Below are 115,343 nucleotides of genomic sequence, written 5' to 3'. Positions count from 1 at the left end.
GTGCTATTATCAACGCGCCTGATGGCAAATTAAACCCTTATCAGCACGAATACCGGAAGTATAATATGGCTCAGCATCCCTACACCGGCGTGCAGATTACGGATAAAGGAATCGAAAAACTCTGCGAATTCCTGGAAGTTATGCGCAACCAGATTGGCTATGAAATTCCAATGGGCACCGACCACTGGGGGCATTTTGGGGTAAATGAGGCCGTGAAGATCGCCCGCGCCGTTGAAAAATATAACCTCGCTTATATTGAAGACATTATCCCCTGGCATTTTACTGATCAATGGAGGGAAATTACCGAATCCACGACTACGCCTACTCAGACCGGCGAAGATATCTTCATGTTGTATGGAGGCTTTAAGGAACTCATTGATAAACATGCAGTAGATATCGTTCACCCGGACCCCAACACTGCCGGGGGTATCCTCGAAACCAAACGTATCGGCGACTACGCGTCTCAAAACGGTATTGGCTTTATGCTCCACCATGCCGCAGGACCCGTGTCATTTTTAGGCTCTGTACATGCAGCAGCAGCTACAGAAAATTTCCTGTGGCTCGAACACCATGCTGTTGACAGCCCCAGGTGGGAAGATCTTGTAACAGGTATCGAAAAACCATTTGTAAAAGATGGCTATGTTACAGTACCTGAAAAACCCGGAATCGGGGTGGAACTCAATGAAGATGTTGTCAAGGAGTTTATCATCAAAGGTGAAAAAATGTTTGCCCCTACGCCTGAATGGAACGAAATACGGGCCTGGGACAGATTGTGGAGCTAGTTGTATTTCGCATTAATCAAGAGTTCTAATTATAAAAATAGTCCCGTTCGGGACTATTTTTTTTTGAGTCATCATTATTACAATGGCCTGTAAATGATTTACGGATTCATCTCTATATATTTTTTATCCAGCGCTTCTGAGTCTTTGTATTTTACTCTCAGCTCCGCAAGTTTCGTCTTTAGCTCCGCCACCACTTCCTGATATGCGGGGTCGTCGAAAACGTTGTTCATCTCCTGTGGATCCTTTTTTCGGTCATACAACTCCCATTCATCTACGTCATAATAAAAATGGGCGAGTTTGTACTCCTTCGTCACAATTCCATAATGGCGCTTCACCATATGCACCGCAGGGTATTCGTAGTAATGATAATACACGGCCTCCCGGTTCCATTTCCCTGTTTCACCTTTTAAGAGTGGAATCAGACTTTCTCCCTGCATGTCTGCCGGCGCGGTTATATTAGCGGCTTCCAGCAGTGTCTGTGCAAAATCAAGGTTCTGTACCATCTCGTTGCAAGTGCTCCCTGCTTGTACCTGCCCTGGCCAGCGGACCATCAGCGGGGTTTTAAATGACTCATCGTAAATAAACCGTTTGTCAAACCAACCGTGTTCGCCCAGATAAAATCCCTGATCTGAGGTGTAAACCACGATGGTGTTTTTTGCCAGACCACTTTCTTCCAGATAGTCCAGCAGGCGTCCTACATTGTCATCCACAGATGAAATCGTAGCCAGATAATCCTGCATATACCGCTGATATTTCCATTTCATCTTTTCCTCGTCGGACATAGAGGGCCAGTTGGTTTTGAAAAAATGATTGATGGAATCCAATACGGGTTTGTATGCTGCTTTTTGTGTTTCATTGGCCCGGTTGTATTCGTTGTAAAGGCCGTTTCTTACGTCTTCGATGGCTGGGGTTACGCCTCCCATTTCTGCAATTGTCTCCGGCCATATTTTGCTGTCATGACTATACATCATGTGTTTAAATACATTCATTTCGGCGGTGTGGGCAGCCGTACCGCGATGGGTATAATCATCAAACAGGGTTGCCGGCTCCGGAAACTGCTTTTTTGTGAATGCTTTAAACTTTTCGGGTGTGGGCCACCAGGGTCGGTGAGGGGCTTTGTGCAGATACATCATCATAAATGGCTGGTCTGCCTTGCGTTCTTTTTTGAGCCAGTTGAGCGCGAGGTCTGTGATGATTTCGGTGACATAGCCTGTGATGGTGGTATCGCCCCTGTCGGTAATAAAATCGGGATTGATATAGTTGCCCTGATCGGGCAATATGGCAAAATTGTCAACGCCTTTGGGGTTATTTCCAAAGTGCAACTTGCCAAACATTGCGGTTCGATAACCCGCAGACTGAAACAAAACCGGGAAGGTTATTTGGGTCGTATCAAAGGGCATACGGTTGTCAATTTTCCCGTTGATATGGCTATGTTTTCCTGTCAATATCGTCGCTCTGGAAGGTGCACAGATTGAATTTGTGACGCATGCGTTGGTAAACAACATGCCTCCTTCTGCGATTCGGTCAATATTGGGCGTCTCCAGGAGTTTGTTGCTATACGCGCTGATCGCCTGATAAGCGTGGTCATCAGACATAATAAAGATGATATTGGGCCTTTGGGTTTCTGTCTTTTTGCCGGGAGATGTACAACTCACCGATATGAGCAGGAGCAGGGAAATCCCTGTAATCACCAATCGTTTCATGATTCAGTAGTTTTGGAAGTTCTATTTACAAATTTTCCCACCATTTCTCCTGCATGGAAGAATTTGCTGTAAACATCTGGCCTATCCGGGGAAAAATTGCCGTTTGTTTTTTTGTATTTGCTGCTTCAAAAAATCGCTCCACAGGCTCGGTCCAGTCATGTTGAGACAGTGAAAAACCCGCCCAATGTACCGGCATGATGTTTTTTGCTTTTGTGTCAGCGGCGGCCTCTACGCTTTCTTCCGGATACATATGGATCAGGTGCCAGTTTTCATTGTATTGACCACATTCCATAAAGGCAAAATCAAAGGGTCCGAGGCGATCGCCAATTTCTGTAAAATGGGTTCCATAACCACCATCTCCGCTAAACCATATATTTTCTGTGGATGTTTTAAAAACCCATCCGCCCCACAACGACTTTGCTCTGTCTGTCAATCCTCTGCCTGAAAAATGCCGGGTGGGGGTAAAGGTAATTCCAATGTCTTCAAAAGTTACCTGATCCCACCAGTCAAATTCGGTGATGTTTTCCGCAGGGATCCCCCACTTGACCAAATGTCTCTTTACGCCCAAAGCCACAAAATATTTTTTTGTCTTGTGTTTGAGCTTTTCTATACTGTCCAGATCCAGATGATCGTAATGGTCATGGGTGAGCAGGACCAAATCTACTTCCGGAAAAACATCGATCAGGTCTAAAGTATTTTCGGAAAATCTTCGCGTCGTAATCGGGGCAATCGGCGAAGCATTGGGCCCAAGCATAGGGTCGATGAGGAGAGTTTGGTTGTTGATTCTCATCAAGACAACCGAATGCCCGTACCAGATAAACTTCGTGTACTCAGAGGGGGTGAGGAATTCTGCTGTGTTAAATGGCTCGACAGGGAGGGGGTTGGCAGGTTCACGGTTGGCTTTGCTGCTGAGGAGTTGCCGGTACAGGAGGCCTGGTATTTTATTTAGCGGAATATTCATTTCGGTCAGTTCCAGGTTTTGAAACTTCCCATCCCGCCAGTTGGGAGATTGCTGATACCTTTCCAGAAGGGTTTTGGTTACGGTGCCGCCAAATTGTTTACTACTCATGAATGTTACCTATTTTACAGATCTGCATTATAGCGCCCATTTTACCCCTGCCATAAACCATCTGGAGGGCATATTAGCGCCTAGAATGTTTTGATACTGTTCATTAAAAATATTCTGAAGCTGTAAGTTAATACCAAATTGTTCGGTAACCTGAAATCCCAGCCGTGTATTCCACACATCATAACTTTTTGTTAGTTCGCTACTTATTGCGGTAGCTATCCTGCCATTGCGCTCTTTGTACAATCCGCTGACAGCCAGTTCTATTCGATTCCATCTGACCATCAACTGCGTAGTTACCAAGTGCCGGGCATGGCTGGAAATGTAAACCGACACGATGCCATCTTCATTTGTGGTTTTCAGGAAAGTATAGCCCATATTCCATTGGATCATTCCTTTGCTGCCCAGCGGTTGTCTCAGATGGGATTCTACTTCAAATCCGCTTGTATTGACATTGGAGATATTTTTTGCAAAAAAGTAGCTGGCATTTTCCTGGAGACTTCCGATCTGGCTTACCGATCCGATTTCCGACTGATTGGTCGAAACATAGTCAATTAAATTGGTGGACTGGCGTGTGAAAATCGTTCCCCGTAACTGCCAGTTTTTTGAAAGAGAATAGTCCAGCCCAATTTCTTCTGACCATGCCCGCTCCGCCAGCAGGTCTGGATTTCCGAGGCTTCTGCCCGGCGTCAGGTTTTGAAGGTTGTTGGAAACATATCTTTCTGTATAATCTGCTGCCCGGATACTGCGCCCTGCCGAGCCTCTGATCGTAAGTGAAGGCAAAATATAAGAGACATTGAGTTGCGGCGAAAACTCAAAACCATAATTGGCGTCATAATCTCCCCTGAGACTCATCGAAAGGTTAAGTCCGCTTCGCTGGTAAACGCCCATGGCATAAGCGCCAAAATGTGCATCTTCGTGATTGCCTCGGTCATTGCTTTCGATCGTACGCTGGTCAAATTGCGTCCCGGCTTTTACGGTGATCTGGTTATTGACAACCTGTAAATGATTTAAGGTGAAATTCAGCAGCTGACTGACATGATTGTTGGTAGAAGGAAAATCCGGGCTGAAAACAAATTCATCGGTATTATTTTTATAAGCGGCGTTAAAATCAGTCGAACTATTCTGCCCTGTTTTTACGATCTGCAGATGATTCCACCAATTGCCCACCGTCTCCATCGCCTTATCAGCAGTGCTGGAGGTATAAAAATAGCGTGCGCCAAAATCTCTGTAATCAAAAGCGGAGCGTACCCTTATGCTCAATTGGTTGTTGAATGTATATCTGAAGGAAACGCCGACTGTTTTTAGGTCAAAATAGTTATTGTATGCTCCTAAAGTTGTTGTGCTGTCAATGTATTTTGCGGGGAAAAATTCGCCCTCAGATTGATTCATGGAAAATCCGCCGCCAAATGTTGCCGCGCCTTTTTTTACCGAAAACCCCTGATTTCCGCTCACCAGTTTGTGATCGCCGTAGTTGAAGGTTCCGCTGATATGCGTTCCTTCTTTTGTATGGGAAAATGTTTTGGTGATAATATTGATTACCCCACCAACGGCATCTGCGCCATACATTGCGGCAGCAGGCCCTCTTAATATTTCAATTCGCTCGATTTCTGCGGGGGTTACGGGGATATAACCGTTGAAATGCGCCGTCAATGGATCGTTGAGTTTCATCCCATCTACCAGAAGCAATACCTGGGAAAAGGTAGCACCTCTCAATGTTATATCAGCCTGAACGCCAAATCCTCCCCTTGACTGAACCTCCAGCCCAGGGACAGTTTGCAGAATTTCGTCAAGCGAAGTAGCCGGCAGAGAGTTTATCTGTTTTGCTGTGATGATGGTGATATTTCTGCCTGTTTCACTGGTTTTTAGGGGCACCTGTGCAGTGGTTACGACCACAGTATCCAGAGAATATTTCCCTTGAGAGAATACAGAACTCAGAAAGGTCAGTATAAAAGAGAGGGTTAGGGTAATTCGCATGTACAGATTCAAAGGGTTAAACAGCTGCAAATTTATGATAACTTCTACAATTCCCTCTTCGGTTTTTCAGGCTTAAAAAACTGCAGGTAAACCCACGCCACTGCCGTGAGTGCTGCGGAAGCGTAGTAAGCTATACCGAAATTCGCGGGGTTGTTGCCATAGATCCATGCGGAAAATATCGCCCCAAACCCAATCCCCACTTCCAGTGCAATATATACTGTAGCCATATATCGGCCCCGCTGATCTGCCGGACTGAGGTCAATGACCCATGCAAAAACCGCAGGGGCTGCGATTCCCGACGAAAAACCTAACGCACCTGCCGCCAGCATCAGGCTTACGACAGAGTTTGCATTTCCCATAAGGATCAGCGCCGCTACCATTAATATCACTGACACTTTAATCACAATTACCCGCCCATAGCGGTCCGACAATCGCCCCGCAATGAGCCTTGAGACTAGCGTAAAAAGGGTAAAACTGGTAAATAAAAGTCCTTTATTGCTCAACCCTACATAGTCTGCCTGGTCAGGGGAAATGGTCAGCAAAATCCCGAATGTGGAGTAAATCAGCAGGGTGACCAACGCGACGGGCAGCGCTTTCTTTTCGATGATTTCGTGCGGAGCCAGCTTTAACAGGGAGGGGCTGAATTTCTGCGGATTGGGCAGGGTGTCCTTTAGGTTAAAAAGGATACCGATAGAAATCAGTGCGATAAAGGAAGAAACATAAAACATCCATTCCATCGAGTATTCCAGCACCAGATAACTCCCTATAGGCGGGAAAAGAGATGCGCCCAGATTCATGCTGACGCCCATGATACCCATTGCCTCGCCCCGGCGGTGTACCGGAACAATATCTGCCGCAAAAGCGCTCGATGCCGTCGGCTTAAAACCCGTGGAAAAGCCGTGAAAGAACCGCAACAATAAAAATCCGGCTACGGTAGTAAGCAGTGGATACAGCAGACTGCAGACCACACAAACCAAAGTACCAAAAATCATTAGCGGAACCCGCCCTACCGTATCTGCGAGTTTGCCGCTGAAGGGGCGGGACAATCCCGCTGAAAGCGTGAATATGGAGATAATCAGGCCTTTGTAGTCTTCACCCCCCAGGCTGCTGAGGTAATTGGGCAATTCGGGAACAATCATATTAAAACTCCCCGAAAAGAGCAGGTTGCTCACGCAGAGCAACAGAAAGGGTGGAGTATAGAGCCGGTCTGATGTTGAAATCATGTGCGAAAATAGCTTTCCGGCAGTTAGCAGCCTATGGGTGGCAATTATTTTTTTATGAACAAGGGCAGTAGTGTTTCTGGGTTCTTCCAGTGTACAGGATGTAAATGGCAAGGCCTCAGGTAGAGGCAATACACATGTATAAAATCAGGTAAACCCTATTCCTTCATAAAAAGCGCCTGCCCCGTCTCTCCCTGACTGGATGATACCCGGAGCAGGTATAACCCATTTTCCAGTCCGGAAATATCCACGGCCTCATCCAGAATGCCGGAAGTTCCTTCGGGCATTTTGTGCCATACTTCCTGTCCTACAATTGAGAAGATTTTTATTGAAAATGCTGCGCCGGATTGAACTTCCGCCCTGATATTCAGCGCGTCGAAAGCAGGGTTCGGGAAAACCGAGAGGCTGGGCATTTTCAGATCAGCGGTTTTTATTCCGGTCGAAGGGGCCGGTTTCACATATTTATATTGAACGCGAACCACCTGCAAAGCGCCCTTGTCGGTGGTGCAAATGGCAATTTCTTCTTTGGACGAGTCACTCATAAAATGATAGGTGTAAGTGGTGTCCACACCCAGATCTAAATTAAGATACTGCCGGGCTAAGTCGGTAACATCCAGCCATCCCAACGGCGGGATCTTACCATCCAGCCGCCTTTCCTCATAAGTTACCACTTTTTTTCTCAGTACGTTATACGTAGTGTCTGGCATCTTCAACGTACCAAAAGCATCCACAGAGGATATACTGGATATGCTTCCCCGGATGCGGAAAGAGTCGGGATTCGTCCCGGTTATAATGAATGTCGGGAGAAGCTGTTTACCAAACGGATGGAAATAAGACACAGCGTCAGCATTTATATCAAAAAAATTCATCGGCGCTCTTCTGTCAATCCAGTCGGGGTTAAATTGGGTGGCTATTCCCAGCCCCAGCACATAAGGACTTCCGGGTGCGTATCCCATCACCGCCACATTCTGGGAGGAAGAACTCAGATACACCTCCATTTCGGAGGTATCGACTTTGTGGCGCAGCGTAGCTCCGGGAAAGGAGGCAGTATCGGCCCCCGTAGCCCCGTCGAGATAGACTTCCTCCCAGGTATAACCCGGCTGAAGATTGCTCATATCCCACTCCAGTCCGAAGCCCGGAGCTGTCATGACAATGCCCGAAGGCATCGTATCCACGGCATAATGAAGCGTATCTCCAACTACGGGAAATACATAGTTGGTAATGGTGATCTGCGCCTCCACCGAAGTCCGCAGCATCAGCAAACCCAAAAGCAGAAGCCAGGTTTTTTGCATATGATATTCTTTTGCAGTCCAAAAACTGCAGGAAATATACAATGGATTTTCTGGATTTAGGTGGGGTGGGGTTAAAACCGCTCATGTAGCGCGGGGTTAAAACCGGCCGCGCTATTCATATTATTTGTCGCAGACATAGCTCCGGAGGAGCGCAATGACGGTAGCCCAAAGGCTATCCACCCCAAAAATTTCCATCCACTTCGCGCGTTTTGGTGGAACTTCTAACCTTGTGTCCTGATTTTTGGGGTGAGAACAAACCAAATGTTCAGGCTAGCGGGGGTGGTGAATTGTTAGTATGTCATTCATTATGTCCTCATTTGGAAATCCCAAGAGAGTCGTGCGGCCAGTTTCATCTATAGTAACCTCAACATAATTGGAATTGTTTTGAACGAATGACTTGTATCTGTCGGAGATAAAACGAATTTCTTGATTGGTTGAACCAATCCATTGGTGATTCAAAGTCCGCTTCGATTCAACGTAGCGACCAGTTATTAGAATGTCGCAAGAGTCTAAGATTGACGAAAAACCCTTATCATAAATCTCATTAATTTCATAGCCTGTGAAAAGCATAGTGCTTAAGTTCATTTTCCCACACTCTACAAGCAATTGAAGCACTTCCTCAAGTTGGTCAAGTGGTTCACCACCAAGTAGTGTAATGCCTTCAATTAAATCGGATTCTTGTTTTATTTTATTGATTAGTTCAGTGACAGAAACTAAATTTTGGGGCTTAAAGCTCCACATGTTTTTGTTCCAGCATCCTTTACAATGAATAGAACAGCCTTGAACCCAAATTACAAACCTACAGCCAGGACCATAAATGAAACTTTGTTCTTCTATGTGAGCTATATTCATCATTAGTATGTGTTGCGGACAAGAACCAGTTTGATTTTACCTTTTACTTTTTCTTCCTGAATAGAATACCCTTTCTCCTTTGCCTTCGCAATTATGTTTTCTCTTTGACTTTCAACAAATGCTTGTCTTTCTTTTTCCAGTCTAATGCGCTCTTCCTCTTGTCTTTGTTTTTCTAACTCCTCCATTTTTTTGTTGTAAAAAAACTGATATTTAGTTTCTACAGCCTCAAGGAAACTACTAACGGTTTTAGATTCTTTATTATTTAAATTATTCCAATTCATCCGATTCGCATCTGAATCATGTTGATAGATAAATCTATTATTTATAAATAGAAATTTCTGATTGCCTTGGTAATCTTTTCGTTCAGTTACTATTTCATTACGCTGCAAGTTTATTTTGTATTTGCAGCCGATGGCATCTAAGGATTGCAAAAGCAATTCTAGATTTAAAAATGGGGTTACGGTTTTGACTACTGCACTCATTGTTTTTTGTTTTGAATTTTGTTTTGAGATTTCAATTCATTTGTTTGATAGAATTCATCAGTTTTACTGATGGATTGCAGTTCTTCCAAATTACCAAGTAATTCTTGCAATTCATTAAGGCACATTTCGCCTTTTATGCCTTCGGTAGATGCATTGATTTTTCCGTTTTCGTCAATGGTAATTACGATTCGTTGTTCTGCCATGATTGTTAGATTTTAAACGTACACAGATCGGCCTTCAGTCTAGCTGCTTCTATTTTGCCTCGATCATAATCCTCCCAAAACTCAATAGCAAGATATGAAAGACTATTTAACTGAAACAGTTTTCCTACATTGGGCAATTGTGGCAAATCTGGAACAGTAAATGTTTTGCTGCTAGTTGAACTTGGCTTTGGAGATTGATTTCCAACAAATTCATTCAATGAGGATTTCGTGTCTGTTTGTAGATATGGTTTAGATTTCTCATTTTCTTTTCGTTTCACGTCATCCTCAATTCGTTTGATTTCCTTTTCAATTTTTTCTATATCTAATTTTATTTTGTTAATAAAAAGTTGATTTTGAATTTCATTTAGATCAGATAGTTTAGATTCGGCTTCTTTTGCTTCTGTAGGATTATGTTTCTTGTTTTTATTCCCCGATTTTTGTTGCCACTCATTTCTCACCTTTCCAAGCAAATTTTCTTCTATGCTATGCTTTTCAAGAAAAGCCTTTAGTTGCACGCTGGCAGTTTTCTGCTTCTGATCGAGTTCTTCTATCTTTTCCGTTAGTATATTATTTCTTTCAAGTTCTTGTAGTTTCAAATTGCTAATTTCTTCATCTAATTTAGCTTTTCTGTCTTCCTGTTCTATTTCACCAATCTCGCTTTCAACTTTACTGTAAATTTTATCGAGATCATTAATATTTTCTTTTAATTCCCTATCGGTTATGTTGGCAAAGTCAACTTGACGCAATTCTTCTATATCAGCTTTCAACTTATTAAACATAGTTTTCTTTCCAAGAAAAAACCTTGATAATGTTCGCGAAATGGTTTTTTCCTTTTTCTCAGCCAATACAATTTTCTCCAAAATGGAATCAAGATGTTTTGTGATTCTTTCGGTTTCTTTTTTCCACTTCTCATATAAAGGACTTTTATTGCTTTTTTCAGGAAGATAAAAAGGAATATTAACCCAAGCGTACTCAACTTCACAAGCTGTTTCGTGATCAACTAGAGTTGGCGTATAATTCTCAAAGTCATTTTTGGATAATAATTCATGAAGAATGACATTTCCCAAATCAACCTTGAGCGTGGATGATATAAGAATAGGTGTTTGCTTTTCCTTTTTTAAGGGAACAATAAGTTTTTCAGATAATTTTCTTCGGGTTGTATTTTCAACAAAATCAAATAAAGTTGAATAGACAAAATCTTTATCGCCATATGTTTTCGTATCGTGAAAAACATCAATGGGTTTTGATGTAACAGAAGTGTGCTTACGATTCTCTATAATTTCTTTAGTTGCTGTTTCCCAAAAATGATAACAGAAATGACGAAATAATTCTGTTCCATCCTTTTCTTCTAATTCCTGAAACAATTGTTGGGGTGCCGTCAAAGCTTGCTCAGTAAATTCTCCGCTAAAAAACCAGCCCTTTGGGTTCTTTGAATTTGGGTTAGACAATATAAATGAACCGGTATTATTCAAGTCGTATCGAATAAGACAAACTTCATTAAGTAAATCCAATTCTTCTGTGTATTGATTTACAAGTATATAAATTTTCACTTCCCTACCCCTGGCTGTATCAAATATTTGCTTTATAATATGTTTGTCTGTTAATTTTTCTGATTGAATGCATACGATGCCTTCGTAAACAGATTCCAAAGCATTAAGTACGTTTTGTTTATAGTCTTGATCTACAGAATATGTCTTGTCCTCTTTGGATTGCCAAAAATTTTGTAACTGTTCATTGCTATAATCAACAACTTTTGATTTTGATATGGGTCGAATCTTATTTGCCATTTTTTACTTCATTTTCTATAAAGTTCAACAAATCTTTATCAAGCATTTCTTTACTTACTGGGGTGAATACAACGCTTTGTCGTATGGTTCCTTGCGTATTTTTATCAATGATGCTATCTGAAAAGGTGATGTAATCAATGGAATTACTGACATTCCAAATTTGAATTTCGTCATTACTGCCAAGCACAATATATCTATCGTGTGGTAATCGTGATTTGAAAATTGACTTGCAATCCCTCAATTTAATTTCAGGATAATTTTTCTGAATGAAATCGCTGCTGTTTTCCTTTGGTGATAAATCCGTTATGACTATTTTGGACTTACTTTCTACTGCTTTAAATAATGCTGAAACCGATTTTTGTTGACTTAGATTCACAACATAACGGTCATAGTAAACTGCGACAGAAATACCTTCTAAACTCTCAAAGCCTAATTTATTCACTATATCATTGAATGATACTTTCGTTTCCTTTATCAACTCAATAGGTTTTGCAGCAAGTTTTGCCTTTATATTTGGATTCAAATCTAATGGGGCGTTTAGATGCCAAAAAGCAACCGAATCCTTCTTAATTATATTGCTGAACGATTCGGGCTTGGGAATATCCAATGAGTTTGAATAGGACTTAAAAGCATCTTTATGATTGACTTCGATTAATGTGCTTTCAAAATCAGATGGACTCAGATAATCTTTTCGTAGGGATTTATTTACTAACCAATTTCTCCATTTTCTTGCATCGTCAAGATCGTAAGGCATCAAAGGGATTTTTTGAAATTGGACTTTGAAATCATTCCATTGAATTTGAATGTTGTCCTCAAAGGTTGTTTTGCTTTGTTCATCTATCTCATCAAAACGAATTTTAAGCCGCTCATTCTTTTTATCCCATTCCGATAATAACTCTTCAATAAGTATTTTTAGGTCTTCTTTGCAGGTAATGCTTATTGGTTTCAACTTGATTGCATTTGCTCCTTTTCCTAATTGTCCATCAAAAACATAATTCGATTTTTCAAGATTCTCCCAAGACCAACGAAGGGAAATATGGTCGGTGTCATTTCTGTTCTGTCCGAAATAATCCTTGATGGGCAGGAGTTTCAAATTTGAAAATGAATTGGTTTCAGAAGGCAGATAGAAATGACCATAATCATCAAAACGTAATTGCAGCTTTTGGTCTGAACCTTCTCTTTTTGGCTGAACTCTTTTGATGTAGAAAATCTTATTACCAAAGTATGAATCTCTATTTGTAAACCATATCTGATACTTGCCTTCCTCAATTGTAGGCAGCATTCCAGTTTCCTTTACCGAATGCCCTAATGCAGTGAGTTGATGCTTTTCATCAAATAATTTAATGTTCTTTAGATAGTCCTTTACTCTGTTTTCAATTAGGGGTTTATCAAATTGTTTCCCTTTCAGGTATTCCTGAATATCTTTTCGGTGTATTTCCTTCTCAAATCGGAGATACACTATAGCTGAACGTAATTCTATTTGCTTATCTAACGTAGCTTTCATTTTACTGCTTGTATATATGTTTCGCCAATTCTCTTAAGTCTTCTGATTTAGATCTTTTTAAGAAATATTCGTAATCCCCAATTATCACCAACTGAAATTTTGCTCTCGTGATGGCTACATTCAGGCGATTCGGATTATCCATAAATCCATCACGAGTTGTTTGAACCATTGAAACAAAAACTAAATCTGCTTCGTGTCCTTGAAACTTATCAACTGTGTGTAGCTTGATGTTGATTTTGTTCTTACTCTTACTAATATTGAAATTTGAAAAACTCTTTTCGTTTCCAGTAATCTGTTGCAATTTTTCCCTGATATGTGTCTCTTGCCCTCTGTAGAATGACAAACAAGCAACTGTCCATTCCTTGCCTTCAGGCTGTGGATTTTTTTCAGCATACTCTAAAAAGGATTTTAAATGTTGAATTAAAACTTCAACCTCTTTAAGATTATAGTTTTTATTGGTTTTACCCTGAACATCAATCCAAACACTTCTGGAGTCGTATTTTGAATAATTCCAGTCTCTTAATACCTTAATATGCTTTGGGTATTCTAAATCCAGCAGGGCATTTTCTGATTGATAAAAACGTTCTCTTGGAAATTTTGAAATTTCTGGGTGCATTCGATGTTGATATACTAGCGTAGTTTTTCTATTTTGTAAGTCTCCACTTTTAAAACCTTCCGACATTGTGCTTTCAATCTTCAATTTCCTTCCCGAAATGCCTTTTACCAACGATTCAAGAATAGAAGGGAAAGCCATTGACGCTATTTGATTGATTTGTGCCTCAACCCTTTCCTTGTCAATGGATTTCGGCATCAATTCTTCAATTACTTTCCCATAATTTCCTTTTATCCTGCTTTTTCGAACCATTCTCAACTGATGTTCTCTATCTACACGCCAGGCAACTTCCTCTGCCCAGTTTTTTTCGTAGAAATAACCGTTGAGTTGTTTAACAATCTCAATGCTTTCGGTTATTTCTCTTCCTTTTTCTTTGTATTGAAATTGATGCTGTTTCTGGTATGCATTATGAATAAATGCGTGGGCAGATTCTGACCATTTATTGCTTCTTAGTACTGCGTGGCTTTCGGGAAATGAATCCAATGATTTTTCCAATTGATTCTCTTCAACAATAATTAAATCAGCAGCACTTAATTCTAAAGTATTTAGCTCATTGGGTTTGCGAAATACAAGCTGAGAGGTTTTATAGTTTCCATTAGAAATAATGAAAATGGCTTTATTGTTGAAATCGGAAATTCGTCCTTTTTCTAATTCCTGAAGTATGAACTGAATTGTATTAGATGAAGCAGGTAAAACAAATTTATTATTCTTGCTATTAAGGCAATCTTTCAATTTATGAAGAAAAAAAACTGCTTGTTGTAATTCGTAAGGCAACGGTTTTCCTTCAATAGCTATTTGTTCTATGTTGCAGACAATTTCTTGCCTTTCTGTGAATGGTGAAAGTTGCATTACATCGCCAACTAACACCCATTTTTTTGCATACAAGGCTGGAACAAGAAATTCTTGAAATGTTGTTTTACTGCTTTCATCAATGATGAGGTAATCAAATTCAGGATTGATTGGTGTGTCTCGCCAATTTTTATTTCGTTCCTTAAATTTTGGATGTTGCAAAATACCTATGGTTGTTCCACACACAAGGTTTGATGCTTCTAAGAGTAGAGTTTCGTCAATACCATTATCCTCAATCAAATTATTGATTTGAAACTCTCTAATGTCTTCATTAATCCTTTTCTCATCACCTATACGAACCGGTAAAATATGAAACGTATCAAGCAAGGTTGTTCCATTACGATGTTCTTTCAATCGTTCTAAAACATTGTCAATAGCAACGTGTGTTGAGCCACATAGCAACACACGTTTCCCTTGTTTCGCCAATTGGCAAATCAATTCTAAAATAACAGTAGTTTTCCCAGAACCTGGAGGACCTTCTAAAATGGCAAAATCTGGTGTATTGGTCGCCTGGTTGATGAACTTTCGTTGTTCATTGCAACCGCTTCGGGTTTCATCGGTAATAACAAACCACTCATTAATTCTTTCCCTATCAGGTTCTTGCCATGTTGCTCTATCCCGATCTTCAAAGAGTTTAATGAGTTTAGATTGTTCGCCCACTGGCATTTGCAAAAGGGCAGATATTGATTCCTTTTGTTTACGTAAAGAATAGGAATTTACTCTAACTGTTAAAGTAGAGTTTTCAGGAGGGAAGCAAAACTCCCAAAAGAAACCACCTTTTTTAGATTCTGCTTTTCGTTTTAAAACGATTTTGTTTTCTGTTTCTATTCCTGCTGCAACTAGATAATCGTTTTTTTTATCATCAGTTATCGTAATATCGTCATCAAAGAAGTAGCGAAGAGGAGAAAACCCAGGAATGTCTTCGGCTCCATTTTCATCTAGCTCCAACAATTGAATCCAAAAAGCATCTTTACTGTTTTTTCTTGTACTTTCTATCGAAAACTTAATCTGATTTGAAATAACCCTTTTCCCATAATCATTGCTATCAGAAAGAGTAATGATTAATAACTCATTCCGAGTGGCTGATAGTTTATTGCCATTTTCAAAAAAGAGATTGTCAAAATCAATAAATGAACTCAATTTATTGTCTTGAATTCGAGTTGCCTTACTAACTATTTTTTCAGAGTAAACAATGTAACGGTGGGGCTCATCTCTAATTATTGTTCCGTCAGGTCTTTTGGAATGAATGATGGAGAAATTCAATGGCTTTTTGTTCCAGAACAACATTTCATCCGTTTCAGGAAGCACATCGAAAACAACTTCGATATCATTTATTGAAATTATTTTATGTGTATTAGCACTTCCCATTATCATATCACCTACCTGTGCTGTATCTATTGCACCGTCTTCAAATTTTGTGATGGTTTCTTTTGGCATTTCAAATAACCCTCCTATGATTCTTAATTCAGCAACATTATCGGTTTCTACTTTTCTCCAACTGGCTTTTATGTTTTCTTTCTTCTTTAAGGAGGTTATTGCATTTTCCAAATAGTCTTCAAAAGGTTCAAATGCTGCCTTTGCCGTTTTCTTAATGGCATAAGAAGCACGAAGATTTCCATCAAAATCTCTCTCTCTGTCTTTAGGTAAATTGAAATAATATGATAACATATACTAATTGATAAAAGGATTGCTATAAGATTCTTGTTTGAGTTTGGGTAATTCCTTGTCTTTCTCCGCATCCAATTTGTCAGGTTCTTCTACGGAAGCCGAAACAGCTCTGCTCTTTGCCCAAAGCCTCATTTTGTCAATGGTTTCGTGCATTGTTCTTGATAGAGGAAAAGTTTTTGCAATTGCAGCAGAAATATGCTCATCCGTAATTTCCTTTTCTTCATCATAGGCTTGAAACAACGCTTCTTTGATGACTTCTTCTAACTCTGCACCAGAAAAGCCTTTGCTCTCTTCAGCTAATTTTTTTGTATCAAAATTTTTTGGCTTACGGTTTTTCTTTTTCAAATGGATTTTAATAATTTCTTCTCGTTCTTTTTGAGAAGGTAAGTCCACAAAAAAAATTTCATCTACACGCCCTTTTCTGAGTAATTCAGGTGGAAGTTGTGAAATATCGTTGGCTGTTGCAACCACAAAAACCGGTTTAGACTTTTCTTGCATCCAAGTCAGAAATGTTCCCAAAACACGGGCTGTTGTTCCTCCATCTGAGCCACCAGAAGAAGAAATTCCTGACATACCTTTCTCAATCTCATCAATCCAAAGAATAGACGGGGCAATAGCTTCAGCTATGTTTAATGCTTCTCGAATGTTCTTTTCTGATTCGCCTACAATGCCACCAAAAATTTTTCCCATATCAAGTCGCAATAGTGGGAAGTGCCACTCATTCCCAATCGCCTTAGCGGTTAGGCTTTTTCCTGTGCCTGGAATACCTAATAAGAGAATCCCTCTAGGGTAGGTGAGTCCAAACTCTTTTGCTCCTTTGTCAAACCCTCTTCCTCTTTTAATCAACCATTCTTTTAAGTTGGTCAGACCACCTACATCCGTCATCGTTTCTTTAGGATGATAGTATTCAAGGTAGCCGCTTTTCTTAATTACATTTTCTTTTTCTCTTATCACCAAAGGAACTTCATTGCTTGATAAACTTTCATTTTCAATATATGCTAATGAAAATGCCTTTTCAGCTTCCATTATGGTCAAGCCCAGGGCAGCCTCAATCAAATCGGTGTCAGGTTCAGTCGAAGCTGAAATTTGATGTTCTTTGCAAACTTTGTTATAAATGGCTTTGATGTCATTAAAATCTGGATAAGGCAAGTCAATAATATGAACTTCTTTTTCCAATTCTCTTGGCAGTTGGTGAAATGGTTGTGATAAAACCAAAGTTTTGCTTTTGTCATTTCTCAAAGCAATGTTTCTCAACGTTTTTATGATTCTTGGTTTATCATCTGTCAGGTCAGGATGAAAATCTTCTAATAGAAGAATGATATTTTCCTTCTCATTAAAAAATTTTAGAGCCATATCAGGAGTTTGAACTTCCTCATCTTCATCTGTGAAACTGCGTTTTTTTATGTCCCATTTTTTTATCCCTTCAACTCGATTCCAGATATACAAGTTCTTTTCAGTTTCTTTAGATACACTCACTAACATTGCGTGTATCCTTAGAGATTCAAAGCTGATAATCTGAACGATTTTAGTATTGGCTTTTACGAGGTTTAAAAGGTCTTTTTCCATTCTGTTAAAAATTTAAGACTAAAATATTATTTAGGATGGCATACACCCCAACAACCCCAACGCCTCCTATCCCCCCATTCCCATTCCCAAACTCCAATATCCGCTTTCTCCCTTATGTTTGCAAAAAATTGTCAAGGGGAAAACCGGGCTGTAGGGTGGAAGACGGAAGACAATATAACGGATTCCAGATGGATCTGACAACCTGCTCAATAGCATGATTCACGCTGTACTATTTCATCAAATTCAAACTTTAGTATCTCCCACCACCTGTCATCGTACTCGAGCACGCCGATGCTCATGAGTATTCGTTCATTTCCTGCCAGGGATTCCGACCATTCGCCTATGTTTACTATGGGGTACTTTTTACGGAATTTCTGAAAATAGGTCAAATATTCTGTGTGCCCGTTTACGATTGCCCCATAAAGATAATATTCCATATTCTCAATAAATCCAAAACAGTCGGCTACAGATTTCCCATCATAAGTATAACATGCGCTGTCCGGAGATATCGCCAAAAGACTGTCCAGAACACTTAATTTGGGCGCTATTTCCGGTGTAAATGTCCGGTCCAAACCAAACTCATAATGGGTATCATGGATTTTTAGAATAAATTTCGCTACACGTAAGAAACTCTTTGTGTTACGGCCTTCCGCTTCAGGAAAATACGCAGATACCCAAAACACATATTCAGCCGAATCAATTTTTTCCACATCCAACTTTCCCGATAACAGACTCCAGTAAAACAGGGGCGTTCTGTTATACAAATCAACTAAAAAAACATCCCCAGGTAAATCCGGAACCAGGCCGGCAGCCAGAGAATCCAGGTCATAATTCAGACAAATTCCATTTGGGGACAAGGGATAATTGGAGATATCCACAGGAGGATAATTTTCCCAGTTATAATCAGGAATCCGGGAACACCCAGGCACGAGGCAAAGAAGAATCACGAAAATGCTATTCAATTTTTTGTATCCATGTAATATTGTCTCGATGGATCGTTTCATGCTCAATTATTCGGATCGCTTATTGCCAGCCAATATCGGTAAGGACTTTTTCATTTATTGCATACTCTATTGAAAATGACTTGCGAAAATATCTTGTCCAATCAACGGGGTAAACTCAGTATACAAAAGCTTTTCTTTTTAGAATCCTTTGAAACTTTGTCTGAATGAACCTGTTTTACTCAATGGGACATAGTCCAACAAATATCTTGTTATGAATTTGTTTTCATCGAAAACGAACTTTCCAAAATAATTATCTGCTGCTTGTCCGCCGTTTGTATAAAGATAAAATACTCCATTTTCTTTGTCGTACTTCAATAGTGGGTTTGGATTAAAATGTTTCCAATGGCCATTATCACACATTTGGAAATCAAAAACATCCCTGAGTTCTTCTTCCATTTCGATCGGATTTCCATTTACAAAAATCTCTAAATTTTCGATTTCTGTCTCAGGACAACCATAATATCCTCCCCAGGGTTCTTTTCCGTCAATTAATTCACAATCTTGATATTTACTCTCTTCGTGGATTCTGTACTTGATATTATGATTCTTCTTTTCAAATTTCTTGAGGGATAATTTAAGCTCAATTTCTTTTCCGTCAATTAAATCCTTGTAATGAATGCTCATCGAATCGCAGTTGATTAATTTTACTGATTTTAGCTTTTCGATATCCGAAATATATTTCTTCTCTTCAGGTTTTGTAATGATTTTATTATTTATCATTTCCATAAAAAGGCTATCAGCTTCTGCACCCCTGTTTCCCTTTATGTTTTGGGTTTCCTTACTGGCTTTTTCATCATTCTCATTGAGGTTTTTGCACCCGATGGTTAAAATCAGAATTATCAGATATTTGGTGATTTTCATTTTTTCTAGTTGTAGTTAATATCCAAATATATCTCCAATCGCACATACCCTCTGCAAATCTTATAGATCTATTTCCTCCACCGGTTTCAGCGCACCAAACTCCCCTTTCGCCCAAAACCGATGTGTTTAAATCTACCAAATTTTCATTCAAAGTAGAAAATGTTTTTTAGGCAAGTACCATATTTCTGCCCGGTTTGCAGGCGAGTGTTCCCGATTCTGAAGCTGGACAGCTCTATGGGTTTTTGTGTAAAAATCGTATCATTTGTATTTTATATCATCTCCTAAGAACATATCCGCAATATTTTTAAGGAAGGCGAATTGGATGAAGAAGTGGTAAGTCGGAATTTCCGACATACCACACAGCATGGGGCAATTAAAGGAAAAACCCAAACCCAATCCACTCAACACTACAACCTCGACGTCATCTTCTCCGCAATGAGTTTTTCCTGAGTATTGTGGGGGATTCCCATGCGTCTAGGGCAAACCGCCCGCAAGTGCTAATTTTACCTATCTTTGCCATTATCAAAAACTGACGACTACATGAAACCCAAAGCCCTCTTACTTCTCGCGTTCGTATGTCTGGCTACTTTCTCTTCTCCGGCCAAAGTTGTCCTCCCCGCCATCTTCGGCGATCACATGGTGATGCAACAACAAACCTCCGCCCCGCTTTGGGGGAGGGCAGATGCCGGCGAAAAAGTTACCATCTCCGCTTCCTGGGACGAAATGGCGCTCTCTACCTACGCTGACTCCAAAGGCAAATGGCGCATAGACCTCGCTACACCCGCCGCCGGCGGGCCGTATTCGATTCGCATCGAAGCCTCCAATCTGATTGTCATCGACGATATCCTCATCGGTGAGGTGTGGCTCGCTTCCGGCCAGTCCAATATGGAATGGACCCTCGCCAAAGCTGATTTGGGCGCTAAGGAAATTGCCGCTGCCAATTTTCCCGAAATTCGCCTCTTTAAGGTCGAACGCGATGTCTCCTCCACCCCTCGCTTTGACTGCAAAGGGGAATGGATGGTCTGCTCCCCCGAAAGTGTAAAGGATTTCAGCGCTGTGGGCTTTTTCTTTGCCAAACAGCTGCAAAAGGAACTCAATGTCCCTGTGGCAGTGATTCAGTCCACCTGGGGTGGCACGCCCTCCGAAGCCTGGACCAGCCGCCCCGCCCTCGAAGCGCATCGCTCCTTTCAGGATATGCTCAAAAAATACGACGACGAAGCCCGTCAATACCGCAACAATCCCCGCCTCCCTGATCCCGTCCACGCCAAAAACCCTACGACGCTCTACAATGCCATGATCGCGCCGCTGATTCCTTTTGGTATCAAAGGTTTTCTCTGGTATCAGGGGGAAAGCAATCGATACGATCCTTATCTGTATGGCAACCTGTTCCCGGCCCTGATCTACAACTGGCGGCACGACTGGGCCAGTTTTCTGCCTTTTTATTTTGTGCAGATCGCTCCCTATAAATATGAATTTCCGCTTCAGGGTGCCGGTGTGCGCGAAGCGCAGATGTTTGCCCTCCAACTCCCTGAGACAGGGATGGCGGTGACAATGGACATCGGCAACCCGGATGATATTCACCCGACCAACAAACACGACGTGGCTGACCGGCTTGTCAGATGGGCTTTGGCGAAAAGCTACGGCCGCAAAGATGTGGTTTATTCGGGTCCGCTGTACGAACAGATGTCAGTTGAAAATGGGGCAATCCGGCTTTCTTTTCTATTTGCAGAAGGGGGACTTGTGGCAAAAGGCGGACCGCTGACTTTTTTCCAGATTGCGGGTAAAGACCGGGTGTTTTATCCGGCGAAGGCAGTGATTGACGGGGAAACGATTCTGGTATCTTCTGAGAAGGTTCCTGAGCCCGTCGCAGTTCGGTTTGCTTTTGGTAATGCTGATATGCCCAATCTCTACAATCAGGCGGGGCTGCCCGCATCGTCATTTCGCACCGATGCCTGGCCGCTGTTTTTTACCTGTCCCGCAGTTCAGGGCGTGTATGACCGTACCAAAGATCAGTTTCAGGTCGACGTGTCTTATGCCAATTCACAAAACTATCAACTGTTTTATACCCTCGACGGTACCGTTCCTACCAGCCAGTCGAATTTATGGAATGACCCGATTTTGGTCCCGGATGGAACAACCGTCAAAGTCAGGGCTTTTGCCGGTGAATGGGGATCTGATCTTGTCGGCGAAAATACTTTCCACAAACATCTGGGTATGACGGGAACGGTAACCTACGAACAGCCATTCAGTACCCAGTATGCTGCGGGAGGAGCGTTTGCGCTGATTGACGGAATGTACGGTTCGGCGAACTTCAACGATGGCCTTTGGCAGGGATGGGAAGGCGATGATCTGTCAGTAGTCATCGATCTGGGTGAAAAAAAGGATATAACCTCGATTACCACGCGCTTTCTCCAAAACCAAAATCAGGGGATATTTCTCCCCTCTTCCGTGGTGTATTCTTTGTCCGGCAACGGGAAAAAGTTTGACCAGGTGGCGACGTTTAATTTTCCGGTTCCGAAGCATGCAGAAAAAAACGAAATCAAACCCTGCGTAAAAACCTTTGCCAATGCCACAGCCCGATACATAAAGATTGACGCAAAAAACGCAGGCCAATTACCAGCCTGGCATTCACGCAGCGGAGAAAAAGCCTGGATTCTGGCAGATGAAATGGTGGTGGAATAATTTCCTGTCTTCCAATTTCCCTTCCGCTCACGGGAAGTTTCTACGCCGCCTTGTTCATCGTTGATGCAGCGTGTTTCAGTACCGTAGCTCCATGTTTGGCACTCAGCAAGCTTTTGCACTTATCGGGCAGATGAGAATTTTCATATCCCTCCAATATAAATATATTTGTCAGGGTATTTTCTGTATCTGGTCCAAAAATAAACACTATGACCTTTCTTGAGATAATGGTACAACAACTTAAAGACGAATATGGCGACGCCATTTCGGATATCTGCATCGTTGTACCGACACGGAGGGCCGTAGTTTTTTTGCGTGAGACGCTGGCCAAAACCTATCAAAAAACGCTCTGGGCGCCTCGTATGGTTTCCATTCAGGATATCATCCGCGAATTGTCAGGCTGGCAGTTTCCCGATATTCTTCCGCTTGTATATGAACTCTATCAGGTTTACTCGCAAGTGATGAAAAAACATCATCCTGCCTGGAGTGAACCGTTTGAGGTTTTTTATTCGTGGGGGGAAATGCTCGTAAAGGACTTCGATGAACTGGATAAATACGAAGTGGACGCTGAAAAGCTGTTTACCAATATCCGGGACCTTAAAGAAATCGACGCATTTTTTCACCTGCCGGAAGAAAATATGGCTTCTATCCGCCAGTTTTGGTTTACGGTTCGGGGGCAGGAAGGAGGGGTAACGGAGATTCAGGAAAAATTTCTCATGATCTGGCAGGTACTGTATGAGGTGTATTCCCGCTATCGCCAGACGTTGTTTGCCAAAGGCCTGGCCTATGATGGCATGGCTTACCGCGAGATTTCATCCCGCCTCGCCAAAGGCGAACTTTCGTTTCCCTGGTCCAAAATAGTTTTTGTGGGTTTTAACGCATTGTCCACCGCTGAGGAAAAAATCTTTAAAGGTTTACTCGATGCAGAAAAGGCCATCGTGTACTGGGATGTCGATCTGGCTTATTTTCCCAAAGAAGAGACACTGACAAAAACAAAATATCATAAATTTCTGGCGGGAGATGCGCCGGGCAAGTTTATCAGAGATTATCACGGCAAATGGCTGGACAAGGAAAGCCGCATTATCGTCAGTGATATGCAAAGCACGCCCAAAGATATTTTTGTCTCAGGTGTGCCGCTTCAGGTCGGGCAGGCCCGTTATCTCGGTAATTTGCTGAATGAGGCAAATATTCCGAAGGAAAAAATGAGTCGCAATGCCATCGTACTTGCTGATGAGAATCTTCTTTTTCCTGTACTTTATTCTATTCCTGCCCATATCTCCCCGCTCAATATCACCATGGGGTTTCCACTGAAGCAAACCAATATTTTTCACCTGTTGATGATGGTGGGGCGGATGCTGAGAAATATGCGTGAAACGCCCGAAGGGTATCAGTTTGCTTATCAGGAAGTGCTGGATATCCTCAACAACCCGTTTATCAAAGCAAAAGAACCCCACCTCAGCAATCATATTCGCGACGAAATCAGTAAAAAAAATCTGGTATATGTCCCACTCCATATTTTGTCATCATTTGACCTTCCGGCTCTTTTAAAACATATTTTTTCGCCTCCCAAAGATGCTTCCGGACAAATTGCGTTTTACGAAACGATCTTTGGTCTGCTGCTGGAAGATACCCAGGCAAATAAGGATGCCCTGGATACAGAATATGTATTTCACCTGTACACGCAGTTTAACCTGCTTAAGGAGGTCATGCTGGCTTATGGGGCGTCTTATACATTTGCAGGTTTTTCAGGACTGTTTCGCGAGGTATTACAAAAAGCCAAAATACCTTTTGAAGGTGAACCCCTTGTCGGGGTGCAATTGATGGGTTTTCTTGAAACCCGGGTGCTTGATTTCGAAAATATCTATATTCTGGCTGCCAATGAAGGAAATCTGCCTGATACAACCACGGGTAATAGCTTTATTCCTTTCAGCCTGCGTAAGGGATTTGGTTTACCCACATTCGAAGAAAAAGACACCATCTATGCCTATCACTTTTACCGCCTGATTCAACGGGCAAAAACGGTTCATCTGATCTACAATTCTGTGGTAAATGAATCAGGTGGTGCAAAAGAGTTGAGTCGCTATATCCGGCAGATACGCCATTTCTTCCGAAACAACGAAAACCTTCGCATTCAGGAACAAGTGATCTCTACCCCGGTGCCTTACTACGAAACGCCACCGATATCTATTTCTGCCGGAGCCGATACTTCCGGGCGGTTGAAAGAACGTTTCCGGTTTGATAAAAACAAACCTACAGCCAGGCCCTATTTTTCTGCCACAGGTCTTACTTCTTATCTGGGCTGTTCGCTTCGGTTTTATTTCCGCTATGTGGCGGAGATCAGAGAGCCGGAGGAAATCGAACAGACGATGGAGGCAAATACCCTGGGAAAGGTTGTCCATACCACCATGGAGCTTTTGTATGGATCGTATAAAAATCAGGTGATCACGCCGGAGACCATCAAAATTCTGGAAGACAGGCTGGAAGAATGTATGGAAGAAGCTTTTGTGATGCAGGGGTTGGGGTCTGGAAAAAAACTTCAGGGGAAAAACTACCTGTTGAGAAATGTAATCAGGAAAATTTGTGAAAGGGTACTGGCTCAGGACAGGATCAGTGAGCCATTTGAAGTCATCAGCCTGGAAGAAGACAAGGCATTTTTTCAAACACTTGAGGTAGATGGCGAGGAATACAAGTTTAACGGAATGTTTGACCGGGTTGACTATTTGCCCGAAAAAAATATCGTCCGGATTGTCGATTATAAAACCGGGAAAGTAGAAATGAAGGCTGTGACAGATCTTGACGAGACCTTCGACAGTGATAAATACAAGGAAATATTTCAAGGTTATCTCTACGCCTGGATGTATAATCGTATTTATCCGGAAGCACAGGTTCAGGTGGGCTATTATACCGCCAAACATATGAGCGATGGCATACAGATGCTCAACGGCGGAAAGGTCGTCTCAGAGCCGGAGCGGATAGCTTTTGAGCAAAAGCTAAAATCTCTGGTCAAAGATATTCTGACCAGAGATTTTATACAAACTGAAGATGTTCAGAAATGCAGCTATTGCCCCTACAAAGGAATTTGTAACCGGGGAATATAGCCAGGGATATTAAGCCTCTTCTTCCAGAACAACGATTTTCGTGATTTTATCACCCTGGCGGATTGCATCAATCACATCCACGCCTTCTACTACTTTACCAAAAGCGGTATGATTGCGGTCGAGGTGTGCCGTATTCTGGCGGCTATGACAGATAAAAAACTGAGAGCCACCTGTATTTCTTCCGGCGTGAGCCATGGAGAGTACACCGCGGTCGTGATATTGGTTCCCGCCGTCGAGTTCGCAAGGGATTTTGTAACCTGGTCCGCCTCTGCCTGTACCTTCAGGACAACCGCCCTGAATGACGAAATTGGGTATTACCCGGTGGAAGGTGAGGCCATCATAAAACCCCTTTTTGGAGAGGGTAATGAAGTTGGCGACGGTGTTGGGGGCATCTTTATCGTAAAATTCTACGAGCATCATGCCTTTTTCGGTATGGATTTCTGCTTTTTTCATGCTCATTATTCTAATTGCCGACAAAGGTAGTTAAATTTACCGTTATCCTCTAAGCTGGTTCTCATATAAACCTTTAGCTCGTATGTCTGAATTTGAATATATCTTTTCTTCACCGGTAGCTGCAACGATTTTGACTATTACCCTGATCACCAGCTTTCGGGCGTTTAATGATCCGGTGCTAAAAGCGAAGTTTATTTTCAACCCTGTCAGAATTCTTCAGAATAAGGAGTATCAGAGACTATTTACCAGTGGGTTGATTCATGCAAATGGTATGCACCTGGCCTTCAATATGATGGCGTTTTACTTTTTTGCATTTATGTTGGAAAAAATGCTGGGGCATTGGCAGTTTGCTTTATTTTATGTGATCAGTCTGGCCGTCAGTGATATCCCTTCTCTGATTCGGTACAAAGATTCTGCAGGATACAACAGCCTGGGAGCTTCTGGCGCAGTGAGCGCAATTGTCTTCAGCGCCATTCTGTTCCAACCGGATATGGGGATTGGGTTGCTGTTTATACCGGGGCATATACCAGGATGGTTATTTGCGATTTTGTATATCATAATCAGCTTCATCGCATCTTTCAGAGGTGGCGGTAATATCAACCACGATGCGCATATATGGGGAGCACTTTCAGGAATTGTTTTGACGGTACTCTTTCAACCCGGAGTGGTGCGCACTTTCAACGAATGGATGAGCACGGTATTCTGAGCACGTAAGAATGTGCAGATTCTGTCCAATAGTAACCTGTAGTTTAAAAATAATTAACATAGGGTTAACAGAGTAATAATCATTTCCCAATACCGGGTAGGTAATTTTGAGCCGGTTTTATTGCAGGAACATTATACATGAATGGGAAAGATCAACGTAAGGGGAAATACTAAATACGAAAAACCATCCTTCACAACAGGAAGCGTACCTGAGTTCTCTAAAGAAATCAACAAAGCTTACGACGCTTCGGGTATTGCATTTGAAGCAGGGAAACTATTACTGATACTTTTTTTCTTCCTTGTCGCGCTGAATCTGATGAGCGGGAGTTTTCAGTTATTTGGGGCAGGATTTGCAAAAGAACTGGTTACTATTTCCGCAAACCCTTTTATTTCTCTTTTTGTAGGCCTTCTCGCTACAGCTTTAATCCAAAGTTCCTCAACTACCACCACCCTGATCGTCTCATTGGTAGCCGCAGGCAAGCTCTCGTTGCTGGGGGCAGTGCCAATGATTATGGGCGCCAATATTGGTACTTCTGTGACCAGCACCATCGTATCATTGGGACATATCGGAAACAGGGCTGAGTTTGAAAAAGCAGTCGCCGGGGCAAGTGTTCACGACTTCTTTAATATTTTTACGGTGTTTATTCTTTTTCCTTTGGAAATGACCACGCACGCGCTTTCCAATTTGTCTGGTTCGCTGGCCAGTCTGGTGGAGCCACAGCAGGGCGAAGGGGTTGGTACTACGCTGTTTTTTGTCCGGGATACTGCCCGCTGGATTATTCATATGACAGGAGAAAATCCCTATATCAGTCTGATCATAGGTCTGGCCGCATTGTTTTTTTCTCTTCAGTTTCTGACCAAAATTTTAAGAAACCTTGTGATCGGAAAAATCGAACAGAATATGAATAAATATTTGTTCAAAAAGCCACTGGTTTCATTGTTTACTGGTTTTATCACCACTACGGCGGTCCAGTCGAGTTCGGTCACTACTTCCCTCATGGTCCCATTGATTGCAACTGAAAAATTAACCCTTGAACGGGCATTTCCTTTTATTATGGGGGCCAATATAGGTACGACTACGACGGCTTTAATTGCAGCCGTTTTTCTGGAAGCCCCCGCGGCAACAGCTGCTTTAGGGATTGCATTTACCCACCTGCTTTTTAATTTGTTTGGGGTATGTATTTTGTTTCCGATTCCTATAATCCGGAAAATTCCGATCTATCTGGCGGAAGCGCTGGGACGGCTTACGCTTCGCAATCGTATTTTTGGCGTCGTGTATATTGTGATTGTGTTTTTTGTGATTCCTATCTGCCTCATTTTTCTCAACCAGAATTATTTTTGATTGCCAGTAAGTTTGCAGAATAAAGCGCAACGGGTTTCCCTGCTATTGGATTTCCCTTTTTCCAGTTAACTTGCAGCCAGGAAACTAACTACCCCTTTATATGCAAATGCGCCATCTGAACCTCCTGCTGATCCTGGCTTTCGCCTTTACCATTTTCGCCTGTAACCCTTCCGGAAATGAACAATCTGCTCCGGCTACCTTTAGCCTTATTCCCCGTCCTGCGAGTTTTACCCCCGGCAATGGCTATTTTACCATAGCGAAAAACACCCGCATCGTATTGCCCGCCAATGCTCCCGAAATCAATGCTATGGGAGACTTGCTCGCCAATCAGATTAACCAGGCAACAGGCTTTGCCCCTGAAGTGGAAATGACCGATTCCCCTTCTCCCACCAAAAATGCAATTGTAATCAGTCTTGACCCTGCAATCAACCATGCAGAAGGGTATACGCTGAAAGCCACCAAAGAAAATATCGCAATACAAGCACAAACCCCTCAGGGGGTGTTTTATGCATTGGAAACACTTCGGCAGCTGTTTCCTCCGGAATTTGAAAAGCCTTCAGGCGCACTGACCCTTGCTGTACCCGTAGTGGACATTGTGGATGAACCGCGATATCCTTACCGGGGCATGAACCTCGATGTGAGCCGCCACATGTTTTCCGTTGAGGCGATCAAAAAATATATCGATCTCATGGCCAGGCATAAGTTTAACACGTTTCACTGGCACCTGACCGATGATCAGGGCTGGAGAATTGAAATAAAAAAATACCCCAAACTAACCGAAGTAGGTGCCTGGAGGAAAGAAACCCTTATCGGGCATGGTGCAAGACCGCCGTTTGAGTATGACGGAAAAAGATATGGAGGTTTTTATACACAGGAAGAAGTCAAAGAAGTGATCGCTTATGCCCAGGAACGATATGTGACCATTATCCCCGAAATAGAACTTCCCGGTCACGCACAGGCTGCATTGGCTGCTTATCCCGAACTCGGGTGCACAACCGGGCCTTTTGAGGTTGCAACCCGCTGGGGTGTGATGGAAGATGTATTTTGTCCGACGGAGGCAACCTTCACTTTCCTCGAAGATGTTTTGACCGAAGTCGCCGAACTGTTTCCCTCTCAATACATCCATATCGGTGGAGATGAATGCCCGAAAACCCGGTGGGAAAACAGTGCTTTCTGCCAGAATCTGATGCGCAGCGAAGGCCTGAAAGACGAACACGAACTTCAAAGCTATTTTATCCAGCGGATAGAAAAATTTCTGCTCACCAAAAACCGCCGTATTATCGGCTGGGACGAAATCCTTGAAGGCGGCCTTGCGCCTGAAGCTACCGTCATGTCCTGGCGGGGAATGGAAGGCGGGATTGAAGCTGCCCGGCAAAAACATGATGTCATCATGACGCCCACCAATTTTTGCTATTTTGACTACTATCAGGGCGATCCGGCAATAGACCCACCGGCAATTGGCGGGAATCTTACTTTGGAAAAAGTCTATTCATTTGAGCCCACACCCACCGAACTCAACGAAGAGGAAGCCAATTATATCCTTGGTTCTCAGGCAAATGTATGGACTGAATATATAAAAACACCGGAACACCTGGAGTTTATGGTTTATCCACGCGCTTGTGCGATGGCGGAGGTCGTCTGGTCTCCAAAAGAAACCCGCAGCTGGAATGATTTTTCCTCACGACTTGCCGGACACTTAAAAAGACTGGGCCTTATGGGTGTAAACTATGCGCCCCACTTTTTTGATGTGACCGCAAAACCTGTGGTCGATATGCAAAACCATACCCTTTCCGTGGAGCTTTCCGCAGGGGATCCTGACTATGAAATTCGCTATTCGCTTGAAGGGAAAACGCCAACTGAAGCTTCCCCCCTTTATGAATCCCCGATTCTCATTGAGAAAACCACCAAATTTGCTGCGGCAACCTTTCTCGATGGGAAGTTGGTGGGAAGGCCTTTAAATAAAGCGTATTTTATCCACCTGGCGACGGCCAGAAATATTACCCTCGCCAATCCTTACAGCGATAAATATACGGCTGGCGGAGATGCCGGACTGGTAAATGGAATCATAGGCAGCGACCAGTTTAGCGATGGCAACTGGCAGGGGTTTGAAGGAAAAGATCTGGATGCGACCATTGATTTAGGAGAATCAAAATCTGTGAGTCAGGTAATTGTCAATTTTTACAACGCCTCCGGCAGCTGGATTTTTGAGCCCACGGTATTGACTGTGTCAGTCTCAGAAAATGGGGCAGATTTTCAACCATTCGGAGAATTTTCCTTTCCAAATGCCGCCAGACAGGATGAGCCTTCCGGTAAAAAAACAGCCCGGGTTACAGGAGAATCTGCAAATGCCCGTTATCTGAAAGTAACAGCCAGATCACTGGGCGTCTGCCCAAAGTGGCACGCCGGAGCTGGCAAAAGCTGTTGGCTGTTTGCAGATGAAATTGTCGTCGAATAAATGAATTACGGCTCTACGACGCCGCGAATATTCCAGTTGATACTGATCTGAGACCGGTCGCTGAGCGGCAGCCAGTCATTGTCGGACGCGTCAAATAACCAGTCCCCGTTTTCAACGGCTGGGCCGGGGTCGCAACCTATGCTGCGGGTGTCCTGTGTATGGCCGACTTTGACCGCAAGCCACAGATCGTCATTGGTAATAGCTACAGGGCTGGTGAGAATATGTTTATTCCACGAATTGGCCTTTAACTCACTGGTGGAGGCTGTAGAATAAACCTGCTCAGCAGGCGCATTGCTGTCCGATTTTTTATAAACTTTGATCGTACAAGAGGAGGGCACTTCCCGGATATAGTAATAAATCTCTATCAGCTTTCTTCCCTGAAGATCGCTGAGATCCGAAGAAGGAATACGTATCGCCGCTTCAAAATTTCCCGAAGGGAGATTGGGCGCATCCTGATTTCTTCCGTCGTAGTTGAGTGATACCTGCGGGGAAATAATTTGAGGTTCCCCGGAAATATCGTCCGGATTGCAACCTGTGGTAAGGAGAAACAGAGCGAGAGTTGTAAGCGTAATCAGCGCGGAATATCTTGACATAATCAGGTTCGTTTTCATGTGTAAAACTACACCGCTAAATTACGCCATTCCCGGTAAGGATTCAATGCTGCTGCAACACGAACGATAAGTGAAACGGCACGGAAGAAAGTCAGAAGCAGTTACCTGGCATTATCCAGCTCCGCCTTGAGACTGTCGAGCAGGGCAATTTTATGGTTGTAGTTTTCTATGAGTGTTTGTACTACCATATTCTCCAGGCCATTTTTCTTCAGGGATAATTTTTCGGCAATGATTTGTTGATCGATTTGCTTTAATTTATCCATGTATTCGGCGGTAAATGGGTATTGTTTGAGGTCGTAGGTTTCGATAACATCCATCCGCTCCTGAAGTTCGTGTGAGTAATGGGCATCCACCTCCTGAAGTTCTGGAAATCCGGTTTCCATTCTTTGGATACCATTGAGGAGGGAAGAAGTATAAGCATTGGGCCTGTTGGGGTCTGCGAGAAGATTTGCCCAGATATAGCCGATACCGGCAAGCATCATTATTACTGCAGCCGCTTTCCATAAGGGAGAGTCGAACAGGTTTCTTTTTTTCCGCTTTACATTATTACGGGTGAGATCTTTTTCGATTCGAGCCCACACTTTGTCCCCGGGAATATCCCTGTCAATGTCGTCGCGGTGGTCGTTTATATATTTTTCTATGTTTTTCCACATGATGTTTGTCCGATTTTAGTCTGCTACCTGAGTGCCGGAGAAAGCGATTCCTGTAATAATTTTTTTGCTCTGTGAAACTGAGATTTTGAAGTTGAGACGGAGACATTCAGGATTTCACTGATTTCCTGATGGTCATAACCTTCCAGTTGGTAAAGGGTGAAAATCACCCGGCAACCTTCCGGCAGGTTTTTGATGGCCTGGTAAATCTGTTGGCTGTCCAGATCGACCAATCCCCCCGACCTGTCTTCCTCTGTATCCTCATCCACAATGTTTTCTTCCAGCGGTTCCGAAAAGAGCTTTCTCTTGTTTAAAATACTCAGACATTTATTGACCACAATCCGCTTGAGCCATGCCCCGAAAGATGATCTTCCTTCAAAGGTGTGGATATTGCTGAATGCGCTCACAAATGCCTCCTGCAATGCATCCTCCGCCAAATCTCTGTCTCCGAGGATACGGGTGCAGATATTGTACATGGCTTTGGTGTACAACTTATACAGTTTGAACTGGGCCTTTCGGTCCCCGTCCTTACAGGCCTCAATGAGGTCCTCGTGAATATTTATGTATGTTGCGCTCAACTAGTACTTCTTACAACGTAAAGACATCATGCAGATTCCTGGGTTGGAATTTGTGAAAAAAAAATCACAAATCATTTAACCCTAGTGATTTCACCATTTTATAGAATATTTCTGTATTCTCATAAATTCCGCTAAATGCTTCTGCACCAGGTCCAAAGGCAAATACCGGGACCATTTCGGCTGTATGGCCGGTTGTGGTGTATCCTGTTTTTAGTCTTCCTTTCCGCATGGCAGAACCTGCATTTATTCCCAGTCCGCCGGTTTCATGGTCTGCGGTGATAACCACCAGCGTGTGGCGGTCTTTTTCGGCAAAATCAAGCACTTTGCCAATGGCCTCATCGAAGTCAAGCATTTCTTCTACCGTATAATCTGTATTATTGGCATGGCCACCCCAGTCAATCTGCGAACCCTCTACCATCATAAAAAAGCCTTTTTCGCTTCGTTTTTGCAGAAAGTCTATCGAAAACTTCGTTGCCTCCGGCAGATAATCCCGCCCCTGACTTTTGGGTAAAGGTTTATCCGCCGCAGTAAAATAGGCGAGTTTTTTTCCGGGAGGAATCCGCAAATCATCAAGTGGAGTGGTCTGATTGTAAATGATATAACCCTTTTCCCGCAGCCCATAAAACAGATTATTACCGTCTCTTCTTTTCTCAAAATAGTTTTGACCGCCGCCAATAAATAAATCTATGTCTGTCTTCAAAAAGTCTGCTGCAATTTCCTCATACATATTTCTGCTGGGCTGATGCGCAATAAAACATGCGGGAGTCGCGTGGGTGATTTCGGACGTAACCACCATGCCTGTAGCCAAACCTGCCCTTGAAGCCAGTTCCAAAATGGTAGGAACCGGGATCGAATCCGGCCCTACTCCAACAGCGCCATTATAGGTTTTTTTTCCCGAGGCAAAGGCTGTAGCGCCCGCAGCAGAATCTGTAATCAAATCACTGGCCGAATGCGTTTTGCTAAGCCCTACATATGTACACCGTTCAATATTGAGTTTGTTGAAGTTGCTATACATACCCGCCGTAACCTGGGCAATTCCCATCCCATCGCCGACCATAAAGATTATATTTCGGGCCTTGCCATGGAATTTGGCAGAAGACTCTGTAGTTTCGGCCACCGGGCGGCAGGCTGAAAGAAAAGCGAGGATAAACAGTACTCGGGTTATTTTCATGAAACAGTCTGGTTCTTCAATCAATTGCCCAATTTCCCAAAAAAATCCGGGAAAACCATTCTGCTGTTTCTTATTCATTTTCTTTTGTAAAAAACAAAAAAGATCCATCCATTCACTCCCTGAAAAAGATGTCATGAACTGTACTGACTTTTCAATCAACACGATTTCTGGTTCAATAGAAATTTATTTTCCGTCCATACGCACGATTTTCGGTTGGAATGTTCCGACGATTTCTACCAGGTCTTGTTGAAAAGCCATCACCTGCCGGATGTCTTTGTAGGCCATCGGTGCTTCATCAAGGTCTCCTCCGATCAGCGTTACTTTATGCTCTTTGAGAACTTTGTCCAACGCGTGGCGGGTGATGCTGTTAAATGCTTTTTGCCGGGAAAACAACCTTCCCGCACCGTGAGATGCCGAGTTGATCGAACGGATATTTCCTTTCCCACGCACAATGTACCCTGGCGCTGTCATCGATCCCGGAATAATTCCCAACACCCCTTTTCCGGCTGGTGTGGCACCTTTTCGATGCACAATCACTTCCGTATGATCTTCCAGCGTTTCTTTCCAGGCAAAGTTGTGGTGGTTTTCGACCATAAATACAGGCTTTTCTCCAATCGCTTTGCTCAGGCGGTGGTGAATATGGTGATGGCAGGCAGAAGCATAATCGCCCGCAAGGTTCATCGCCAGCCAGTATTCCTGTCCTTCTTCCGAATCGAGATCCAGCCACGCCAAATGCCGGGCTTCTTTTGGCAGCCGGGTCCGGTCCATCGCCACTTTGGTATAATGGTTGGCAATGCCCGCACCCATTCCACGGGAACCGGAGTGCGATAAAATGCCCAGATAGGTATCGGGGCTGATTCCCCATTCATTTTCAGGATCGGAGATTTCTACCAGGCCAAACTCTACGAAGTGGTTTCCACTACCGGAAGAACCGATTTGTTTCCACGCTTTATCTTTCAGCGTTTTTACAAGCGGGATATCGTTGAACTCGTTTCTTTCCAACACAGGGTCATCCATCGGGTCTTTTGGCCCATGGCCTGCCCCAAAGACTGTATTTGCAATCAGTTCACGTTTCAGCAGGCTGTGGTGTTTTTCAAGGTAAGAACCTTTCAGGTTGTAGACAGTCAGACACATTCTGCACCCGATATCCACGCCCACGGCGTAGGGAATGATGGCATTCTGCGTAGCGAGCACGCCGCCAATGGGCAGGCCATAGCCCTGATGTGCGTCAGGCATAAGTGCCCCCATTTTAGATACAGGCAGGCGCGCAGCCAGTCGCATCTGGGACAAAGCGCCTGCTTCAATAGCTTCTTCTCCGTAGATTTTGTAAGGTACGGTTTGTGGCAAAAGTTCCGGATATTTCGGCGCATTCGGGTCGGGCGTTTCGGGCAAAAGCTCCCGTACGATCCCGCCGAGCAGATTATGTTTGCGGTATTTTTCAGGTTCCCGGAGGACATCCTGCAAAAGTTCCATTTTAAACTCGCGCCCTTTTTTCTGATAATGTTCCTGCTCCATCGCTTCCAGGGCAACTTTCAGCGCCTCTCCCGGTTCATATCCCAGCCTCAGCAAGTGTTTCTTTTTAATCTTGGCCATATTTTATGATTTTTCAATCGTGCAGAGAAATAGTCCTGGCGTATTTATACATCTGTTTATTGTCTTTTTAGCAATAGATTAAGCCATATACAAAAATGGTTTCCAGTCTTCATTGACTTTTCCCGAAAACCGGCTCAGATACATAATGAAGCTGGGCCTGAAGGGGGTAAATGGCAACGCAAGGCCTGATTTTTCCAGAGAAAGATCTCCTTTGCCGGCATTACAACGTACGCAGGCAGTTACGAGGTTTTTCCAGGTCGTATGACCTCCCCTTGCACGAGGAATAACGTGATCAAGGGTCAACTGCTTTCGGCTTCCACAATATACGCACTGATAGCCATCCCGGCGAAATACATTCTCGCGTGTCAGGGCTACCTGCCGGTATGGGAGGCGGACAAAACTGTTGAGCCGGATCACTGAAGGAAACTGAATCTCCAGATTTACGGAGCGGATTCGCTTTTCAGCGATATCTGCTACTAATTCGGCTTTTTTTAACAGAATCAGGACGACGGCCTTTTCGGAATTGCAGACGGAAATTGCCTGGTAGTCCTGATTTAATACCAGTACCTGAGTCATATTAGAGATATTAATCGTGAATGTTTTAATCGTTGTTGGTTTTGGACAAAAAAAAAGTGCCGGAAATCTCCGGCACAGGTATTTACTAATCACAACTCAAATCATATTCATATCAAAGGAACAGAACCACTGGTTTCTCAGCTGGCTTGTCCGGGCTGAATTTCCCTTCCGATTTTTTCGACGGCTATTTTAGCCTCTTTCAGGCGGCAATCAGTGTATTCCATAAATAACCGGATGGCAGCGATTTTCCCCTTATAGGTCAGGGTTGCGATGATTTCCTGTTCCATCTCCGGCATGAGTGCTTTGCTATTCAACTTTTCCATGACGCTATACAGATAATAGGTTTTCAAACATTCTTACAGGTAGTCCCATCAGTTACTTATTATACGTATCGAATCCCTTAAAGGGATGCCGGATCAAAAAATAGAGTGCAGAGAGGGATTCGAACCCCCGGAGTACTGATCTGCAATCAGGTGCATTAGACCGCTCTGCCATCTGCACAGTTACTATGAATTAAACGCAATTTAAATGCCTTTTCTTATCGGATTTTGCCTGATTAGACCCAATGGTAGATACCGGCGCATAACGGGTGAATTTCCCCAACTGGATGGTCAAAAAATACAGGCAAATTGATTCGAAAATTGAAAAATTCATTTAATTATTTTTTCCGAAAATATCACAGATAGACTTTTCTTTGAAAAAAAATTCCATAAAAAGTCTTTTTTGTTTTGTGGAACCGGACGGATTTGAACCATCATCTCCCGGGCTTCAACCGGGCGCTTTACCAGTAAAGCTTCAGTTCCAATAAAAAAATATTCGGGGCAACAAGCGAAGAGAGTGCGTTATTTTCACTTTGCATATGAAGTAACTCTTTTCTACGGCACCCGAAGTGTTGTGGAACCGGACGGATTTGAACCATCATCTCCCGGGGTTCAACCGGGCGCTTTACCAGTAAAGCTTCAGTTCCAATAAAAAATATTCGGGGCAACAAGCGAAGAGAGTACATTATTTTCGCTAATAGTATGGTATGAAGTAACTCTCTTCTACGGCACCCGAAGTTTTGTGCCTAAACCATGATTTCAAAAATCTTTTCCGCATTACCGGAAATTCTATTCTTTTGAGTGTGAATGCCGGGAGTTCTCACTCCCGACGATTACACCCCTCAAATAACTTTTATACTTCTACCTGCTCAATCTCAGAGATGGCATCGCTTCCTTCTTCTATGGCGCTGAGCATATCAAATATTTTGTCAGACCAGCCACTGAGATAGGTGATATTTCCCGGGCCTGTTTCAACCGGGGTTGTGCCATACCCAGCCAGATCAAACATGTAGAGTTTTGCGTGTGGAGCTATTTTTTTATACCTAAACCAGTACGTCGAGATATCCATATTGCCTGAATAATTTGTGAGCCAGAACTGTAAGTCTGAGAAGATCATGATCTTGTCCACGATTATCCCGGTCTCAATCAGATTCTGTATCACCAGATGCCCGTTGGTTGCGTGTCCGACGTAGATCGACTTCAGATTCTCTACTGCTTCGAGAATATTGTCAGAGACCTCGTCAATGACCTTATAAGTCTCTCCAAACAGGCCGATTCTGACTTCTTTGCATTTTGATTTCAGAAGCAGGGATAAAACCAAACCCACATCCTGATAAGAGATCATGCTCTTTTGGGAAAGCGGAGTCATCATCGAAGCGGAAAGATCTGTCGCTACCAATACGCTTGTATTTTGATCAAACCCTGAGATTCTTGCTGCCGAATGCTTTACCGCTGTTTCCAGCGCTTCCAGCATTTTTTCAGTATGTGGTGATTGCAGCTCCCCTATTTCCCTGTAAGCGGCTACAAACCGGAAAGGAAACTGCCTGGAACGCACCACTTCTTCAGGGTCCGCTATCCGGCGGGCGATGATATCAACAACTTCCTGCGAAATCTGATGGTTTGCTATATTCCGAAGGTTACGCAAGAGTGCCATATATCCCATTTTCCCGCTTTTTACCAGTTCTTCCCATACTTCGCTTTTGTCCAAACCCTCCTGTTGCCCGGCCATCGAAAGCGCAGTTTCCCAGGTATAAGGTACGTCCAACGTTTTGGAAACAATTTTGTCAAACAACACCTGTTGTGCCTGATCTTTGGCTTTGGGATGTGTCAGAAACAGCGCATCCCGCAATTTTACCTCATTGGCCCGGTTGTATTTGGCAAACTGATATTCATTAAACCTGTTGAATGCATCTCCGATTCCCAACTGTAACTGTTTGGATAAACCGCTGAGTTTTTTTGATTTGGTGCGCGGATTGGTTTGCTGATAATATGCCAGTATTTCTGTGATTTCGTCTGCCCGCTGGATGACTTTCCTGACTGTGCGACGAACCAGGTTGTCTCCTTTGTGGTATTTGGCCAGTTCTACTGCCAACACCAGCGGCGTAGTTCTCAGATTCATAGAAGTACGGGCATACACTGCGAGTTGTGCAACAAAAAGCGCATCTTTTTCTGCCAATATTTCTACCAGCTTGCATATCCTCGACAATCTTTTGTCATCTTTTTCATAGAATGCATCACTCAGGAAGGACGCTACAACTGCAGAATACAATTCCAACTTTGCGTTGACCTTGAAAGCCTTAGCCCCCTCGTGATTCGTCGTTTTATTTGGGTTTTGAACCCTGTTATTAAATTTCATGACATTATATATTTTTGTCAGATAGTTAATATAATTTTGTGCGGGCTCACCTGAGCGACCCATTATGCAATAAGATTCCGGCTGATTCTAAGATCAGTTTTCGTTGAGGGGGGAAAATTCAGGCATAAAAAAACCCGAATCTGAGCGATTCGGGTGTGTTTCACAGAGCGTTGAAGCTCTATTGAACAAAAGTAACACACCCAAATATTCGAGGATCATTCCATGCACAGGTCTCGTTGACCAGTTGGCTAAAGCCCGGCACGAAACGATATGTAAAGTTAAATTTTTGCATGAAATAGATTTTAATTGTTTAGTGAGTCAAACGCAGATGTTTAATTTTGGATTCATGATTTTGTATGAACGGTCGTTATGATTGTATGAATGGTTATTTCCGGCGTTTGAATGGTTTGTTTTTCGGGTGGAATGGAAATTGAATTTTGAGACTTGGATTTGTACCTTTGTATTGTAAATGGTGATTTATACATAGCTTACCGAAAAAATATGTTATTCCGGATCGGCCAAAAAGTAAGACTTCTGCATCAGACAGGAGAAGGTGTTGTAACGGCACTGATAGATAAAGATCATATTGAAGTGGATATGGGGGATAGCTTCGCCATAGACATGCATGTGAGTGAAGTGGTACCGGTGGATAGCGCGGAACCCGAATTTGCAGACAGCCGGAAGAAAGGCGATGTTGTTCCTGCCATTCGCCGCACGTTTGATCCGTCCATGGTAGATCTCAGTATGGTTGTCATCCGCAAGGATGATAAAAACCTGGAGTTTATCCTTGCCAATCCGGAGCCTGTGGAAATACTTTTTACCTGCTATCAGCAATCATTAAAAAACTATACAGGTATAGCTTCAGGACAGGTGGAAAGCGGAAATTATATTTCGCTGTTTGTAATGCCAAAGGATCAGGCCATTCAAATGAAAGGCATCTATTTCCAGCTTTTGGCTTTTTCTCCCGGAAAAGGATACCCACATACTCTTGAAACCGTAGAATATCCCTGGTCCAGGGGAAGCATTGCCCAACCTTCCCGGCATATTCCCGCTTTCAAAAATGATGGATGGATATTTTCGCTCCGCGAAAATCAGCTGAAAAAAGATGTGGAAGCGATCGCTGACAGTGAGTTTGTAAGAATCAAAAGAACAGAAAACCCCAAAAAACGCGCCGAAGCGGAGGTCGATTTGCATATAGAAACGCTGGTGAAAAATCCATTCGAACTCGCACCCTCCGAAATGCTCCAATATCAGCTCAAACATCTCGAAAAAACGCTATCTACCGCACTCACAGAAAACTACGCATCTCTGGTCATTATCCACGGAGTAGGGGAGGGCAAACTGCGAAAGGCTGTGAAAGACCTGCTTAGCAAAACTCCGCATATCAAAAATTTTGAATCGGCAGATCCTGTCCGGTATGGCAACGGCGCGACAAAAGTAACGTTTAAATAAAGTCATGCGGCATATGATTCGGTGTTTTACCTGGCTGTTTATCTGCTGTATTCCTTTCTCTGTTTTTGCGCAATATGAAACAGACAGCCTTCAGGTTGATTATATTTACGTTGAAAAACCTCCGGTACCACAGGCAGAAGGTTCTTCTCAAACTGAAACAGGGAAAGATTTTCTCCGAAAAAGAGTGTTGCTCCGGCTCGATTTGCGCGATCAGACCAATCTTCCCCTGTACCAACTGGCTATCCCTGAGATTTCCGGGCAGGGAATTGTGCCTGCGCTGATTTATGGATTAAGGCTTGGCCGGATCAAAGGTCTTCACCCTTCCGATTTGAGGCAGTCTTTTGATTATTTTGATCTGGTCTATCATTTAATCAATCTGGACGGTGTACAGCCGGGAGGAAGGATTGACAGTATCAGTCTGGATGATGTGGGTACAGAATGGACCTATCAGTATCTCGATATCATCGCAGATGAAGGATTTTCACCGGATAATTCCCTCAGTTTTTTTCGCATTCAGTATATCCGGTTATTATACTTCAACCCCCACACTCCTTCCGGAGCTAAAATCGTCTCGGTTTTGCCCTATGATACGGTTTCTGCTTTTCTGGACAACTATTATTGCGGCGTGGAGGGGAGTGAAATGAATGTTTCAGTACGGAGTTTTTTTGATTTGAAAATGTTCCGTGCCGCAGAGGTTAGCATTCCACATGATCCTGCATCTCCCATACCGCTAAAGCTTCCGCAAACCCCCCGAATCCGGAATATTGATTTGTGGAAAAATTGAGGATTGCTCTTCCTGTTGAAATTGGTACAATCGCAATCACTTTTGGCGGTATGATTCGATAAATAATATGGTATTGAAAATGTTTTACCTTGACCGGGGCGACACGGATGTCATCGTATCGTATCTGGTACATTTGGGGGTTGAGTTCTAACGCTTCTATTTTATCCCAAACTGCTTCCAAAATGTCAGAACCTTCCCCGGATTTTCGTTTTTCATGATAAGTATAGATTTCATCAATGGATTCTCGAAAGGTATCGCGAATTTCGACAGAATAACTCATTTAGATATCAGATTATCGAGGTGTTTTCTGAATTCTTCTTTCGTATAGGTTTTACCTTCACCTTTCGCGTGCCTTTCTTCGATAGCGGTGATTCTATTCTTTAACTCTTCGGTCATTACAAAATCATCCGTCAATTCAGATTCCTGCACTTCATTGGCCATAAGCTGACTTAGCGCAGCCAGAATTTTAGCCTTTAAGGAAAAAGGAAGAGGGATGAATAACGATAATATTTTTTGCTCAACTGTTGACATATTTCAAGTTAATACTTACTGTTTATTTTTACACAGTTTGCACAAAAAAAGTTGTGTTTTCCCACCTCCTTCAACAAGGAAATCAGGGCATCGTAGAACTAATGCAATATTTTTTTATTCTATAATACCTCGGGAAATTCAGCCCAAAAGCTAAAGTGGCCAAACCGAAAATCCCCATCCCCGCCCCAAAACCTGATCTCATATCCAGCCATAACAAAACTTCCCCATGTAACGATATCGCCTTTATGCTGTTTTATATGCACATGCTGCTGGTTACCTTTGAATCTCAGGTAATTCAACGATTATGAAAATTTCTGTTATTGTCCCCTTTCTTTTGAGCTTTCTGGTTTACTCACCTCTTTATGCACAGCGTGATTCGCTCCGTACAGTAAACCTTGTATTTAAGGATTCGCCCAAAGATCTTAAAGAAAATGTACTACTCATTCCCCGATTTGATCTGATGGACCCGGAAGAAGGGGAAACCGGTAGTCGGCGTACATTTATCGTAGAAGCCAACAAAGCCGCTAAAAGGGCCAATTCGTCCCTCAAGGAGACGGTTGACAAAAGTTATACCTTCGAATATAAACTCGTAAGCCTGAGCGATGTGGAAGCGCTCGGAGACGAAGGTTACCGCTATTACCTCGATATGGTGCTAATGCCCAAACAAATGGAAGTGGTGAAAAAGGAAGCTATGCGCCCTTCTTTTATAAAATTCAAAACTGCAAATAAGATGTATAACAATCGTTATTTGCAGTTTCACTATTATTTTTATGTTCGCGATCTCCAGACAGATGACGCTTATGTTTCAACCCGGCTACGCGGAAATGAAGATGTCTATATCGGCATAAAAAAATTCCTGACTCAGGTATCGAAAGATCTTTCTGTTTATTGAGCAGAAATTGCCGCTGTAATGGCAGCTTGCGGGTTGATCACTTTTCCGATTCTTTCCGAGTCATTGACTACCGTACCGGTTTCATTCAGTATGCGGTAAATGTCGTCAGTCGTCAGTTTGGGGTTCAGTGAACGCATGATTCCAACCAATCCGGAAACAATAGGCGTAGCCATGGAGGTACCGTTGTAAGACTGATACTGACTTCCGGGAACGGAGGAAAGTATATTGACACCCGGTGCGGCGATGGGCATTTTCAGGCTTGTATTCGTATTGGAGAATACTGCTTTCCCAAAATTTTCATCAACTGCGGATACGACGATTACGCCTTCGATATTGGCGGGAGAATAACGTTTTGCGTCATCATTGCTGTTGCCGGCAGCAACTACAACTACTGCGCCGAGTTTTCGCGCATATTTAATAGCGTCTACCTGTGCTTTGGGTGCTCCAAAGGGTGAAAATCCGCCGAGAGACATGGATATGACATCCGCACCGCCTTCGGCTGCGTCGATAATCGCTTTGGCGACTTTCTTGTCTGTCCCCCGTCCCTGGTCATCCAATGCAGGGTAACCTGACAGCGTGATAAATTCGCCATCCCAGTTAAGTGATCCAACGCCTTTGCCGTTGTTGGTAGCTGCGCCTGCAAGGCCTGCACAATGCGTACCGTGGCTGTGTTTATCGTTGTCACCCGCTCCCCCGCTTTTTTGATAAACTCCTGAAATATCTTCATGGCCGTTGTCCACACCTGTATCGACAATGGCGACTTTTACTTTTTTGGCGGGCTTATGCTCTTTCAAAAACTGGTAAACACTATTATAATTGAGTTTGTCGGCATACCACTGGTTGGCGAGATAAGGGTCATCTGCCAGAAACTTTACGGGCGTTTTAGGATCAGCGCCTTTAACTGGCTGAACGATTGAAATGGGGTGGTTGATATCAAATTGATCCACATTTTCCGGGTCATTTTCCAGCTCCATCATCAATGGATCTCTGCGGGAGACATCAACATAGACAGAATAATATTGCGCCAGGTCTTCATCTTCGGAGAGATCTACATTGGGAAAAGCGCGCTCTGCTTTGGCTCCGTATTTTTTCAATATAGGCTGTATTTCCGCCAATTGGTCATCCGGCCCCAATTCTACCAGCAGTTCAATGGTATTTTTATCCGGACTGATACTGCCGGTAAAAGAATCTATACAAAAATTGAAAAGGGAAGTAACACCGCCAAATACGATGGCGAGAAGCCCGGGTACAAAAAAGAGTTGTGCTCTTTCACGGTTAATGGCCAGATAACCTGCTGCCAGGGTCATTCCAATCCCAAAATCCAGCAGAAGATTAGAGAGCCTTCCCATAATAGAAAAACTTCCATGTATAAACTGGAAGGAAATGGCAAATAGAATCAGAAGAAATGCCCAAAGTGGCTGAAAATCTTTTCCATTGGCTTTGCGGACGATCCCGCGACCAAATACAAAAAAGGCCAGCACAGAGAAGGCAATTCCGAACAAGTGATGCGAGATGGTTCCGGACATAATATTATTAGATTAACTCAATCTTTTGAATATCAACATTGGTTCCCCACATGTAAATGCTGAAAGCCTGGGATGGGCTTACTTTTGCTTTAATCCGGACACCTTCTGTGTGAAAGCCTGACGGCAGGGAACTTCCAGGGTTGTAGTTTTGGCCGTCATCCCCAAGGATGCCCCAAAAGCCACCTGAGAGATTGATAAAGGTGATTTTTCCGGTTATCTGCATAGTTCACTTTATAACATGTCCTCTCTTGTACGACAAAAGCGTTGTGGTGTTTCACTCCAGGTATTTTGGCTTTTCCAGAAGTGCGTCAATAATATAGGCTCTTTTGAAGTCGCTTTTCGATTTGAATATACGGGGTTTGGGCTTTTTGTTGTTGGAAAACTTCTGAATTTCCAGCCCTTCCTTCATTACTTTAGCAATTTTTTCAATGGAGTCCATCTCGCCGGCACGACTTCCGGGCAGAAAGGCTTCCTCATGGTTCTTTTGCTCTGCCATTCGTGGCATGTTTTGAACTCCGCCATAATTGTTATCTTTGAAACCGAATTTGGTCCAAAGGTGTCTGAAATACAGAAACAGGAGGAAGGCGCCAATGGTCAGAATCAGGATTAGGAATACTTTCATAGGATTAAATTAAGCGCTGGAAACGAACAATGCAATTAACCAGTCTGGAAATTTTTGGGTTTAAGAGTTTTGCAGAACGCACCCGCTTTGTTTTTGACAAAGGCATCACGGGTATAGTGGGGCCTAATGGTTGCGGCAAGTCTAATGTCGTTGACTCTATCCGCTGGGTACTGGGAGAGCAGAAAACCCGAAACCTCCGGTCTGACAAGATGGAAAATATCATCTTCAATGGTACCAAATCCAAGCGAAAAGCCAATTTTGCCGAGGTTTCCCTTACCTTTGAAAACACCAAAAATATTCTCCCGACCGAATACACGACGATTACAATTACGCGGAAACTTTACCGCAGCGGAGAAAGTGAGTATTTGCTCAATGGCGTTACCTGCCGACTCAAAGATATTCAGGATCTTTTTCTCGATACGGGCGTAAGTTCGGACTCCTATGCCATCATTGAACTGCGAATGGTGGACGAAATGCTCACCAATAAAGATAATGAAAGGCGTAAGTTTTTTGAAGAAGCTGCGGGCATTTCCAAATATAAAGTTCGAAAAAAACAGACGCTCAAACGCCTCGAAGACACGGATGCTGATCTCGAACGTGTGGAGGACTTGCTGTTTGAAATTGACAAAAATCTCAAATCGCTCGAAAAACAGGCCCGCCGTACGCAGCGGTATTTTGAACTGAAAGAACAATACAAGGAAATTAGTTCTCAATATGCCTTCCTCGCAGTGAGGAGTATTCGGGATGAACAAAAACAGGTTCAGATACTGGAGCAGAATCTCGCAGATCAGCTTACAGCCGTTCATTCTTCGATGGCTCGTTTTGAAGCCAGGCTCCAGGAACTGAAAAAAGAGTTGCTGGATAATGAAAAAATGCTCTCCCATGCGCAGGGCGAATTTAATCGCCACGTACAAAAAATTCAGTCAGTAGAAACTGAAAAGTCGATTAAAAACGAGCGGCTGAAATACCTCCAGCAACGAGAAATCTCTATCCAAAACCAAATCGAAACGGAAAAACGCCAGCTGGAAAAAAACGAAAGTTCGCTCGCCCAGTTACGTGAAGATTTTGCCCGGATAGAAAAAGATTTGCTGGAACAACAGCGAAAGGAGGCTGCACTCAAAGGAGAAAAAGAACAGCTTTCCCGCCAGAATCAGGAAGAAGTTTCCCAGGTCAATGCACTGGCTGCGACACATCGGGAAACCGAACAGGAACTGCAAAACCTGACCCGCGAAAAGGAAATTAAGCGTGTCCAGATCCAAAGCATGGAGGGCGAACTACAGCGTGCGGAAGAAGATATAAACCGTCGGTCAGAAGATCTGGATGCATTTTCAGAAAAAAGCCGCACCCTGGAGGTTGAGGTCGCTTCGCTTGACAAACAGTTTCAGGAGCTGTCAACCCAGCAGGAAAATCATATCGCAGATACCCGGGCAACAGAGCAATTGGTCACCAATCTTAAGGATAATGTCTATAAAACCAACCGCCTGCTCGACGCCCGCCAAAACGAGTACAATCTGACCAAAAGCCTCGTCGAAAACCTCGAGGGTTTTCCCGCAAGTGTGAAGTTTTTGAAAAAAAATGCGCAGTGGATTAAAGATGCACCTCTTCTTTCCGATGTGTTTGCTGTTCCTGATGAATATAAAGTTGCTTTTGAAAACTACCTGGAGCCTTATCTGAGCTATTATGTCGTAAAAACCCGCCAGGATGCGATCCTGTCTGTTCATATGCTTGCCGAGGCGTCGAAAGGCAGAGCCAACTTTTTTATTCTGGAAGAACTGGAACATTATAAGTCGGCAAATCCGCTGCTCTTTACCCAGGCAAAGCTGGCGCTTGATGTAGTGGATTTTGGCGAAGAATATAAAAAGCTTGCGGCATTTCTTCTGGGAAATGTCTATATCGTTCAGGGGGAAAATGACTTCCCGGAAGATATGTCCAACGATACGGTTTTTATCACCCGGGCAGGGAACGTTTCCCGGCGCAGATATATGGTTGGCGGTGGCTCACTGGGGTTATTTGAAGGAAAGCGATTGGGACGGGCCAAAAACCTCGAAAAACTCGATAAGGAAATTGCAAAACTTCAAAAACAACTGACCAATGAAAAGGTTGAACTCGATCAGGCTACCCAAAAACTCGAAGGGTTAAAGAAACTGGATTTTCACCATCAGATTGAACCGGTTCGCAAAAACCTGCTGGAAAAACAACGCGACCTCTCCGTCCTGCAGTCGAGGGAAAAAGAACATAGAGAATTTCTCGCCCGTGTAGGTCAACGAACCGAATCGCTGGAAGAAGAGTTGGGAAAACTTCGCACTTTCCTGATAGAAATAGATCCTAAACTCAAAATTCATCTGGAAGAACTACAGCAGATAACGTCTCAACTGGCTACCCAGCGCGAAAATGCCAGAGAAACCGCTGATCTGCTGGCTGAGGTTAACCAAAAGTACAACCAGGAGCATATTCGCCTGATTCACCTCACCAACCAGAATGATAATCTTCAACGTGAGATGGATCAGCGAACAGAATCTATCGAGCGTTTTGCGGAAACCAATAAAAAGCTGAAAGATGAACTCGATCAGGTAAGAAAAGACACCGACAACCTCATCAACAGCAATATGCAGGATGATGAAGTCATCGTCGAAATGTACAATCAAAAGCGTGAAAAAGAAGGCCATGTGAACCTGCTCGAGGAAAAAGTCGGCATGACCAAAAACTCCATTCATCAGGTAGAAGACAAACTGGCTGAGGAAAGAAAAAACCGCGAACATGTGCTGCAAAAACAGGCAGACCTGAAGGAGAGCATTACCGAGATCAAGCTGGAAATGAATTCCTTAAAAGAGCGCATGTCGGTAGAATTTCAGGTGGAAATCAGCGATCTGGTACAGGAAGAGTTGTTTGATAAACCGCTGGAACATTATGATGTAAAGGAGATAGAGGAAAAATTGCTGGGGCTGAGAAGCAAGGTGCAGACCTACGGAGAAATCAATCCCATGGCAGTTGAAGCCTATAATGAAATGAAGGAGCGATTTGATTTTATCAATGAGCAAAAGGCAGACCTGGCAGAAGCAAAAAAATCCTTGTTAAGTACGATTGCAGAAATAGACCTGACCGCTAAGGAGAAATTTCTTGAAACATTTGCCAAAGTAAGAGACCACTTCCAGGTGGTGTTCAGGAGCCTTTTCTCCGAAGATGACAAATGCGATATCATGCTGTTGGATGAAGAAAATCCCCTGGAATCAGAAATTTCGATCATTGCCCGTCCCAAAGGAAAACGACCCCTTACGATCAAACAGCTCTCCGGAGGGGAAAAAACCCTTACAGCGGTGGCATTATTGTTCGCCATTTACCTCATCAAGCCTGCGCCTTTCTGTATTTTTGATGAAGTAGATGCCCCGCTGGATGATGCCAATATTGACAAATTTAACAATATCATCCGCCAGTTCTCGGAAACATCACAGTTTATTATCGTCACCCACAACAAACGCACGATGGCATCTACCAATGTCATGTATGGTGTAACGATGGAAAATACCGGCGTGTCGCGGTTGTTGCCTGTTGATCTTTCTGCTCTGAATCTGGCGTAATAAATATGGCCACAGGAATAGATACCCGTTTTGCAGCGAAACTTCTCCGGGCGGGAGAGATTGTTGCTATCCCCACAGAGACCGTATATGGACTGGCCGGGAATGCCTTGAATGACGATGCCGTCATCAAAATTTTTGAAGCAAAACAGCGCCCAAAGTTCAATCCGTTGATTGTGCATTTCGCCCATGTCGCACTGTTGCAAAAGTATATTGCAGACATTCCGGAAAAAGCGGCGCTGTTGGCCGGAACTTTCTGGCCGGGGCCATTGACCCTTTTACTGCCAAAAAAACCTGCGATCAGCGATCTGGTTACAGGAGGAAGTTCTCGGGTTGCCGTACGTATTCCCAGCCATCCACTGGCACTGGAACTGCTGAGCCAGCTCGATTTTCCATTGGCCGCGCCCAGTGCCAACCGCTTTGGTTCTATCAGTCCGACAACTGCCGCGCATGTGGAAAGCCAGTTGGGACGCAGGGTCTCTTATATTCTGGATGGCGGCCCTTCAACGGTAGGGGTGGAGTCAACGATCGTCGGATTTGAAGGGGAGGACCCGATTATTTACCGCCTGGGCGGAATCGGGCTGGAAGAAATAGAAGAATGTGTGGGAGAAGTTACGATGCTTACAAAAAGCGATAAGCCTCAAACCTCGGGGATGATGAAGAGCCATTATGCACCCGGCACGCCCCTGTACCTCGGCGAGCCGGCTGTTTTGCTGAAGGAATTGACATCCCCAAAGGTTGGTGTCCTTTCCTTTTCAAAAAGCTATACAGCGGTTGAGCCTGCCTATCAGGTCGTGCTGTCAGAATCGGGCGACCTGCATGAAGCCGCCAAAAACCTGTTTTCTGCCATGCATTATCTCGACAGCCTTGGCCTGGATGTGATTGTAGCGGAGCGCGTTCCTGACACAGGCATTGGAAAAGCAATCAATGACCGGCTGGAAAGGGCAAGGCAGGAAAATAAGGTTGGGGAGTGAGTTTTTATCGAAAAAGTTCGGAATTATAAAATAATTGGGAGTTTCTGCGAAACTCTGCGCGTACTTTGCGTTCCCCTGCGTCCAAAAAGCAGGGAGATGATCTCCGATCAACATTGTTATGGTTCACGCACAATACGCAAAGGAATCGCAAAGTTTCACAAAGGGAAAAGAGCTCATATGGGCTTCATAAATAATTTTCATCGGAATCATATTTTTGGAATTGGTCATTCTCCGGAATAAATTCACTTCCTTAACCCAAGCCCTTTCCGATGTTGAAACAAATATTCCCATTTCCTCCCAAATATCTATGGATATTTTCCCTCCTGCTTTCGGCACTATATCCCACTGCCTCTTTTGCCCAGACACTTGAAAAAGAACCTGTCAGGAAAAATACCCATCAACCCGACTGGTTGCTCGATGCTTCCCCATATACAGCCGGTATTTACCGGGGCAATCACCCCGATGAAATTGTTATGTCCAACGGACTGATCCGCCGCACATTCCGAATGTCGCCCAATGCAGCTACCGTGGGTTTTGACAACCTGATCACGGGAGAATCCATCTTGCGAGGGGTGAAACCCGAAGCGGAGATCACGATCAATGGCGATACATTTGCGGTAGGCGGGCTGACCGGGCAACCCAATTATGCATTTTTATTGCCTGAGTGGATAGACAGCATGAAGGCTGACTCCCGCGCTATGCAGATCACCGGTTTCAAAACCGGTAAGGCAACGGCTCCATTTGAATGGAAGGAGGCCCGACACCATGCCCCACATACGGCCTGGCCTCCAAAAGGCGTACATCTGCAAATGGACTACGAACTTCCGGCATACATTCAGGTTCAGGCAAGGGTTATTCCCAATATTACAGTCTCCGTGCATTACGAACTCTACGACGGGATTCCGGTTATGGCCAAATGGATAACCCTGACCAATCATGGCGGCATGCCCGTAACTGTCAATTCATTTACCAGTGAAATACTCGCAGCAGTAGAATATGGATCTTCGGTAGAAACCCGCCAGTACAATGTCCTCTATCCCAATATCCATGTGGAGACGGATTTTGCATTTGCCAGTATGTACAGCATGGATGCCAACCATCATGTGGTTCATTGGGAGTCAGATCCTGACTATGCTACGCAGGTAAGTTATCTCAGAGTAACGCCTTGTCTGTTGAAAGTAAAACCAGAGATCGGGCCGGAGGAAGTGGTTCTCGCCGGAGACCAATTTACCTCATTCCGTACCTATATTATGCCGCATGACAGCTATGACAGAGAGCGGCAGGGGCTGGCACAACGCCGACTATACCGTACACTGGCTCCATGGAGTACAGAAAATCCTTTGATGATGCACGCACGGTTTGCCGATTGGGAAAGAGTCAAAGTGGCCATTGACCAATGTGCTGAGGTAGGCTTTGAAATGGTCATTCTGACTTTTGGGAGTGGGTTTAATATTGAGGATGACAGTCCGGCTTATATGGAAAAGATGAAGGAATATGCCGATTATGCCAAAAGTAAAGGTGTGGAAATCGGCGGGTACTCGCTGCTGGCTTCGCGTAAAATAGACGAAAAAAATGATGTGGTCATGCCTGAAGGGCAAACGCCTACTTTCGGCAATTCTCCCTGCATCGGTAGTGAATGGGGGCAGACCTATTTCAAGAAATTGTACAATTTCTACGAAAAAACCGGATTCGCCCTTCTGGAACACGACGGTTCTTATCCGGGCGATGTATGTATTTCTACTAACCATCCGGGGCATACAGGTTACCATGATTCACAGTGGAAGCAGTATCAGGTAATTTCAGACTTTTACAAATGGTGCCGCAGCAAGGGTATTTATCTCAATATTCCTGACTATTATTATCTGGCAGGGGGAAATAAATGTGGAATGGGCTACCGGGAAGTCAACTGGAGCCTTCCCCGCGACCAGCAGGTCATCCATACCCGCCAAAATATATATGATGGCACATGGACCAAACTCAGCACCATGGGATGGATGTTTGTGCCGCTGACAGAATATCAGGGTGGGGGAGACGCCGCAACGATAGAACCATTAAGCGACCACCTCGACCATTATGAAAAGATGATTATCTCCAACCTGGGCGCAGGCGTGCAGGCTTGCTATCGAGGGCCAAGGTTATATGATACAGAAGCCACAAAACAAATGGTCAAACAATCTGTAGATTGGTACAAACAACACCGGGAAGTGCTCGAAGGAGACTTGATTCACCTCCGCAGAGCCGATGGCCGCGATATAGATTACTGGCTGATGGTTAATCCCGAAGGAAAAGAAAAGGCCGCCCTGGTAGTATTTAATCCGACGAAGGAGGATGTCTCTCGTTCCATTGCTGTTCCTTTATATTATGCCGGTTTAAAAGGAAAGGTAAAAGCCATGTGCGAAAACAAACCTGCCGGAGTTTTTGAGGCAAATCAGGGGGGAGAAATCGCACTTCCGGTCAAAGTTGGGGCAGGAAAATGGGTCGCCTATTTTTTAGAATAAGATATCCGCTTAAATATTTATTCCGGTTTTGTAAACTTGTGTACATATACTAACTTTACCCGGCTCATAAACAGATAAATCTGATATCAGATACATGGACTTTTCTATACAAAATCTAAACGCATCCACCTCTTTAGCCACACCCGTTCTGATTCTGCTTGGAACAGGTTTGCTGCTCATGATTCTTGACGCATTCAAACAAAGGAGTAGCCTGGTTTGGGTAAGTGCTGCCGGAATGATTCTTTCGGCATTGACAGCCTGGTGGATGGGGCCGTCCGAAAGTACAATTACATTTTTTGGGATGATGGAAGTGGGGGGCATCGCCCCGCTGGTCCATGTATTTTTATGCGTTTCAGGCGTATGTACCCTGTTTTTCCTGGGAGACTATCTCAAAAGACAGGATCGTAAAATCGATGATGTCTATGCACTGCTGGTTTTTTCTGTCCTTGGTATGATCCTTATGGCAAATGCCAATGACCTGATTATGACTTTCATCGGGTTGGAAACCATGTCCATGTGTCTCTACATTTTCGCGGCACTGTATAAGACCGAAAGCCGTTCCAATGAGGCGGGTCTGAAATACTTTCTCCTGGGTTCATTTGCCTCTGCCTTCCTGCTGTTTGGTATTTCTATCCTTTATGGTGTTACAGGTACTACCAATTTCTCCATTTTGAATGGAGCTGACATGATCAAACTGCTTCAGGAAAACCAGCCTTTATTCTTTACAGCATCGGGGCTGATCATGGTAGGTTTCCTTTTTAAAGTGGCTGCTTTCCCCTTTCATAGCTGGACGCCCGACGTTTATACGGGAACGCCGACACCACTCGCAGGCTTTATGGCTACCGGCAGTAAACTCGCTGCTTTTGTGGCGATGGGGGTCATTATCCAAAAACTCCAACTCGTAAGTGCTTCAGAAAACGGTAAAATAGAAACGATTCTGGCACTTGCCGCGCTTCTGACGATGGTATATGGCAATATTGTCGCTGCCCGCCAGCAAAACCTCAAGCGAATGCTGGCTTATTCAAGTATTGCGCACTCTGGTTATATTCTCCTCGGCCTTTGTGCCGCTACTCCTGACAACTATATTGGCTTCAAAGCGATTATTTTCTACATGTTTATCTATACCCTCATGAATATCGGCGCTTTCGGTATTGTGGGTATGGTAGAACAGCAGTTTGAAGATACAGACCTTGAAAGCTGGCGCGGACTGGGCCTGAAATCTCCTTATCTGGCAGGGGCACTCGCCATTTTCCTCTTTTCATTGGCGGGAATTCCTCCCCTGGCTGGTTTTATGGGGAAATATCAGGTGTTTATCACTGCCATCCGCGATGACCTGGTCTTTCTCGCTACCATCGGTATCCTGACTTCCGTCATCGGTGCTTACTACTACATTCGGGTCATTGTGGTTATGTTCTTCAACAGTGAAGGCAAACAGCCGGTATTCAATACCAGGTTTTCTTTCCTTCCGGTTGCCGGAATTGCCATTCTTGTTTTTCTGATTCTGCTTCTTGGCGTATTCCCCGGACTGGTACTTACCCCGATCGATACGGCCTTTGGTGCAGTAGTGGATACCGGAACAGCTATGCTGGGGAGATAACACTTTCCATGACCTGAACTACCTGCCTGCAAAGTTTTTCTTTGTCAAACTGACTTTCCGCCAGACGGCGGGCGTTTTTCTGATAGTTGATAATCTGACCCGGCAGGCGGACGAGTGCGCCCAGTTTTTGGGCAGAACCTTCAGGATCACCGGGATCGGTGTAAATGCCGCATTCATTTTCCTCTGTCAGATCACGAATCCAGCCATTAAAATTTACCAATATCATTTTTCCCGCAGCCAGTGAATCAAAAAATTTATTGGGGCTGGTAGTTTCAAGCACGGGTATTTGTGCAAAAGAAATGTAGGCAGCGTGAGCAATAGAGAGGTATTCACGGATATGGTGTTTGTTTACGGCAGGCAAAAAGGTTGTATTCCGTAATTCACCGGCCAATTTTTCCAAACGACGCTTCTCACTTCCCGACCCTGCGATCAGAAAATGAATATCAAGCGATTGCTGCTGGCACGCTTCGGCAAGCCTGATCAGATAGTCCAGATGATTGGCTTTTCCCATGGCGCCAAAATAGATTACCCGAAAACCTGCGTTCTGAAAACTTTGGATATCTGCGGACTGAGTGGAATATCCGGGATAAAAAAACTGACAGTCAGACATATTGGGGATCATCGGAATGGGCACTTTCCCTCCATTTGCCCTGATCCCTTCTGCAATCCCCGGCGATAATGCGATGATCTTCGAAGCATTTAGGTAAATCATTCTCTCCAGCCTGTAAAGCGCTTTTTTCAGTAATCGATGTTTGATTACACCCATCTGTACAGGCGCTTCCGGCCATAAGTCTCTTACTTCGAATATATAAGGGGTTTTGTTGATTTTTTTGAGCAGCAATGCAATGATGCCGATGGTCAGCGGAGTGGAGGTCGCAAAACAAAGCGCTACATTTTTTATTTTACGGGAAGTAAGGAAAGCGCGAATAACGAATGCAGAAAATGCAACCATTCTCTGAAAGGTCCCCATTTCATTGGCATACCTAACGGGCAAATACCAAACTTCAATTCCTTCAACATTCTTTTTGACAAGTGAATCGCTGTTGTGACTGGTGATCATCACTACCTCGTGCCCGGCAGATAACATTGCTTTTGCCAGATGGTATGATCGAATTCCTCCTGATTCTCCCGGAGTTTGAAAATATTGGTGGAGGTATAGGATTTTCATGCAGTAAAATTACCGTTAATCCAGGTCATGAGGATGAGCATCGCTGTGATTTCGGGAGAATGGTCGGCTTTGCTGGCCATATGTTGATCCAGCATATTTGCAAATACAGATGGGTTGATCCATTCGAACACAGGGTGTCTGGTATTGCGAAGAAAGACCTGCCATTCTTTATTGTCAGGATTCCGTATCCATTTTCCTATGGGCATGCCAAATCCTTCTTTTGGCCTGTCGCAAAATGCTTTTCCGCCTTTTGCTTCCAATAGTCTTTTCAACATCCATTTTTTCCCATTCTTAATCAAGTACTCTGCACCCATTTCCTGTGAAAACTGAAGCAATGGGGGATATAGATAGGGCATCCGCACTTCCAGGCTATGTGCCATCGAAGTCTGGTCTGTCATCATCAGTATATCTGAAACCAGGTAATTTTCCCTGTCAAATGACAACGCATCGTTAAGAGAAAATACCGGAGAATAGGAGGCGGAAATATCCGGAAAGGCTGATCCGCAAAAATTGTGAAAAGTTTTTTCTGGATTTTTGTCGAGGGTATGGACAAATTTTTTGATCAGGCGAAACGATTTTCTCGCAGGGTGATCAAACCCTGCTGGCAGAAAATATGCACCAGCCCGTAAAAACGGAAGCGTAGCAGAAAGTGCGCTTTGATGTTGGATATAAAAATGGAAGGCCTTATGCCGATTATATCCCGCAAACAGCTCGTCAGCGCCCGCACCACTCAGCGCCACTTTGGCCTCTGTACTTACCGCTTTGGATAGAAGAAATGTCAATAATCCCGCCCCGTCGGCGATCGGTTGGTCGAGGCTTCCAACAAATTCCGGAATATGGTGCAGAATATCAGGTTCTACAGAAATTTCGTGAAGATCTGCTTCATACATTTTCGCTGCTCTGCGGGCAAAATCGTAATCATTTGTCCCAAAACTTCCTGCCGCTGATCCATTGCCCATGACAAAAGCCGGAAATTTGCGCAAGCCTTCTTCGCGTAATAACGCCAAAAGCAAAGTGGAATCTACACCGCCACTGAGAAATAACCCTATGGGCACATCGGCAATCAGATGACTTTTTACAGATTGATTCAGCAGTTCATTCAGCAGAATCAGATTTTCTTTTTCGGAGGTTCCCGTCTGATTTTTTGCATTGGGTTGACGGTAATCAAAAGGCACTTTTTCCCCATATTGTATGCGTATCGCATGCCCTTCCGGCAACTCAAATATGCCTTCGAAAAATGTCAGCGGCTTGGGCGCGAATTTATACCGCAGGTAAAAAGGAATACAGGCCGTATGGAGTTTTGCCGTAACGAGTCCACTGGCCAGAATACCTTTGATCTCTGAAGAAGCCAGCCAGAAAGGGCCATTCTCCGAATAAAAGAGAGGTTTCATGCCAAATGGATCGCGGGCCAGGAGAATATAGTCCTCCGCTTTGTCCATAAAGGCGAAAGCAAACATGCCTTCCAGCCGGCTCAGGCACTTTTCTCTTTCCCTGATGAGTAGGTGCAGCAGCACTTCTGTATCGCCAGCGGTGCGAAATTTGATATCAGGATACTCCCGGGTAAGTTCTTCGCGCAGGGTTTGGAAGTTGTAAATCTCTCCGTTGAAAATGAGGGTATATCTTCCGCACTCGGACCGAAATGGCTGCTGATTACGGTCATGGGTATCAATGATTTTCAGACGTGTATGTCCAAAGTGGCAGATCTTGTTGGGAAAAACTTCAGTATAAACACCATCGCCGTCCGGACCGCGATGGGCCAGACGGCGATTCATGGAAACGATAGAATCGGTTCCGCTCTTGGCAGATTGATCGATAATCAGATTAATTCCGCACACCTTATCGTGTGGAATGCCCGACGAAGGAATGATCGGACAGGGTAGATTCTGTCAGACGTTCCTGCCGGAGTTTTTCCCGCTTTGCCAAAATCTCTTTCATTTTTCCTATTTTCACTCCCTTCCGGTACAAATAAGTAAAAAGGACAAACAGCGCCACCGGGTAAGCGGCAAACAGGACAGAGTAAAAACTACGCCATTCGGGGATCAGTCTATAGATAAATAAAGCCAGCAAACCAGAAATTACTGAAACGATCCCGAGAGTAATGGGCACAAATTGTTCTGGAATACCAATATTGGCCAGTTGATGTGTCAGGTGATCTCTGCCACCGACAAAAGGCGAACTTCCCCTGGCAATCCGGGCAAATGTTACAAAGGACGTATCCATAATCGGCACAATAAAAACTGTGAGTGGAATCAGGCCTTTGCGTATGTGGGAAATGTTGTCAGGGCTTGTAGAAATATTCCAGAAATACTCAATACCCATAAAAGCCAGCACAAGGCCAATAAACATACTGCCTGTGTCTCCCATATAAATCTTTGCAGGTTTCCAGTTCCAGAATAAAAATCCAAGGAAACCACCTACAATGACTACAAGTACAAAAAACATGGTAGTAAGACCTTCCTGAATGGTCAGCATAGAGAAGGTTGACACAACGATTGTGGTGGCAATCGTTGTCGTTACCCCATCCATATTGTCAAGCATGTTGAGGCTGTTCATGATTCCTACTACCCAGAAAATAGTCAGTACAGAGTCCATAATCCATAAATCCGGAGACCACATGACGAAAAACCTGATCTGAATTCCGAAGAATATAAGGATCAGCCCGCAAGTCACCTGGCCCAGAAATTTGAGACCAGGATGGGTGCCATAAGCGTCATCTGCGAATCCAATCATAAAGGCGAGCGTTGCGCTTAAAAACAAAGGCAACATACGGGTTGTGACTACATTGGTATTGGGTTGCAATACAAGAAGCAGGATAATGCCCACGAGGAAGGTAATATAGAAAGATATTCCCCCTGTGGTAGGTTTTGAAGTGCTACTCCATCTGACCAGGTTTTGCGCTTGCCGGCTCTCAACACCGAAATTTCGCGAAAATCTGAACAAAATTTTATTCAGCATATAGGAAAAGCCTATCATACTGAGGAGCAGAAAAATACTTTTCATAGAGTTTGTTTGGATTTTTCTTCTGAGCCGAAAGTACGGCAATATTTAGTTTTTGCAAAAAACAGGAATAGGTCTGATTGTAAGGATTTTGCGTATTTTGTTGGTTCCATGGTTTACAAATCAGACATAAATCTTTGGGGGAAAGAATAAAAGTAAAACAATGACCTGTTTATATACCCTAATTATTTTGGGGCAAAATTACACCAAAAAATATTAATGTAAAGTAATCTTTTGGTTAAAAAAATGCTCTCACCTGTATCCTTCCTGTATGAATAACCGGCGTCTCTACGGAAACTCTGCCGTCATATGTGAGGCTTAACTCTACATTGGAGAGAACATAAAATGTGATAAATGCCTGCCATACAGCGTTTAAGCCTGGTTGAAGTCCTTCTCTGAGCTCATATTCTGCCGAAAACCCCGGTGAGCCCGTTTGGGAAAGGCTGCTAAGTTCCAATTTGGTAAAAAGGTTGTTGCGCTCTTTCAGGTTCCACCTCGTGTCGAAGATCAGCTTGTGTACATTCAGTTTTGCATCATTTTCTCCGGCTATATTGGTATTATTTCGCTGTTTATACACATAACCTGTCGTAAGCCGAAACTTTCGGTTAAACTGGAAATTCATTCTGGGATTGACCTCCCAAAAGTCTATATCAAAATTTCTGGTTTCAAATGATTCTGCCACCGCAAACTGGTTCCCTATTCTGGATTCAAGTTCGAGGCTTTTACTGGTCCCAATATTTAGCCTTTGAATTCCCAGCCAAAAGGTCATTCCTCGCAGTTCATCGCCTGTGCTGAGAAATAGTTTGGATTTGCTATCCTGATAGGCAAACCTTAAATCGCCGACCGGATTATTTTGGAAGAATGAAAGGTCTTGTCGCAAATTGTAATTTGCATTCAGCAAAGTGGTATCAGAAAACGGGTCAGTGAAGTCAATAAAGTAAGTGCCTATTTTCTCGTTTCGGGATTTGTTTTGATTTACCCGGAAAGTTGTCTGGGATTGGATATTCCTGAAAACCTCTTTAAACACTTTTTCTGATGCCGGAATCACCTGTTTGAAATTCCACCTGACATTTCCCGAAAGGCTGAGTCGTGTCGTGGGGAATAGTTCTCTGGTAGGAACTACTACTCTTATAAAGTTGGCAATCAGAGGATTATTCGCAATCTGAAACTCTTCGATGTCCTGAATGCCATCATGGTTAAACAATGAATCCAACCATACATACTGTCCCAGTCCGGGATTTACTTCTATAAACCGAACTTCCTGCCGTGCAAGTTGTTCTGAGTTTACATCATAGACAAAATTTGCATATAACAGTTGATTTTTGGTTGAAACGGCTGTCTGAAGATTGGTGTTTAGCAGCCTTGAATTTTTCAATCCACTGGAATAAAAACTGGTGTCCTGTACGACCAGGTTGCGAAAAGAAGTTGTCTGTTGCATCCGAAACAGTGGTGAAGGATTCCATGAGGTTCGCATCAGCCAGGTTTGGGCAATACTTTTGTCGAGCAGCTTGCCTTTTAGCCATTCCCGGTCAAACCGATAGTTCCATGACAACTCAGCTTGCAATTTTTTTGTACCGGAGGTTCTGATATAGGGGCGAAGATCGACAAAAGAAAAGGAACCGGAGCGAATGCTGTCTCTGACTTTTTCTTCCCTGCTTTCTGTCCAGATTACAACGCCGGGTTGGATTTTTCCCAGTGGGACAAAAATATCACCCTCATGCCTTTGCCAGCGTGAGTTGATTGCAGCCAGATCATCTGCGCGATCGATATCCGTAAACATATAATTTCCATTCAGAAAACGCGGCATACGGCTATTGACCGAATACATTTGACGAAAAGTATTGGCGCCGGGACCTGTATTTCTTATACCCGTTTCTACTTCAAATTCCAGCCGGTTTTTGTAGTTGAGAGAAAGCCTTGACATGCCGATATTTTCATTTTCTCTTTCGCCTGTTTCATCAAAATTCCATATACGTCCATATTCAGCCTGATACAGCCGGTCGAGATTCGTATACCGTTTTCCTACATACTGATGAAAAACGTCGAGAGAGAGGGTAACAGAGTCGGATAGTTGCACATCTTTGATGGATATACCCGCCCGGTTGGCGAAATCTTTATTATCTCCGTCATTGAGTGGTGAAAGCCGGTTGAGATCTTCATTGCTCATGGCAGACTCCGAAAAGAGGGTGATTTTATCTGAGAGTTTGAAAGAAATCCGTGCATCTGCCACTTCCAGTAATCGGGGTAAAACCCATGTTCTTACGGGGGCATAGTCTCCCTGTGGCTGGCCGCCAGGGTCGGGTGCTACCCATGTAAAGACATTGTCATTGATACCTGAGCGGTCTTGTGTATAAAAACCTCCGCCGGGACCGACATAGCTAAAAAATATCCCGTAAATCGCCAGATCGGGATTATTGGAAAAGACATATCTCTCATAGCTGTTGCCATCCACCATCGTATCTACACGGGCATAACGTACAGCCTGATCGTCATAGCCAAGGGCGAATATACCGGAAGTAGTTGCCAGGCCGCCGTTGTCTCCTACCTGGCTTAACGTATCGCGGGCATTCTCAAAGGCTTCCGGGTTGTCAAATGGCGCATTGGGATTGTCGGAGTCTCTGCTATAAGAAAAGCCAATTTTCAGCCGATCGTTGAAAAGATCCTGTTCCATATCTGCTACAACGAGCGAGCGGTTGAAGTATCGGTCATTGTATTCAAAATCGACCACAATTCGGGTAACGTTGGTAATAACATGTCTTGCGGTAAAGGTTACTTCTGCGGTGTTATAGTCAATGATATAGTCGAGGTTTTCGCCCCGTTGCATGAGTTTTCCGTTGAGGTACACTTTTTCGCTGCCCGCGAGTACGATAAACAACCGCTCGCGGTTTTTTCCGGTAAGCCGGTAGGGGCCGGAAATACCATCTACTCCCATAAAGGAGTTGGTGTGAAACTTCCCTTTAGCTACTGCGCCACTTGCACTGAGCCGGGTGTCAGCAGTTTTATAGCTTACCTGTAACCCCTGTACATTGCGGTAAATATTGGCAAAATGAGTTTGTTTGCGACTTACTTCAAAATCTCCCACTGTGACAGCGACCGGGCCTTTGGAAAGCTGTACAAATACCCGGTCAAAGTCTGAGATCTGCTGTGTGGTTCCGTCAGGCTGGATGGGGAGATTTTCGTCGGTAATGGCGCCGACAATTTTCAGGCCATCGCCCAGATCGCCTTCGATCTGGAGGCGGAGCCCGCTGGTTACGGATAGGCCCCGGTTGTTACCGGCGGTAATTCCGCGCGAAAGGCTACCGCTTTTACGGATACCTTCCTGAGACTCCCAAAAAATATCGGGTGCCGGACCATTGGGGTTTTCAAAAATGACGTCGGCAATTTGGGTTTGTGATACGGAATCGGTGAGAATACGTATTTTCCGGAGGCTTACAGGATCGGCCAACCCCTTTTTAAAATAGCGATAACTAACCAGCCACGGCCCCTGCGCATGCAGGGAGTCAGGTAAAATGATGAACCCGGCGCTATAATTACTCTGATAACTTGCTGAAGCAATAACCTCAAGGGAAGGAGAAACGATTTTTTCAGAAAAAGGTACAAGAAAGCCATGCGTAAGCCGAAGCGTATCATCATGCAAATAGAGGGTGTCCTCTGCCGAAAGAGTTGTCTGTTGTGCAAAATTTTCCGAAGGGCAAAGGACAATTAACCAGATCGTCCCCGTGAAAACCAGGGGGGATATTTTACGCCAGAACCGGGTGAATTTCCATGGGAAAGCCATTATGCTTCTCTTGGGGCCGTTTATGCTTCGGCTCCGCCGTTTTCTGCAACGGGTATTTCTATGAAGAAGGTCGTACCTTCATCCGGGATACTTTCAAAATAAATCTGGCCACCGGTATTTTCCACGATTCTTTTCACAATCGCAAGTCCCAGTCCCATGCCAGAGGTTTTGGTGGAAAAACTGGGTTCGAAGACCTTTTTCTGGATGTCGACAGGAATACCTTTTCCATTGTCTTTGATTTCGATTCGTGTATATCCCTCCAAAATACGCATGCTGACATGAATAATGCCATTATTTCCTTCCAAAGCCTGAAGGCCATTTTTGATAATATTATTAAAACAACGGGAGAGCTGGTCGCGGTCTGCATAAGCCCAGAAAGGCTCGGTTGGTACATCAATCAGCCATATAGCTTCTTCTGACTGGGTGTACAAGTCCACGACTTCCAGTAGCGTTTCGTTAATCTGTACACGGGATTTCACGGGTTCCGGCATTTTCGCAAATTCGGAGAATGAGTTGGCAATGCGCACCATGGAATCAATCTGGACGAGAAGTGTTTTCATTACCTTAGGAAACATCGACTCCAGCCTGTCGGTTTTTTCATCCCACGAACGAACCAAATGCTGAATACTCAGTCGCATAGGCGTAAGCGGGTTTTTGATCTCATGGGCAACCTGTCTGGCCATTTGGCGCCAGGCCATTTCCCGCTGGTTCTGGCTGATTTTTTCTTCACTTTCAGCCAATTGATTTACCAGTTGGTTATATGCATTGACGATCGCGCCAATTTCATCTTTTGCATGGTAAGAAATTTTCTCATTGACGTTGCCCAGCGAAAGCGTTGACAATCGCTGTTGAATCATAGACAACGGTCGTGTAATGGTACCAGATACCAATACTGCCGTAACATTAATCATAAGAAATACCAGCAGATAGATGTTGGCCAGATATGCGAGGAAATCGGTCACTTGCTCGTCCAACTGGTCCTGCTTAGACATATAGGGGACATTGACATAACCAATGGGAAGGTCATTGACACCTATAATGGGTTTATAACCAGAGAAAAATGCGAGGTTTCCAACATTTTCCCTGATAACCAGATCTGATAACCCGCCCCGGCGGAGAGAGTCGAAGGCGACCTCATTCATCAGGTCAGAACTTATACCTGCTTCAAATATCAATGGCTGAGTAGATGCAATTCGTTTTCCAAACTCATCAAATACGCTGATATCATTGCGCACAATCGGCTCGATTTTCTGGATATTATCCTGAAACTCTCTTAATAAGGTGATTCTGCTGAATGGATCATTGTGGAGATTTAGATAATCCTGCTCAATCAGTTGGGTGATCCTGGCAGTTTCTTCCCTGAGATCTTTTTTGGCGTCTTCATTGTATCTGCTTCTGATAAAGTACGAAAGCAGGATTACGATGAGCAACAGGGGGAAGATACTAATGGCAAACAGGCCAAAGCGGATTTTGGCTCTTAATGGAATATTATAAGCAAACTGGCCGCTTCTGAGTGAACGAAGTGCAAGCACAGGAAGGCCTATAATGATCACTGCGCCCACGATATAGAAGTAGAAAATAAAGGAGAAGGTAGTCAGAATATCAATGAAACTTTGTTGCGTATATCTGACTATGACAATCTTATTGGAGCCAATGGGTTTTACCAGTTCTTTTTGCCCTTCTCTGACACGGGTAAACCGGGAGGTGATGTTTTTGTAGTCTTCCAGAAAAATCGGGAAAGGCGTCTGGCTACTTTCATTATAGAGAGAACCATCCCGATAAACTGCGTGATCAAAGGAATTGATCAACTTGCGATCTTCATACACCGCCTGGTCCAGCGAGAGAGAAGGGTAGAGACCTTCAGTACCACGGCTATCCGGTGCGAGTTCCATTAAAAAACGTATTACCCCTGTGGTATCCAGATCGAGGTCAAACCAACCTACATACAAATCCAGGTATTTGTTTTCAGCATTGGGGAGCTGGTAGAGATTTTCTGAAATAAGCTCACCCCGAAGTTCAATGGGAATATCGGCGTCGGGGCCAAATGAAGGTGCAATTAAGTTTTTATCCTTATCTAATCGCTTGTTTTGCTCATCATAGAGGTAAAGACGCACTTCAAACTCCTTAAAATTGGGCGAAAGAAAGGTCTCTTTTACCCAGTTTTTAAACTCATCGGTATTGTTTAATTCTTTCTTTTTCCTCGCAATCTCTTCAATACGTCCTGTAATATTACCGGTAGCCTTGATAAAAGTAAAAACAGTATTTGCTACCTGGCTTCCCAATACCCCGTCAGCGATCCGGTCTGCTTTCTGCTCATTGTTAAAATTGACTCCAATCACCATGTTATAGGTGACGACGATAGAGAATATCGTGGTCAGGATCAGATAGTTGACCAGATCCTGATGCAGAATAGGCCGGAAGGGAACCCGGTAAACAGTTACCCCTAATCCCAAAATAGCCATTGTAAAAATGACCGACAGTATAGGTGCCGTACCGTGCAAAGCCAGGTTTATCAGCAATGCTGACAATACATGAAACCCAATGAACAGGGGCGTCGCGCCAAATCTGCGCGCAAATAATACATTGAGTTTGAGCAGTGTAAATATCAGGAGGCTAATCGATAGAAAAAGGATACCTACATCCAAAAGGATGAGGAAGGAATACATATCTGCTTTGAAAAAGTTGGAAAACTCGATATCGACCTGGGAGTTCATCGTGATCTCCCGAAAGATTTGTACATAAAACATCATCAGCAGGCTGCTGATGAGGATGGTCGCAAACATAGCCGGCCACGCATAGATATTTTTGCTGATGATCTTCCTGAAAAGCAGATTCTCTATCCTGAAAATATGCATATAGGCAATCCACACCAATACGGCAAGAGTGAGGATATTTATCGTCATTTCCCCAAGGGAAGGTGCAAGTGCGTGGAATGCCAGTACATCAGGGGAAAACAGCCCGATATCTATATAGTTGCCCGGCAGGTCTATCCAGTAAAGGATTAACCTGACCAGAATTACGCCTACAAATAGGGAGCCATTGATAAAATATCGGTAATGCCAGCGGTCAAGTGAATAAACGCGTAAAAATATTCCCAGGAATAACCCACCCAGGATCAGGAAAACGATGACCATATAGCGAACAGGTGCGCGGAAAGGGATAACCGGCACGTTGCCATAAGACAGGATTGTATTGCCTACATCGTCTGTGAGCCGAATATTTTGAGAACCGGGAAAAGTAGTTTCTCCAATCGCAACCTGCATGGCATTGAGGTATTCCCGTTTTTTATCACCCGAAAGGGTTTTTTCCCATCTGCCCAAAAATATATAAGGAATCAGGAAATCATTTTGAACCTGATAGCTGATATTCAGCGGAATAAGTACGATGGCAGTACTATCGCCCAACTGAGTACGAATCTGATAATAAGCCCGGTTTTCCATGCGTACGATCACAGAATCAGGAAGGCTTTTCAGTAAGTTGATAGATTTTTGTGTGGCGAGGTAGGGTTGGTTTGTCCAGCTTCGTAGTCTTCCTGTTTTGATATCATAAATCATTTCACAGGCATGACAATTTTCCGGAGGGGAAACCATATCTCCGGAAATATCTTTTGAGTAAGCAGAAATACACGTGCGAAAATCAGCATTGAGCTTCTCTTCAACTCTGATAAGAATTTCCTCATCAGTTAATTCCATATCATACAGATACAAAACTGAACTGATCATCAATAAGAGCAAGCCGGCTACTAGCCACGGAAGACCTTTTTTAAAGGGTGATTCGTACATCCCCCCTAATATACTAGGTTATCGGAAATTTTTTACGAAAATTCAAAAACTTGTGAGCCGGATGACCTTAATTTTCAGAAAATTTGTGGCTTCCGATGTCACTGCGGGACCGCATAGCCGTAGCGCTATACATTTGGGTTTCCAAAAGATCTTCAAAATCGTCCCGGACAAAAACCGGCACCCGCATAGAGTAGCGTTCAAACTGAAGACCCTGCCGACGTACAATCAGCGTAAATATTACGTTGGGATAATCTGAGACGAGATAATAGTCTGCTACCTCATTCCATTCCACTACATTGCGAAAATCAGGTATGCGAAGAATGCGGTCATTGACCACGATACCTCGCTCCGTAACAACTCTTACGAGCAACATCCGGATCGCGACGTAGGTGAATACCATGGCAATCAGAAGCAATACACAGATGAATCCGATATTTAAAAATTTCTCCTTATCCAGCTTTTGCAACTCGTTGGAGTTGAGAAAATCTCCGTAAACAAAAAAGCCCGAAATGCCGACGATGAACAAAATCAACGCAGCAACGGAAAATATGATTGTGACAATCACCATTTCCGGTTTTTTCCAGACCATCAGCGTTTGGGTTAGTTGCCGCCTGTACCAATAAGCCAGCAGCACAAAACAGGGCGCTATTAGTAAAGATAGCAATAAGCTGAAGTTCAGAAGAAGCTCTACCAGCGTCATGGATTTATTTATAAATAAGGATTATTAAGTTAAGAATAGTAACGAAATTTTCAAAAGATTTGTTTGAGACCTATGCATAATTGCAGAAATAAATCTCAAATACAAATACCATGAAAGATTTTGGTCAATAATATCTGTTCAACAACAAGTAATGGCGTATATACTGATCAGTTCCTTCTTCCAGGCTGGTAAAATCCCACGGGCAAATATTTGCCTCAAATCGCTGCATATCAGCCTCTGTGAAGTATTGATAGCTGTTTCTGATGTCAATAGGGGTATCAATATAGCGAATTTTTTCTTCCAGTCCCATGCTTGTAAAAACTTGCCTGCCTAAGTCATTAAAACAACGCGCCCGACCCGTTCCGAGATTATATATGCCGGGTTTTTTGCCGTAAATAGTCAAATGATGGATGATATTTACCACGTCTTTCACGTAAATAAAATCCCGCATTTGTTCTCCATCTCCAAAATCCGGGCGGTGTGAACGAAATAAATGTAGCTCTCCGGTGGTTTTTATCTGATGAAAAGCGTGGAAAATCACACTTGCCATCCTTCCTTTGTGGTATTCGTTTGGACCATAGACATTAAAAAACTTTAAACCGGTCCAAAAGGGCGGTGTTTTTTCCTGCTGGTAAACCCATTGGTCAAATGTGTGTTTGCTCCACCCATAGGGATTGAGTGGTTGCAGAAGACCTGTTTTTCCCGGCTCGTCGGAAAATCCTGCTGATCCATCACCATAAGTAGCTGCGCTGGAAGCGTAGATCAGGGGAACTTCCTGTTCACAACAAAACCTCCAGATATCTTTGGAAAAATTGATGTTTAGGATATCAAAGATTGGCTGTTGCATTTCGGCGGTATCTGTTCGGGCACCCAAATGTATGACCAACGATATTTTTTGCCCGTTTTTTTTCAGCCAGGGAAATAGTTCTGTTCTTTCGACCCGTGTCTGATAAGACTTTGTTTCGAAGTTGGCTTGTTTGTCTTTTCGGCTGAAGTCATCCGAAAGAATCAGGTTACTGGCTCCGGATTCGTTAAACCTGGCAACCATACAGCTTCCGATAAAGCCTGCTGCGCCGGTAATTAGTATCATGAGGTTTGTGAAGGGTTTGAGGGTGAATAATATGCTAATAAAACCTGCTTTTCTTTTTCCCAGTTGAGTTCTCTGGCAGCCTTCCGGCAGTTTTCTTTCAGGCTTTCATAGTAAGCGGTATTTTCTGTGATGCTGCGGATGCGTTTGGCGAGGTTTTCGGGCGTACGTGCACTGACGGGCAGAATTTCTCCGGTATGGTTGGATTCCACCAACTGCCGCATGACGGGAAGATCAGACACCAGTACAGGGACATTTGCCTGGATATAATCGTAAATCTTATTGGGCGATGCATAGCGATAATTGGCGCCCAGATCTTCTTCAAGACTTAATCCCAGGCAAGCCTGGGTAGTGAGTACATACAATGACTCAAAGGGGATAAATCCCCGGAAATCAACATTGTTGATTTTTTTATCTGCTATCCGCTGTTTTAACTGCGCTTCGATATCTCCCCGCCCTATAATCTGAAGTGTATATTCGGGTAAATATTGCATCGCGTCGATCATCAGCTCGATTCCCCGACCCAGATTTAATGCGCCCTGGTAGAGCAGGGTATTTGAATGCTCCGGCTGAGAAATGGGCTCCCTGCTGAAGGGCAGATTTCTAACCACGCCTACGTTTATACCGTATTTCCGGCTGTATATTTCCGCAATCATTGCGTTTACTGTATAGACTTTTTTCAACCGGGGAAAAATCCAGCCTTCAAGCAGCAGCCATATTTTTCGGGTGAATGGTCTTTCTACCAACTCTGGTACTTCGGTAAAATATTCATGGCTGTCGTAGATCAGTTCTGCTCCGGTGATTGCAGCAGCCAGAAATGAAGCGCCCAATGTATCAAGGTCATTGGCATTGAAAATCGCTGCCTTTTGCCAAAGTAAATACCAGAAAAGCCGCAGGTTATATTCCAGATAAAACCATTTTCCCTTCCGAAACCACAACTTCATCCGATGGGTCTGATAGGGTCGATGCGCAAGCGTCTGTGAGTCTGGCAACAACCGCCCCACCACCTGTACGTCAAAGCCATTTTCCGCCAGGGTGGTAGCAATCCGGTGAATGCGCTGATCTCCGGAAAGGTCATTGATGACTGCGATGATAATTTTTTTTCCCATAAGCCTCGACAAAGATACCGGATTTCTTTATTGTCTTTGCTGGAAATCGGTTTTTTGCCGTTCTTCAACGCTATGAAAGGATTTGTCATTACAACCTGCTTCCTGCTTTATGCAGGTATTTTCTGGGCGCAGAATACCGATATTGTTCTGAATCACGAACTCTACCACTACACTGACCGGCTGGATATCAAAGGGCTGACGGGAACATTTATTTCGACAGATGTAAAACCCTATAGCAGGGAGATGCTGGCTGAGGTTTTTGCGCGCACCGATCAAAGTAGCATGGGCGCTGTCGAGTCGGGCTGGCATGCGCGTATGCGAATGCTTGCCGATGATACTTTCGCTGTACGTGAGCAATTTCGCGGCGTATGGGGAAAATTCTACACCAATCAACGCGACCTTTTCCATGTGGCTCAGCCAGGATTTCGCTTGTTTCTCAATCCTGTCATTCATTTTGCCGGTGGAATCGACCACAACGATTACCCCACTGCCACCGCAACCAATCTGCCCGTTTATGTCAATTCCAGAGGGTTGGTGGTCAGGGGTTCTTTTCGTGAAAAAGTAGGATTTTATACAGAAGTGTACGACAACGTAACCCGGCTGCCTCAGTTTGTTTTTAATTCCTGGCAGAATACACAAACCCTTCACGGAGAGTCATTTGTCAAGCGATTTGGACAGGCAAACGGGGTGGATTATTTCAGTTCAAGGGCATATGTTACCTATAGTCCATGGAAACAGATGCGGATTAAATTTGGGAAAGACAGGGCCTTTTGGGGAAATGGATATCAGAGTCTTTTGTTATCAGACCACGCAGCAGATTATCTGCTGTTAAATATCAATACCCGGATCTGGAAGCTGGTATATACCAATCACTTCACCCAGATGATCCATTTTATCCGAAACCGCAATGACAATGACGGGGTGCTTCCCCGCAAGTATGGGGTATTTCACCAGCTGACCTATTATCCTACCACTGACCTCTCATTCAGTATTTTTGAATCGGTCATTTACAGTCCGGTAGTAGCCAATGGCCGCAGAGGGTTTGAGCTTCAGTATCTGAATCCGATCATTTTTTACCGGGCAGCGGAGCAATACATTGGCAGTCCTGACAATTCGCTGCTGGGGCTTCAGTTTAAGTACAATTTTTTGCATCATGTTCAATTGTATGGGCAGATTTTGCTTGATGATTACAATTATGGTGTGCGGGATCAGGGGAAAGGATATTGGGGAAACAAACTTGGCTATCAGGGTGGGCTAAAGTATGTGGATGCTTTTGGGATTTCCACGCTGGACTTACAGGCTGAGTACAATCGGGTGAGACCCTATACTTACCAGCATTTCAGCGTGATTTCCAGTTACAGCAATTACGGGCAATACCTGGGGCATGCGGCAGGTGCAAACCTTGATAACTACTTTTTTGCACTCCGGTATCATCCGTTTCCGGCATGGAATGTTTTTTTGACCTATACCCGCTTGCAGAAAGGATTGGATACGGGGGGAATTAATTACGGGGGAGATATTAATTTTCCTGATACCAACAGACCCGGTGATTTTGATAATGTGGTAGGCCAGGGAGATCCGTGGAAAGTAACCCAGATTTATGGAAGGCTGAGCTGGCAGCTTAGAAATACCGATATTTTTTTCGAAGCAGAGGGCCGCTACCGTAAGGAAAATGAGAATACATCCACGAGTATTCTGGGTGGCCTTCGGGTGAATATTCTTCCAAGAGAGGTGAAATTCTGACCTATTGGCTTGCTTTTTTCAGCAGTTTGCGATAGCTCTCTGCTTCTTCAAGGCCCAAAATCTGGGTTGACGTGGCGAGCTGACGCAGCCATTCGGTATTATCCGGTTGAGCTTCATGCAGCACTTTGAGGCAGGGAACCGCTTTTTCCAGATTCGCATGAAATGCTGGCGGAAGTGCTTCCCGGGTAGATTTATTTTGTGTTTCCAGTGCAATGGCCTGGTTGATATAGTAGGAGGCTACATGTAGATTTGCTTCAAAATGCACAGGTTTTTGAGAAATGATTTCCTCAAAAAGTTTTAGGGCGGAGGCGTGATTACCTGAATTTTCAAGATGTTTGGCGAGCGCGAGTTTTGCGCTGATATCATAAGGATTTTCATGAATAATTTCCCTGAATCGATTTTCTGGTCCGGGGGGAAGGTTTTCATGCAGGTTGTAAAGGACGATTTCTGCTTCATGGAAAGCGTATCTGCCTGGGAAAAGTGCCATCCCTTCCAGAAGAAAGGCTCTGGCTTCTTCGGGCATATTGCGTTGGCTATAGGCACCGGCGAGCATCAGTAAGGTAGTTTCTAACGTCCGCTGGTTTTCGTCATTTTTGAGTATTCTGTAAAGTTCCAGAGACTTTTGCCAGCTCTTAATAGCCGCAAGTGTATCGCCAACCTGCCAGTGGGCATATCCCTGGTTGAGGGCCGATTCAAAAAAACGAGGGTTGATCTGTCGTGCTTTGGAAAAAAACACGACCGCCCGGTTAAAATCCTGTTGGTTGTAGGCATCTACCCCGGTATTGTAAATGGCGGGCCACAACACTTCCAGCGCTACGTCGGCAATTCGTTGGTATCCGGAACCGGGTGAATCGGTATTTTTGGAAGCCATCAGGTGATTGTAGGCACGGAGCAAGGCTTCAGGGTAAATAGCAGCCTTAACCGGATCCTTTGAGATCTGATAATAGGCTTGTGCGAGGTAAAAATGTGCTTCAGGAAGATTGATTTTTGAAACAGGGCCTTCATCCTCAATGAGTTTTGCCAGTATGCGAATGGAAGTCTCATAGTCTTCCTGTTGAAAGGCTTTGATACCTGAAACCAGCGTGGGCGCTTCTGGCTGAGCAACAAGGGTTGCCCACATACAAAGACCCAAAACTATGGCCGAAATACTTTTCTTAATCATACTCTCAGAGTTCTGAAAAATGCCTGAACAAATAGCACAATTATCTTCAGAGCGCGTAACGCAAATGCGTGGAATTATTACATAAAAAAATACCCCTCAGGATTAATTCGTGAGGGGTATGCTATAATCAGATAAAAAATTCAGGATTAGTTGCCTTCCGCTTTGCGTGAAAGGTCCCCCAGTTTTTTACCGTATTCCATCATATCTTCATCTTTTCCAAGAATAGGCGCAATTGTTACCAACTGGCTCAGCCACTCGCGCTCTTCGGGCTGTTGTTTGTGCAGCCACTGCATGTAGGGATATGCTTTTTCAAGCAAAGAGATGATTTGTTTGTTCATTTCATCAATTTTATCTTCATCATCCAGTTTCATTTTGGCTTCGCTGATCGCAGCAGCCTGGTTGATGTAATAAGCCCCCAGTCCATAGTTGGCAGATATATCCTGATTATTGGCTTTATAGACCTCTTCGTAGAGTTTGAAGGCCTGATCTGACTTGCCGGATTGTTCAAGCAGACCCGCAAAAGCGAGTTTAATGTTTGCGTCGTCGGGATTGTCTTTGATCGCGGATTCAAATTTGGTGACTGCTTCTGCAAAAAGCTCGGGGTGTTTTTGATAGATAATCAGCTCCATCCGCTTGATATCTTTATCTTTCGGCAACACTTCGGCACCTTCGTTGAGCATGTCAAGGCCTTTACGGGCATCTTTTTTTGCTTCATAAATCAGGGCAAGTTGCTGGTAGAGGAAGCTCATTTGCTCAGTATCTCTCTGATATTCATCTGTTTGTTTGAGCGCTTCGACACCCTCTGTAGCAGTGATATACTTGTCTTTATAGATTTTAACTGCTTTTTCGAGGTAGGTAGCACAGTTGGCTGTATCCAGCAATACCAGATAACATGTGCCGACCATGCGGTTGGTCAGGAAGTTGTTTGGGGAGATCTGGTCGGCAGCAAGGAAGTACTTCAGGGCTCTTTTGTCAGCACCTTCAGTTTCTTCATTAAAGACGGTTGCACCGGCATTAAAAAGTGCACCCCAGAGATTTCCTTCCACATTATCAAGTACAGCCTGCTTTTGGTAGCTGGCACCATCGGGATGATTGAGTGCGGCGGTAAAGTTGTCAGCAGCTTTAAAAAGCGCATCGGGATAGGTAGCCATCAGGGTTGAGTCGAGACCGGCGCGATAGTATGCCTGGCTGAGATAGTAATGCGCTTTGGCAATATCTTTGCCATTTTTGATCAGTTCAGGTTTGGCAAGTGCCTCTTCAAATTTGATAATTGCTTCCCCCGGTTTGCCACTTTGAAGGGCAAGAACACCGGTAGTAATTTTGGATTTCTGTGCAAAAACAGAAACCAACATTGCAATTGTAAATACAAATACAACAGAAAGTCGTTTCATAATTTTTGATACTTAGTTCGTAAGATGATTGCTAGTTAAGACTTTAGTTTAAGTTTTCGGTCTGATCGGTATCAATCTGGTCAACCTGGTCAGACTGGGTATCCTCCTCTTCTGTTTCAACTACTTTTGCTACAGAAGCAATTTCGTCTCCACCTTTCAGCCGGATAAGGATTACTCCCTGAGTATTTCGGCCCATTGTGCTGATACTCATGATTTTCATCCTGATTGTTATGCCCGCTTTAGTGATAATCATTACATCCTCATCTTCCGTATCTTCTACCTGGATGATGGATATAAGTTTTCCTGTTTTGGGTGATACATTGATCGTTTTTACTCCTTTACCTCCGCGATTGGTAAGTCTGTATTCAGAAATGGGTGTTTTCTTACCGTATCCTTTTTCAGAAATAGCCAGAAGGTTTTTTTCTTCATCGGGAACTACGACCATACCTACTACTTCATCATCTTCTCCCTGAAGAGAGATGCCTCGGACACCCGCGGCACCCCGGCCCATTTCTCTTACATGGCTTTCGTGGAAGCGAACGGCATAGCCTGATTTTCCGGCTATAACCACCTGACTATTGCCATTGGTGATTTTGGCTTCCAGCAGTTCATCCCCTTCGTTGATGGTAATAGCGATAATACCATTTTGCCGGGGGCGGCTATAGGCCCGCATGGAGGTCTTTTTTACCTGGCCTTTTTTGGTGGCCATAATGATAAAATGACTGTCAAGGAACGTTTCGTCATCCAGACTTTCTACAGTCAGGTAGGCCTTTACTTTGTCATCAGCATCGATACTGATCACATTCTGAATGGCCCTTCCTTTATGAGATCGCTCTCCTTGAGGAATTTCATAAACTTTCAGCCAAAAACATTTGCCTTTCTCTGTGAAGAAAAGCATATAGTTGTGGGTGAGGGCGGAAAACAGGTGTTCTACAAAGTCTGTTTCCTTTTTTCCGGTTCCTTTAAAACCAGTACCTCCTCTTGCCTGCGCCTGATATTCTGTGGCAGGCGTACGTTTGATATACCCCTGATTGGTGATAGTAATGATCATATCCTCATTTGCGAGGATATCTTCTATGCGTATTTCACCGTCGGCGAAAGTGATTTCTGTTCTGCGACCATCATTAAATTTATCTCTGACTTCTGCCAGTTCATCTTTAATGATCCCCATTCTCAACTCTTCATTGTCCAGTACCGATTCGAGATAGGCGATGCGTTCCATGAGTTCGCGGTACTGCTCCTGAATTTTTTCTCTTTCCAGACCAGTAAGTCGCTGAAGACGCATATCGAGGATGGCTTTCGCCTGAATTTCAGAGAGATTGAATTTCTCCATCAGGCCATCGCGGGCGATATCAGCTGTACGAGACGCACGGATGAGGGCGATGACTTCATCCAGATGATCGAGGGCAATAAGCAGACCTTCGAGGATATGCGCACGTTTTTTGGCTTCATCGAGCTCGTATCGGGTACGGCGGATTACCACTTCATGGCGGTGATCCACGTAGTGGCGGATCATATCCTTGAGATTCAGCGTTTGTGGCCGGCCTTTTACGAGGGCGACATTATTGATGCTGAAGGAAGATTGAAGGGGGGTAAACTGAAACAGTTTGTTCAGCACTACGCGTGCATTTGCATCGCGTTTGACATCGACTACGATGCGGAGTCCGTCTCTGTCAGATTCATCTCTGACATCAGAGATTCCATCGAGTTTTTTGTCTGCAATCAGGTGGGCAATTTTTTCAATGGTGCTTGCCTTATTGACCTGATAGGGGATTTCAGAGATAACAATTCTCTCTTTCTCGTCTTTAAGGACTTTTATTTCTGCTTTGGCGCGCATGACTACCCTGCCTTTGCCGGTTTCATACGCAGAGCGGATGCCTTCCACCCCATAGATAAGTCCGCCGGTAGGGAAGTCAGGGCCTTTCACATGCTCCATCAGCCCCAGAATATCAATATCATTATTGTCGATATAGGCAATGGTCGCATTGACGACTTCCGTAAGGTTGTGCGGCGGCATATTGGTTGCCATACCCACAGCGATACCACTGGCTCCATTTACAAGGAGATTAGGGATTTTGGCGGGCAGCACGGTGGGTTCCGTAAGGGAATCGTCAAAGTTGGGTCTGAAGTCAACGGTATCTTTCTCCAGATCTGCAAGCATTTCTTCTGCAATACGGCGGAGGCGTGCTTCCGTGTAACGCATAGCGGCGGGGTTGTCGCCATCTATCGAGCCAAAGTTGCCTTGCCCATCTACAAGGGGATAGCGAAGAGACCAGTCCTGCGCCATTCGCACCATCGTATCATATACGGCAGTATCACCATGTGGGTGAAATTTACCCAATACTTCCCCGACAATCCTTGCTGATTTTTTGTACGGGCGGTTGCTTGCCAGCCCCAGCTCAGTCATACCATAAAGCACCCTGCGGTGAACAGGCTTAAGACCATCGCGTACATCCGGCAAGGCTCTGGAGACGATTACCGACATTGAATAATCAATGTAGGCATTCTTCATTTCCTCTTCGATAATGCGGTTTATGATCCGTTGACCTTCCCCGAATAGACCGTCTTCAATAGGTTCTTCTTCCATACAATTTTTTTATTCTGAGAGTGAGTACAGACGCTCACTTTTCAGCCTGCAAATTAGGTAAATCTTCGATTGAATAAAAGCCGCCCGGGCGGTTGTTTTTTTGAATGACTGCGAAAAGTCCCAAAAAGCAGTGTGTCGAATATATATACGATCTGTAAGTGATCTACGTGTAAATTTTGGAATGCATCCGTGAGGGGTAAATGGTAAAAGTTCCATAATGGTCTCCATTCATTACTCCAATACCTTTGCGATTATATCTATCCCAGTCATCAGAAAAGGCCTTTTTAAAGGAGGCCCCCACTAAAACTATTGGTTAACGCAGGTATTATTACACAATCACAGCCTTGATTTTCCTGGCGTTGTGATGTAATTTTCTTTGCTTACCTCGCAAGTATTGTCGGTCGGGTTATGTAAAAAAGCCCCTTGTATTGCTTTTTAAAGCATATGGCGGTCATCTATATTTGTACAAACACATTTAGATAATCCTTTTGAATAATATGCGTAAAGCAGAATTGACTCCCACCCAGCTACGTGATTTAAATATATTCAATCTTATCCTGGAAAGTAATGGCTGGGCAGACTATGACGATACAGAGCGGAGGTTTGATGCCAACCAGATGACCAATCCTGAAGGGTACAGAATCGTGCATCATCAAAATACCACATTGGAGGCCCGGTTTCATTCTCCGGTCAATATGATCAGTCTTCGTATTTCAGATGTTTTTCTTGAAGACGAAGTTCAGTTTCATTTTTTGTTTGACGAAAAGCCGGAAAGAATTCTCGAGTGGATGGTGCAGGTAAATAATGATTTGTCCCTCGACACGTATCCGGAGTTGCTGAAGAGAGCAGACGGGAAATGCGAGATGATCCTGTTAGAAGTTTCTGATACCGAAATCTACGAAGTAAAACCTCCGGCAAGTGCTTAGGCGGGCTGCGTAAACTTCAGGTTCAGATAATTGATGGACATTCCCATATTCATGAACATCGTCTCATAAGCGGTCTGGATTTTTGCGTCATCCTGAATATCTTCTGCCTCGTGGAGGTTGAAGGATAATTGCAGGAGTTGTATGTTTTTGCGTCTGACGAATGTTTCGAGGGAGAAATGAAACAGGTTCAGGTTGTCTGTTTTAAGATGCAGAATCCCTTCGGGTTGAAGAATTTTTTCATACAGATCCAGGAAAGGCGAATTCACCATGCGGTGTTTCGCCTGCTTTTTTTTGGGGTATGGGTCGGGGAAGGTAATCCACAGTTCGGCCGCTTCATTTTCGGCGACATAATCCCCAATTTGGATAAGATGCGCACAAAGGAACGCCAGATTCTGAATACCGGCAGCCTCCGCTTCTTTAGCGGGTTTCCACAGGCGGTCTGCTTTCAGGTCGATACCTACAAAATTTCGCCCGGGATACCTTTGCGCCATTTCATAGATAAATGCTGCTTTCCCGCATCCGAGTTCAAAAGTTACGGGATGGTCATTTCCAAAAATTTCCTGCCATTTGCCTTTAGTTTTACTATTCTTATCAAAGCAATTGTGGAAGTCTTTGAATTGATTTTTTTTCAGATCTTTTGTCCTGGCCATACCTGAGTAGTTTTGGCGGGTAATTTACGGCAACTATACAAAATAAAAACCTCCTGCCGGAAAGCAGGAGGCAAAATTATATAAATCTTTCTGGTTATTGAGGTCTTTCTACAATGACAATCACTGACTGTTCATCCAGATCAGTGGTTACACGTACAAAATAAAGCCCCTGATCCATATTGCCGACTCCTACACGTATATCACTTTCGCCTTCAGGATAAGTAGCTTCAGATCCAAAGCGCATATAACCGAGCGCATCTCTGATTTCCACTTTTACTTCAGATTCAATATACAAGTGAACCGGAATACTGACCACACGTTCGCCAAAAGCCCCGTCAGATGAACCCGAGACCTGGACAACAATCACAGGCAACTCTTCGGATGGGACACGATCAACGGCAGTAGAACCGCCATCAGCATGTAAGAAGATCGGTGCTAAGAGTAAGAATCCCAGAACCAACGGGAAACATCTCAGTGACATAATGATAATGGATTAAACTGGAACTTCTACAAATCTAGTATTTTTTGCCTCATTAACCAAACTAAATCGTTAAAGGCAGGTGATTTTTTTTGCTTTCTTATTAAAACTGCCTGCATCGGTAAGATTGGCGCACAGAGAATATTTATTATGAAAAAATGATAGAACTTCCGGCATTTTAACGGTTTGCTGTTTGTATTTTGTTTCCATGAGATGCAATTTTGCACCAAATTGTAAATCAAAAAAACATGCCATACTTATTCACCTCAGAGTCTGTTTCCGAAGGCCATCCTGATAAAGTTGCTGACCAGATTTCAGATGCTGTATTGGATGCCATGCTCACCCAGGATCCAGATTCCCGTGTAGCTTGCGAAACTCTTGTAACCACAGGTTTGGTAGTCCTTGCCGGAGAAATAACTACCAATGCATATGTTGATCTTCAGGAAGTGGTAAGGAATACGATTACCCGTATTGGCTATACATCCGACGAATATAAGTTTAGTTCTGGCTCATGTGCAGTCATGTCTTCGCTTCACGAACAATCTGCGGATATCGCCAGAGGGGTGGATAGCGACGATGAAAAACACAAAGAACAGGGCGCTGGAGACCAGGGGATGATGTTTGGGTATGCCAACAACGAAACGCCGGAGTATATGCCAATGGCCCTTGCATTTTCTCACCGTATTGTCAAGGTCCTGGCGGATATCCGTAAAAATGAGTCTCACCTTCTGCCTTACCTCCGGCCTGATTCAAAATCTCAGGTTACGATTGAGTATGACGACAATGGGGTTCCTGCCAGAGTTCACACAATTGTAGTTTCTACTCAACATGATGATTTTGTTAAACCCGATGATGCTTCTCCCGAAGCGCAACTCCGGGCTGATTCGCAGATGCTGGCCAAAATCAGGGAAGATATTATCACACATGTAATTCCCCGTGCCGTTCCTTCTCATCTGCTGAAAGATACCATCTACCATATTAACCCAACAGGGAAATTTGTAATCGGTGGACCTCACGGAGATGCAGGACTTACCGGCAGAAAAATTATTGTGGATACCTACGGTGGTAAAGGCGCCCATGGTGGCGGTGCCTTCTCCGGAAAAGACTCCTCTAAGGTCGACCGCAGTGCAGCTTATGCGGCAAGACACCTGGCCAAAAACCTCGTAGCCGCAGGGGTAGCTGATGAAGTACTCGTTCAACTTGCTTACGCCATTGGCGTGGCTGAGCCGGTTTCTATCAACATCAATACCTACGGCACTTCCAAATTGAATATTTCGGATGCCGAAATTGCCACGAAAATTGCCAGCGCCATCTCCTTTACTCCCCGCGCAATCGTCAACCGCCTGGGGCTCAAAAACCCTGTTTTCTCTCTTACCGCTGCTTATGGCCATATGGGGAGAGATACCTTTGAAGCTGATGTGGATACCAACTATGTGAAGATTTCCAGAAATGGGGTATCTGAAAATACGCTCCGTGAAAAGGCCAAAAAGAAGGTGACCTTTTTCGCGTGGGAAAAACTTGACCTGGTTGACCAGATCAAAGTAATATTTGGATTGTAATGAAAAAAAATCTGCTGCCTTTTACTCTCCTGGTCCTCGTGCTGTGGGGAATCTCTTCCTGTAGCAATGAAACAGGTGAGAAAAAAAATCAGGACCTCTACCTTCCCGATAGCATTAATACGGAAGGTATGTCCCAGGCAGAAATAGAATGTTTCTCCAACCCCGATTTTATTTGTGAATCGGGGTTGGCATTTGTTCGCCTGGGTGATTATGTCGCAGATGTTAAGCTCTCTTCACTGTCTGACGACGATATTCAGGACTCTGTGCAAAATGGCAATGGCTTTGAATGGCTGGTGAGAACGCTCCATCTTGAAGACGGCAAAATTATCGTTGAAGGTGAATTTATTGATCAACGCTATAGCAACGATTCGCTGCTTGCTGTCAGTAAGGTGAATCGTATCAGAGTGGAATCTCAAAAGTACCGTACTCCTGAAGAAATTCACGTCGGTACGTCGCTGAGTGATTTTCTTGAAAAATTTGAGGCTGCTTCTGTTCAGGTTTTTCCCCTGACTGAATTTGAATCTATCAATATTCAAGTTGGATCCCAGAAATATATTTACCTGGTAAAAGACGCCGGAAACCGTATGTCCACCGCCGCAGGAAACGAATTCTCTATAGATGATATTCCGGCAGAAAGTCGGATATCTGCAATTGTCGTTATGTAACCTTTCCTGTCTAAGGCTCTACCCACAGTACATTTCCACTTCGGTTGATATAGGCATAATGTTCGTCGTAGTCATTATGTACAGGCCCCAGTTTTACTCTGGCAATTCCATTTTTAAAATAGCCTACCCAACGAAACTCAAATCCGGTAATCATTGAGCCATCAGGTGCCATATACCCCCACAATCCTCCCATTTTGATCGCACCTATATCCTCACTGAATCCTTTGGCATCTTCGTAGATAGGGTTAAATACAAATTCTCCCCTTCGGTTTACAAACCCCCACTTTCCCCCGATATTGTTGTCCACTCTGACCTGATCTGCAAAGGCGACCTGCTCACCCACTTTGCTTCCGACCAGAGCCGGACATAATCCGCTGCCATATCTTCCTACCATATCAAACTGAGGCGTAAAAAGAAACCTTCCGTCCTCATCTACCAAACCATACTTATATTGGGAGGAAAAACGAATTTCTCCCGTCTTAAATGAGTCCTGCACAATCGCTACTCCTTCAAAAAAATTGCTTTCAATTTTATATTGCGGGAGTTTACGGTTTCCATTTCGATCAATGACAACCCAGCGTGATTCGCGGTCCATGGTGAGAATATGGCCATTGAGAAAGTTGACAGGATAAATATAAGCAGGCGCAATAGCAAAAGAGTCACGCGCTGTTTTGTAAGTATGGTCAATATATCCCCATTTCCCATCTACATATACGGCAGCAAGTCCTTCCACAAATCGTCGCGCACTTTTTATGCGGGGATCATTAATCACTACATTTTCGGCGGAGTCGATATATATCCACCCATTGTCAGAATAGACAGCGGCTTTTCCTTCCGAAAATATATACCCCTCGTGCAGTACTTTGGCCAGGTCATTGAGGTCATATGGTTTGCCGGAGGTCGGAGGGGAGAAATAGCTGGGGTTAATGACATACCGGCCTGAGCGATCAATAAAACCCCATTTCCCATCGACAGGAACATCATAATTGGTTTGAGTCCCGCCTACATTTACCGCGGCAAGGCCTTCGCTAAACCTGAATGCATAGGCAAACTGTGGCGCAATCACTACCTCTCCTACGTTATTGATAAACCCGTAGAGTCCATTTTCCCGAATGGGCCACAAATTATCGCCAGGGTCAGTAAATGTGCCGCATCCGGCAGATAAACTCCAGGCAAGCAGCGAAAAAATCCATATGTTTCGTTGAAATTTTAGAACCATAAGCCGGGTTTCTCAAAAAATTTACCCGAAAACCGATCCGGGTGGCACAATTTACATTTTTTCAGGATTGGATTATATAACAGGGAGAACAATTTCAAATTCGGTCATGGTATGATTGTCTGAATGGTAAAATATTCCGGCACCCATTTTCTCTGCAGCAAGTCGTGTTGCATATAAACCCAATCCGAGTCCTGTAGAGGCATTGGTACCTCTGAAAAACATCTCAAAAATGCGGGAAGCTAAGTCCGGACGTATTCCAATACCATTGTCAAATATATGTACACTGACTCCATTTTCCGTTTCGTTACCCGTTATTTTCAATAAGGGCTTGATTTTTTCTTCTTTCGTGCGAAACACGATGGCATTTTCAAGCAGATTTCTCAGAATAATCTCCAACAACCTGCGATCATTTTCAATATATTCCGGAAGTCCCGGCATTATTTGCAATTCCACTTCAGATGCGCCTTCGATCTCTGACAAAGAATCCCATACTTCGAGAATTACCTTTTCCAGTTCTATTTTTTGTCGCAGCGGGTTGATATGTTTGATTTTGTTTACTTCCAGAAACCTGTGCAACATAAAGTCCATGCTGATGGCTTCTTTGTTGATCAATTCAATATAGGCATCAGCCTCCTTTTTGTCGGAGGCACTCATCGCAATCTGGCATAAACCCAGCAGGCGGGCAACGGGTCCCCGGATATCGTGGGCTGTGCGGTAGGCAAAGGTATCGAGTTCTTCATTTAACAAAACCACTTCTCCATATGCGTTGCGAAGCTCATGGGTTCTTTCTGTAACTTTTTCTTCGAGCGCTTCACTTACCTTCTTCTTGTTTTGATACTGCCGGAAAAAGACAGCCACCAGGAAAGCCAGAAAAATTCCTGTCAGAATAGCAAATTGTGCCTGCGTTCGGGTGTTTTTCAATTCGGCAGCACTTAGCTCCAACCGAGCCTCATTAAAAGCAAGTTCCCGCTCCATTCGTTCACTTTCATAGAAAGTTCTGACTTTCAACAGGGTCTGATTTTTGTTTTCCTGATCAATTTTATTTTGCAACATTTCCGACTTGTTGCGGTAGTGCATCAATTGTTCGTACTGATCTGTACGAAGGAAAATGGTCATGTATTTTTGATAATTTTTCAGAAGCTGAGAGTTGAATTCCAGCTTTTCAGAGAGCAATGTACTGCTGTCCAGATACATGAGTGCTAAGCCAAACTGGTTGAGCTGAGCGTAAGCACTTGACAGGCCATTATAACTGTCGGCCATTCCATATTCATCTTTTACACTTTTTGCCAGCGCAAGTGCCTCATGATGAAGAATAAAACACTTATTGGATTGATCCAGGTGGCGGTATGTCTCAGCGGTGCGGTTGAGGATGCCTGTCTTATAGCTTGAATTCTGGATATGATCAATCTGGTTGAGCGATTCTTTCAGATAAGAGAGCGCCTCGGAAAATTGTTCTTTCTCAAGATACCCTTCTCCGATAAAAAACATGATCAATGCCCGGATAGAGTCCATTTCCGCAGCCGTAGCGAGTTGAAGCGCAGTAATACTATATTGAATGGTTTGTTCGGGTTCATCCGTCAGTTTGTAGAGTTGTGCCAGGGCGAGATTCACCTGTACAAGATTGAGGGTATCTTTTAAGATGCGATAGTATTGCAGGGATTCGAAGTAGTAGGGCGCAGCCCTGTCAGTAAGCTCAAAATGCGCATAAAGACGGGCAATAGCGAAACTGGCTTTGGCCAGGCATGCGGTATCGTTGAGTGTAAGGCAAAGACTTTTCGCCATTTGAAATGGCTGAATGGCTTTTCTGTTATCGGAAATGAGGGTAGGGTAGGATTCCCACAATTCTCCTTCCTGGAGATATGCTCTTGCAAGTCGGTAGGTATCGTTTTTATTTTCAGCCATTTTTCTGGCCTCAATCACATACCCCAGTGCAAGATCAAAGGAATCTGCTGCATAATAGGCAGAAAGCTGTAAGAGGATGTGCTGTTTATCCATCCCTTCTGCATTATGCAGCGCACGTAGGAGGCTATCCGCTGGTGGGGTAGCCAGTGAAAAATAATAAAGACAACTGATGGTGATTCCGACAAAAAATTTTTTCATGCGATGTTCGGAATTTACTTTCGGACACGCTCTTTCTATCTGAAATTAACCACTTTTTCCCGGTAAGACAAATGATTTGGAAATTATTCGCCGCTAAATACCTCTCTGAAAACTTCTTCCAGCTTTGACACACCTCTTACATCAATTTCTTTGTACTTCTTACTGAGGGCCGTCGCCTGAGATTGGGTGACATAAATTTTCTTGAACCCCAGTTTTTCCGCTTCGGCAATTCGCGGCTCTACGCGGCTTACTGCCCGGATCTCGCCTGACAGGCCCACTTCGGCGGCAAATACAGAAGTTTGAGGAACAGACAGATCGTGAAGCGAAGAGATGACAGCACAGATGAGGGCCAGGTCAACGGCGGGGTCTTCTATTTTCAGTCCGCCAGTAATATTGATAAACACATCTTTTACCCCCATTTTAAAGCCACAGCGCTTCTCGAGAACGGCCAGCAGCATATTAAGCCGGCGCAGGTCAAAACCCGTAGAGGATCTTTGTGCGGTGCCGTAAGCCATAGGACTTACGAGGGCCTGGGTTTCTACTAGAAGCGGCCGCAGACCTTCCATCGTGGCGGAAACGGTAACGCCGCTAAAATTCTCCAGGCTTCTGGAGAGGAAGATTTCCGAGGGGTTGGAAACTTCCCGAAGGCCGGAGGCCATCATTTCGTAAATACCAATTTCCATTGTGCTGCCAAATCGGTTTTTACTGGTTCTGACGATCCTGTAGCTGTTGTGCCGATCTCCTTCGAACGTAAGGACGGTATCTACCATATGCTCCAGGACTTTAGGGCCTGCTATACCGCCGTCTTTGGTTATGTGTCCGACGAGGAATATCGGTGTATGCGTTTCTTTAGCCAGCCGGATGATTTTTGCCGCACCTTCACGTATCTGTGATACGCTGCCCGGAGAGGACTCCAATTCATCGCTGTACATGGTCTGGATCGAGTCGATGATGATAAGATCAGGCTTTAGAGACTCATAAAATTCAAAAATTCGTTCCAGATGAGTTTCTGCTGCGATTAGTAGATTGGGGTTAGTAAAGGGAACTCTCTCTGCGCGAAGTTTGATCTGTTGTTCGCTCTCTTCACCAGACACATAGAGTACTTTATAAGGAGAAAGTTGGAGAGCAATCTGTAGTAAAAGTGTACTTTTTCCTATGCCAGGTTCACCGCCAAGTAAAATGACAGAGCCATATACTAGTCCTCCGCCGAGGACTCTTCCCAATTCTGCGTCCTTAAGGATAATCCTTTGTGCATTCTCGAAAGTAATTTCGGAAATGGGTTTGGGCGTCGATCTGGTATTGAGGGAGACCGGTCCGATGGGTCTTCGGTCGGCGGGGCTTACCAATTCTTCCACAAGTGTTCCCCATTCATTACATCCTGAACATTGGCCTTGCCATTTAAGGTGGGAAGTGCCGCAGTTTTGACACACAAAAGTAGATTTTGCAGTTTTTGCCATACCCAAATATAAGGGGAATTTTGGGGGGAGTACAAGCGATCATGATTGGTCTGGTAAAAAAAATAAGACAGATAACGCGATGTTTATTTTTTTGTGTCTATGGGATATCTGTTCAGTTTGATGACAAAATGTTTTATTTATTGAACCGATTTGGGCTGGATTAGTAAATTGCCAAAATGCGTCACTCGCTGAATCTGATTAAAGCTGGCGGGTAAGTTAGTTGGAATATTTTTTTGCGATAAAAACAGGATTTGGTAAAATGATTCAACCGTAAAGGGAAGCATAAATCTGGTATTAGGATAAGCAAAATTCCGTTTTGAAAGTAAAAACATAGATCTCCCAAAAATATGCAATCGATTTCTGGCAAAAATTCTAAACGTTTCCTGATCTATTTTATTTGGTTTTTGTAATTTTGTTAACATTCACCGGCCCAAAAAGTGGCGACTCAAGCAGGAAATTTCCCCTATATAGCGTTCTCCTTATTGTTATAAAAATGACAATTTTTTGGCTTATTTTTTGCGAAAAGTAACTGTAATGGCAAATCGAATAGCTAACTTTCTGCAATAACTGCAATAAAAACCTACTATAAAGCAATAATCCCCCCCCATCTTATTTAACACTTTTGAGTGTGATAATAGGTTTTTACTTAACCGGTCAGAAGTCAACGCCCCTGCGACAGAAATTTGGAATAGCGGAAAATCGTCGTATATTTGTCCGGAAGTGGTATTTTTTGATTCTTAAAAGCCACAACCAAGATAATGATCATAAATTTTTTAATAATACTGTTGGACAAATACGAGTCAACACGGATAATAATGCTGCCGGTAAATACCGGGGGGGAGGGATTTTTTCCAAATAATCTTAAATGTGATAAGTTCTCCAGTTTTGGAAAATACAAAATTTCATTTGGTTGGGATTTTGTGGAATTTATAGTGAGGGAAATAAAGGGTTCTATCTGCTTCTTTTGGGTAATATTCCGGGATTCGTATTTTCTGCAACTGAAACTTAATCCCTGTCAAATATGAAGTTTACCAACATTTTCTCGTTTCAATTTTTAATTGAAGCACAGCGACGTAGTGGGGAACTCAGTTACCCCAACTACCTGAGAGATCTGCTTAAAAAAGCAGATATTTCCGATTTTGAAAAACTGGAAGAGTTTTTCAGTACTGAGTTACAAAATACCTCGTTTCAGGATCAGCAATCAGCCAATTATTTTTTCTTTCTGGCTCATCAGGCGTTGTCCTACACCTTGTATCGTTGTGATTCGGAAGGGTTCAAATTTTGTGTGGACCTGATTCGACATCGTATGCAGGCGGTCAAAAATATGCCTTCAATCGAAGCCGATCTTCATTCGTGGAATCAGTTATTAGATTTTTCTTCGGCAGCGTTTTTACGGTTAATCAAAAATCGCCCGCTTGAGGATTTCGAAGAACGTATCGGCAGCCTTGATTGGGGCACTTTTAGTAAACCGTTTATTTCTATTGTCTCTACTCTTATCGGTCTGGTTTATGTAAATGAAACTGAAACAGAGCAAGCTGCCAAGGCCCGGTTGTGGCTGCAAAAGTCAATTAATGAGAATACAACTGATCAGAACCTGGCAAATTACTTTTTACTGGCAGAACATTTTCTCAGCGAAAAAGTAGCAGAAAGTATCGTAAAGGTCGAAGAAATTCTGAAAAAGGTTGAAGAACGTTCACGTGATAACGCAGAACCTTTCATCGCTCAAATGTTTTCCGCCGCATTGATGGAACTCAATGTTTCGTTCCTGCCAATGTCCACATATAGCTTTGACGATCCGTTGACACGATTGGAATACTGCCAGATAAAACTAAGGGAAGCTGAAATCGATCTCCGCAATCGCAAAAACCTTCCTGGCTTTTCCCGCGCTTTTGTCGAAAGCACGATCGCCAAAACATACGGGGAGCTAAATAAAATGACGGAAGATGATGTGGAAAGACAAAGCTTTGGAAAAAAAGCTGTTGAATACGCTACACAATCTGTAAAATCTGCTGATAGCCAAAAAGATCAGATAAGCGCCGCCCAATATCGCCTTACACATGCTGAGCTTTCGATAGCTTCTTTAGCACCTTTTTCCGAAAAAGATATCAAGGAAATTGTCTCTCATCACAAAAAGTCGGACAACTATCCCCTCTACGTTCAGGCGGTTCAGGCTTATCTTCAATTGCTGGAAAGAAACGAACAAACGCAAAAATCCAACGATATTCTGCTTGACCTGCTGAAACATGGTGTCAAACAATTGGAAGCCGGCGGATTTTATTTAATCATTCAGGCATTTAAGCTGGGCAACAAAGTCTTTTTACGTGAAACAGAAGAGCCTGGTGTTTCCTGGATGGTCGCAAGTCTTGACTCATTCTTCCAGCGAATTATGAGTATTGCTGATTTAATTGAGCATAACCGCAATTTTATCAGCAAATCACAAATTGAAGCTTTCCGCAGTGAGTATTATAATTTTGAGCCAGCTTCACATTTTAATATTAAAGTGTACTACTGGTATCAGTGGTATGAAGTCAAGATGCTCCGCCTGGGTGCCATCATCAATGGCGACGCAGTAAGTCTCAGGGTAAGTGAAAAACTTCTCAACGAACTGGAGGACAGTAACAACCCATTGAGCTTTATAAAAGCTGATTGGCAAAACGACGATTTTAAAGATGTACCAAACTCTGTCAGGAATAAAACCCTCAATAAGTGCATCAATATCTCTAAAGGAGATTTGCCTTTAGCTGCCGAACATCTCGATTTCTCTTACCGCAACCTTCGTAGTTATATTACCTTCAAAGAGGTCAACCGCCTTGGATTTTTCCTCGATATTCAGGAAACAACCAACCGCCAGTTGGAACAAGGTATCAGACTTATGTTTTTTGACCTGTATAAAGGTGGTACAATCTTCGAAGTGGTATTTGATATGCCCAAATTCCTTGTAAATTACGCTCAATCAGGCTTCTACTCACAAGACCTGGAACGCGAACTAAAAATCAAGGGTACCACAGCGAAGAAATATATCAAGATCATGATGGAAGTAAAACTGATTCGTCAGGATAAAACTACCGGACGTAAACATTATTACCGTCTGATCAGAGAGAATGTGATGAATCGCCTTGGACAGGATCAAACGACCCTGATTAAGTAGAGATTCATAAAAATGTGTAAATTTGCTTCCGGTTGGATTCGGGATTTCCTGAAACCAACCGGAAGTTTTATTATTATCAGAATGTAATTGTATGGCTGGTCATAGTAAATGGGCGAATATCAAACACCGCAAAGGGGCGAAGGATAAAAAGCGGTCTAAGCTTTTTACGAAACTGCTCAAAGAAGTGGCTGTTGCAACCAAAGAGGGGGGAGGAAGCGATCCTGATGGAAATCCCCGGCTGCGGATGGCAATTAAAAATGCCAAAAAAGCCAGTGTGCCTAAAGAAAATATCGATAAAGCGGTAAAAAAAGGCGCAGGATCAGATGGTACAGTGTATGAATCACTTTCTTATGAAGGGTATGGGAGTCATGGCGTAGCTGTATTTGTGGAGTGTATGACCGACAATCAAAAACGCACTATCGCCAATATCCGGTCTTATTTCAACAAATATCATGGCAGTATCGGGAAAAGCGGATCTGTAGATTATATGTTTGAACGTAAAGGTGTGTTTATCTTTCCTATGGAAGGTCTGGATGAAGAATCTCTGACCCTCCAATTGCTCGAAGCTGGCCTGGAAGATATTGAAACTGATGAGGAAAACTTTATCGCAACCTGTGCTTTTGAAGATTTTGGCATGATGAACAGTAAGCTCGAAGAATTGAATATTGAAGCGGAAAGTTCCCTGGAAAGGTTTCCCACCACAACGGTAAAACTTGACCTTGAAAGGGCCATGAGCGTATTGAAACTGATTGATCTGTTGGAAGATGATGATGATATCCAACAGGTTTTCCACAACCTTGAAATGACTGACGAAATAGAATCTGCCATTGCCTGAGCAATTATTGTCCCTATATGACTGATCCACTGGAAATTCTCCGAAATAAAAACCGTGAAGCACTGCTGGGCGGTGGGCTGAACAGAATAGACGCCCAACATAAAAAAGGTAAACTCACGGCCCGTGAAAGAATTGATCTTTTGCTGGATGAAGGGAGCTTTGAAGAAATCGGAAAGTTTGTTACACATCGATCTACAGAGTTTGGGCTCGAAAATCAGAAAATTCTGGGCGATGGAGTGGTTACGGGTTATGGAAAAATTCACGGTCGCCTGGTCTATGTGTTCAGCCAGGATTTTACGGTAATGGGGGGCTCACTTTCCGAAACCTACGCAGAAAAAATCTGCAAAATCATGGATTTGGCGATGAAAACCGGGGCCCCGGTCATCGGCTTAAATGACTCCGGCGGCGCCCGCATTCAGGAAGGCGTCGTTTCGCTGGCAGGTTATGCAGATATATTCTACCGCAATACCCTGGCTTCCGGGGTAATTCCCCAGATATCGGCAATTATGGGGCCTTGTGCCGGGGGGGCCGTTTATAGTCCTGCGATTACAGACTTTGTACTGATGGTCGAACACACCTCCTACATGTTTGTGACCGGCCCCAACGTTGTCAAGACGGTGACCCACGAGGAAGTCTCTTCCGAAGAGTTGGGCGGCGCCAATACACACGCTTCAAAGAGTGGCGTTACCCACTTTGCCTGCGCACACGAGGTAGCTTGTATCGAAAATATCAAACAACTGCTAAGTTATCTTCCGCAAAACTGCGAGGAAGACCCGGTAAGATACCCGCCTGTATCTGCCGGAGGGAATGCCGATACGCTGAAAACCATTATTCCCGCCAATCCCAACCAGCCCTATGATATGAAGGAAGTCATATCGCTGATTTGCGACAAGGATTCGTTTTTGGAAGTTCATAAAGATTATGCAGAGAATATTGTGGTAGGTTTTGCCCGGCTCGCTGGCCGGAGTATCGGAATCGTCGCCAACCAGCCTGCTGTTCTGGCAGGTGTACTTGATATCAATGCATCCAAAAAAGGGGCACGTTTTGTACGGGTTTGCGACTCATTTAATGTACCCCTGCTGGTATTTGAAGATGTGCCGGGTTTTCTTCCCGGTACTGATCAGGAGTGGAATGCCATTATCACCAACGGAGCAAAATTACTATATGCTTTTTGTGAGGCTACTGTTCCCCGGGTTACTGTCATCACCCGTAAGGCCTATGGCGGCGCCTACGATGTGATGAACTCCAAACATATAGGTGCAGATATGAACTTTGCCTGGCCCACCTCAGAGATCGCCGTAATGGGCCCCAAAGGTGCTGCCGAGATTATTTTTAAAAGAGACATTTCTGAAGCCTCTGACCCGGAGGCAATGCTTCAGGAGAAAGTGGCGGAATACACCGAGAAATTTGCCAACCCCTATCTTGCCGCAGAGCGTGGATATGTGGATGAGGTGATTTTTCCCGAAGAGACCCGGGAGAAGCTGATTCGGGCGTTTGAGATGCTGGAAAATAAGGCGGCCTCTCTGCCACACAAAAAACACGGGAATATCCCTTTGTGAGGGTTTATTGCTCGAAAACCAGATCTACCGGAACCTTTGCGCTGTCAAGGCGAAGAAGATTTGCCTCAAGTGTCGGTTTGATTCTCCCTTCATACCGGATCCATGCAGCAGCATTGCCAAAGTCTCCATTCCCCTGGGTGAAAAGGATTTTTTTCAGGAGCTCTTCCGTAGCCGAAGGTATAAGGTCCTGGTTGACACCATATGTTTGGTTTTCAGCCAAATAGTAAAATGCGCCTGAATCCATAAAGTAGTTGAATATCAGCATACTACCTCTCCCGTGGTCGCTGGTTTTTCCAAATCGCGTGGAGCGTATGACACTCGCCAGAAAGGTAACATAATAATCCATGGGTTGCCCGCTGAGCCGGCCGTCTTTCAGCAGTTCGTTGATGATATACAACCCCGCTATATCTGCTTTTTCCTCCTCCAGTATGGATGCGTACTGTTTCAAAGACTCCTGAAGGGTCGTTTTTTCACCAATTACCCGTTTGATGCCCAACCCGTGTGATATTTCATGAAATAATGAAAGGCGGGAAAATGCCTCTGGTTGAATATAACAGCGCTGGGTGGAATCAATCAGTACCTGGCTGAGCGGCTTTACAATTTTCTCAAATTTTGCGGTGAGTATATTGGTAAAAAGAATTCGCCGAACGCCTTTTCCCGGAAATTTTTTGGTTCCAGATGGAAAATTTAACCCCACACTTTTCGGGCCGGCATTATACAGGCCTTTTGCATACAACAGATCGTAAAACTCGATGACATCTGGTCTTACAGAAACCTGGGGCCGGTAACTTGCCGGGACGGGTAGTTTTTCCTGAAATTCGGGAACCAGCGATGAGAAATAGATGGGGTCAGCTTGTTGTTTGTTTTTAATAAAAATAATTGCCTGATAAGCAGATTTATAGCCGAGAAACTGGTCTTCGTACGTTTCCATAGGGCCGATCAGCATATCAACAGGTTCTTTAAAATTGTCAAGCCAGGCGTATTCGCTGTCGCCGTATTCATCTCGCGAAAAAGCATCTGAACGCAAATACAGATATTCCTGCAATGGACCTCCGGGAAGGCTGTCTGCGGCTTGTATCAATAGCGCCGAAATTCGCTTGTGATATTCTTGAAACGCAATATGATAGGGTACTACCTGGAGATTTCCTTTTTCATCCCGGGTGAGGAGTGTAAAAGGACTGGTTTTATGGGAGTCATTAAGTCGGGCAAACTGAGCAGGTGTGATCTTTTTGGGATAAAAATTTGCACCAGGAGGTTTCGGCTCTATACCGGACAGAAGGGGCGCCTGGTTATTCAGCCGGTCATAAGGTCCGTAATTGATTAATATAAGTTTTTGCAGTGTGGTATCCGAAATCCCTTCAAGCAGATTCTCTATTGGTCCATAGGTCTGAAGTTGGAAGATCGTATCGGTAATATCTGCCGCCTGTTTGAGGAAGGGAATAATACGGACATATTCCGGGGGCAAATCCAAAACCTCATTTTTCAATGAAAAGGTTTCATATGTGACAGTTGGCGTGATTTTTTCAGGAATGCTACCCGTTTCGACTTGTTCATGCGTATCAACCTTGTGGGCCGGTGCATTGCAAGCCAGTACAAAAGCCAGCATCCATAAAAATCTGAAATTTCGCATAACAAATCTTTCAGAGACAGGCGAATATAAAAAAAAAGCTGACCTTTTTACTAAGGTCAGCTTTGTTGTGTTGTCTCTGATATCAGTTTTTAGAAATAATCTTCCGGGTCCATATTTTCACCATCCATAATTACTTCATAGTGAAGATGGGGATTGGTGCTTCTTCCGGTGGTACCGACAAATCCGAGTGTATCACCTTCCTCAACAATCTGGCCGACTCTTACGACGATTCCGGAAAGGTGCGCGTAAAGGGTGCAGTATTCTTCGTCATGGATAAGTTTTACATGTTTACCATACGAACTGCTATCTGCTGAGTTTACAACCCAACCGACTTTTCCTGTGGCAGTAGCCAGTACGGGGGTTCCACTCGGAGCGGGGAAATCAACGCCTTTGTGCATTTTGTCCACACCCAGAATCGGGTGTTTCCGCATCCCGAATACGCTTCCCAGCGGTACTCCTTTGGGGATAGGGCGGCTTGTGGGGACAATATCAATGTCAAAAGGGTCAATGGTTCTCAAATGCGCCTGTTGGATTTTCATCATCCGGCCAGGCTCATGGCCGTCTGCAAGGTTTTGATTCGATTTTGAAGTCGGAAAAACTGCTTTGAGATTTTCAGAAGACATGAAGAATGTGCCGATGGCAACCAACGCAACACTCATCAGGTAGTTTTTCATAATTTATACTTAAATCTCACATAAAAACGAAAAGAACGAATTGTGTGAAAATTCACACTCGCAAAGTAGAAATAATTTTTTTTAAAGGAGCGCCAATGTGTGTAAACCATCCAAATTGATTGACAATTGGCGCTATCGGGTGGTTAAAAGGTTAAAAAAATCTGGGTATTATATTTTTCACAAATCATACTAATTTATGGAAAACTCACTCAAAAATATTGAAAATGAGGATTTTATACCGTGATTTGTTTTCCTTATCATCAGGCATCTGTTTTTTTCTGTTATAGGCTTTCGTATAGCCATGAAATCAGATGCACATTATGTCAAAGAAACCGGGTATTATACGGTGTAAGGATTTTAAAGGTTTTGTGCAAAAAAAATGCCTGAAATACCAGCTGGCATTTCAGGCTATAAAAATCGTCTGATTAAACGTCTTATTTGATAAAATTGATAGTGATCGGGTATTTATATTCTTTGCCTCCACTCACACTGACTGCTGCCATAATGATCGCTACCAGCTGGAAAATCGCCAGTCCTATCAGCAAAAATATTCCTACAACCACCAGGATCAATACCACGGAAATCATCATATACAAAGCAATAGAGAGCTGAAAGTTTAGTGCTTCCCTGGCATGTTTCCCTGCTAAGGGCATTTCCTCTCTTTTCATTAGCCAGATAACCAGGGGCCCAAACACAGAGCCAAAAGGAATCACATAACCCGCAAGGGCGCTGAGGTGGGCAAACAGCATCCATTGTTTTTCGTCGGCACTTGCTGTGGGTTCCTGTGCAGGCTCATACACCTGCTCTTCAACTTCTTCTATTACCTCCTGACCAAATACTTCGTCAGTCATCTGCTCAAAAGGGTCGTGATTAGCATCTTTGCTCATAGCTGTAATGTTATTGAGAAATAATTTTAAAATAAGTTACTGTTTATAATACGCATTTATCTCAAAGAGGATGGCCGCAGGCAGAAGGTTGGAATGCCGGTGAAGTTTTTATTATGTTTCTGCTTTCCCGCCACAGCTATTGTATAGTCAGATCAAATAAAATCTCTACGTCGGAGTCTCCCGGCGTGCAGGTGCCGTCTTTTATTCCACCGGGCTGGTGCCGGAGTTTGATCGAAACCTGACCGGTAGCGGCCGTCCCTGTCTGCCATTGAGTGGAAAGGCCAACTTCGTAGGTTCCGTCAGTATCCGTACGGGCAATGGTAAAGTTGGTCAGGGCAAGGTCGCCGAGAATCTCATAACAGACCAGATGCTGGTCATCTTCTGCCAGTATCTCAGCGGTTATGTCTCCCACCGGGCTGACATTCTCATTCAGAAATTTTGCTTCTACAGTATAACTCGTGAGAGGACTCAGGGTAATGATGTCTGGCGTCGAGCCATCTTTCCATGTAAAGGTTTGCGAACCGTTGAAAACCAATTGTACTGTCGTGATTTCTTCTTCACCCACAGGGGCTTCTGGTTTACAGGATTGAATAAAAAAGATGGACGATAACACGATCATCAGGCTGAAAGATGCACTTTTTTTCATGGTAAATAATTAAAATTTGAGGTTAATTTTTACAGAAATATTCCTGCCCGGAGAGTCAGCATAGTATCGAAAGCTGTCAAGATAGTCCCGGTAGGTTACGTTCATAAGGTTACCCGCTGAAAGGCTTATTCCCAGTTCGTTTGCTGTGAAATGAATTTTTGTACCGGCTTCGAGGCTGGTCAGTGTATATCCTTCCGGTGGCGGTAACAGATCCTGCCCTTCGGGCACCCGGGTTTGCTGCGCAACGGATCTGACTTTCATCGTCAGATAGGTGTCGGTTACTTTTTTCCGGTTTTTCCATTCGTAAGTCAGGCTGTTTTCTACCCAGTTTGCCGGCATATAGATCAATGGAAGTTTATCGCTGGTATTCTCCGCATAGAGATAAGAGCCCTTCGCAGAAATTGTCCAGTGACGGGCAATCAGATAGCTCAATGAGATATCTGCACCTGTCAGCCTGGCTCCGGTCTGGGCATAATCGAAAGAAGGGTATGCGCCCCGGATGGTGGTTTTGATTCCCTCTGGTCTGAGGTAAATAAAATTGGCAAACCACTGGCTATAACCACTGATTTCTGCGCTAAAACCGCTTGCATGCTGGTAGTTCAGGGTGGCAATGGTTTTTATGGCTTTTTCGGGAGAAAGGGTACTGTCTCCATATTGCAAGGCGGCCGCTCCGTGATGGAGTCCGTTGCTAAACAACTCGTTGACATGAGGCGGGCGCCAGGCTGTGCCCACATGAAGTTTTCCTTCCCATCCTGGCGCAATTTTCCAGATCGCGCCGAGTGTGCCTGAGGGGCTTTGGAAGATTCTGAGTGCATAGATGTCAACACCATTTTCTTCTCTGGCACTGTTTACCCAGGAGTAGTCGTATCGAAATCCTGCCTCCAGTTCTAATGGGTCCTTTTTCCACCGTATTACCCCAAAAACTCCGCTGCTCATCGCTACAAAGTTGGGGATAAAGGGCCTGCCCCGCAGATAATTATTCTGATACATACCTGATATTCCTGCCGAACCGGAAACCTGGCGATTAGCCGTAAACTCCCAGACACCATCGAGGGAATGAGTATGAATCGTGAAGTCAAGTTCGGGCAGATTTTTTCCATTCAGATCTGTTCCCCTCGGTCGGTGTTTGTCAAATTCAAACCGGCGGTTGTACTGGAAGGCATAGGTAAGGCTGAGTTTGTTTTTTTCATTCAGCCGGTAATATCCTTTCCATTTGAGCAGATTATGAGAAATTTCCTGATAGGGACGGCCAATTTTGTAGGAAAAAACGGCTGTATCTGCGCCAAGGGGAACCGGACTTTCCAGTGCCCGGGTCAGGTCGCTTTGCCCGCCAAGGTGAGAGGGGGAAAGGATGCCCAGGCTGTTGTGGAACCTGCTGAAGTATATTTCCATTCCCTTTTTTACTGTATTGTATCCCAGCGTAGCGGAGTAATTTTGTTCGGCAACGCCTGTATTCTCCAGAAAATATTCGGGTGTGTGAAGGTTGCCGCCTCTTTTGACCGTGCCTTGAAGCCGCCAGGACCAGTTGGGAAGAAAATCGTGATTGCCTTCGATGATACCTGAAACTACGCCTGTACGGCCATTGGTGAAACCGACAAGGTTGAACTCTCCGCCTACGCCTGTATGATCGCGAAGCGGGGCGGGTTCTACCAAAATCACCCCTGCCATAGCACCTGATCCATACTGTACTGCGCCGGCACCTTTTAAGACCGTCAGTTTGGTGGCAATAAAGGGATCGATCTCAGGTGCATGTTCGGAGCCCCATTGCTGCCCTTCCAGGCGGATTCCATTGTTTAGGATCAGAATACGGTTGCTATGGAGGCCGTGAATAATTGGTTTGGCAATGGTCGCTCCGGTATGAAGCGTATTAACTCCGGTAATGGATGCAAGGGCCTCTGCAAGGGGTTTTCCTTGCGCCTGTGTCATTTGCCGTTCTGTGAGGCGGGAAAGGGACTGAGTGGGTGGGGGAGGGGCTTTATTACCCAATATTTCTACTTCTGCGAGGTCAATGGGCCTTTGCTCCATCCTGATATTTTGGATAGTATTTGTATGAAGCTCAATGCCCAGATCTTTGTGTTGACAGTTGATATGGCTGCATGAGAGGGTATAGGTTCCCTCGCATATGCCGTCGATCACATATCTTCCCAATGAATCGGTAATCGTGCCTTTGTTGAGCTCCGGAACAAAAATGCTCACATAGGCCAGGGGTTCCTGGCTGGTTGCGTCAGAGACCGTGCCGGAAAGCTCGAAGTTGCAATTGGGGGTTTTCTGGGAATAGGAAAAGTTGATAACCGCCAAAAAAACTCCCGAAAGGAGAAAAAACTTACTGTTAATCATAACTGAAACACGTTTGCGAAAGTTTGCAAAAGTGAAAAGGTTTCCCGCGCGCCAACAAGGGCTTCCGGGTAAATATGGGTTCAGTGATTAACTTAAGGGAGGACCTCTTCGGCGAAAGTCAGAAAAGGTAGCGGAGAATATCTTCCGGGGTATTTCTATGTAAAATTCAGGAAAACTGGTTTCCAGTTGAGCCTGGTAGGAAAAATCACTGACCAGGTATAAGGGGAATTCCAGTTCGCAGAGTGGGCAGGTTGATCGCTCTGCCGTTAAGACAGCAGTTTCTGTTGCCTTTATGATTTGATAGCGGGCATGTGCGTGGGAGTATTCGCAGTGGTGAAGCCAGGAAAAAGGAACGGTGAATACCACTGAGATCAGCAGCATCATAATTCCGATGTAGGTCTTTACTTTCCCTGACGTAGATGCAAACATGTTGCAAAAATAATGTATTCTTTGACTTATGCAAAGATTTTTATGTCAGGGATTTCTGTATAAATATTCTCCGAATCGCTATTCAAAAACCTGTTCTGCTTCAAAATACATCAGAATATGTTCCCGAAGCAGATGTACCTGCGAAAACATATCTGTATGAGGAAGTGCTTTTATCAGTTCCCAATGGGGCCATCCGTCCTGGTCAAGATGTGAAAGCTGGTAATAGCCGGAAAGAGAAAGAAGGCGACAAATAGCAATATGCATCAGATCCACTTTTTCTTCTTTGGAAAATGGCCTTGGTCTGCTGCCTAGTTCCCGCACGCCGATGAGGAACAGAATAGACTCCATGGTCATTTTTTTTTCAAAATGACTTTCGAGTTTCTGCTCCAGAAACTTCCATCTCGTGTTAATATCCTGTTCCATGATTAATGGACGTACTTTGTTCCGATCCGGTTCCAACGGATACCGAAGTCACTTTCGTAGGAGAAAAAGACGAATAGGGGTTTTCCTACAATATGATTTTCGGGTACAAATCCCCAATATCGGCTGTCTTCCGAATTGTGGCGGTTATCGCCCATCATAAAGTAGTAATCCATATCGAAGGTATAAGTATCTGCTTCTTTGCCATCGATAAATGCCTTTCCGTTTTCTACCTTGAGCGCATGTTTTTCATATGCCTCTATTACCCGCCAGTAGATCGAGAGGTTTTCGCGAGTAAGGTCAACAGTCATGCCTTTTTTGGGTATGACAATCGGGCCATAATTGTCAATATTGAAGCTAAATAACTGTCCGTTGGTATTATTTTGTGTCGGGTACACATCGCGCTGGAATCTCCCTTCCTTTTGATAAACGGTATCTACTTTGGTTACCTGGGGGAACTGTTTGATCAGCTTCGCGATCGAGTCGGGCATATAGAAGTAAAAGATATTGGTGTGCACCTGCAGCCAGTTGGGGTTGGTCGAGGTGCTGTTTCTGGCTCGGAAGCCATACTTTTGCAGGCGGCTTGAAGTAAAGGACGTACCGTCTGTTTCCACCTGATACTGGTATTGCATATTGGGGGGATTCCATGAGGGTACCCCATTGATATAAATCTGTTGATCTTTTATTTCGAGGGTATCTCCTGCGATGGCAATACAGCGTTTGATATAGTTTTCCTTCATACTAATGGGTTTTACCAGTCCGGCACCATCGTTGAGATCGTCTATATCATGGGCAGGGTAATTGAAGACTACGATATCGTTTCTTTTTACTTTTTGCAGACCAGGAAACCGCCAGTAGGGTAGTTGTACCAGATCAATATAAGAGGGCATCACAAAATCTTTGATTTTGACTTTGTTGTGAATGAAGGGTACTGACAGGGGTACCATTGGCATTCTTGAGCCATAGTGAAATTTGCTCACAAAAAGAAAATCTCCCGCCATCAGCGTCCGCTCCATCGAACTGGTCGGAATCATAAATGCCTCAATAAAAAATGTGCGGATGATCAGTGCAGCTACGCCGGCAAAAAGAAATGCGTCACCCCACTCCCGAAGGCCTGATTTCTTAGGTGCATTTTTATGGGTTTCCGGTGCACCCAGATATTTGACATTGGGGTCAAGGGCGATTTTTGGAAAAAAGTAAAAGGGTAGAATCAGGGACGCAGCATGATGGCTGAGATCGTATTTCCCATATGCTTTGGCAAGCTCAATCACCATCGCTACAAAAACAAGCACGCCAATGATGGGCACAAAAAGCAGTACCATCCACCACCAGGGCTTGCCAATCAGCTCCAGCCAGATATAATAATTGTACACAGGAACCAATGCTTTCCAGCCTTCTTTTCCTGCTTTTTCAAATAACTTATATTGAGCGAACTTAAACGCAACAAATACAATCGTAAATATGGAGATAAAAAATAATCCGGCGCTGTCCATTCCGATTCAAATTTGGATTTTATAATAAAGCCTCAAAGGTAATAAATATGTTGTGAGTATATGACTCTGACAACATTTTTGTACAGTATGTCGTCGATCATGCTAAAAAATTACAAACCTGAAACGAAAGTTTCCGAAACAGATGCTGGATTATTCCGTATGACTTCTTATATTTGTGTAATAGTTACACAAATTAAAAATCAAAATAAATGAAGGCGCTCATCATCGTAGATATTCAAAATGATTTTCTTCCCGGAGGTGCTTTGGCGGTAGCTCAGGGCGACGCGATTATTCCGGTAGTCAATCGGCTTCAGAAAAATTTTGAGCTTGTGGTAGCTACGCAGGACTGGCATCCCGCGGGGCATGGGAGCTTTGCTGCCAATCATTCCGGTAAAAATCCCGGGGAAGTCATAGATCTTTTTGGCCTGCAACAAATCCTTTGGCCGGTACACTGTGTACAGGAAAGCCCGGGCGCCGAATTTGCCCGGGACCTCGATACCTCAGCAATTGATCGTGTATTTACCAAAGGCACTGACCCTGAGATCGACAGCTATAGTGGTTTTTTTGATAATGGAAGACGTAAGGCTACGGGCCTGGGGCAATATCTGCAGGATAAAGGTGTGGACACCGTATACGTGGTCGGGTTAGCAACCGATTATTGTGTCAAATACACTGCGCTTGATGCGCGTAGCCTGGGATTTGAGACGGTGCTGGTTGCTGATGCTTGTCGTGGCGTTAATCTTAGCCCCAATGACTCCCAAAAAGCCATAGAAGAAATGCAGGCTGCTGGCGTTACCATAATTACGAGTGATCAACTATAATATAGCCGAAATATCATCTACCGCAAAATCATACATGTCGATATGGATGCTTTTTATGCGTCCGTAGAACAGCGGGACAACCCTGAACTGCAAGGAAAACCCGTGGCGGTAGGTGGGGCAGGGCAGCGGGGGGTTGTCGCTGCATCCAGTTATGAAGCCAGGAAGTTTGGCGTTAGGTCTGCCATGGCTTCGGTAACAGCCCGGCGATTGTGTCCGGAGTTAATATTTGTTCGCCCGCGTTTTGAACACTATCGCGTGGTTTCACGACAGATACGGGAAATTTTCTTCGAATATACCGATCTGGTCGAACCACTATCGCTGGATGAAGCTTTTCTCGACGTGACAACCAATAAAAAAGGGATCGAATCGGCAACCAAAATCGCCAGGGAAATCAGAGCTGAAATCTGGGAAAAAACTCATCTCACGGCTTCTGCCGGCATCTCCATCAATAAATTTTTGGCAAAGGTGGCTTCCGGTATCCATAAACCCAACGGCCTGACGCTCATTCCCCCTGACCGGGTAGAATCTTTTCTTGAAAAACTCCCCATCGAAAAGTTTTTCGGTATAGGAAAAGTAACTGCTGATAAGATGCGAAGAATCGGTATCCACAATGGGGCAGACCTTAAATTGCGTTCGGAGACAGAACTGGCCCACCGGTTTGGGAAAATGGGACGGCATTTTTACCGGATTGTGCGCGCCATCGATGACCGGGAAGTAAAACCCGACCGGCCCCGCAAATCGGTGGGCGCCGAAAATACCTTTTTTAACGATCTTACCACCGAAGCAGAGATGTTGGGCGAACTGGAACCACTTACCCGGAAAGTGGCTTCCCGCCTGCAAAGCGTCAATGCTGCGGCCCGGACGATTACCGTTAAAATCAAATATTTTGATTTTATACAGACAACCCGCAGCCGTACGGTCAATCAATATGTATATCGGTTTGAAGATATCTTTTCTGTCGTGAAAGAACTTTTGCATAAGCCGGAATTTCCCTCAAAACCGGTACGTTTGCTGGGTGTCTCAGTGTCAAGCCTGGATATCGAAGGAATAGAAGAGAACCCTGGTGGCCAGCTTACGCTTGAATTTTGAATGTCATCTGCTCAGGGCATGAAGTTGAAAAACCTGCTTTTCAACTCGTAGGGCAGTGCCAGATCTCTGATCAATTCTCTTGGATCAACAACGAGACTGGAAACGTGAATTCTTCCTCCACCTTTAAGATCGAGGGTCAGAAAATCAATTTTCAGGGGGAATAACAGACTTCGGTTATACTGACAGGCTGTAATTTGCTCTCTATGGAAAAGAATATTCTGACTGATTCTCGGATTGGTGTATTTTATATAGCCGTACTTGTTGTCTATTTCGACCTGTGTTTGTTCTTCTTTTGAAAAAAAATTCAGATAAAAAAATACATAAGGAATATACAGCACAGCCAGTACAAATACCATCGCAATAAAAAAATAAGTAACCGGGTTTGCCTGTTGAAACGACCAACTTACAAAACCCATTGCGATCAATCCCGATATTATAATCGTTGCAATCTGAAAGGGCATAGTCACATTGCGTTTGTCTGTGTGCAATATGTCATACAGGGATACATGAGGCTCAATCCCAAAGCTGGTATCTGTCTTTTGATTTCCTGAAGTAAGGTTTGTAATCTGGCCAAACATTCTGTGTTGTTATTTTATAGCTTAAAGGTATTCTGAGAAAAACTCTCTTTCCACTGTAACCCATATACAAACTTACACTGACTCATCACGAAAGGCCCTCAGGCGGTGGGTTTCTGTTACGTGTTAGAAAACAGGGGTTTGCCACACCGGATTACGGTGTACAAGGCAAATTCTCAAAAACTATTCCTTGTGGAAGCGGTTTTTTTATGTTTTGGAGAGAATGGACTTTTTGCGGCCTGATATGTAATATGGGGGTGATTATCTGAAGATATTAAAGGTTAAACGGATATATCGGCGTTCATTCAGTAGAATAGTATTACCTGAACCGACATTTTTCATTAATTTCGGAGCTGAGATTAATATCTATGAAATCTTTCTTCGGTGGGCTTGTGTCAGCTGTTTACAGTGCGTATGTCATTCTCCTATTTTTTGTTTTTACCCCTTTGGTACTGGTGTATTATATTCTGATATCACCTTTTCCTACCAATACCCGGATGAGGCTGGTTTACAAATGTCACTGGGTGTGGATGACGATATGGGCTTTTATGTCGGGAATAAAGATGGAAGTTCAGGGAAAAGAAAAACTGGTGTACGACCAGACCTATGTATTTTTGCCCAACCACAGCAATCTTTTTGATATTGTACTGGCCGGTTCGCGCATTCAGCACCCCTTTAAACCATTGGCTAAACGAGAATTGTGGCGGATTCCTTTTCTGGGGCAACTATTTGCGATGGCAGCTATTCCGGTTGACCGTTCGAGTAAAGAAAGCCGTGCGCATAGTTTTGAACTGATGGTATCGGCAGTGAAAAAAGGAACTTCGATATTGATCTTTCCCGAAGGAACGCGCAACCGTACGGCAGCCCCATTGAAAGCGTTTTACGACGGGGGATTCCGCCTGGCGATTGCCGGTCAGGTACCGATTATGCCAGTTATGTTGCTCAATGTCAGGCAACTTCAACCTGTCGGCACTTTTCGTGTATATCCGGGACGTGTATCTCTTCACTTTCTCGACCCTATTCCTGTAACCGGCCTGACAGAAAACGATGTCGAAAGTTTAAAAAAACAGGTGTACGATTTGATGGAAAAGTATATTCTGGCAAACGATTCCTGGTTTATTGCTCAAAATCATCTGAAACAATCCTGATAATTTCTGCATAATATGGAAAGACCCCTGGACATTCACGCCCATAACGAAAACATTCAGTCTGAACTCCTGCGGTTGATAGATACTGATAGCAGCAACTGGGTGCTTGTTGAGTCAGACAACGAAGAAATGCGCAATCTTTTGCTGGAAGGTATTGTGGCCGAAACCAGCCATTTGTCCCATCTTGTACTTGACCTGGCAGATACACAGGTCACCTCGCTGACTGAGATCGCCAAAGAAAAACTTGCGACGCTTGTAGCGGACACTCCCCCTTCCGAAACCATCATCCATATTATCAACCTGGAATCCAGCCTGCCCGAAGAAATTCTCAGCGGTAAACAGGTGTTGCTCAATAACCTCAATGATGCACCTGATGTGTTGAGCGATTGGTTTGCTGCCCGCTGGATTTTCTGGACAGACAGTTATACCGCTCAACGTATCGATAAACAGGCCCCGGCGTTTAAAGGGAAAATCGCCCGGACATTTTCCCTTTACGCACCTGAAAAACCCGGGCAGGAAGATCCTTACGACAAACTGGAACAACTGGCAGTCAGATATCAGCAGAGCGATATTGCGCCTGAAGAAAAATCATCCATTGCACTGGGAATTGCAGAAACATTTGGCCGTTTCAGGAAGTGGACACAGGCAAAAGTATATCTGGATGAAGTAATCGCACAAGGTGAGGCTGAAACACCCTCTGCGCATGTATATGAGGCGCATCGGTTGTTGGGCAACAATCTGTTTGAGTCACGCGCTTATTCAGAAGCGCTGGCGCATCTCGATAAAGCCCTTGAGGGAATAAGTGTAGAGGAGGATCCGGGGAGGTATGCAAAGACTTTTCATCAGAAAGGGTTAATACAATTTCGGTCGGGATATTCTTCTGAGGCCGAAGACTCTTTTAATGAATCTGTGAAAGGATACCAGTTTGCCGAAGACTTTGCTGCACTGGGCAATGTGTATAACGACATTGCCATGTTGCATGAAAAGGTAGGCAATGTGAAAAAGACGCTTGACAATTATAGAAAATCCGCAGAAGTTTGGCGTGAAACAGGGAAAATGGCGGAAGTCGCAAAAGCACTCCAGCATGTCGGCGCTATTAACCAGATCAGGCACAACTGGCAGGAGGCACTGGATGCATTTCGGGAAGCTTTGGACGCGGCCAAAGAAGCAGAAGATGAATTTCTGGAGACCGCGCTCGAAGACTCTGTTGAACAAATGTCAGAGGCAATCGCTGAAAAAGGATCAGCAGAGAAAAAGAAAGGCTTTTTAGGAAGGTTATTTGGCTAAAAACTATTCCATTTCTTCATACTCCACAGGAATGGCATTGGGAGGCTCCTGACTTTTACGCCTGAACCGCGGCATTTTCATATTGCTCCAAAACCACTTCCTGCGGCTTTTCCTTACCGCTCTTCGATTGAAATAAGGGTAAAAGAGGAATGCCACTACAAGGATAATAAAAATCAATTCCGCTCTTCCTACCATAGCTTATTTGTTCAGTCTATAAAAGTACGCAAAAAAAATCTCTTTGAAAGTATCAATATTCCAGACTATCGGGTGACTTCTCCCCCGATGGTCCCGTCTTAACTCAACTAATAAACCATTCTATCATGCAAAAATTACTCATTCTTATCTTTACTGTACTATTTTACTCCATTCAGGTATCCGCACAGGAAACAGATACCACTTACTGGAAAAAAGGCGGTGTTGCTGCACTGAATATTACCAACTCCGGTATTAGTAACTACTGGCAGGCAGGGGGCATTAATTCCCGTTCGCTGGGTATTCGGGTAGGAACTTTTGCCTATTATGAAAAAGCCAAAGCTTCCTGGCAAAATGACCTCGTGATTGCCTATGGTACTGTTCGTCAGGGAGGTAATGGCAACAGTTTTATCAAAAACGATGACCGGTTTGAACTGACTTCCAAATATGGTTACCGGTTCAACGAAAAACTGCTGCTCAGTGGTCTGGCAAGTTTCCGTACGCAGTTTTTTGAAGGATTTACCTTTGATCCTTCTAAGCCTACGACCGTTCCGTCAGATACAGTGTCCAACTTTCTGGCGCCCGCTTATCTGGAATTTGGTCTCGGGTTTGACTATCGCCCTGCTGAAAACCTCAGTATTTACTATTCTCCTGTAAACTCTAAAGTTACGATTGTGACCATAGAGGAATACCGGCCATTATACATTCCCCAGACAGGTACAGACAAAGGCGCGCGGTATGAAATTGGTTCCAAACTCGGGATAAAGTACAAAAATGAAATTGCCAAGAATATTTTGTTCCAGACCAATGCCAACTTCTTTATGAACTATCTGGAAAACTTTGGCAATGTGGACGTAAACTGGGAAACCCTGACTACCGCTAAAGTGAATAACTGGTTGGCGGTCAGCTTTGCCACCAACCTCATTTATGACGACGATATCAAGTTTAAAATTCTGGAAAATGGCCAACCAACTGGCCAGCTTGGCCCTCGTACCCAGTTTCAACATGTACTGGCTATAGGATTGACCTATCAGTTTCTGAAATAATAACCGAAAAGATAGCACGGTTATCCTGCGCGAATGCACGGATGCTAAACCCCGCGATCTGAACTCAATCTTTTGGCAGTTTTGTTCGTAAATTGTATTGAACAACAAATACAAACAGAATCATGAAGAAAAGCGTTAAAAATATCATTGGGGCATTATTACTGGTAGCCATGTTAGCCGGCGGAGCCGCAATCGTATCCCAGGTTTTGAAGTCAGAAACTTCTTCTCCTGTCGCAGTTCAGACCGTTGACATGGACCACAGCATCTCGGTACTTCCTTAAATAATGGGAAAGTAGCTAATTCGTCGGAATACCGACTTAGTATATATCTTTTCTGGTTAGTTAATACAAAATGCCATTCCTTTTGGGGTGGCATTTTTTTATTTTTATATGGCGGTGCAGCGTTTTTTCGTTGCCGACCGTTTTATGCATGAACAAAACTGAGGAATAAAAGACCGTGTAATGGCGAAGCCTTACCAGGCATTGATCAAAGGCTGTATCAATCAGAAACCGGCTGCGCAGCGCGAGCTGTACGAGCAGTTTGCGCCTTCTATGCTGGCGGTATGCTATCGGTATGCACGCGACAGAGATGATGCAGAAGATATTTTACAGGATGGCTTTATAAAGGTTTTTCAGAAGATCGGCAACTTTGATGACCGGGGCTCACTGGAAGGCTGGATACGGAAAATTATGGTGAACACAGCCATTGATCATATTCGCAAACAAAAATATCAGCAAAACCAGACAGAGCTGAACGAGGGAATTACAGAGGTGGTGGAGGCAGATGCCATGGATAATCTGGAACTGGAGGCCTTATATGAGGTCATACAGAAATTACCCGCAGGCTACCGCCTGGTATTCAACCTCTATGCGATAGAGGGGTATTCACACAAGGAAATCGGCGACGAACTGGGAATTACCGAAAGTACTTCCCGTTCTCAGTATACGCGTGCAAGGGCTATGCTCCGGCAGCAAATACAGGAAATCTATATGGAAAAAAAAATATACAAAGATGCCATTTGATCAGTTTGAGCGGAAAATAAGTGCGCGTTTTGCGGAAGCGCAAATACCTCCCCGTCCTGAGGTATGGCAAAATATTGAAAAACAGCTCGTGAGTTCTCGCTCCCGGCGAAAAGGCTTTTTCTGGCTAATGGGCGATGGTTTGTTTGCTGCAATACTTTTTTGGGGATTCATTTCCTATGCAAATCTCCCCAATCGCCCGGCGCTTTCTCCGCTTCAGATTGTAAAGACAGAAGCCGAAACAGTAGAATTAACCGCTGCGGCTGACTGTATAGAATCTGCAATTGTTGAAACCTTACCTCGCAAAACATTCACAGCCGAAAAACGCTTAACTGAAAAAAAATCTGTTAACACGACCACAGAATCTTCTGTCGGTTTACAGATCACTCATCCTGTAACTACTAATACGGCAGTAGAGGGACTGGGTGAAACTGCCTATATAAACAAATCTCAGGATCACAGGGTAACCACCCTTATGGCTGAGGAAGCTACCGCATCTTCAGGATCTGTAAAATATGCTTCAGAAAAAATCACCATTAGTGCCATACCATCCCCCGATATTTACCGTTTACAGCCTGCGCCAGCAGTAAAGGTTGGGCAGCAACAACTTCCGGATTTGAAAATCAGAAGATGGGCTTTTTATTTGCAGGCTTCTCCGGAATGGGCATTTGATATGGAAAGGACCAATGTATTGGCGGTAAGTCAAAATGATCAGGCCGGTTCCCGTAGCTTTGACTATAGCAGTTTTGAGTCTTCCTTTCTTTCTCCCAGTACCCAGTTTTCTCCCGGAGAAATTCTTTCCGTACGTTTTCCCCGCGCCCATTTTCAGGCAGCCGCAGGCGGAGAATTTTACTTACGACCTAATCTGAGCTTACAGGCAGGATTGGGATACGCTGTCTCAGAATATGGCATTTTCCGATACGGGTCGCTCAATCCCGCTATTGCTGACCAGTTGGCCAATAACCCCAGTGGCCAGGTGGTGATTTCGTTTTCTTCTTTTGATTTTCAACCCGAAGAAATTTTCCGTACAGAGCAATTGGAACTTCCGGTCGGGGTGAATTACTATCTGAGACGAGGCCGGTCTTCGCTGGTGTTGTCAGCTGGCATTTCTGGCAACAGGCTCGTTTCCCGGCGCACCAACTATAAGGCAAACGCCTTAGACATAGAAAATTCCTTTGGACGGAATACCTTATCCTCTCTTCCTACACCCAATGCAGAACTGCTGGTATATCGCAAATACCATTTGTACACAAGTGCTTCTGCGACTTATCAGTATCAGGTGCAGCCCCAGTGGGCCTTTTTTACAGGTCCGCAGATCAAGTACCAACTGACTGATGTTTTTGCAGGAAGTGCCGCCGAAGATCAGTTGCCTTACCGGTTTGGCTGGCAGGTTGGGGTGAGATTTTTTCCGGGGAGATAATATTTATCGTAAAAGAGCGGGTGCCAATGCCATGCCAGTGCCAGATTGTAATCTGGCACTACGGCAACCTTTTCACCGACCGGCTTGGAAAACGGTCCCTGAGTGACCATCGAAGGACTCCACCGTTTCCGACAAAAAAAAAAGTGCTAACTTAGACGGCGGTTTATACCCATTCCCCTTCTAATCCTCGCGCCTCCGACACAAAAAGGTATCCCCCGTCCTACCTTTTTTTCACCTATAAAAGATGCGGTTGGACGGAGGGATACTGAAAAGATACGGAAGTACCTATGGAAAACTACTTTATTAAGAATTCCAAAATTTCGATATTACCGGTAAATCCTAATGCTCCTTTGGCATTGGTGAACTTTAAGGAAAGATATGAGCAGGGAGATTCCATTTTAATGGAGGAAACATACAATACATTAATATCTGTACTTATTGAATCTAGTAAAATTGAGTATGAATTAGGTGAGATGGAGAACGGGGTAACAAAATCAGATTATTTCGCAAATAGAATGATTTTAGAGAGGCGGAATCGAGATCAACTACTAATCGAAGCTTACTATCAACCAACCCTCTCTATATTAAGAGCTTCAACTAATCTACAGAAAGAGGATATTCCGAATTTACTGAAAGAAAAAAGATATAAAGACCAAATCTATTCGTATTTTTTCTTTTTTCAAGGGATAAAGGGGTTTCGAGAAATTTGGTATCTCTGGCCTGAGATAGTGCTGGATTCTGATTTTAAGTTGTTTTTGGCAGAGAACTCCGATGTTTTTTATTCGATTTTTTCCATTGAAGAGAAATATCTTACTAAGGTCAATTATTTTGAAGAATATGGAGACTATTATTATAGATATCTCCACATCGAAAATATTGACGAGGCCATTCTTTCTCTAAAAAAATTACATGCTGAATCTCCGACAAAATTTAAGTTTCAATTCGAATTGATGTTGAAATATTTAGAACTATATTCTTCCAAAGAAGCGGAAATAATATTTAAAATTACGCGGCTAGTGTGACCTAAATACTGCCCCCTTCCCCAAACCGGACCGGCGACAACCCACACGCGGCGGCTGAGTTTGAAATATTATGAGCTTTAACTTACGATAGAAGTAAAACAAGTTACAGGTACTCATGTTAGCAAAGCAAAACCCGGTACAAACCAAGTGGATATTAAAATCCCTACAAATATTTTTACAATTCAATCTACCCTAGCACCTAAACCTGTATCGGTAAGTCCGACAAAAGGTTTATAATTTGTAATATGGAAATAAGTAAAGAGCATTTATTATTAACATTTCAAAATGCACTATTATATAACGTATGCCCCAATACGAGAATAATTTTTGCTGATATTGAGAGTGTAAATAAGTTGATTACCTGGATTTATGTTGATCTGCCGCCAACAGAGGCCGAGAAAGATATGTATTATTCAATACAATCAGAAGTTTTAGGTGAATTTGAGGGGTTTGATGACAGTGGAAGTAAAGTAAAAATCTTGACTGGTCATTTTGACGAGGAAAACCTAAGAGGGAAAATGGTTCTTTTCGCGCGATGTGACTATTTGGATGAAAATAGAAATTTAATCAAATGAGCAGGATCGTAAACCGCTCCATATATTTTACCCATCCCTAATGTCTTATCTCAGTAATCCTCTCGCACGAAAAACACCACTCTTCCCGACAAAAAAAGTATTACCTTAGCCAACGCCAACGCCGGTCTGATTTCCCCATAAAACCAGCGCCCGCGTGGCAAAATGCAGCCATTTCCCCCCGCTCTTCGAAAGTGCGAGGGCCAGGGGGTGAGTTCGATTGGTGAGCTATTTATTTAGCCCAAGTCTTTTAGCGATGCTGCGAACTTCTTCAAAGGAAAGGCCTGTAATTTTAACAACAAAATCGGCGGTTGCGCCTTCCATTAGGGCGCTTTCGGCAATTTCCTCCTCTCTACTTTTTACAGCCGATGTTATTTCCAATTTCACCGTCTCCACAAAACTCGCATCGCTCCGTTGTGCTTCCATGTATCGGTCATATTCCTTGCGGTCGGCGGGTTCCAATTTCAGTATATCAAGTTTTTGGCTGGCAGCCTTCAATCCTTTTGCTGTGAACTCATCTTTGATTTCTGCCGTTTTCAGGAAGTATATCCATTCGTCTAAAGTATCCCTGGCAATTTCGTTGAACCGATTAGTTTTTATCACATAATACTCGGGGTACAAGTCCGAAACCGATGTCTTTTGGAAGAGTTCTTTCTGCTTTTCGGATAGTTCCAGTGCATGGTTGCTGTGAATACCAACAAAAGTGGTGGTCCCGTGGTACACATAGTCATCTCCCTGACCCAGGTCAAAATAGACGATATTCACCGAATACACTTTTTTAACCTGAGAATACGGTTGTCCTTCTGCAATATGCTCTACGATGACTTTGGCTGTTCCGTAAAGCATCCGCTGGAAGTAGTCCGCTTCACGGGTATTCTGGATTTCGACGATGACCAATTCGCCTTTTTTATTCTCCACCAGAATATCTACCCGGTTGAACTTGTTGTCCTCGGTTTCCTTATTTCCTTCGCTTTCAAGGATTTGTTTAATTTTAACATCTTCCTGGAGCAACTCAGAAAGGAAGCCTTCCAGAATGTCAAAGTTGGTTTTGTTGCAAAGCAGCCGTTTCATTGCCCAATCGAATCGAACTAATTTCTTGGCCATTTTACATATTTCCCACAAAGATAAGGGGAATCGTTCGATTCGGCAAGGGCCGGATATTCGACTGTCGTGGATCAGTTCAACCGTATTACCTCGGTCCGTTCTCTCTCCGGCGGGTTTGACCCACGACGCCATTGGCCAACGGGTCAGTGATGATTCGGGGAAAATTGCCAATATTATCTGGGATGCCTATCACAAGATTCGGGAGAGCCAGATGATCATCTGGCTTTACCTTTCCCCCGCCTCGGGTGAACCCACCCATATCTGGTTTGAATACGACGGCCTCGGCAACCGGGTGAGCAAGGAAGTGGAGCGAAACCTCAATAATGCTGAATTTTTCCATGACGTACAGACAGGTCATGACCTGTCTCTTCCGCGACCTGTCCGTATCGGACGCCACCGGCAATATCCTTTCGACCTACCGGGAGGCGCAAATGATCGGATATCTGGCGACTATTCCTACTTCTCCCAGATCACATCAACACCATAATTGCTGAAAAGCACATCTTTGGTCATGATTTTTAACCCTTCGCTTTTTGCCTGACCAATGATCATCCGGTCAAAAGGATCTCTGTGATAATGGATTAATTACTGTAATATTACCGCATGGGTATCGAGAAGGATGTCCATTTACATATATTCATTGAAATCTTCGATCGGATCGTCAAAATTATCCTTCATGGTGATCATGTCTTTGGCCAATCCTGCCACACGGACAGCTTTTTTGTTCGACTTTTGAGCCTGATATTTGAGATAGTCAATATAATCAGCCACTTTTTTCTGTAGCTCGCCCGATGGTCGTTACTCAAAACCCGGGATGCCTAGTTATGGTAAAAAAGGAGCACATGACATAGCTAAAGAAAAGGAAAAAAAAATTCATGAAAGAAGTCGTGCCCTGGGTGCCGTAGAAAAAATCGAAATAAAGAAATAGTAATTATTTATGCGAAATTATTCCTTTACTTTTTGCAGTATAACGTTAGTCTTTTTCCTTTCCTGTGGTAGCTATAAAAAGGTGGAAGTAAGTGCCAGGAATTGGCCTTACCAATATGAGTATGGGGAAAATAAATTGGTTCCTGGCACAGATCATGATTCCTATCCGCTCGAACTTATCTCTCCCAAAGCACGCTATTCTAAAAAGAATAATGAAGTAATTTTTAGCGGCCGGATTATTAGCAAGATACCAATCACCATTAATGAAAAGGATACGTTTGAGGTACGCAATTACTTTCCATATCTAACTTTAATCACTGGAAGACGACAGGGGAATGACATTCTGATTCAAGATGAAATAAAAGTACCTAACAAGAACGGGGCTTTTAAGGTGAGACTTAATTGTGAGACCAATCTTTCAATGTTCCTTCTCCTTTTTCATGGAGGTTTTATCCCTATGAGAGTAAAGATTATAAATGATAATTGCAATTAATGACTGAAATGAGAATAAAATAATAGGCTTTTGGGAAAGAAGCAATCGTTAAGGACAAGGAACCTACCGGAAAGCTGAACCTTAAGCGGGAGGGTTATGTATGCAATTGCCCTCTTCCCCTAGGGTGCACCCGCTGAAAAGCAGCAATCATCACAGATAATTTTAACCACCTCCCTAAAAAACCATTATTCCATCCCCAAACACCGTAAAAAACCGGTTCACTGTTCAGCGAAAGAACGAGGGCGGGAACCGCACGGATGGCCCGATTATTTGAGGAGCTACCGTAGTAGCGGAGATTTTCACATAAGTAATCACACGAGATCCACCTGATTTCCCTTTTCCTTTTGAAGCGATCGCGAGTCGAATCTTATAAAAGTTGTTGCCAAGTTCCGTTCCCTGTTTAGGATTATCCTCAAGGCTTTGCAAAAGTTGTGTCAAATCCTTTTTCAGCGAAGGGTATTTTTTTGCTAACCTTTTTGCCTGTTTATCAAAAAGCGGAATAGAGGAAACATTATAACTCATTCAGCAGTTCTTTTGCGGGTCGGGCTTTTAATTTTCCCTCCTCCACTAGTTTCAGTTGCTGAAGGGCTTCTTTAAGTTCCTGCAAGATCTGTTCTTTAGTAGGTGCTTCGTATTCCAGCATCTCCAGCCCCCGGTATTGTTTTTTGAGTTGTTTCCATTCATTGATTGGAATATACACACCGGTTGTTTTGCCTTTACTATCCTGTATGATCTGTAGTCTCATGTCGAATCGTTATTTTTAAATTGCCGCAGGCCTCGTTTCTATATTCTGCAATTGCAAAAGGTGTGTGTTTGTATCGCATACCTTTCCCCTAATTTACGTGAATTATACTACCTTGACAAATTTATCCCACCCCCCAACTGCAAAAAAAACCCTACCTTAGTCCATCGCAACTTTTCCCCGCTCTTCCAAAGAGCGGGGGCCAGGGGGAGAGTTCAATTTGGCCGTTCTTTGAATCTGGGGGACTATCGGTTTGGGTTTCAGGGGCAAGAGCACAGAAGTATCAATAAACCTTCTATGAATGTAAATGGAAATTCACCTAATCATAATTGGAACCATTGAAATGATTAAAATGGATACGAGAAATTTGATTTTTGGGGTCGTGTGTATGTGCATTTATTTGCTCGGCACTTTCGCCTGCCAGCCTGCAACGAAAAAAATGGAAATGTCTGAAAGCGATGAAGCGGTTGTTTTGGGCATATTGGAAGCAAAAGGATGCGAAAATGCCCGTATACGCTTTCGAAAAGTCAATAACCGAATTATGCTTTTATCCATCACCGAAGCTGTTATTCCAAAATTTCCAACGCAGTTGAAAGAATTGGATTCTTTAATCTCATTGTATTTAAACGGGAATTCTATTCAGGATGTGGCGGGAATAGATAGCCTTACTACGCTGTATTCGCTTGGACTATCTTCCAATCAAATCAAAACCATTCCACCACTTAGCCATTTGACGTCGTTGAAATCTCTCAACCTCAATGGAAATCGGTTAAAAGGCAATCTGGATTGCAAGGATCTGCCAGCTTCACTTGATCTCCTTTATATTGGAGCTAATCAGGTTTCATCCATCCAAAATTTAAGCAGGTTGCAAAAACTGGAATTTCTTTCTCTTGCGCAGAACAGACTATCAGAATTTCCCGATGGCATTTGCGAACTTTCCCGAATCGAAAGGTTAGATGCCCGACGAAATGAATTTAAAGATGAGAGGATCGACATTTCTTGTCTGAGTTGTTTGTTGTTTTTAGAAATCGATTCTGTTTATGAGGACCGAATCATATTCTCTGATCCGACAAGCGTTAACAGCGGTGAATTTTATATGTTTTAAGCAACTATTGAGATGAAATATTCTTTCATTGGCCTTGTGTGCCTGTGTTTATCGGGTGTTTATTCCTGCCAGCCTGCCGGAAAAAAAGCGGGCTCAAAAGAAAATGATGGAAAGATTGTTCTTAGCATTTTGAAGTCGTTTGAAAGTGAAAACGCACAGATTTATATTACAAAAGTTAATAGCCGAATCAGCGAATTAGAGATTGAAAATGCCCGAATTTCTGAATTTCCCGTCCAATTAGGTCAAATGGATTCCCTGAGAAAGTTGTTGCTTTCTAATGATTCTATTCGATCAATAAAAGGTTTGGACAGCTTGACAAGTTTAACAGATTTGGATTTGTCTGATAATCAAATCAAAATTCTTCCAACTATTCGTCATCTGAAATCACTCAAATTTCTCCGATTGGATAATAACCAGATACAAGATACCCTGGACTGTTTGCTTCTGCCAGAATCCCTTGAGGCACTCATAATTGGTAATAATCAGATTTCAGCGATAACGAATATAAGCAGGTTGATTAACCTGAAAACTCTATCTATTGACTCAAACAAACTTCGGGAGTTTCCGGAGGGACTTTGTGAATTAAAGAGAATTTGGTCAATTGAGGCAAACGGTAATGACTTTCAGGAAGAAATTAATGATTTTTCATGTTTCGAGAAGTTGGGAAGTATTGTTATAGATTCTAAATACCTGGGGCAGCTGGTGTTACCTGAAGGAACCGTGATCAACTACGGTTTTGAGGATGATTATTAAAGAAAGATGGGAGTATGCTCTTTAAACTGTGTCTAATGATTTTTTAAAAGTGTTAACTTAGACGGTGGCGGGCCGGTTCCGTTTTACATCGCCTCGTATGCGGCGGAGGTGCTGTCGGCACAGGACTATTATGCTTGCATCCGCCTAAGCGGGTCCGTTTGGCTCGGCGATGCCGGGGCGTTCTTTGAATCTGGGGGATTATCGCTTTGGGTTTAACGGGAAGGAGTCGGATGGGGAAACCTACGGAACTGGGAATATATACGACTATGGTTTTCGGATCTATAACCCACGCTTAGGAAAGTTTCTTTCGGTGGATCCGCTGAGTCCGGAATATCCATGGTACACACCGTATCAGTTTGCGGGGAATAAGCCGGTGAATTCGGTGGATTTGGATGGGCTGGAGGAAAAGGAAGCTTATGACGAGAATGAGGCAGATATGCTGCGACGTCAGGGAAAATTGGATGGTCGCTCAATTACCCGTTTGGTTGGCGCAAATCCTCGTGATCTCAACCTCAACAATCCTTATGATCAAAGTTACCTAAAATCCAGTTGGATTCAGGCAGAAGTAAACCAGTCCTTGACAAAACAACTGTTTGAATATGTGGGGGATGCTTCGATGATGATTGGGGGAATGTTTGGAGCGGTTGGAATGACCTATTCAAATCCCGTCAACATTTCTGCAAAAGCGCCGACGAAGTTGGAGAGTTGGTTTCGGGGATTGAGTACTACTTTTCGGAATCTGTTTCGGCGGGGTGGGAACAAACTCCCGACGATCAAGCAGGTACGAGCCTCCCATATAGACGAAGTCGCAGGGAGTGAATTGGAGGGAATGCTCCGGATGAAGGAGATGCCATTTGGGGCTGTAGAAGTTAATTACTCAAATGTTTTAAATTCAGCTAGTTCATCATATAAAGGTTCGACGGTTTTGGGGCATTCCTTAAGTAAACACGTTCGGAACCCTAGTATTTGGGGAAAATTAGTTGGTGATAAATCAACATGGCATAACCAAGCTTTGCAACACTTTGATGATATTATGAATGCACCTGGAAGTTTTATTAAAAAAACAAATGACTACGGAATAAACTTTTTGGAAAAGAGATTATCTGATGGAAGAGGCATTCGTTTAAATATGGATAAGACATTTAAAGGGTTTATCGATTAGAATATATGAAAGAAATTACTGAAATTATAGAAATAGTATTTGAAAGAGTTAAACTTGAAAAAATAGTTGAAATCTTGATTAGAAAGCTATCTGAGTCAACTTTAAAAAAGTATAACATTATTGCAGACTCATCAGAATTTAATTTAGAGTCGAAAGAGATGATTTTTGATAGCATTAATCGATCTTCAGATGGAGCATTCGTTTTTACTTTTTCAAACTTTAGTTTGAAAGACATCTTTTTATCACAAGTGTGGTTCCGAATTGATAAATATGATAATATCTATGACTTGAGCTTAGACATTGAAGAAAAGGAAATACGACAAAAGACCTCTATTTCAGATTTACAGAAGCGTGTCGCATCTCTTGCAGAGGAATTAAAAACAAATAGCTATTATTGTGGATACGAACCTGCAACTGATGAGGAAACAAGGCTATTTTCAGTAAATATATTAGGGCCATTAAATAATTGGGGAAATATGGATAACTAGAATGAACTAACGTTGCTACTGCGGGGTGTCCTCTTCCCCAAAGCCGCAACAGGTCTAAAGTAAAAATTCTGCCTTAAATGTTGTCCGATCTCATCGGGAGTTTTGTGGCCGATGGAGCTGTGGGGGTGGAGATTATACTCGCGTAAATGTGTCAATTAATTATTTAAAAGTATTACCTTAGCCAACGCCGCGCCGGTCTGATTTCCCCATAAAACCAGCGCCCGTGGGGCAAAATGCAGCCATTTTCCCCCGCTCTTCCACAGAACGGGGGCCAGGGGGTGAGTTCAATTTGGCCGTTCTTTGAATTTGGGGGAGTATCGGTTTGGGTTTCAATCTCAAGAATCCGATCCCGAAATCTACGGCACGGGCAACGCCGTTTCCTACAAGTACCGTGTCGAAGAAACGCGGCTGGGGCGGTTTTTGAGTGTGGATCCGTTGACGGCTAAGTATCCTTTTTACAGCCCGTATGCGTTTTCGGGCAACCGAGTGCTGGATGCGGTGGAGTAGATGCTTGGTCTGAGGCACTAAGTGATGGAAATCACCATCATCTTCAGAATCATCCTGGAGTTGGACAGGCAGTTCCTATGTTTGTTCCGGTAAACGATGGATTATATCGTTTACAGTTTAAGTCTCAAACAAGCAAAATGTTTGACACAAGCGTAGATTTCTATTCAACTGACCTTGGTTACGAGGATGTTGAGGCGGATAACCCTAAAAGAGAAAAATAATATATTAATCCCCATTAAGACTATGAGTTCATTTTTGTCAGTTTGCATAGTATTATTTCAGTCAATTACTTTGCTCATAATTGGAATAGCCAGTTATGTATTCTTAGTTAGGTTCCTGAAAAAATCAGGTAAAGGGAATTGGCTAAAATATGTAAAAATTAGTGGTTTAGGTTATTTCCTTATGCTTTTAATAAATACCTCCATTGCTGTTTGGTTCCGTTTCAGTGATTGTTTTACTACGGCAATAGAAGACCCTTCTGTCAGAACAATTGCTAAAACAGAAATACAAGGAGAAATAGAATATTACTATCAAGGCTTTGGAAAGTCAGTCTATAATCCGGGAAGCAATGATTTTCGGGGTTGGTTCAGAAATGGAACAGCATATTTTCCGGTAGTTTTCATGGGTGATAATAAAAAAGTGAAATTGTTGATTTACATGCATCAGGACTCAACTTTAAACTGGAGTGTGGATAGTGTGAATATTGAGCATTAACTTGATCGCGTTCTCCCTAAAAAACCAGCAATCCCCAAAGTACAGGAAACCCAGCCCAAATGGAGGGAGTTTATGTT

At 43.8% G+C, this 115,343-nt stretch carries 94 protein-coding genes, 3 tRNA genes and 3 pseudogenes (1 of these 100 running past the window's edge); 39 read left to right on the top strand and 61 right to left on the bottom strand.

All coding sequences use genetic code 11. The features are described 5' to 3' along the window. Nucleotides 1-782: the 3' portion of a mandelate racemase/muconate lactonizing enzyme family protein gene (locus R3D00_23270; GenBank protein ID MEZ4776113.1), read on the top strand. It extends 610 nt beyond the left edge of the window; only the last 782 of its 1,392 coding nucleotides appear in the window; its start codon lies off the left edge, out of view; it ends in the stop codon at nucleotides 780-782. A gap of 98 nt (nucleotides 783-880) precedes the next feature. Here the strand turns inward: R3D00_23270 and R3D00_23265 are convergent, their stop codons facing one another. The 14 genes from R3D00_23265 to R3D00_23200 all read right to left on the bottom strand — a co-directional run bounded on the left by R3D00_23265 (nucleotide 881) and on the right by R3D00_23200 (nucleotide 19,429). Next, nucleotides 881-2,485, bottom strand: a complete 1,605-nt coding sequence (locus R3D00_23265; GenBank protein MEZ4776112.1) for a sulfatase-like hydrolase/transferase — start codon at nucleotides 2,483-2,485, stop codon at nucleotides 881-883. A gap of 25 nt (nucleotides 2,486-2,510) precedes the next feature. Continuing rightward, nucleotides 2,511-3,554, bottom strand: a complete 1,044-nt coding sequence (locus R3D00_23260; GenBank protein ID MEZ4776111.1) for an MBL fold metallo-hydrolase — start codon at nucleotides 3,552-3,554, stop codon at nucleotides 2,511-2,513. Nucleotides 3,555-3,581: 27 nt separating this feature from the next. Next, entirely contained in the window at nucleotides 3,582-5,528 is a 1,947-nt protein-coding gene (locus tag R3D00_23255) for a TonB-dependent receptor (protein MEZ4776110.1), read from the bottom strand. Nucleotides 5,529-5,572: 44 nt separating this feature from the next. Then, complete coding sequence (locus R3D00_23250; protein MEZ4776109.1) at nucleotides 5,573-6,751, bottom strand: MFS transporter; 1,179 nt, start codon at nucleotides 6,749-6,751, stop codon at nucleotides 5,573-5,575. A gap of 155 nt (nucleotides 6,752-6,906) precedes the next feature. Then, nucleotides 6,907-8,040: a T9SS type A sorting domain-containing protein gene (locus R3D00_23245; protein MEZ4776108.1), complete on the bottom strand. Its 1,134-nt coding sequence runs from the start codon at nucleotides 8,038-8,040 to the stop codon at nucleotides 6,907-6,909. Nucleotides 8,041-8,310: 270 nt separating this feature from the next. After that, nucleotides 8,311-8,895: a 4Fe-4S single cluster domain-containing protein gene (locus R3D00_23240; protein MEZ4776107.1), complete on the bottom strand. Its 585-nt coding sequence runs from the start codon at nucleotides 8,893-8,895 to the stop codon at nucleotides 8,311-8,313. After that, nucleotides 8,895-9,374 carry a hypothetical protein gene (locus tag R3D00_23235; protein ID MEZ4776106.1) on the bottom strand — a complete coding sequence of 160 codons (480 nt, stop codon included), beginning with the start codon at nucleotides 9,372-9,374 and terminating at the stop codon, nucleotides 8,895-8,897. Before R3D00_23235 ends, R3D00_23240 begins: the two co-directional genes overlap by 1 nt. Next, complete coding sequence (locus R3D00_23230) at nucleotides 9,371-9,577, bottom strand: DUF2997 domain-containing protein (GenBank protein ID MEZ4776105.1); 207 nt, start codon at nucleotides 9,575-9,577, stop codon at nucleotides 9,371-9,373. The genes R3D00_23235 and R3D00_23230 overlap by 4 nt, the downstream gene beginning before the upstream one ends. A 5-nt stretch (nucleotides 9,578-9,582) precedes the next feature. Further along, on the bottom strand, nucleotides 9,583-11,364 hold the full coding sequence (locus R3D00_23225) for a hypothetical protein (protein ID MEZ4776104.1): 1,782 nt from the start codon (nucleotides 11,362-11,364) through the stop codon (nucleotides 9,583-9,585). Then, entirely contained in the window at nucleotides 11,354-12,868 is a 1,515-nt protein-coding gene (locus tag R3D00_23220) for a hypothetical protein (protein MEZ4776103.1), read from the bottom strand. Before R3D00_23220 ends, R3D00_23225 begins: the two co-directional genes overlap by 11 nt. Nucleotide 12,869: 1 nt before the next feature. Next, nucleotides 12,870-15,998 (bottom strand): AAA domain-containing protein, encoded by a 3,129-nt coding sequence (locus R3D00_23215; GenBank protein ID MEZ4776102.1) that lies wholly within the window; start codon nucleotides 15,996-15,998, stop codon nucleotides 12,870-12,872. 3 nt (nucleotides 15,999-16,001) lie between these two features. Beyond that, a complete protein-coding gene (locus tag R3D00_23210) occupies nucleotides 16,002-17,564 on the bottom strand; it encodes an AAA family ATPase (GenBank protein ID MEZ4776101.1) in 1,563 nt (520 codons plus the stop codon). A 206-nt stretch (nucleotides 17,565-17,770) separates the two neighbouring features. Continuing rightward, nucleotides 17,771-18,442, bottom strand: coding sequence for a hypothetical protein (locus tag R3D00_23205; protein MEZ4776100.1), 672 nt, complete (start codon nucleotides 18,440-18,442; stop codon nucleotides 17,771-17,773). Between the two features lie 264 nt (nucleotides 18,443-18,706). Then, nucleotides 18,707-19,429 (bottom strand): hypothetical protein, encoded by a 723-nt coding sequence (locus tag R3D00_23200; GenBank protein ID MEZ4776099.1) that lies wholly within the window; start codon nucleotides 19,427-19,429, stop codon nucleotides 18,707-18,709. Nucleotides 19,430-19,714: 285 nt separating this feature from the next. Between R3D00_23200 and R3D00_23195 the strand changes: the two are divergent. From R3D00_23195 to R3D00_23185, 3 genes and pseudogenes are all read left to right on the top strand, one after another. Beyond that, nucleotides 19,715-19,861, top strand: a pseudogene (locus R3D00_23195) (cell filamentation protein Fic). A gap of 108 nt (nucleotides 19,862-19,969) precedes the next feature. Continuing rightward, the gene (locus tag R3D00_23190; protein MEZ4776098.1) at nucleotides 19,970-22,111 is read left to right on the top strand and encodes a sialate O-acetylesterase; all 2,142 of its coding nucleotides are present in this window, start codon (nucleotides 19,970-19,972) and stop codon (nucleotides 22,109-22,111) included. 206 nt (nucleotides 22,112-22,317) lie between these two features. Continuing rightward, nucleotides 22,318-25,206, top strand: a complete 2,889-nt coding sequence (locus R3D00_23185) for a PD-(D/E)XK nuclease family protein (GenBank protein MEZ4776097.1) — start codon at nucleotides 22,318-22,320, stop codon at nucleotides 25,204-25,206. Between the two features lie 9 nt (nucleotides 25,207-25,215). Here R3D00_23185 and R3D00_23180 read toward each other — a convergent pair whose 3' ends face one another. Continuing rightward, nucleotides 25,216-25,659, bottom strand: coding sequence for a peptidylprolyl isomerase (locus R3D00_23180; protein MEZ4776096.1), 444 nt, complete (start codon nucleotides 25,657-25,659; stop codon nucleotides 25,216-25,218). Nucleotides 25,660-25,741: 82 nt separating this feature from the next. Here R3D00_23180 and R3D00_23175 point away from each other — a divergent pair, with 82 nt between their 5' ends. The 3 genes from R3D00_23175 to R3D00_23165 all read left to right on the top strand — a co-directional run bounded on the left by R3D00_23175 (nucleotide 25,742) and on the right by R3D00_23165 (nucleotide 30,161). After that, on the top strand, nucleotides 25,742-26,365 hold the full coding sequence (locus R3D00_23175) for a rhomboid family intramembrane serine protease (protein MEZ4776095.1): 624 nt from the start codon (nucleotides 25,742-25,744) through the stop codon (nucleotides 26,363-26,365). A gap of 141 nt (nucleotides 26,366-26,506) precedes the next feature. Then, nucleotides 26,507-27,706 carry a Na/Pi symporter gene (locus R3D00_23170; GenBank protein MEZ4776094.1) on the top strand — a complete coding sequence of 400 codons (1,200 nt, stop codon included), beginning with the start codon at nucleotides 26,507-26,509 and terminating at the stop codon, nucleotides 27,704-27,706. Nucleotides 27,707-27,806: 100 nt separating this feature from the next. Next, complete coding sequence (locus R3D00_23165) at nucleotides 27,807-30,161, top strand: family 20 glycosylhydrolase (protein MEZ4776093.1); 2,355 nt, start codon at nucleotides 27,807-27,809, stop codon at nucleotides 30,159-30,161. 5 nt (nucleotides 30,162-30,166) lie between these two features. Here the strand turns inward: R3D00_23165 and R3D00_23160 are convergent, their stop codons facing one another. The 11 genes from R3D00_23160 to R3D00_23110 form a co-directional block, all read right to left on the bottom strand. Next, complete coding sequence (locus tag R3D00_23160; GenBank protein MEZ4776092.1) at nucleotides 30,167-30,754, bottom strand: hypothetical protein; 588 nt, start codon at nucleotides 30,752-30,754, stop codon at nucleotides 30,167-30,169. A gap of 119 nt (nucleotides 30,755-30,873) precedes the next feature. Then, complete coding sequence (locus R3D00_23155; protein ID MEZ4776091.1) at nucleotides 30,874-31,425, bottom strand: hypothetical protein; 552 nt, start codon at nucleotides 31,423-31,425, stop codon at nucleotides 30,874-30,876. A gap of 23 nt (nucleotides 31,426-31,448) precedes the next feature. Then, nucleotides 31,449-32,000 carry an RNA polymerase sigma factor gene (locus tag R3D00_23150; GenBank protein MEZ4776090.1) on the bottom strand — a complete coding sequence of 184 codons (552 nt, stop codon included), beginning with the start codon at nucleotides 31,998-32,000 and terminating at the stop codon, nucleotides 31,449-31,451. A 64-nt stretch (nucleotides 32,001-32,064) separates the two neighbouring features. Then, entirely contained in the window at nucleotides 32,065-33,171 is a 1,107-nt protein-coding gene (locus R3D00_23145) for an alkaline phosphatase (protein ID MEZ4776089.1), read from the bottom strand. 183 nt (nucleotides 33,172-33,354) lie between these two features. Continuing rightward, the gene (locus tag R3D00_23140) at nucleotides 33,355-34,764 is read right to left on the bottom strand and encodes an RtcB family protein (protein MEZ4776088.1); all 1,410 of its coding nucleotides are present in this window, start codon (nucleotides 34,762-34,764) and stop codon (nucleotides 33,355-33,357) included. 78 nt (nucleotides 34,765-34,842) lie between these two features. Further along, on the bottom strand, nucleotides 34,843-35,340 hold the full coding sequence (locus tag R3D00_23135; GenBank protein MEZ4776087.1) for an HNH endonuclease: 498 nt from the start codon (nucleotides 35,338-35,340) through the stop codon (nucleotides 34,843-34,845). Nucleotides 35,341-35,477: 137 nt separating this feature from the next. Beyond that, nucleotides 35,478-35,663 (bottom strand): hypothetical protein, encoded by a 186-nt coding sequence (locus R3D00_23130; protein MEZ4776086.1) that lies wholly within the window; start codon nucleotides 35,661-35,663, stop codon nucleotides 35,478-35,480. A 104-nt stretch (nucleotides 35,664-35,767) separates the two neighbouring features. Then, nucleotides 35,768-35,841, bottom strand: a tRNA-Cys gene (locus tag R3D00_23125). 230 nt (nucleotides 35,842-36,071) lie between these two features. After that, nucleotides 36,072-36,143: transfer RNA gene (locus tag R3D00_23120), tRNA-Phe, on the bottom strand. Nucleotides 36,144-36,235: 92 nt separating this feature from the next. Next, nucleotides 36,236-36,307, bottom strand: a tRNA-Phe gene (locus R3D00_23115). A 206-nt stretch (nucleotides 36,308-36,513) separates the two neighbouring features. Next, nucleotides 36,514-38,016, bottom strand: a complete 1,503-nt coding sequence (locus R3D00_23110) for a TROVE domain-containing protein (GenBank protein MEZ4776085.1) — start codon at nucleotides 38,014-38,016, stop codon at nucleotides 36,514-36,516. A 501-nt stretch (nucleotides 38,017-38,517) separates the two neighbouring features. On the opposite strand from R3D00_23110, the gene R3D00_23105 reads away from it, so the two are divergent. Beyond that, nucleotides 38,518-39,468, top strand: a complete 951-nt coding sequence (locus tag R3D00_23105) for a Smr/MutS family protein (protein ID MEZ4776084.1) — start codon at nucleotides 38,518-38,520, stop codon at nucleotides 39,466-39,468. A gap of 13 nt (nucleotides 39,469-39,481) precedes the next feature. Beyond that, nucleotides 39,482-40,252: a hypothetical protein gene (locus R3D00_23100; GenBank protein MEZ4776083.1), complete on the top strand. Its 771-nt coding sequence runs from the start codon at nucleotides 39,482-39,484 to the stop codon at nucleotides 40,250-40,252. Between the two features lie 276 nt (nucleotides 40,253-40,528). On the opposite strand, the gene R3D00_23095 is transcribed toward R3D00_23100, so the two are convergent. Next, nucleotides 40,529-40,783: a hypothetical protein gene (locus R3D00_23095; GenBank protein ID MEZ4776082.1), complete on the bottom strand. Its 255-nt coding sequence runs from the start codon at nucleotides 40,781-40,783 to the stop codon at nucleotides 40,529-40,531. A 304-nt stretch (nucleotides 40,784-41,087) separates the two neighbouring features. Here R3D00_23095 and R3D00_23090 point away from each other — a divergent pair, with 304 nt between their 5' ends. Further along, nucleotides 41,088-41,675, top strand: a complete 588-nt coding sequence (locus tag R3D00_23090; GenBank protein MEZ4776081.1) for a hypothetical protein — start codon at nucleotides 41,088-41,090, stop codon at nucleotides 41,673-41,675. On the opposite strand, the gene R3D00_23085 is transcribed toward R3D00_23090, so the two are convergent. Genes R3D00_23085 through R3D00_23075 form a run of 3 tightly spaced genes read right to left on the bottom strand, consistent with a single transcriptional unit; the run spans nucleotide 41,669 to nucleotide 43,823 of the window. After that, nucleotides 41,669-43,201 (bottom strand): S8 family serine peptidase, encoded by a 1,533-nt coding sequence (locus R3D00_23085; protein ID MEZ4776080.1) that lies wholly within the window; start codon nucleotides 43,199-43,201, stop codon nucleotides 41,669-41,671. The two genes, R3D00_23090 and R3D00_23085, sit on opposite strands and share 7 nt — an antisense overlap. 7 nt (nucleotides 43,202-43,208) lie before the next feature. Beyond that, the gene (locus tag R3D00_23080) at nucleotides 43,209-43,424 is read right to left on the bottom strand and encodes a hypothetical protein (GenBank protein MEZ4776079.1); all 216 of its coding nucleotides are present in this window, start codon (nucleotides 43,422-43,424) and stop codon (nucleotides 43,209-43,211) included. Between the two features lie 51 nt (nucleotides 43,425-43,475). Next, a complete protein-coding gene (locus R3D00_23075) occupies nucleotides 43,476-43,823 on the bottom strand; it encodes a hypothetical protein (GenBank protein ID MEZ4776078.1) in 348 nt (115 codons plus the stop codon). Between the two features lie 29 nt (nucleotides 43,824-43,852). On the opposite strand from R3D00_23075, the gene smc reads away from it, so the two are divergent. From smc to R3D00_23055, 4 genes are all read left to right on the top strand, one after another. Continuing rightward, nucleotides 43,853-47,398, top strand: coding sequence for a chromosome segregation protein SMC (gene smc / locus R3D00_23070; GenBank protein ID MEZ4776077.1), 3,546 nt, complete (start codon nucleotides 43,853-43,855; stop codon nucleotides 47,396-47,398). A gap of 5 nt (nucleotides 47,399-47,403) precedes the next feature. Next, a complete protein-coding gene (locus tag R3D00_23065) occupies nucleotides 47,404-48,369 on the top strand; it encodes an L-threonylcarbamoyladenylate synthase (protein MEZ4776076.1) in 966 nt (321 codons plus the stop codon). A gap of 269 nt (nucleotides 48,370-48,638) precedes the next feature. Then, a complete protein-coding gene (locus R3D00_23060; GenBank protein MEZ4776075.1) occupies nucleotides 48,639-50,867 on the top strand; it encodes an alpha-galactosidase in 2,229 nt (742 codons plus the stop codon). A 94-nt stretch (nucleotides 50,868-50,961) separates the two neighbouring features. Then, nucleotides 50,962-52,464, top strand: coding sequence for an NADH-quinone oxidoreductase subunit N (locus R3D00_23055; protein MEZ4776074.1), 1,503 nt, complete (start codon nucleotides 50,962-50,964; stop codon nucleotides 52,462-52,464). Here the strand turns inward: R3D00_23055 and R3D00_23050 are convergent. The 8 genes from R3D00_23050 to R3D00_23015 all read right to left on the bottom strand — a co-directional run bounded on the left by R3D00_23050 (nucleotide 52,448) and on the right by R3D00_23015 (nucleotide 67,085). Next, entirely contained in the window at nucleotides 52,448-53,632 is a 1,185-nt protein-coding gene (locus tag R3D00_23050) for a glycosyltransferase family 4 protein (GenBank protein MEZ4776073.1), read from the bottom strand. The genes R3D00_23055 and R3D00_23050 overlap by 17 nt on opposite strands. Next, nucleotides 53,629-55,467, bottom strand: a complete 1,839-nt coding sequence (gene asnB, locus R3D00_23045; GenBank protein MEZ4776072.1) for an asparagine synthase (glutamine-hydrolyzing) — start codon at nucleotides 55,465-55,467, stop codon at nucleotides 53,629-53,631. The genes R3D00_23050 and asnB overlap by 4 nt, the downstream gene beginning before the upstream one ends. Before the next feature lies 1 nt (nucleotide 55,468). Continuing rightward, the gene (locus tag R3D00_23040) at nucleotides 55,469-56,632 is read right to left on the bottom strand and encodes an MraY family glycosyltransferase (protein ID MEZ4776071.1); all 1,164 of its coding nucleotides are present in this window, start codon (nucleotides 56,630-56,632) and stop codon (nucleotides 55,469-55,471) included. Between the two features lie 235 nt (nucleotides 56,633-56,867). Next, entirely contained in the window at nucleotides 56,868-60,407 is a 3,540-nt protein-coding gene (locus R3D00_23035; protein ID MEZ4776070.1) for a hypothetical protein, read from the bottom strand. Nucleotides 60,408-60,427: 20 nt separating this feature from the next. After that, a complete protein-coding gene (locus R3D00_23030) occupies nucleotides 60,428-64,099 on the bottom strand; it encodes an ATP-binding protein (GenBank protein MEZ4776069.1) in 3,672 nt (1,223 codons plus the stop codon). Nucleotides 64,100-64,256: 157 nt separating this feature from the next. Next, nucleotides 64,257-64,889, bottom strand: a complete 633-nt coding sequence (locus R3D00_23025; protein ID MEZ4776068.1) for a hypothetical protein — start codon at nucleotides 64,887-64,889, stop codon at nucleotides 64,257-64,259. 124 nt (nucleotides 64,890-65,013) lie between these two features. Further along, nucleotides 65,014-65,979 (bottom strand): ADP-glyceromanno-heptose 6-epimerase, encoded by a 966-nt coding sequence (gene rfaD, locus R3D00_23020; protein MEZ4776067.1) that lies wholly within the window; start codon nucleotides 65,977-65,979, stop codon nucleotides 65,014-65,016. Next, on the bottom strand, nucleotides 65,976-67,085 hold the full coding sequence (locus tag R3D00_23015; protein MEZ4776066.1) for a glycosyltransferase: 1,110 nt from the start codon (nucleotides 67,083-67,085) through the stop codon (nucleotides 65,976-65,978). Before R3D00_23015 ends, rfaD begins: the two co-directional genes overlap by 4 nt. A gap of 72 nt (nucleotides 67,086-67,157) precedes the next feature. Here R3D00_23015 and R3D00_23010 point away from each other — a divergent pair, with 72 nt between their 5' ends. Next, nucleotides 67,158-68,828, top strand: coding sequence for a hypothetical protein (locus R3D00_23010; GenBank protein ID MEZ4776065.1), 1,671 nt, complete (start codon nucleotides 67,158-67,160; stop codon nucleotides 68,826-68,828). Nucleotide 68,829: 1 nt separating this feature from the next. Here the strand turns inward: R3D00_23010 and R3D00_23005 are convergent, their stop codons facing one another. From R3D00_23005 to gyrA, 3 genes are all read right to left on the bottom strand, one after another. Next, nucleotides 68,830-69,990 carry a hypothetical protein gene (locus R3D00_23005; protein ID MEZ4776064.1) on the bottom strand — a complete coding sequence of 387 codons (1,161 nt, stop codon included), beginning with the start codon at nucleotides 69,988-69,990 and terminating at the stop codon, nucleotides 68,830-68,832. A 146-nt stretch (nucleotides 69,991-70,136) separates the two neighbouring features. Then, nucleotides 70,137-71,381, bottom strand: coding sequence for a hypothetical protein (locus R3D00_23000; GenBank protein MEZ4776063.1), 1,245 nt, complete (start codon nucleotides 71,379-71,381; stop codon nucleotides 70,137-70,139). 43 nt (nucleotides 71,382-71,424) lie between these two features. Further along, nucleotides 71,425-73,968 carry a DNA gyrase subunit A gene (gene gyrA / locus R3D00_22995; protein MEZ4776062.1) on the bottom strand — a complete coding sequence of 848 codons (2,544 nt, stop codon included), beginning with the start codon at nucleotides 73,966-73,968 and terminating at the stop codon, nucleotides 71,425-71,427. A 497-nt stretch (nucleotides 73,969-74,465) separates the two neighbouring features. On the opposite strand from gyrA, the gene R3D00_22990 reads away from it, so the two are divergent. Continuing rightward, on the top strand, nucleotides 74,466-74,894 hold the full coding sequence (locus R3D00_22990; GenBank protein MEZ4776061.1) for a hypothetical protein: 429 nt from the start codon (nucleotides 74,466-74,468) through the stop codon (nucleotides 74,892-74,894). Here the strand turns inward: R3D00_22990 and trmB are convergent. The 3 genes from trmB to R3D00_22975 all read right to left on the bottom strand — a co-directional run bounded on the left by trmB (nucleotide 74,891) and on the right by R3D00_22975 (nucleotide 76,232). Then, the gene (trmB, locus tag R3D00_22985) at nucleotides 74,891-75,544 is read right to left on the bottom strand and encodes a tRNA (guanosine(46)-N7)-methyltransferase TrmB (GenBank protein MEZ4776060.1); all 654 of its coding nucleotides are present in this window, start codon (nucleotides 75,542-75,544) and stop codon (nucleotides 74,891-74,893) included. The two genes, R3D00_22990 and trmB, sit on opposite strands and share 4 nt — an antisense overlap. A 94-nt stretch (nucleotides 75,545-75,638) precedes the next feature. Next, complete coding sequence (locus R3D00_22980) at nucleotides 75,639-76,025, bottom strand: hypothetical protein (GenBank protein ID MEZ4776059.1); 387 nt, start codon at nucleotides 76,023-76,025, stop codon at nucleotides 75,639-75,641. A 69-nt stretch (nucleotides 76,026-76,094) separates the two neighbouring features. Then, the gene (locus R3D00_22975) at nucleotides 76,095-76,232 is read right to left on the bottom strand and encodes a hypothetical protein (protein ID MEZ4776058.1); all 138 of its coding nucleotides are present in this window, start codon (nucleotides 76,230-76,232) and stop codon (nucleotides 76,095-76,097) included. Between the two features lie 38 nt (nucleotides 76,233-76,270). On the opposite strand from R3D00_22975, the gene metK reads away from it, so the two are divergent. Together metK and R3D00_22965 are read left to right on the top strand one after the other, a co-directional pair. Next, complete coding sequence (metK, locus tag R3D00_22970) at nucleotides 76,271-77,581, top strand: methionine adenosyltransferase (protein MEZ4776057.1); 1,311 nt, start codon at nucleotides 76,271-76,273, stop codon at nucleotides 77,579-77,581. Further along, complete coding sequence (locus R3D00_22965) at nucleotides 77,581-78,246, top strand: hypothetical protein (GenBank protein MEZ4776056.1); 666 nt, start codon at nucleotides 77,581-77,583, stop codon at nucleotides 78,244-78,246. The genes metK and R3D00_22965 overlap by 1 nt, the downstream gene beginning before the upstream one ends. Nucleotides 78,247-78,256: 10 nt before the next feature. On the opposite strand, the gene R3D00_22960 is transcribed toward R3D00_22965, so the two are convergent. The 3 genes from R3D00_22960 to radA form a co-directional block, all read right to left on the bottom strand. Further along, the gene (locus R3D00_22960) at nucleotides 78,257-79,465 is read right to left on the bottom strand and encodes a WG repeat-containing protein (protein ID MEZ4776055.1); all 1,209 of its coding nucleotides are present in this window, start codon (nucleotides 79,463-79,465) and stop codon (nucleotides 78,257-78,259) included. Between the two features lie 72 nt (nucleotides 79,466-79,537). Further along, a complete protein-coding gene (locus R3D00_22955; GenBank protein ID MEZ4776054.1) occupies nucleotides 79,538-81,565 on the bottom strand; it encodes a HAMP domain-containing sensor histidine kinase in 2,028 nt (675 codons plus the stop codon). A gap of 83 nt (nucleotides 81,566-81,648) precedes the next feature. Further along, nucleotides 81,649-83,022: a DNA repair protein RadA gene (radA, locus tag R3D00_22950; GenBank protein ID MEZ4776053.1), complete on the bottom strand. Its 1,374-nt coding sequence runs from the start codon at nucleotides 83,020-83,022 to the stop codon at nucleotides 81,649-81,651. Nucleotides 83,023-84,043: 1,021 nt separating this feature from the next. Between radA and R3D00_22945 the strand changes: the two genes are divergently transcribed. The 3 genes from R3D00_22945 to R3D00_22935 all read left to right on the top strand — a co-directional run bounded on the left by R3D00_22945 (nucleotide 84,044) and on the right by R3D00_22935 (nucleotide 88,564). Further along, on the top strand, nucleotides 84,044-86,170 hold the full coding sequence (locus tag R3D00_22945) for a hypothetical protein (protein MEZ4776052.1): 2,127 nt from the start codon (nucleotides 84,044-84,046) through the stop codon (nucleotides 86,168-86,170). Nucleotides 86,171-86,261: 91 nt separating this feature from the next. Further along, nucleotides 86,262-87,005, top strand: a complete 744-nt coding sequence (locus tag R3D00_22940) for a YebC/PmpR family DNA-binding transcriptional regulator (GenBank protein ID MEZ4776051.1) — start codon at nucleotides 86,262-86,264, stop codon at nucleotides 87,003-87,005. A gap of 17 nt (nucleotides 87,006-87,022) precedes the next feature. Continuing rightward, nucleotides 87,023-88,564 (top strand): acyl-CoA carboxylase subunit beta, encoded by a 1,542-nt coding sequence (locus tag R3D00_22935; GenBank protein MEZ4776050.1) that lies wholly within the window; start codon nucleotides 87,023-87,025, stop codon nucleotides 88,562-88,564. A gap of 4 nt (nucleotides 88,565-88,568) precedes the next feature. Here R3D00_22935 and R3D00_22930 read toward each other — a convergent pair whose 3' ends face one another. From R3D00_22930 to lepB, 8 genes are all read right to left on the bottom strand, one after another. Further along, nucleotides 88,569-90,194: a Zn-dependent hydrolase gene (locus R3D00_22930; GenBank protein MEZ4776049.1), complete on the bottom strand. Its 1,626-nt coding sequence runs from the start codon at nucleotides 90,192-90,194 to the stop codon at nucleotides 88,569-88,571. Nucleotides 90,195-90,283: 89 nt separating this feature from the next. After that, nucleotides 90,284-90,868, bottom strand: coding sequence for a M23 family metallopeptidase (locus R3D00_22925; protein ID MEZ4776048.1), 585 nt, complete (start codon nucleotides 90,866-90,868; stop codon nucleotides 90,284-90,286). A 434-nt stretch (nucleotides 90,869-91,302) separates the two neighbouring features. After that, complete coding sequence (locus R3D00_22920; protein MEZ4776047.1) at nucleotides 91,303-91,755, bottom strand: DUF4870 domain-containing protein; 453 nt, start codon at nucleotides 91,753-91,755, stop codon at nucleotides 91,303-91,305. A gap of 136 nt (nucleotides 91,756-91,891) precedes the next feature. Further along, nucleotides 91,892-92,401, bottom strand: coding sequence for a hypothetical protein (locus tag R3D00_22915; GenBank protein ID MEZ4776046.1), 510 nt, complete (start codon nucleotides 92,399-92,401; stop codon nucleotides 91,892-91,894). A gap of 9 nt (nucleotides 92,402-92,410) precedes the next feature. Beyond that, nucleotides 92,411-94,738, bottom strand: coding sequence for a TonB-dependent receptor (locus R3D00_22910; protein MEZ4776045.1), 2,328 nt, complete (start codon nucleotides 94,736-94,738; stop codon nucleotides 92,411-92,413). An 87-nt stretch (nucleotides 94,739-94,825) separates the two neighbouring features. Further along, nucleotides 94,826-95,167 (bottom strand): hypothetical protein, encoded by a 342-nt coding sequence (locus R3D00_22905; GenBank protein ID MEZ4776044.1) that lies wholly within the window; start codon nucleotides 95,165-95,167, stop codon nucleotides 94,826-94,828. Nucleotides 95,168-95,245: 78 nt separating this feature from the next. After that, nucleotides 95,246-95,590: a hypothetical protein gene (locus R3D00_22900; protein ID MEZ4776043.1), complete on the bottom strand. Its 345-nt coding sequence runs from the start codon at nucleotides 95,588-95,590 to the stop codon at nucleotides 95,246-95,248. Nucleotides 95,591-95,592: 2 nt separating this feature from the next. Beyond that, nucleotides 95,593-97,080, bottom strand: a complete 1,488-nt coding sequence (gene lepB, locus R3D00_22895) for a signal peptidase I (GenBank protein MEZ4776042.1) — start codon at nucleotides 97,078-97,080, stop codon at nucleotides 95,593-95,595. A 209-nt stretch (nucleotides 97,081-97,289) separates the two neighbouring features. On the opposite strand from lepB, the gene pncA reads away from it, so the two are divergent. Then, the gene (gene pncA, locus R3D00_22890) at nucleotides 97,290-97,901 is read left to right on the top strand and encodes a bifunctional nicotinamidase/pyrazinamidase (protein MEZ4776041.1); all 612 of its coding nucleotides are present in this window, start codon (nucleotides 97,290-97,292) and stop codon (nucleotides 97,899-97,901) included. Nucleotides 97,902-97,913: 12 nt separating this feature from the next. Next, entirely contained in the window at nucleotides 97,914-98,990 is a 1,077-nt protein-coding gene (dinB, locus tag R3D00_22885; protein ID MEZ4776040.1) for a DNA polymerase IV, read from the top strand. Nucleotides 98,991-99,001: 11 nt separating this feature from the next. Here the strand turns inward: dinB and R3D00_22880 are convergent, their stop codons facing one another. Then, on the bottom strand, nucleotides 99,002-99,568 hold the full coding sequence (locus tag R3D00_22880; GenBank protein ID MEZ4776039.1) for a hypothetical protein: 567 nt from the start codon (nucleotides 99,566-99,568) through the stop codon (nucleotides 99,002-99,004). 365 nt (nucleotides 99,569-99,933) lie between these two features. On the opposite strand from R3D00_22880, the gene R3D00_22875 reads away from it, so the two are divergent. Continuing rightward, the gene (locus R3D00_22875; protein ID MEZ4776038.1) at nucleotides 99,934-100,713 is read left to right on the top strand and encodes a lysophospholipid acyltransferase family protein; all 780 of its coding nucleotides are present in this window, start codon (nucleotides 99,934-99,936) and stop codon (nucleotides 100,711-100,713) included. Between the two features lie 15 nt (nucleotides 100,714-100,728). Beyond that, nucleotides 100,729-102,000: a tetratricopeptide repeat protein gene (locus R3D00_22870; protein MEZ4776037.1), complete on the top strand. Its 1,272-nt coding sequence runs from the start codon at nucleotides 100,729-100,731 to the stop codon at nucleotides 101,998-102,000. 3 nt (nucleotides 102,001-102,003) lie between these two features. Here the strand turns inward: R3D00_22870 and R3D00_22865 are convergent, their stop codons facing one another. Continuing rightward, complete coding sequence (locus R3D00_22865) at nucleotides 102,004-102,195, bottom strand: hypothetical protein (GenBank protein ID MEZ4776036.1); 192 nt, start codon at nucleotides 102,193-102,195, stop codon at nucleotides 102,004-102,006. A gap of 125 nt (nucleotides 102,196-102,320) precedes the next feature. Here R3D00_22865 and R3D00_22860 point away from each other — a divergent pair, with 125 nt between their 5' ends. From R3D00_22860 to R3D00_22835, 6 genes are all read left to right on the top strand, one after another. Continuing rightward, entirely contained in the window at nucleotides 102,321-103,238 is a 918-nt protein-coding gene (locus tag R3D00_22860; GenBank protein ID MEZ4776035.1) for a DUF3078 domain-containing protein, read from the top strand. A 122-nt stretch (nucleotides 103,239-103,360) separates the two neighbouring features. Continuing rightward, nucleotides 103,361-103,519, top strand: a complete 159-nt coding sequence (locus R3D00_22855; protein ID MEZ4776034.1) for a hypothetical protein — start codon at nucleotides 103,361-103,363, stop codon at nucleotides 103,517-103,519. Nucleotides 103,520-103,699: 180 nt separating this feature from the next. Continuing rightward, nucleotides 103,700-104,260, top strand: coding sequence for a sigma-70 family RNA polymerase sigma factor (locus R3D00_22850; GenBank protein MEZ4776033.1), 561 nt, complete (start codon nucleotides 103,700-103,702; stop codon nucleotides 104,258-104,260). After that, on the top strand, nucleotides 104,250-105,677 hold the full coding sequence (locus R3D00_22845; GenBank protein ID MEZ4776032.1) for an outer membrane beta-barrel protein: 1,428 nt from the start codon (nucleotides 104,250-104,252) through the stop codon (nucleotides 105,675-105,677). Before R3D00_22850 ends, R3D00_22845 begins: the two co-directional genes overlap by 11 nt. 287 nt (nucleotides 105,678-105,964) lie before the next feature. Beyond that, nucleotides 105,965-106,699 carry a hypothetical protein gene (locus tag R3D00_22840; protein MEZ4776031.1) on the top strand — a complete coding sequence of 245 codons (735 nt, stop codon included), beginning with the start codon at nucleotides 105,965-105,967 and terminating at the stop codon, nucleotides 106,697-106,699. A gap of 245 nt (nucleotides 106,700-106,944) precedes the next feature. Then, a complete protein-coding gene (locus R3D00_22835; GenBank protein MEZ4776030.1) occupies nucleotides 106,945-107,274 on the top strand; it encodes a hypothetical protein in 330 nt (109 codons plus the stop codon). A 225-nt stretch (nucleotides 107,275-107,499) separates the two neighbouring features. Here the strand turns inward: R3D00_22835 and R3D00_22830 are convergent, their stop codons facing one another. Continuing rightward, complete coding sequence (locus R3D00_22830; GenBank protein ID MEZ4776029.1) at nucleotides 107,500-108,375, bottom strand: Rpn family recombination-promoting nuclease/putative transposase; 876 nt, start codon at nucleotides 108,373-108,375, stop codon at nucleotides 107,500-107,502. Between R3D00_22830 and R3D00_22825 the strand changes: the two genes are divergently transcribed. Continuing rightward, the gene (locus R3D00_22825) at nucleotides 108,368-108,862 is read left to right on the top strand and encodes a hypothetical protein (protein MEZ4776028.1); all 495 of its coding nucleotides are present in this window, start codon (nucleotides 108,368-108,370) and stop codon (nucleotides 108,860-108,862) included. The genes R3D00_22830 and R3D00_22825 overlap by 8 nt on opposite strands. Nucleotides 108,863-109,002: 140 nt before the next feature. Here R3D00_22825 and R3D00_22820 read toward each other — a convergent pair. After that, nucleotides 109,003-109,149, bottom strand: a pseudogene (locus R3D00_22820) (DUF2281 domain-containing protein). Nucleotides 109,150-109,312: 163 nt separating this feature from the next. Between R3D00_22820 and R3D00_22815 the strand changes: the two are divergent. Next, complete coding sequence (locus tag R3D00_22815) at nucleotides 109,313-109,795, top strand: hypothetical protein (protein ID MEZ4776027.1); 483 nt, start codon at nucleotides 109,313-109,315, stop codon at nucleotides 109,793-109,795. Nucleotides 109,796-110,020: 225 nt separating this feature from the next. Here the strand turns inward: R3D00_22815 and R3D00_22810 are convergent, their stop codons facing one another. After that, the gene (locus R3D00_22810) at nucleotides 110,021-110,317 is read right to left on the bottom strand and encodes a hypothetical protein (protein ID MEZ4776026.1); all 297 of its coding nucleotides are present in this window, start codon (nucleotides 110,315-110,317) and stop codon (nucleotides 110,021-110,023) included. Next, nucleotides 110,307-110,540, bottom strand: coding sequence for a hypothetical protein (locus R3D00_22805; GenBank protein MEZ4776025.1), 234 nt, complete (start codon nucleotides 110,538-110,540; stop codon nucleotides 110,307-110,309). The genes R3D00_22810 and R3D00_22805 overlap by 11 nt, the downstream gene beginning before the upstream one ends. Nucleotides 110,541-110,889: 349 nt before the next feature. Between R3D00_22805 and R3D00_22800 the strand changes: the two genes are divergently transcribed. The 6 genes and pseudogenes from R3D00_22800 (at nucleotide 110,890) to R3D00_22775 (ending at nucleotide 115,266) form a co-directional block, all read left to right on the top strand. Continuing rightward, on the top strand, nucleotides 110,890-111,642 hold the full coding sequence (locus R3D00_22800) for a leucine-rich repeat domain-containing protein (GenBank protein MEZ4776024.1): 753 nt from the start codon (nucleotides 110,890-110,892) through the stop codon (nucleotides 111,640-111,642). 12 nt (nucleotides 111,643-111,654) lie between these two features. Further along, complete coding sequence (locus R3D00_22795) at nucleotides 111,655-112,395, top strand: leucine-rich repeat domain-containing protein (protein MEZ4776023.1); 741 nt, start codon at nucleotides 111,655-111,657, stop codon at nucleotides 112,393-112,395. Between the two features lie 166 nt (nucleotides 112,396-112,561). Then, nucleotides 112,562-113,557: pseudogene (locus R3D00_22790) on the top strand (RHS repeat-associated core domain-containing protein). Nucleotides 113,558-113,562: 5 nt separating this feature from the next. After that, entirely contained in the window at nucleotides 113,563-114,045 is a 483-nt protein-coding gene (locus R3D00_22785) for a hypothetical protein (protein ID MEZ4776022.1), read from the top strand. Between the two features lie 300 nt (nucleotides 114,046-114,345). Continuing rightward, a complete protein-coding gene (locus tag R3D00_22780) occupies nucleotides 114,346-114,552 on the top strand; it encodes a hypothetical protein (protein ID MEZ4776021.1) in 207 nt (68 codons plus the stop codon). 243 nt (nucleotides 114,553-114,795) lie between these two features. Beyond that, complete coding sequence (locus R3D00_22775; GenBank protein ID MEZ4776020.1) at nucleotides 114,796-115,266, top strand: hypothetical protein; 471 nt, start codon at nucleotides 114,796-114,798, stop codon at nucleotides 115,264-115,266. Nucleotides 115,267-115,343 lie beyond the last annotated feature (77 nt).

This window comes from Bacteroidia bacterium (assembly GCA_041391665.1).
GTDB lineage: Bacteria > Bacteroidota > Bacteroidia > J057 > J057 > JAGQVA01.
Note: the sequence above shows the minus strand (reverse complement) of the source record. Positions and strands in the feature narration are given on the sequence as shown.

Coding starts and splice junctions, on each gene's coding strand:
- R3D00_23265 (MEZ4776112.1), bottom strand. CDS start 2,485: ATGAAACGATTGGTGATTACAGGGATTTCCCTGCTCCTGCTCATATCG.
- R3D00_23260 (MEZ4776111.1), bottom strand. CDS start 3,554: ATGAGTAGTAAACAATTTGGCGGCACCGTAACCAAAACCCTTCTGGAA.
- R3D00_23255 (MEZ4776110.1), bottom strand. CDS start 5,528: ATGCGAATTACCCTAACCCTCTCTTTTATACTGACCTTTCTGAGTTCT.
- R3D00_23250 (MEZ4776109.1), bottom strand. CDS start 6,751: ATGATTTCAACATCAGACCGGCTCTATACTCCACCCTTTCTGTTGCTC.
- R3D00_23245 (MEZ4776108.1), bottom strand. CDS start 8,040: ATGCAAAAAACCTGGCTTCTGCTTTTGGGTTTGCTGATGCTGCGGACT.
- R3D00_23240 (MEZ4776107.1), bottom strand. CDS start 8,895: ATGATGAATATAGCTCACATAGAAGAACAAAGTTTCATTTATGGTCCT.
- R3D00_23235 (MEZ4776106.1), bottom strand. CDS start 9,374: ATGAGTGCAGTAGTCAAAACCGTAACCCCATTTTTAAATCTAGAATTG.
- R3D00_23230 (MEZ4776105.1), bottom strand. CDS start 9,577: ATGGCAGAACAACGAATCGTAATTACCATTGACGAAAACGGAAAAATC.
- R3D00_23225 (MEZ4776104.1), bottom strand. CDS start 11,364: ATGGCAAATAAGATTCGACCCATATCAAAATCAAAAGTTGTTGATTAT.
- R3D00_23220 (MEZ4776103.1), bottom strand. CDS start 12,868: ATGAAAGCTACGTTAGATAAGCAAATAGAATTACGTTCAGCTATAGTG.
- R3D00_23215 (MEZ4776102.1), bottom strand. CDS start 15,998: ATGTTATCATATTATTTCAATTTACCTAAAGACAGAGAGAGAGATTTT.
- R3D00_23210 (MEZ4776101.1), bottom strand. CDS start 17,564: ATGGAAAAAGACCTTTTAAACCTCGTAAAAGCCAATACTAAAATCGTT.
- R3D00_23200 (MEZ4776099.1), bottom strand. CDS start 19,429: ATGAAAATCACCAAATATCTGATAATTCTGATTTTAACCATCGGGTGC.
- R3D00_23190 (MEZ4776098.1), top strand. CDS start 19,970: ATGAAACCCAAAGCCCTCTTACTTCTCGCGTTCGTATGTCTGGCTACT.
- R3D00_23185 (MEZ4776097.1), top strand. CDS start 22,318: ATGACCTTTCTTGAGATAATGGTACAACAACTTAAAGACGAATATGGC.
- R3D00_23180 (MEZ4776096.1), bottom strand. CDS start 25,659: ATGAAAAAAGCAGAAATCCATACCGAAAAAGGCATGATGCTCGTAGAA.
- R3D00_23175 (MEZ4776095.1), top strand. CDS start 25,742: ATGTCTGAATTTGAATATATCTTTTCTTCACCGGTAGCTGCAACGATT.
- R3D00_23170 (MEZ4776094.1), top strand. CDS start 26,507: ATGGGAAAGATCAACGTAAGGGGAAATACTAAATACGAAAAACCATCC.
- R3D00_23165 (MEZ4776093.1), top strand. CDS start 27,807: ATGCAAATGCGCCATCTGAACCTCCTGCTGATCCTGGCTTTCGCCTTT.
- R3D00_23160 (MEZ4776092.1), bottom strand. CDS start 30,754: ATGTCAAGATATTCCGCGCTGATTACGCTTACAACTCTCGCTCTGTTT.
- R3D00_23155 (MEZ4776091.1), bottom strand. CDS start 31,425: ATGTGGAAAAACATAGAAAAATATATAAACGACCACCGCGACGACATT.
- R3D00_23145 (MEZ4776089.1), bottom strand. CDS start 33,171: ATGAAAATAACCCGAGTACTGTTTATCCTCGCTTTTCTTTCAGCCTGC.
- R3D00_23140 (MEZ4776088.1), bottom strand. CDS start 34,764: ATGGCCAAGATTAAAAAGAAACACTTGCTGAGGCTGGGATATGAACCG.
- R3D00_23135 (MEZ4776087.1), bottom strand. CDS start 35,340: ATGACTCAGGTACTGGTATTAAATCAGGACTACCAGGCAATTTCCGTC.
- R3D00_23130 (MEZ4776086.1), bottom strand. CDS start 35,663: ATGGAAAAGTTGAATAGCAAAGCACTCATGCCGGAGATGGAACAGGAA.
- R3D00_23110 (MEZ4776085.1), bottom strand. CDS start 38,016: ATGAAATTTAATAACAGGGTTCAAAACCCAAATAAAACGACGAATCAC.
- R3D00_23105 (MEZ4776084.1), top strand. CDS start 38,518: ATGTTATTCCGGATCGGCCAAAAAGTAAGACTTCTGCATCAGACAGGA.
- R3D00_23100 (MEZ4776083.1), top strand. CDS start 39,482: ATGATTCGGTGTTTTACCTGGCTGTTTATCTGCTGTATTCCTTTCTCT.
- R3D00_23095 (MEZ4776082.1), bottom strand. CDS start 40,783: ATGTCAACAGTTGAGCAAAAAATATTATCGTTATTCATCCCTCTTCCT.
- R3D00_23090 (MEZ4776081.1), top strand. CDS start 41,088: ATGAAAATTTCTGTTATTGTCCCCTTTCTTTTGAGCTTTCTGGTTTAC.
- R3D00_23085 (MEZ4776080.1), bottom strand. CDS start 43,201: ATGTCCGGAACCATCTCGCATCACTTGTTCGGAATTGCCTTCTCTGTG.
- R3D00_23080 (MEZ4776079.1), bottom strand. CDS start 43,424: ATGCAGATAACCGGAAAAATCACCTTTATCAATCTCTCAGGTGGCTTT.
- R3D00_23075 (MEZ4776078.1), bottom strand. CDS start 43,823: ATGAAAGTATTCCTAATCCTGATTCTGACCATTGGCGCCTTCCTCCTG.
- smc (MEZ4776077.1), top strand. CDS start 43,853: ATGCAATTAACCAGTCTGGAAATTTTTGGGTTTAAGAGTTTTGCAGAA.
- R3D00_23065 (MEZ4776076.1), top strand. CDS start 47,404: ATGGCCACAGGAATAGATACCCGTTTTGCAGCGAAACTTCTCCGGGCG.
- R3D00_23060 (MEZ4776075.1), top strand. CDS start 48,639: ATGTTGAAACAAATATTCCCATTTCCTCCCAAATATCTATGGATATTT.
- R3D00_23055 (MEZ4776074.1), top strand. CDS start 50,962: ATGGACTTTTCTATACAAAATCTAAACGCATCCACCTCTTTAGCCACA.
- R3D00_23050 (MEZ4776073.1), bottom strand. CDS start 53,632: ATGAAAATCCTATACCTCCACCAATATTTTCAAACTCCGGGAGAATCA.
- R3D00_23040 (MEZ4776071.1), bottom strand. CDS start 56,632: ATGAAAAGTATTTTTCTGCTCCTCAGTATGATAGGCTTTTCCTATATG.
- R3D00_23035 (MEZ4776070.1), bottom strand. CDS start 60,407: ATGGCTTTCCCATGGAAATTCACCCGGTTCTGGCGTAAAATATCCCCC.
- R3D00_23030 (MEZ4776069.1), bottom strand. CDS start 64,099: ATGGAATTAACTGATGAGGAAATTCTTATCAGAGTTGAAGAGAAGCTC.
- R3D00_23025 (MEZ4776068.1), bottom strand. CDS start 64,889: ATGACGCTGGTAGAGCTTCTTCTGAACTTCAGCTTATTGCTATCTTTA.
- rfaD (MEZ4776067.1), bottom strand. CDS start 65,979: ATGATACTAATTACCGGCGCAGCAGGCTTTATCGGAAGCTGTATGGTT.
- R3D00_23015 (MEZ4776066.1), bottom strand. CDS start 67,085: ATGGGAAAAAAAATTATCATCGCAGTCATCAATGACCTTTCCGGAGAT.
- R3D00_23010 (MEZ4776065.1), top strand. CDS start 67,158: ATGAAAGGATTTGTCATTACAACCTGCTTCCTGCTTTATGCAGGTATT.
- R3D00_23005 (MEZ4776064.1), bottom strand. CDS start 69,990: ATGATTAAGAAAAGTATTTCGGCCATAGTTTTGGGTCTTTGTATGTGG.
- R3D00_23000 (MEZ4776063.1), bottom strand. CDS start 71,381: ATGAAACGACTTTCTGTTGTATTTGTATTTACAATTGCAATGTTGGTT.
- gyrA (MEZ4776062.1), bottom strand. CDS start 73,968: ATGGAAGAAGAACCTATTGAAGACGGTCTATTCGGGGAAGGTCAACGG.
- R3D00_22990 (MEZ4776061.1), top strand. CDS start 74,466: ATGCGTAAAGCAGAATTGACTCCCACCCAGCTACGTGATTTAAATATA.
- trmB (MEZ4776060.1), bottom strand. CDS start 75,544: ATGGCCAGGACAAAAGATCTGAAAAAAAATCAATTCAAAGACTTCCAC.
- R3D00_22980 (MEZ4776059.1), bottom strand. CDS start 76,025: ATGTCACTGAGATGTTTCCCGTTGGTTCTGGGATTCTTACTCTTAGCA.
- R3D00_22975 (MEZ4776058.1), bottom strand. CDS start 76,232: ATGGAAACAAAATACAAACAGCAAACCGTTAAAATGCCGGAAGTTCTA.
- metK (MEZ4776057.1), top strand. CDS start 76,271: ATGCCATACTTATTCACCTCAGAGTCTGTTTCCGAAGGCCATCCTGAT.
- R3D00_22965 (MEZ4776056.1), top strand. CDS start 77,581: ATGAAAAAAAATCTGCTGCCTTTTACTCTCCTGGTCCTCGTGCTGTGG.
- R3D00_22960 (MEZ4776055.1), bottom strand. CDS start 79,465: ATGGTTCTAAAATTTCAACGAAACATATGGATTTTTTCGCTGCTTGCC.
- R3D00_22955 (MEZ4776054.1), bottom strand. CDS start 81,565: ATGAAAAAATTTTTTGTCGGAATCACCATCAGTTGTCTTTATTATTTT.
- radA (MEZ4776053.1), bottom strand. CDS start 83,022: ATGGCAAAAACTGCAAAATCTACTTTTGTGTGTCAAAACTGCGGCACT.
- R3D00_22945 (MEZ4776052.1), top strand. CDS start 84,044: ATGAAGTTTACCAACATTTTCTCGTTTCAATTTTTAATTGAAGCACAG.
- R3D00_22940 (MEZ4776051.1), top strand. CDS start 86,262: ATGGCTGGTCATAGTAAATGGGCGAATATCAAACACCGCAAAGGGGCG.
- R3D00_22935 (MEZ4776050.1), top strand. CDS start 87,023: ATGACTGATCCACTGGAAATTCTCCGAAATAAAAACCGTGAAGCACTG.
- R3D00_22930 (MEZ4776049.1), bottom strand. CDS start 90,194: ATGCGAAATTTCAGATTTTTATGGATGCTGGCTTTTGTACTGGCTTGC.
- R3D00_22925 (MEZ4776048.1), bottom strand. CDS start 90,868: ATGAAAAACTACCTGATGAGTGTTGCGTTGGTTGCCATCGGCACATTC.
- R3D00_22920 (MEZ4776047.1), bottom strand. CDS start 91,755: ATGAGCAAAGATGCTAATCACGACCCTTTTGAGCAGATGACTGACGAA.
- R3D00_22915 (MEZ4776046.1), bottom strand. CDS start 92,401: ATGAAAAAAAGTGCATCTTTCAGCCTGATGATCGTGTTATCGTCCATC.
- R3D00_22910 (MEZ4776045.1), bottom strand. CDS start 94,738: ATGATTAACAGTAAGTTTTTTCTCCTTTCGGGAGTTTTTTTGGCGGTT.
- R3D00_22905 (MEZ4776044.1), bottom strand. CDS start 95,167: ATGTTTGCATCTACGTCAGGGAAAGTAAAGACCTACATCGGAATTATG.
- R3D00_22900 (MEZ4776043.1), bottom strand. CDS start 95,590: ATGGAACAGGATATTAACACGAGATGGAAGTTTCTGGAGCAGAAACTC.
- lepB (MEZ4776042.1), bottom strand. CDS start 97,080: ATGGACAGCGCCGGATTATTTTTTATCTCCATATTTACGATTGTATTT.
- pncA (MEZ4776041.1), top strand. CDS start 97,290: ATGAAGGCGCTCATCATCGTAGATATTCAAAATGATTTTCTTCCCGGA.
- R3D00_22880 (MEZ4776039.1), bottom strand. CDS start 99,568: ATGTTTGGCCAGATTACAAACCTTACTTCAGGAAATCAAAAGACAGAT.
- R3D00_22875 (MEZ4776038.1), top strand. CDS start 99,934: ATGAAATCTTTCTTCGGTGGGCTTGTGTCAGCTGTTTACAGTGCGTAT.
- R3D00_22870 (MEZ4776037.1), top strand. CDS start 100,729: ATGGAAAGACCCCTGGACATTCACGCCCATAACGAAAACATTCAGTCT.
- R3D00_22865 (MEZ4776036.1), bottom strand. CDS start 102,195: ATGGTAGGAAGAGCGGAATTGATTTTTATTATCCTTGTAGTGGCATTC.
- R3D00_22860 (MEZ4776035.1), top strand. CDS start 102,321: ATGCAAAAATTACTCATTCTTATCTTTACTGTACTATTTTACTCCATT.
- R3D00_22855 (MEZ4776034.1), top strand. CDS start 103,361: ATGAAGAAAAGCGTTAAAAATATCATTGGGGCATTATTACTGGTAGCC.
- R3D00_22850 (MEZ4776033.1), top strand. CDS start 103,700: ATGGCGAAGCCTTACCAGGCATTGATCAAAGGCTGTATCAATCAGAAA.
- R3D00_22845 (MEZ4776032.1), top strand. CDS start 104,250: ATGCCATTTGATCAGTTTGAGCGGAAAATAAGTGCGCGTTTTGCGGAA.
- R3D00_22840 (MEZ4776031.1), top strand. CDS start 105,965: ATGGAAAACTACTTTATTAAGAATTCCAAAATTTCGATATTACCGGTA.
- R3D00_22835 (MEZ4776030.1), top strand. CDS start 106,945: ATGGAAATAAGTAAAGAGCATTTATTATTAACATTTCAAAATGCACTA.
- R3D00_22830 (MEZ4776029.1), bottom strand. CDS start 108,375: ATGGCCAAGAAATTAGTTCGATTCGATTGGGCAATGAAACGGCTGCTT.
- R3D00_22815 (MEZ4776027.1), top strand. CDS start 109,313: ATGCGAAATTATTCCTTTACTTTTTGCAGTATAACGTTAGTCTTTTTC.
- R3D00_22810 (MEZ4776026.1), bottom strand. CDS start 110,317: ATGAGTTATAATGTTTCCTCTATTCCGCTTTTTGATAAACAGGCAAAA.
- R3D00_22805 (MEZ4776025.1), bottom strand. CDS start 110,540: ATGAGACTACAGATCATACAGGATAGTAAAGGCAAAACAACCGGTGTG.
- R3D00_22800 (MEZ4776024.1), top strand. CDS start 110,890: ATGGATACGAGAAATTTGATTTTTGGGGTCGTGTGTATGTGCATTTAT.
- R3D00_22795 (MEZ4776023.1), top strand. CDS start 111,655: ATGAAATATTCTTTCATTGGCCTTGTGTGCCTGTGTTTATCGGGTGTT.
- R3D00_22785 (MEZ4776022.1), top strand. CDS start 113,563: ATGAAAGAAATTACTGAAATTATAGAAATAGTATTTGAAAGAGTTAAA.
- R3D00_22775 (MEZ4776020.1), top strand. CDS start 114,796: ATGAGTTCATTTTTGTCAGTTTGCATAGTATTATTTCAGTCAATTACT.